The sequence below is a fragment of the Pseudomonas sp. 2848 genome, from assembly GCF_003253945.1.
Classification (GTDB): Bacteria; Pseudomonadota; Gammaproteobacteria; order Pseudomonadales; family Pseudomonadaceae; genus Aquipseudomonas.
In genome coordinates this window covers 1-85,689 of sequence record NZ_QKZD01000017.1, presented here as the reverse complement: position 1 = coordinate 85,689, position 85,689 = coordinate 1, and the positions used below count along the sequence as shown (strand labels likewise).

Sequence of the window (85,689 nt, the reverse complement as noted above, 5' to 3'; positions counted from 1 at the left end):
CCTGGGGCGCAGCGCTTGACGGGCATCCATGCCCGTCACCTCCCTCCGCAAGGCCTGCGTTCGGCCTCCTGAAGTCGCGAAGTTACGGGCGGCGCCTGCACTGGCGCAGCTGGCGCTCGCGGGCTATGGGGTTGACCTTTTGATCGCCAAAGCCAAAGCCAAAGCCAAAGCCAAAGCCAAAGCCAAAGCCAAAGCCAAAGGCAAAGGCAAAGGCAAAGGCAAAGGCAAAGGCAAAGGCAAAGGCAAAGTCGCAGCAGCGAGCGTCAAAGGGCGTTGTGGCGAGCCAGGGCCCATTCCACGTGTTCGCGTACCAGTTCCGAAGGATCATCCCTACGTGCATTGAGCGCCTCCAGCACGGGGATGGTCGACGGCGCGTTGCCAAGCCCCACCGCGAGGTTGCGCAGGAACCGCTCATACCCCGCCCGGCGCAATGGCGAGCCTTCGGTGCAGCCGAGAAAACGCTTTTCATCCCACAGGAACAGCTCGGCCAGCTCGATATTGTCCAGCCCCCGACGGGGCATGAAGTCGTCTTCGGTCGTGGCCTTGGCGAAACGGTTCCACGGGCAGACGATCTGGCAATCGTCGCAACCGAACACCCGGTTACCGATCAATGAGCGCAGTTCCAGTGGAATGGCCCCGCGCAATTCGATGGTCAGGTACGAGATGCAGCGCCGGGCATCGAGCTGATAGGGCCCGACGAACGCCTGGGTCGGGCAGATGTCCAGGCAGGCCTGGCAACGCCCGCAATGATCGCTGCCCTGCACGCCGTCGATCGGCAGCGGCAAGTCGACGAACAGCTCGGCGAGGAAGAAATAGCTGCCCGCCTTGCGGTTGAGCAGCAGGGTATTCTTGCCGATCCAGCCAAGGCCGGCCTCCTGGGCCAGGGCTTTCTCCAGCACCGGGGCACTGTCGACGAAGGCACGGTAGCCGAACGGGCCAATGGCTTCCTGGATGCGGTCGGCGAAGTGCTGCACGCGCTTGCGCACCAGTTTGTGATAGTCGCGGCCCAGGGCATAGCGAGAGATGTAGGCTTTTTCCGGCTCTGCCAGGCGCTTTGCCATCTGCGTGTCGCCGGGCAGGTAGTCCATGCGCAGCGAGATCACCCGCAACGTGCCGGGGATCAGCTCGGCCGGACGCGAGCGCTTGTTGCCATGCTCGCCCATGTACTCCATTTCGCCGTTGTAGCCTGCCGCCAGCCAGCGCTGCAGATGCTGTTCGTGCTCGCCAAGGTCGACACCGGCGATGCCGACATGGGCAAAACCGAGTTCGCGGCCCCAATCCTTGATCGATTGGGCCAATGTGGCGATGTCTGGAAGGTCGGCGGACATGGATGAACAAGCATTACAAGCGGAGGTGCGTATAATTCTGCCAGACATCGGAGCCTTTGACCCCATGCCTCAGACCAAACACCCCCCATTACCGCTCAGCAGCCTGACCTTGGCCAGGCTGCCGCCACGTGCCGCTGATGCCCACAAGGGCGATTTCGGCCATGTGCTGGTGGTCGGCGGAGACCTGGGCACAGGCGGCGCGGTCATGCTCAGTGGCGAGGCGGCGTTGCGTTGCGGCGCCGGCCTGGTCAGTGTGGCCACCCGCCCCGAACACGTAGCTGCGGGGCTGACGCGCCTGCCCGAGACCATGTGGTTGGGCGTGAGCTCGGCCAACCAGCTGATGGCGCTGCTCGAGCGTGCCACGGTGCTGGTGGTCGGGCCTGGCCTCGGCCAGGCCGGATGGGGGCGCAGCCTGTTGTCGGCGGTGGCCAATGCCCACCGGCCACAGGTGTGGGACGCCGATGCGCTCAACTTGCTGGCACGCACGCCACTGGCACTGCCCAGCGGCAGCATCCTCACCCCGCACCCCGGCGAGGCCGCGCGCCTGCTGGGGATTTCCACCGAGGCGGTGCAGGCCGACCGGCCGGGGGCGGCGCGCAAGCTGGCGCGTCGCTACGCCAGTGTCTGCGTGCTCAAGGGCGCCGGCACGCTGGTGGCCGACCCTGGCGGGCAACTGGCGTATTGCGGCCGTGGGCATCCGGCCATGGCCGGTGCCGGATTGGGCGATGTGTTGACAGGCGTGCTGGCAGCCTTGCTGGCCCAGGGGCTGGACGCCTGGCAGGCCGCGTGCCTGGGGGTGTGGCTGCATGCCTGCGCCGGCGAGCGGCTGGGTGTCAAAGGTAGAGGGCTGGCGGCCAGTGATCTGGTGCCGGTCATTAGAGCGTTATTGGAGGAGCATTCAGCGTGTCAGGCATAACCCTGTTTCTGGGCGACGAGGACGCCACCGTCGCTTTCGGCGCGAAACTGGCCGAAGTGACCAAAGGTCATGGTGTGATTTTTCTCGAGGGCGACCTGGGGGCTGGCAAAACCACCCTGTCACGCGGGCTGATCCGTGGCCTGGGTCATACCGGTCCGGTAAAAAGTCCGACATTTACCGTGGTTGAACCCTACGAGATTGGTGAGGTTCGCGCCTTTCATTTCGACCTCTATCGCCTGGTCGACCCGGAAGAGCTTGAATTCATGGGTATTCGCGATTATTTCGAGGGCGATGCATTGTGCCTGTTCGAATGGCCCGATAAAGGCGCGGGCGTTTTGCCAAAGCCCGACCTGACCATTACCATAAGCCCGCAAGCGGGCGGACGTTCGCTGAACCTGTCGCCGCAGGGGGCACGCGGCGAGTCCTGGTGTGCCGTTCTGGCCAAAGAATTCATACAGTAAGTGGGGAAAGGTATGCGCATACGCGCACTGGTCGCTGTCGTTGGGCTGCTGCTGACCGCGGTGACCGTTGACGCTCTGGCCGTCACTCAAGTCAAGAGCATGCGCCTGTGGCGCGCTCCGGACAACACGCGGTTGGTCTTCGACCTGTCCGGGCCTGTGCAGCACAGCGTCTTCACCCTCAGCGCTCCTGATCGCCTGGTGATCGACATCAACGGTGCCACCCTGGGGGCGCCGCTGAACGTCTCCACCTCGAACACGCCGATCACCAGCGTGCGTTCAGCTCAGCGCACGCCCACCGACCTGCGCGTGGTGGTCGACCTGAAGAAAGCCGTGTCGCCAAAGAGCTTCACCCTGGCCCCGAACGCCCAGTACGGCAACCGCCTGGTGGTCGACCTGTATGACCAGGAAGCCGACGCCATCGCCGCAAGCAACCCGACACCGCCGCCGACGCCGCAGCCACCGGCCACCACGCCGGCGGTGCCCGTCACCCCGGCGCAGCCGGCGATCAAGTTGCCACCGGCGCCGAGTGGCAAGCGTGACATCGTGGTCGCCATCGACGCCGGTCACGGCGGCGAAGACCCCGGCGCGTCCGGCTCGCGTGGCCAGCACGAGAAAGACATCGTGCTGGATATCGCCAAGGAACTGCAGCGCCAGATCAACTCCGAGAAGGGTTACCGCGCCGAGCTGACCCGCACCGGTGACTACTTCATCCCACTGCGCAAGCGCACCGAGATCGCCCGCAAGAAGGGCGCCGATCTGTTTGTCTCGATTCACGCCGACGCCGCGCCGTCGAAGGCTGCCTTTGGCGCTTCGGTGTTCGCCCTGTCCGACCGCGGCGCAACCTCCGAGACCGCCCGCTGGCTGGCCGACACGGAAAACCGCTCCGACCTGATCGGCGGTGCAGGCAACGTCAGCCTCGACGACAAGGACCGCATGCTGGCCGGGGTGCTGCTCGACCTGTCGATGACCGCCACCCTCAGTTCCAGCCTCAATGTCGGGCAGAAGGTGCTGGGCAACATGGGCCGGGTCACGCCGCTGCACAAACAACGGGTGGAACAGGCTGGGTTCATGGTGCTGAAGTCGCCGGATATCCCGTCGATCCTTGTTGAAACCGGGTTCATCTCCAACGCCAACGAGGCGGCCAAGCTGGCTACACGTAGCCATCAGCAGGCCTTGGCACGTTCGATCCATACCGGTGTGCGTCAGTTCTTCCAGCAGAACCCGCCGCCTGGCACTTACATCGCCTGGCTGCGCGACAGTGGCAAGATCGTCCAGGGCCCGCGTGAGCACACCGTGCGCCCCGGCGAGACGCTGGCGATGATTGCGGTGCGTTACCAGGTCAGCGTGGCTGGCCTGCGCAGTAGCAACAACCTGAAGACCGACGAGCTCAAGGTTGGCCAGCACCTTGACATCCCCACCACCGCACTGGCGTCCCAGCAATGAGTGGCGGCTCGCGTATCCAGCTGCTCAGCCCGCGGCTGGCGAACCAGATCGCCGCCGGCGAGGTAGTCGAACGCCCCGCCTCGGTGGCCAAGGAGTTGCTGGAGAACAGCCTCGACTCCGGTGCTCGGCGCATCGAGGTCGAGGTCGAACAGGGCGGCGTGAAGTTGCTGCGGGTGCGCGACAACGGCGGTGGCATTGCCCCCGATGACCTGCCGCTGGCGCTGGCCCGCCACGCCACCAGCAAGATCCGCGAACTGGAAGACCTTGAAGGCGTGCTCAGCCTGGGCTTTCGCGGCGAGGCCCTGGCATCGATCAGCTCGGTGGCGCGTCTGACCCTTACCTCGCGTACCGCCGATGCCAGCGAGGCCTGGCAGGTGGAGACCGAGGGGCGCGACATGACCCCGCGGGTGCAGCCTGCCGCGCATCCGGTCGGCACCTCCGTCGAAGTGCGTGACCTGTTCTTCAATACCCCGGCGCGACGCAAGTTTCTCAAGGCCGAAAAGACCGAATTCGATCATCTGCAGGAAGTGATCCGGCGCCTCGCGCTGGCGCGTTTCGACGTCGGTTTTCACTTGCGGCACAACGGCAAGACCATCTTCAGCCTGCACGAGGCCGTCGACGAGATGGCGCGGGCGCGACGGGTCGGCACCATCTGCGGCCCGGGCTTTCTCGAGCAGGCGCTGCCCATTGATGTCGAGCGCAACGGCCTGCGCCTGTGGGGTTGGGTCGGTCTGCCGACCTTCTCGCGCAGCCAGGCCGATCTGCAGTACTTCTTCGTCAATGGCCGTGCGGTGCGCGACAAGCTGGTAGCCCATGCTGTGCGCCAGGCCTATCGCGACGTGCTGTTCAATGGCCGGCACCCGACCTTCGTGCTGTTTCTCGAGTGCGACCCGACCGGCGTTGATGTCAACGTCCACCCGACCAAGCACGAGGTGCGCTTCCGCGAAGGGCGCATGGTTCATGACTTCCTCTACGGCACCTTGCACCGTGCCCTGGCCGATGTGCGCCCGGAAGACCAGCTTGCGGCGCCGGCGGCCACCGACGAACTGGTCCGCCCCAGCGGCTTGCAGGCCGGCGAGTTCGGTCCCCAAGGCGAAATGCGCCTGGCCTCGCCAGTGCTCGAGCAGCCTCAGGGCGAGCAGCGGGGGTTCGCTTCGAGCGGCTCGGGCGCGGGCTATCAGTACCAGTACACGCCTAGGCCCTCCCAGCCGCTGAATGCCGGCGAGGCCCAGGCGGCCTACCGTGAATTCTACGCCCCCCTGGACAATGCCGCCGCCGCGCCGAGCGCGCTGCCTGAAAGCCAGGGCGACATCCCGCCGCTGGGCTACGCCCTGGCGCAACTCAAGGGGATCTATATCCTTGCCGAGAACGCCGTCGGCCTGGTGCTGGTGGATATGCACGCCGCCCATGAGCGGATCATGTACGAGCGGCTGAAGGTGGCGATGGCCAGTGAAGGCTTGAGCGGCCAGCCGTTGCTGGTGCCCGAGTCGCTGGCGTTGAGCCAGCGCGAAGCCGACTGCGCCGAGGAACATGCCCAATGGTTCCAGCGCCTGGGCTTCGAGCTGCAGCGCCTGGGCCCGGAAACCCTGGCGATCCGCCAGATCCCGGCCCTGCTCAAGCAGGCCGAGGCCAATCGCCTGGTGCAGGATGTGCTGGCCGACCTCATGGAGTACGGCACCAGTGATCGTATCCAGGCGCACCTCAACGAACTGCTGGGGACCATGGCTTGCCATGGCGCGGTGCGGGCCAACCGGCGCCTGGCCATCCCCGAGATGAACGCCTTGCTGCGCGACATGGAGAACACCGAGCGCAGCGGCCAGTGCAACCACGGCCGACCGACCTGGACCCAGATGGGCCTGGACGATCTGGACAAGCTGTTCCTGCGGGGCCGATGAAATGAGTGCCAGACCTCCGGCGATTTTCCTCATGGGCCCGACCGCGGCCGGCAAGACCGACCTGGCGATCGAACTGACCAGCAAGCTGCCCTGCGAGCTGATCAGTGTCGACTCGGCGCTGGTCTATCGCGGCATGGACATCGGTACCGCCAAGCCCTCCAAGGAAGTGCTGGCCGCGCATCCGCACCGCCTGATCGACATTCTTGACCCCGCCGAAAGCTACTCGGCCAAGCGTTTCTGCACCGATGCTCTCCAGGCCATGGCCGAGATCACCGCGCGCGGCAAGATCCCACTGCTGGTTGGCGGCACCATGCTCTATTACAAGGCACTGGTCGATGGCCTGGCGGACATGCCGCCAGCCGATGCCATGGTGCGTGCCGAGCTGGAGGCACAGGCGCAGGCGCTCGGTTTGGCCGAATTGCACCGCCAACTGGCCGAAGTCGATCCGGAGTCGGCGGCGCGCATTCATCCGAATGACCCGCAGCGGCTGATCCGTGCGCTTGAAGTGTACAAAGTGAGTGGTGAGAGCATGACCGTCCACCGTCAGCGTCAATACGCGGAAAGTAGCGGCGCAGACGCAGGCGCGGGCGAGCATTTGCCCTATACTGTCGCCAGCCTGGCGATAGCGCCTACAGATCGTCACATTTTGCATCAGCGAATTGCGTTACGATTTTCACAGATGCTGGAACAGGGCTTTGTCGACGAGGTCCGAACGCTGCGGGCCAGAAGTGACTTGCATGCGGAGCTGCCGTCTATAAGGGCAGTGGGATATCGGCAGGTCTGGGACTACCTCGACGGCAAGCTGACTGAGAATGAGATGCGTGAACGCGGTATCATTGCCACGCGTCAGCTGGCCAAGCGGCAATTCACCTGGTTGCGCGGCTGGTCCGACGTCCACTGGCTGGATAGCCTGGCCTGCGACAATCTGTCCCGCACCTTGAAATACCTGGGGACCGTCTCCATATTGAGCTGAGTCCCTGCCAGTTGCCGTCTATTCTTGCGAAGGGGCGGCATAATTTATCGATTTTCTTGATTTTCTATTATTGATCCTTACAGGAGTGCGGCATATGTCAAAAGGGCATTCGCTACAAGACCCTTACTTGAACACCTTGAGAAAAGAAAAAGTCCCGGTTTCGATCTATCTGGTCAACGGGATCAAGCTGCAGGGCCAGATCGAATCCTTCGACCAGTTCGTCGTGCTGCTGAAAAACACCGTCAGCCAGATGGTCTACAAGCACGCCATTTCGACCGTCGTCCCCGCACGCCCGGTTCGTCTGCCAAGCCCGACCGATGGTGAGCACGGCGACAGCGAGCCAGGCAACGCTTGAAAAAAGTAGGAGCCTGCATTGTTCTTTGAGCGCCACGGTGGTGGTGAGCGAGCGCTGCTCGTTCACTTGGAAGGTCAGAACCCTGAGGCGCGCGAAGACCCGCAGGAGTTTCAGGAGCTGGCGCTGTCGGCCGGAGCCGATATCGTTTCGCTGGTAACAGTGGCGCGGCATCAGCCCACCGCCAAGTTTCTGATCGGCAGCGGCAAGGTCGAGGAGTTGCGCGACCTGGTCCATTCGGCCGAAGCCGACCTTGTGATTTTCAATCACACCCTCACGCCCAGCCAGGAACGTAACCTCGAGCGCGTCTTCGAGTGTCGCGTGCTGGACCGTACCGGGCTGATTCTCGACATTTTCGCCCAGCGGGCGCGTACTCACGAAGGCAAGCTGCAGGTCGAACTGGCCCAGCTCGAGCACATGAGCACGCGGCTGGTACGCGGTTGGACCCACCTTGAGCGGCAGAAGGGCGGTATCGGCCTGCGTGGTCCGGGTGAAACCCAGCTCGAAACCGACCGCCGCCTGCTGCGGGTGCGCCTGCGCCAGATCAAGGCACGCCTGGAGAAGGTGCGCAGCCAGCGCGAGCAGGCCCGCCGTGGGCGCAAGCGCGCGGACATCCCGTCGGTGTCGCTGGTGGGCTATACCAACGCCGGCAAGTCGACCCTCTTCAATGCGCTGACCGAATCCGATGTGTATGCCGCGGACCAGTTGTTCGCCACCCTCGATCCGACCTTGCGCCGGCTCGAGCTGGCCGACCTGGGGCCGATCGTGCTTGCCGACACCGTAGGTTTCATCCGCCACCTGCCGCACAAGCTGGTCGAGGCATTTCGGGCTACGCTCGAAGAGTCGAGCAACTCTGACCTGCTGCTGCACGTGATCGATGCCCATGAGCCCGAGCGCATGGAGCAGATTGAACAGGTACTGGCGGTGCTGGGCGAGATCGGTGCCGAGAGCTTGCCGATCCTCGAGGTCTATAACAAACTCGACCTGCTCGAAGATGTCGAGCCGCAGATCCAGCGCGATGCCGATGGCAAGCCGCAGCGAGTCTGGGTATCGGCACGTGATGGACGAGGCCTGGAGCTGGTTGGCCAGGCGATTGCTGAGTTGCTGGGGGACGACCTGTATGTCGGGACCCTGTGCCTGGAGCAACGGTTTGCCCGCCTGCGCGCGCAATTCTTTGCCCTGGGTGCCGTGCAGAGTGAAGAGCATGATGAAGAAGGGCGCAGCCTGCTGAGCGTGCGACTGCCCAGGGTCGAGTTGAACCGCCTGGTCAGCCGCGAAGGCATGGAGCCGCAAGTGTTTGTCGAGCAACACACTTTGCAATAAATGCCCGTCGAGGTCGCCGGGCAGCCGTGACAGGCATTCTGTAGCATTGGACGGCGCGCCGTGGGCGCGTCTTTGCTTTATCAGATGGAGAGCGCTATGGCTTGGAACGAGCCGGGTGGCAACTCGAACAATCAGGATCCCTGGGGCGGCCGCCGTAATGGTGGCGGCGGTGGTGGCGACAAGAAAGGTCCACCGGATCTGGACGAGGCCTTCCGCAAGCTGCAGGACAGCCTGAACGGCATGTTCGGCAGTGGCAAGAAACGTGGCGGCGGCGGTGACCGCAATATCGGCAAGGGTGGCGGCTATGGCCTGCTGGGCATCGGCCTGGCGGCTCTGGCGGCAATCTGGCTGTATAACGCCGTCTATGTCGTGGACGAGCAGGAGCAGGCCGTGGTGCTGCGCTTCGGCAAGTACTACGAGACCGTTGGTCCCGGCCTGAATATCTATTTCCCGCCGATCGACCGCAAGTACATGGAAAACGTGACCCGCGAGCGGGCGTACACCAAGCAGGGGCAGATGCTCACCGAAGACGAAAACATCGTCGAAGTGCCACTGACCGTGCAGTACCGCATCAGCAACCTGCAGGACTTCGTGCTCAACGTCGACCAGCCGGAAGTCAGCCTGCAGCATGCGACCGAAAGCGCCCTGCGCCACGTGGTGGGTTCCACCTCGATGGACCAGGTGCTGACCGAAGGCCGCGAGCAGATGGCGGTGGATATCCGCGAGCGCCTGCAGCGTTTCCTCGACACCTACCGCACCGGTATCACTGTCACCCAGGTCAACGTACAGAGCGCGGCAGCCCCGCGTGAAGTGCAGGAAGCCTTCGACGACGTGATCCGTGCCCGTGAGGACGAGCAGCGTGCGCGCAACCAGGCCGAGTCCTACGCCAATGGTGTGGTACCGGAGGCCCGTGGCCAGGCGCAGCGCATCATCGAGGACGCCAACGGCTACCGTGATGAAGTCATTGCCCGCGCCAAGGGTGAGGCCGATCGCTTCACCAAGTTGGTCGCCGAGTACCGCAAGGCACCGGAGGTCACGCGCCAGCGTCTGTACCTGGATACCATGCAGGAGGTCTACAGCAACTCCAGCAAGGTTCTGGTCACGGCCAAGGACGGGCAGAACAACCTGCTCTACCTGCCGTTGGACAAGATGGTCGAAGGCAGCCGTGGCAACAGTGCAGCGCCGGCCAGCAGCGTATCGCCGTCGGTCAATGACGCCGCCGCGCGTGCTGCGCAGGACCTGCAACCACAACCGCCGCTGCGTTCCAGGGAGAGCCGCTGATGAGCAATAAGTCACTGTTCGCCCTGATCGGCGCCGTGGTGCTGGCGATCGCCGCCTGGAACTGCTTCTACATCGTTTCGCAGACTGAACGCGCGGTATTGCTGCAGTTCGGCCGCGTGGTCAAGGCCGATGTCCAGCCTGGCCTGCACGTGAAGGTGCCGTACGTGAACCAGGTGCGCAAGTTCGACGCCCGCCTGATGACCCTCGACGCACCGACCCAGCGTTTCCTGACGCTGGAGAAGAAAGCGGTGATGGTCGATGCCTACGCCAAATGGCGGGTCAAGGACGCCGAGCGCTTCTATACCGCAACCTCGGGTATGAAGCAGATCGCCGACGAGCGCCTGTCGCGTCGTCTGGAGAGCGGCCTGCGTGACCAGTTTGGTAAACGCACCCTGCACGAAGTGGTTTCCGGTGAGCGTGATGCGCTGATGGCGGATATCACCGCTTCGCTGAACCGCATGGCCAGCAAGGAGCTGGGTATCGAAGTGGTCGACGTTCGCGTCAAGGCCATCGACCTGCCCAAGGAAGTCAACCGCAGCGTGTTCGACCGCATGAGCACCGAGCGCGAGCGTGAAGCCCGCGAGCACCGTGCCAAGGGTAACGAACTGGCCGAAGGTATCCGCGCCGACGCCGACCGTCAGCGCCGCGTACTGCTGGCCGAAGCGTACCGCGAAGCGGAAGAGACCCGTGGTGATGGTGACGCCCAGGCGGCCTCCATCTACGCCAAGGCCTACACGCAGGACGCCGATTTCTACGCGTTCTACCGTAGCCTCAAGGCCTATCGCGAAAGCTTCTCCAGCAAGAGCGATGTACTGGTCCTGGATTCGAAGAACGAGTTCTTCAGGTTCCTGGACAAGAGCAAGCCCTGATCGTGCTCTCATGAGGGATTCGCCCCGCCGGGCAGCTAAAATGCCTGGCGGGGTGCATCCTGAATGAAAAGGGGTGTATGATGAGTCAGCCGGGAAATTCCCGGCTTTTTTGCGTCTGCAAGGTTGATTGGCAAACGGCCAGTTGACGGTTTGGTCAGGTCGCAAGGCAATTCGAGGGTATTGGCTACGGTGGTTGCGCTGGGATCGGTGCTGCCCGCTGTTGTGTGTCAATGCCTGCTTTACTCACGGCTCGCCAGCTGGCAGGCCGCCCGGACCAGAGGGGAAATGGCGTAATGGCAACGGTAGACCGCTGGCTACTGCCAGATGGCATCGAGGAAGTACTGCCACCTGAGGCGGCGCGCATCGAGATCGCGCGTCGTCAGGTGTTGGACCTGTTCCAGAGTTGGGGTTACGAACTGGTCGTCACCCCGCATATCGAGTACCTGGAGTCGCTGCTCACCGGCGCCGGCCAGGACCTGGACCAGCGTACCTTCAAGGTCGTCGACCCGCAGTCCGGCCGCCTGATGGGTTTCCGTGCCGACTTCACGCCGCAGGTGGCGCGCATCGACGCCCACACCCTGCGCCGTGAAGGCCCGAGCCGCCTGTGCTATGCCGGCAGCGTGCTGCATGCGCAGCCGCGTGCCTTGTCGACCTCGCGTAGCCCGATCCAGCTGGGCGCCGAGCTGTACGGCGACGCCAGCCCTACCAGCGATGTCGAAGTCATCAGCCTGATGCTCGCCACACTGCAGCTGACCGATGTCGCCGATGTGCACATGGACCTTGGCCATGTCGGTATCTATCGTGGCCTGGCCCGTGCCGCCAACCTGTCCGGCGCGGTCGAGCAGCAACTGTTCGATGCCCTGCAGCGCAAGGCCGTCGATGAAGTGCAGGCGCTGACCGCAGACCTGCCGAAGGACCTGGGCAACATGCTGCGCGCCCTGTGCGAACTGTGCGGTGGCCGTGAAGTGCTGGCCGAGGCCCGTGTGCGCCTGGGCCGTGCCCCGGCCAGCGTGCTGGCGGCGCTGGACGACCTGTTGGCGATCGCCGACCGCCTGGCTTCGCGCTACCCGGACCTGCCACTGTACTTCGACCTCGGCGAACTGCGCGGCTACCACTATCACACTGGCGTGGTGTTCGCCGTGTTCGTGCCTGGCGAAGGTCAATCGATCGCCCAGGGCGGCCGCTATGACGACATCGGCGCCGATTTTGGCCGGGCACGCCCGGCCACCGGATTCTCCACGGATTTGAAGACCCTGGTCACACTGGGGCGAGCGGAGGTCGTATTGCCTGTTGGCGGCATCTGGATGCCTGACAGCAGCGATGCGGCCCTCTGGCAGATGGTCTGCCAGTTGCGCAACGAGGGCCAGCGAGTGGTCCAGGCTTTGCCTGGCCAGCCGCTGAGTGCTGCCCTCGAGGCGGATTGTGATCGGCAATTGATTCAGCAAGACGGGCGCTGGCAGGTTCTGCCGCTGACCCATTGAGATTCTTCGCCGGCAATGGGCCGGCACCAAGTTTGCGTGAATGAGGACAAATGTAATGGGTAAGAATGTCGTCGTCCTGGGCACCCAGTGGGGTGATGAGGGCAAAGGCAAGATCGTCGATCTGCTGACCGAACATGCTGCCGCCGTCGTGCGCTACCAAGGTGGCCACAACGCGGGCCACACCCTGGTGATCAACGGTGAGAAGACTGTTCTGCACCTGATTCCGTCCGGCATCCTGCGTGAAGGCGTGCAATGCCTGATCGGCAACGGCGTGGTCGTTGCCCCGGATGCCCTGATGCGTGAAATCACCAAGCTGGAAGAGAAGGGCGTACCGGTGCGCGAGCGCCTGCGCATTTCCCCGGCTGCTCCGCTGATCCTGTCGTACCACGTGGCCCTCGACCAGGCCCGTGAAAAAGCCCGCGGCGAAGCCAAGATCGGCACTACCGGTCGTGGTATCGGCCCGGCCTACGAAGACAAGGTGGCCCGTCGCGGCCTGCGCGTCGGCGACCTGTTCCACCGCGAGCGCTTCGCCGCCAAGCTCGGTGAGCTGCTGGATTACCACAACTTCCAGCTGGTGAACTACTACAAAGAGCCTGCCATCGACTTCCAGCAGACCCTGGACGAGTGCATGGCCTACGCCGAGCAGCTCAAGCCGATGATGCTCGACGTCACCGCCGAACTGCACAACCTGCGCCGCGCCGGCAAGGACATCATGTTCGAAGGCGCCCAGGGCTCGCTGCTGGACATCGACCACGGCACCTACCCGTACGTCACCAGCTCCAACACCACCGCCGGCGGCATCTCTACCGGTTCCGGCGTTGGCCCGATGTACCTGGACTACATCCTGGGCATCACCAAGGCCTACACCACCCGTGTCGGTTCCGGTCCGTTCCCGACCGAGCTGTTCGACGAGACCGGCGCCACCCTGGCCAAGCGTGGCCACGAGTTCGGCTCCACCACTGGTCGTGCCCGTCGTTGCGGCTGGTTCGATGCCGTGATCCTGCGTCGCGCCATCGACGTCAACAGCATCTCGGGTATCTGCCTGACCAAGTTGGACGTGCTGGACGGCCTGGAAACCATCAATATCTGCGTTGGCTACAAGAACGAGAACGGTGCCGTCATCGACGCGCCTTCCGATGCCGACAGCTACATCGGCCTGGAGCCGGTGTACGAAGAGATGCCAGGCTGGAGCGAGTCGACCCTGGGCGTTAAAACCCTGGAAGAGCTGCCGCAGGCCGCGCGCAACTACATCAAGCGCATCGAGGAACTGGTCGGCGCGCCGATCGACATCATCTCGACTGGCCCGGACCGCAACGAAACCATCGTGCTGCGTCATCCGTTCGCCTGATCAGCTACTCGCTAGCTGACTGAACGCCGCGCCCCCGCAAGGAGGCGCGGCGTTTTCATATGGGGTACGAAGTAGCGGCGGACTTGCCCCGCGCATGGCATCGGCGTGGGCAATTTCGCTGCCATGGATAATTACCTCATACCTTTGGCATTTATACCTGCTGTCTCAGGCACAACCCTTGCTGTAAGAAGTTTCTGTAGATGCCATCAAAGTAATGGCGCCAGAAACACGAGGGTTACAACGTGTCTGCCATCCTTTCACTGTTACGAAGCCGCCTCTTGCGGCCTGTGTTTGTTGCGCTTGGTATCGCTCTTCTGGTGCAGGTGCTGGTTGCTGTTGCACTGACGCGGAGCACGGTCACCGCCCTGGAGGCCGATTTGGGGGCGCGCCTGGGCAATGACAGCCAGAAACTGGCTGCCGAACTGGAGCAGGCCGGGGAGGATGTCCGGGCTGGGCTCGATAGCCTTTCCGTCAGTACGCGCCAGCGTTTGAGTGCAGGCCTGTCCAGCCGCCTGCAGGATGAGCAGCAGCAGTTGCGCGCAACACTGGAGGAAAATCTCAGGGACTCGGCCCATGAAATGGCCGATCTGTTGGCTTCGGTCGCGCCACGGGCGATCTGGGACAACGACGTGCCGATGCTCTCGGACTTCGCTCGCCGTGCCCAGCGCAATCCCAACGTACTGTTCGTGATCTACGACGATGCCCAGGGCCAGCACCTGACCCGCTACCTCAACCGGCAGAACCCGATCAACCAGGCATTGATGGAAAAGGGCCAGGGTGAACGGGCGCTGGACAAGGTGCTGGATGCCGCGCGCAAGGATCCGTCGGTGTACTTCGTAGAAGCGTCGATCAACCCCAATGGCGCAGAGATCGGCAAGGTGCTGATGGGCGTGTCGACCGCGGGCATCGACCAGGAGCTCAAGGCCCTGGATCAGCGCTTCGCGGCCTTGATCGCCAGTGGCGAGCAACTGGTCGGGGACAGCCTGGTGGCCGCCGCCGCCGACAGTGGCAAGGCCTTGCGTGCGCGCCTGGAGACAGCCCAGCACAGCGCCACGGCCATGCAGGCCAATACCGCGCAGACCGTGCGTGATGCCGCCGCCGAGCTGCGCTGGCGCATCGGCCTGGGTCTGGTGCTGGTCGGTCTGGGTGTGCTGGTGGTGGTGGCGGTGGTGCTCGGGCGCCGTGTCCTGAGCAAGCTCGGCCTGCTGATCGCCGCGTTGAACGACCTGGCCGCCGGCGAAGGCGACCTGACCAAGCGCGTCAAGCTCGACAGCCGTGACGAGATCGGCGACATGGCCTCGGCGGTCAACCGCTTCGTCGACAAGCTGCAGCCCATCGTCCGCGAAGCTGGCGAAGTGGCGCAGCGTACGGGTGTGGAGATCGACAGCATGGCCCAGCGCAACGCCGGGGCCGATGCCGCTGCCGCGTTGCAGCGCGACGAAGTGGCTGCCAGCCTGCGCGACCTGTCGAGCATGGCTGACGAGGCCCAGGCCGAGAGCCATGCCATGCAGGCGGCATTGCAGCAGGTGGTGGACATTCGCCAGGCGACCGACGAAAACAGCCGTGCTTCGACGCAGCTGGCGCGTTTGATCGAGAACCTGGCCGGCGAAGTGCAGACCGGCTCCCAGGTGATCGAGCGGCTGGCCAAGCAGAGCGAGCAGATCGAGGTGGTGTTGACGGTGATCCATGGTATTGCCGAACAGACCAACCTGTTGGCGCTCAACGCCGCCATCGAAGCGGCGCGGGCCGGAGAGACCGGGCGCGGTTTCGCCGTGGTGGCCGATGAGGTGCGTGCCTTGGCGAGCAAGACGCAGAGCTCGACCGGGGATATCCAGTCGCATATCGCTGCGCTGCAGCAAGGCGCCAAGGAGGCGGTGGCGACCATCAGCCAGGCAGGACGCCAGGCCAGTGAAGGCTTGCTGGTGTTGCGCGACAATGAACGGCGGCAGCAATCGGTGCAGGCTGCGGTCGAGCAGGTGCATGCGGCGATCGGCCTGGCCACGCGAGCGGCCGAGCAGCAGGCCAGTGGCGCGCAAGCCGTGCGTGGGCGAGTCGAAACCATCCATGCCCAGGCCGAGCGTTCGGCCGAGGTGGTGATGCAGACCACGGCCAGTAGCAAGGTGCTCGATGACCTGGCGGCTCAGTTACGTGCAAGCCTGGGGCAGTTCAGGGCCTGACATAAAGCATCGCGGGGCAAGCCCGCTCCCACGGTGCGCTGTGACCGTGGGAGCGGCGATGCGGCGACCCGACTTTCCCCGCGATGGCGTTTTAGGCCTTGTTCAGGTACATCCGCGTAGTCAGCAGATACACCGGCAATCCCGAAACCACGATCAGCAACGCCGCATAAGGCGCCGCCGCCGCGAACTCGACGTTGGCGGTATGCGCCCACACCTCGGTGGCCAATGTGGTCATCCCGGTCGGGCTGAGCAGCAGGGTGGCGGTCAATTCCTTCATCGCATCCAGGAACACCAGGGCGAAAGCCGCTGCCATTGCCGGGAAGATGATCGGCAAGGTAACCCGGCAGAAGGCCGCGAAGCTGCTGGCGCCTAAGGTGCGTGCCGCCTCTTCCAGGGTTGGCGAGGCCTTGTTCAGTGCGGTGCGCACCGGCGACTGCGCCAGCGGCAGGAACAGCAGGGCATAGGCCAAGATCAACAGCGCCGTGGTCTGGTAAAGCGCCGGCACATAGTGCAGGGCGAAGAACACCAGGGTCAGCGCAATGACCAGCCCGGGCAGGGCGTGCAGCAGGTACGGCAAACGCTCGGCCCAGATCGCCAGGCGCCCCTTGTAGCGCACCACCAGGAAGCTGATTGGCAGGGCCAGCAGCACGCAGAAGCCGGCGCCACCCAATGACACCGACAGCGAGGTGCCCAGGGCCTTGCCGATGGCCGCGACCGGGAAGGCCGCCGATGAGCCCACGCTCAGCCAGTAGCCGAGCATGGCCAGCGGAATGCCGCTGCCCAGCACCGCCAGCGCCAGGCAGAACAGCTGGCCAAGTGGCATCCAGCCGCGCAGTCGCAAGGGTTGGGCGCGGCGCGCAACGCCCTGGCCAATGCGCACATGACGCGCCTTGCCACGCACTCGCAGTTCCAGCCACAGCATCGCCAGGCACAGCACCAGCAGTACTGCCGAAAGCATCGCGGCGTTGGCGTTGCTGAATTCCAGTTCGAACTGTTGGTAGATCGCCGTGGTGAAGGTCTGCAGGCCAAGGATCGACAGGGCGCCAAACTCCACCAGCATGTGCAGGGCGATCAGCAGCCCGCCACCGAGCATCGACGGCCACAGCAACGGCAGGGTGATCTTGCGGAACACGCCCCAGCGGCTGCAGCCCAGAGTGCGCGCCGACTCCTCCAGCGCGGTATCCAGGTTGCGCAGGGTAGCGGCCACCGGCAGGAACACCAGTGGGTACTTCGACAGCGCCATCACCAGGATCGCCCCGCCCAGTCCTTCGAAGTCCGAGCTCAGCGACACCCAGGTGAAGCTGCTGACGAACGACGGCACGGCGAACGGCAGGCACAGCACCACGCCCCACAGGCGTCGGCCCGGCAGGTCGCTGCGCTCCAGCAGCCAGGCCAGGGCCACGCCCACCACCAGGCATAGCGCGGTGACGCCGACCATCAGCAGCAGGGTGTTGCGCAGCAAGCCCCACACGAACGGACGCCATAGCAGGCGCAGGGCTTCATGCCAGCCGGCATCCCAGGCCTTGAGCCCGACGTACAGCAATGGCAGCAGGCTCATGGCCACCAGGAACAGCACGGGCAGCACCACCCAGATGGACGGGCGCTTGCGCTTGGGGACGAAGCGCGCCAAGGCGGGCGAGGGCAGGGCGGCAGTCATCAGAGCAGGCCAACCTCACGTTCCAGCTCGATGGCTTCCTCGGCATTGCCAAGGTCGGCCGGCGAGATCTTCGGCGGGCGCAGCTCATCGAACGGTTTCAGCCCGCGGTCGGAGACCATGCCTTTATGCAGCGGGTATTCGGCGGTGGTCTGGGTGATCACGCGCTGGCCTTCTTCGCTGGCCATCCAGTTGAGCAGGGCCTGGGCCTCTTTCGGATGCTTGCTGGCCTTGACCGCGGCAGCACCGGAGATGGTCACCAGGTTGCCGGCGTCGCCGTCGGCCAGGTAGTACAGCTTGGAGTCGAGCTTGCCGCGCTCGCGCTCCAGGGCGTACCAGTAGTAGTTGTTCACCAGCACGGCGGCGACTTCGCCCTTCTCCACGGCCTTCAGCGCGACCATGTTGTTGGTGTAGGTCTTGCCGAAGGCTTTAAGGCCGGTCAGCCATTCTTCGGTGGCTTCGCGCCCGTGCATCTTGAGGATGGCCACCGCCTGTTCCTGGAAGGCGCCGCTGGTGGGCACGTAGCCGACACGGCCGTCCCATTCGGGGCCGGCGAAATCCATCACCGTGGTCGGCAGGTCCTTCTCATCGATCTTCTTCGGGTTGTAGACCACCACGCGGGTGCGCGCGGTGACGCCCATCCAGGTGCCGTTGGCGCCCACGTACTCCTTGGGCAGCATGTTCAGGGTGGCGTCGTCGATCTTCGCCAGCAGGCCCAGTTCGCCCAGGTTGTTCAGCGGTGGCGACTCTTCGGTATAGATGATGTCGGCCGGCGAGCGTTCGCCTTCCTCGATGATCTGGCTGGCGAGCTGGTTGCTGCTGCCCTTGCGGATATTGATATGGATGCCGGTCTTGGCCTCGTAGGCCTTGGCGATGGCTTCACCGATTTCCTTGTGCTGGCCGTTGTACATTGTCAACGTGACTGGTTCGTCTGCCAGGGCGGCCGGAGCGCCGATCACCAGGCTCAGGACTGCGGCGGCCAGGGTGCGCATCAGCGGTTGCGGGCGGATCGTCATGCGGGTGCTTCCTCGCTTACGGCTACATATTTGGAAACAATGGTAAACGAAATTGTTTCTCAAATGGGCGCATGACGGGAAATTCATGGGTAGACGAAGGAGGGGGGGGCTGCCCGGCGACATGAAATCGCAGGCAAGAAAAAACCCACTAGCAAGCTAGTGGGTTTTTGTATGGTGCCCAGGAGAAGACTCGAACTTCCACGACCGTTAAGTCACTGATACCTGAAACCAGCGCGTCTACCAATTCCGCCACCTGGGCAAAGCTTTGCATCGTCTGTTGAAGGCGACTTTCGTCTGCTTTCACACAGTAGTAACAAATCCTTGGTCATCTGTTACTTGAAAATTTTTGGTGCCCAGGAGAAGACTCGAACTTCCACGACCGTTAAGTCACTGATACCTGAAACCAGCGCGTCTACCAATTCCGCCACCTGGGCACACATTCGAGATTAAAAGATGCTTTACAGCGTCGTTCATCTCTACTACAACTTCGGGGTTGTCCGTCGTTGTGGTGCGCACTATACGGACGCTCCTGATGGCTGTAAAGCCCCTGACCGAAAAAAAATTCAAAAAATTCAACCCGTTGATTCCACGCGCCTATTTCCGTTCGGCGGATACCACGCCGGGGCTGTCCAAGGCTGACATTTCCGGTTTCAATACGCCTATGCCAGAATTCATATCTATATACCCCAAGGTGAACCCCTTCTGATGGCCGATTGGCAATCCCTCGATCCCGAGGCCGCTCGCGAAGCGGAAAAATACGACAACCCTATCCCCAGCCGTGAGCTGATCCTGCAGCGCCTCGCCGACCGTGGCGAGCCGGCTGCCCGCGAACAGCTGGCCGAAGAGTTCGGTCTTTACGAAGAAGACCAGATCGAAGCCCTGCGCCGCCGCCTGCGTGCCATGGAGCGCGACGGTCAGCTTATCTATACCCGGCGCGGCACCTATGCCCCGGTGGACAAGCTCGACCTTATCTGTGGCCGCGTGTCCGGCCACCGCGACGGTTTCGGCTTCCTGATTCCCGACGATGGCAGCGAAGACCTGTTCCTCAGCCCGTCGCAGATGCGCCTGGTGTTCGACGGCGACCGCGGCCTGGCCCGTGTTTCCGGGGTGGACCGCCGTGGCCGCCGCGAAGGTGTGCTGGTGGAAGTCATCTCCCGCGCCCACGAAAGCGTGGTCGGCCGTTACTTCGAAGAGGGCGGCATCGGCTATGTGACCCCCGACAACCCGAAGATCCAGCAGGAAGTGCTGGTCACCGCCGGGCGCAACGGCGGCGCCAAGATCGGCCAGTTCGTGTCGATCAAGATCACCCACTGGCCAACCCCGCGCTTCCAGCCGCAGGGTGATGTGGTCGAGGTGATCGGCAACTACATGGCGCCGGGCATGGAGATCGACATCGCCCTGCGCAGCTATGACATTCCGCATGTCTGGCCGCAGGAGGTGATCAAGGAAGCGCGCAAGTTCCGCTCCGAAGTCGAGGAGAAAGATAAAGAGAAGCGCATCGACCTGCGCCATCTGCCTTTCGTCACCATCGACGGCGAAGACGCCCGCGACTTCGACGATGCGGTGTATTGCGAGCCGCTGGGCAAGCTGCGCATGTTCTCCGGCGGCTGGCGCCTGTACGTGGCGATCGCCGACGTTTCCAGCTACGTGCGCCTGGGTTCGGCCCTGGATACCGAAGCGCAGCAACGGGGTAACTCGGTGTACTTCCCCGAGCGCGTCGTGCCGATGCTGCCCGAAGAGCTGTCCAACGGCCTGTGCTCGCTGAACCCGCACGTCGATCGCCTGGCCATGGTCTGCGAAATGACCATCAACAAGGCCGGCCAGATGGTCGACTACCAGTTCTACGAGGGTGTGATCCACTCCCATGCGCGCCTGACCTACAACAAGGTCAGCAGCATGCTCGAGCATTCCCGCACCCGCGAAGGCAAGGCCCTGCGCGAGGAGTACAGCGCGGTGCTGCCGGACCTGAAGAGCCTGTACGCCCTGTACAAGGTGCTCCTGGCGGCCCGTCACACCCGTGGCGCGATCGATTTCGAGACCCAGGAAACCCGGATCATCTTCGGCGAAGACCGCAAGATCGACGAAATTCGTCCGACCGTGCGCAATGACGCCCACAAGCTGATCGAAGAGTGCATGCTGGCGGCCAACGTCGCGACGGCAGAGTTCCTGCAGAAGCACAATGTGCCTGCGCTGTACCGCGTGCACGATGGTCCGCCGCCCGAGCGCCTGGAGAAGTTGCGCGCATTCCTCGGTGAGCTGGGCCTGAGCCTGCACAAAGGCAAGGATCCTTCGCCAAAGGACTACCAGGCGCTGCTGGCGAGCATCGCTGGGCGCCCGGACTTCCACCTGATCCAGACTGTCATGCTGCGCTCGCTGAGCCAGGCGGTGTACAGCGTCGAGAACAACGGTCACTTCGGTCTGAACTACGAGGCCTACACCCACTTCACCTCGCCGATCCGTCGTTACCCGGACCTGCTGGTGCACCGCGCCATCCGCAGCGTGATCCGCTCCAAGGTCGACACCCCGCATGTCAAGCGTGCCGGTGCCATGAGCATTCCCAAGGCGCGCATCTACCCGTACGACGAGAACAGCCTCGAGCAGATGGGCGAGCAGTGCTCGATGACCGAGCGCCGCGCCGACGAGGCCACCCGCGACGTGGTCAACTGGCTCAAGTGCGAGTACATGCGTGATCGCGTCGGCGAGACCTTCCCTGGTGTGATCACCGCGGTGACCGGCTTTGGCCTGTTCATCGAGCTGACCGACATCTATGTCGAAGGCCTGGTGCATGTCAGCGCCCTGCCGGGTGACTACTACCACTTCGATCCGGTGCATCACCGCCTGTCCGGTGAGCGCAGCGGCCGCAGCTTCCGCCTGGGCGACACGGTCGAGGTGAAGGTCATGCGTGTCGACCTCGAGCAGCGCAAGATCGACTTCGAAATGTCGGAGAAGACCGTCACCGCGCCGGTCGGCCGCAAGCCACGCGCTGCCGCGCAGCCGGTGGCCGAGCAGGCGCCTGCCGCCGAAGCGAAGATTTCGCCCAAGCCGCGCAGCCGCAAGAGCGAGGCCTCCGAGGCGTACTTCCCGAAAGACGCCGTGCAGCGCAATGCCGAGGTGCGCAAGAGCCGTGAAATGAAGAAGGCGCTGATGGGCGAGGCGCGTGCCAGCGGCCATGCCGGCGGCAAGTCGGAAAAAGGTGGCAAGTCGTCCGGCAAGCCGACCAAGCATCGCAAGGGGCCGCCCAAGTCCGGCGCGCCACGCAAGGGCAAGAACAAGTCATGAGTCAGCTGGAAAAGATCTACGGCGTGCATGCCGTGCAGGCGCTGCTGCAACACCACCCCAAGCGGGTAAAGCAGATCTGGCTGTCCGAAGGGCGCAGTGAGCCACGCATCCAGGCCCTGCTGGAGCTGGCTGCGCAGAACCGCGTCCAGGTCGGCCAGGCCGAGCGCCGTGAGCTCGACGCCTGGGTCGAAGGTGTGCATCAGGGGGTGGTCGCCGACGTGAGCCCGAGCCAGGTATGGGGCGAGGCGATGCTCGACGAGCTGCTCGAGCGCACCGAGACGCCGCCACTGATCCTGGTGCTCGATGGCGTTACCGATCCGCACAACCTCGGCGCCTGTCTGCGCACCGCCGATGCGGCCGGGGCGACCGCCGTGGTGATCCCCAAGGACAAGTCCGCGACCCTGACCGGCGTGGTGCGCAAGGTGGCCTGCGGCGCCGCCGAGGTGATGCCGCTGGTGGCCGTGACCAACCTGGCGCGTACCCTGGAGAAACTCCAGCAGCGCGGACTGTGGGTGGTCGGTACCGCTGGCGAGGCCGAGCAGGAAATCTACCAGCAGGACCTGACCGGTCCGCTGGTGATGATCATGGGGGCCGAAGGCAAGGGCATGCGCCGCCTGACCCGTGAACACTGTGATTTCCTGGTGAAGTTGCCGATGGGCGGCAGCGTCAGCAGCCTGAACGTTTCGGTGGCCACCGGGGTGTGCCTGTTCGAGGCCGTGAGGCAGCGTCAGGTCAAGCGCTGATCTGATCGTGTGTGGGAGCGGCGCACCGCCGCTCCCACGTTGTTTCTCAGGCTTGCGGCCTATTGGGCGAATATGTTTCCGGCTGTTCAAATATTCGCCAACCTCCTTGCTTGTCCTTCCCGGCTTCTCTACAATTGCGCCCCTTGCCGAGCTGGCAGGCGCGCATGTGCCTTCTCTCTAGGGCAAGACAGACAGTGTCATTCACTCCTTGTCTGACCAGGTTGCTGGCAGACTACTAACCCGTAAGGAGCATTCATGCGTCATTACGAAATCATCTTCCTGGTTCACCCGGACCAGAGCGAGCAAGTCGGCGGCATGGTTGAGCGTTACACCAAGCTGATCGAAGAAGATGGTGGCAAGATCCACCGCCTGGAAGACTGGGGCCGTCGTCAACTGGCCTACGCAATCAACAATGTTCACAAGGCTCACTACGTGATGCTGAACGTTGAGTGCTCCGGCAAGGCCCTGGCCGAGCTGGAAGACAACTTCCGCTACAACGATGCCGTGATCCGTAACCTGGTCATCCGTCGCGACGAAGCCGTCACCGGCCCGTCCGAGATGCTCAAGGCAGAAGAGAACCGCAGCGAGCGCCGTGAGCGTCGTGAACGTCCTGAGCATGCTGATGGCGCCGAAGGCGACGACAGCAATGACAGCGACAACAGCGATAACGCTGACGAGTAATCCACGGACCTTTTGAGGAGCCTATTACATGGCACGTTTCTTCCGTCGTCGTAAATTCTGCCGCTTCACTGCTGAAGACGTGAAAGAGATCGACTTCAAAGATCTCAACACCCTGAAAGCTTACGTATCCGAAACCGGCAAGATCGTTCCAAGCCGCATCACCGGTACCAAAGCTCGTTATCAGCGTCAGCTGGCCACCGCTATCAAGCGCGCCCGCTTCCTGGCCCTGCTGCCCTACACCGACAGCCACGGCCGCTGAGACCGGGTCGTCGACTAAGTAGCAAGGGATAAGCATGCGAGCGTTGGCAAGTTTCATCATGCGCGGTCGTGTGCAGGCCACCCTCGTGGTGGTCATCAGCGCGGTACTGCCGCTGCTGTTCTGGTTGAGTGCCGCTGCCGGGAGCCTTGTGCTCCTGCGGCGCGGGTTCAAGGACGCTTCATCGGTCATCGCCTGGGGCCTTTTGCCAGCGTTGATCATGGGGTTCTTCGGCGAACCGAGCACCTTGCTGGTGCTTTTGGGAACGCTGGGTCTGGCCGCCTCGTTGCGCGCCGGGCATTCCTGGACCCGGGTACTGCTGTCCAGTGTCGCATTAGGCTTGCTGTACAGCCTGATCCTGGATGCGGTGATGCGCGAAACCTTCGAGGTGCTGGCCAAGGCGCTTGAAAAAGCCCTGCCGCAGTTCGAGGGCCAACCAGTACTACCTGGTGAGCTGATCGGCCCTTTGCTGGTCGCTTCCAGTGCGGTAATGCTGCAGCTGTTCAGCCTGCTGGCCTTGATGCTGGCGCGCTATTGGCAGGCTGCGTTGTACAACCCCGGTGGTTTCGGGCGCGAGTTTCGCGAACTGAGGCTGCCGCTGGTACCCATGCTGGTGCTGGTGTCATTGATGGTGTTGGGCCCGTTCATCGGGTCTCAGTTCATCGTCCTGGCCAGTGCGTCCAGCCTGGTGCTGCTGCTCGCTGGCATCGCCCTGATTCACGGGCTGGTGGCACAACGGCGTCTGGCCGGTTTCTGGCTGGTGGGGATGTACGTGACGTTGCCGCTGCTCATGCAGCTGATGTATCCGTTGCTCGTGGTTCTGGCCATTGTCGACAGCCTGATTGATTTTCGCGGTCGCAAGTCCCCTTCACAGGGTGACGACTCCGCGAACGGTGAAGGTTAAAAGTTAAGAGGTTTTACCAAATGGAACTGATCCTGCTGGAAAAAGTCGCCAACCTGGGCAACCTGGGCGACAAAGTAAACGTTAAGGCTGGTTACGGCCGTAACTTCCTGCTGCCATTCGGCAAGGCCACCGTTGCCAACGCCGCCAACCTGGCCGCGTTCGAAGAACGCCGCGCCGAGCTGGAAAAAGCCGCCGCAGAGAAAAAAGCTTCGGCTGAAAGCCGCGCTGCCCAACTGGCCGAGCTGGAAGTGACCATCACTGCCACCGCTGGCGACGAAGGCAAGCTGTTCGGTTCGATCGGCACCCACGACATCGCTGACGCCCTGACCGCCTCCGGCGTTGAAGTGGCCAAGGCTGAAGTTCGTCTGCCGAACGGCACCATTCGTCAGGTTGGCGAGTACGACGTAGCCGTGCACCTGCACAGCGACGTTGAAGCCACCGTACGTGTGGTTGTCGTAGCTGCCTAAGCTGCGTAATCGGCTGGTCCCTCGCGGGCCAGGCGGTTAACATCGGGCACGGTCCTGTCTTGCAGGCCGTGCCCTTTGTCTTTTTCATCTTCCAGAATTCTTTCGTGGCCATGAACGAGATCACCACCCCCGAACAACTCGACCTGCAAACCGCTGCCCTGAAGGTGCCGCCGCATTCCATCGAGGCCGAACAGGCCGTGCTCGGTGGCCTGATGCTGGACAACAACGCCTGGGAGCGGGTGCTGGATCAGGTGTCGGATGGCGACTTCTACCGGCATGACCATCGCCTGATCTTCCGCGCCATCCACAAGCTGGTGGATGCGAACCAGCCGTTCGACGTGGTCACCCTGCACGAGCAGTTGGACAAGGAAGGCGTGTCCACCCAGGTCGGCGGCCTGGCCTACCTTGCCGAGCTGGCCAAGAACACCCCGTCGGTGGCCAACATCAAGGCCTACGCCGCGATCATCCGCGAGCGGGCCACGCTGCGGCAGCTGATCAGCATCAGCACCGATATCGCCGACAACGCCTTCAACCCGCAGGGGCGTAACGCCGAAGAGATCCTCGACGACGCCGAACGGCAGATCTTCCAGATCGCCGAGGCGCGGCCGAAGACCGGCGGGCCGGTGGGGGTCAATGAGTTGTTGACCATGGCCATCGACCGTATCGACACGCTGTTCAACTCCGACAGCGACATCACCGGCGTGTCCACCGGTTTCACCGACCTGGACGAAAAGACCAGCGGCCTGCAGGCCGCCGACCTGATCATCGTCGCGGGCCGTCCGTCGATGGGCAAGACCACCTTCGCCATGAACCTGGTGGAAAACGCCGTGTTGCGCAGCGACAAGGTGGTGCTGGTGTTCTCCCTCGAGATGCCCGGTGAATCGCTGATCATGCGTATGCTGTCGTCGCTCGGGCGCATCGATCAGACCAAGGTGCGTTCCGGTCAGCTGGACGACGACGACTGGCCGCGGCTGACCTCGGCGGTCAACCTGCTGAACGACCGCAAGCTGTTCATCGACGATACCGCCGGCATCAGCCCATCGGAAATGCGTGCGCGCACCCGCCGCCTGGCCCGCGAGCACGGCGAGATCGCCATGATCATGGTCGACTACCTGCAGCTGATGCAGATCCCGGGTTCGGCCGGTGACAACCGGACCAACGAGATTTCCGAGATCTCCCGCTCGCTCAAGGCGCTGGCCAAGGAATTCAACTGCCCGGTAATCGCCCTGTCACAGCTCAACCGCTCCCTGGAGCAGCGCCCCAACAAGCGCCCGGTCAACTCCGACCTTCGTGAATCGGGTGCGATCGAGCAGGACGCCGACGTGATCATGTTCGTCTACCGTGACGAGGTGTATCACCCCGAGACCGAGCACAAGGGCGTGGCCGAGATCATCATCGGCAAGCAGCGTAACGGCCCCATCGGCTTCATTCGCCTGGCGTTCATCGGCAAGTACACCCGCTTCGAGAACCTCGCACCGGGCATGTACAACTTCGACGACGACGAGTAATCACCGAGCCTATCCCCGGCAGCAGCGCTCCTGTGGGAGCCGGCTTGCCGGCGATAGGGCCAGTGGAAGCTACAGATGAATCCGACCACCACCGTCGGATTTGGTCAAAATTTGTGCTATATTCCGCGCCCGCGATTTTCCTGCACATTAGAACCGGTCACTGACATGCAAGCAGCCAAACCACTCTACGACTATCCCAAGTACTGGGCCGAATGCTTCGGTCCAGCGCCGTTCCTGCCGATGAGCAGGGAGGAGATGGATCAGCTCGGCTGGGATTCCTGCGACATCATCATCGTGACCGGTGACGCCTACGTCGACCACGCATCGTTCGGCATGGCCATCATCGGCCGCCTGCTCGAGGCCCAGGGCTTCCGGGTGGGCATCATCGCCCAGCCGAACTGGCAGTCGAAGGACGACTTCATGAAGCTCGGCGAGCCGAACCTGTTCTTCGGGGTCGCGGCGGGCAACATGGACTCGATGATCAACCGCTACACCGCGGACAAGAAAATCCGTTCCGACGACGCCTACACGCCAGGCGGCCTGGCCGGCAAGCGTCCGGACCGAGCCAGCCTGGTGTACAGCCAGCGCTGCAAGGAAGCCTACAAGCATGTGCCGATCGTGCTCGGCGGCATCGAGGCCTCGCTGCGCCGTATCGCTCATTACGACTACTGGCAGGACAAGGTCCGCCACTCGATCCTGGTCGACGCCAGCGCCGACATCCTGCTGTACGGCAACGCCGAACGCGCGATTGTCGAGGTCGCCCAGCGCCTGTCCCAGGGTGAACGCATCGAGCACATCACCGACGTGCGCGGCACTGCCTTCATTCGTCGCGACACCCCGCAGGGCTGGTTCGAGATCGACTCCACGCGCATCGACCGTCCGGGTCGGGTCGACAAGATCATCAACCCGTACGTGAACACCCAGGACACCCAGGCCTGTGCCATCGAGCAGGCCAAGGGCGACCAGGAAGACCCGAACGAAGCCAAGGTCGTGCAGATCCTCGACAGCCCCAGCGTCACCCGCGAGAAGTCGGTGATCCGCCTGCCGTCGTTCGAGAAAGTGCGCAACGACCCGGTGCTCTATGCCCACGCCAACCGCGTGCTGCACCTGGAGACCAACCCGGGCAATGCCCGCGCCCTGGTGCAGAAGCATGGCGAGGTGGACGTGTGGTTCAACCCGCCTCCCATTCCCATGACCACCGAAGAGATGGACTATGTGTTCGGCATGCCCTATGCGCGCATCCCGCACCCGGCGTATGGCAAGGAGCGCATCCCGGCCTACGAGATGATCCGCTTCTCGGTGAACATCATGCGTGGCTGCTTCGGTGGCTGCACCTTCTGCTCGATCACCGAGCACGAAGGCCGGATCATCCAGAACCGCTCCCACGAGTCGATCCTGCACGAGATCGAGGAGATGCGCGACAAGGTGCCGGGCTTCACCGGCGTGGTCTCCGACCTCGGCGGCCCGACCGCCAACATGTACCGCATCGCCTGCAAGAGCCACGACATCGAGAAGCACTGCCGCAAGCCTTCGTGCGTGTTCCCGGGCATCTGCGAGAACCTCAACACCGACCACAGCTCGCTGATCGAGCTGTATCGCAAGGCTCGTGCCCTGCCGGGGGTCAAGAAGATCCTGATCGCCTCGGGCCTGCGCTACGACCTGGCGGTCGAGTCGCCGGAGTACGTGCGTGAGCTGGTCACCCACCACGTCGGTGGTTACCTGAAGATCGCCCCGGAGCACACCGAGCGTGGTCCGCTGGACAAGATGATGAAGCCGGGTATCGGTACCTACGACCGCTTCAAGCGCATGTTCGAGAAGTTCTCGAAAGAGGCGGGCAAGGAGCAGTACCTGATCCCTTACTTCATCGCCGCCCACCCGGGTACCACCGACGAAGACATGATGAACCTGGCCCTGTGGCTCAAGGGCAATGGCTTCCGCGCCGACCAGGTGCAGGCGTTCTATCCGTCGCCGATGGCTTCGGCCACCGCCATGTACCATTCGGGCAAGAACCCGCTGCGCAAGGTCACCTACAAGAGCGAAGGGGTGGAGATCGTCAAGAGCGAGGAGCAGCGCCGCTTGCACAAGGCGTTCCTGCGTTATCACGATCCGAAGGGCTGGCCGATGCTGCGCGAGGCGCTGCAGCGCATGGGACGCGCCGACCTGATCGGGCCAGGCAAGCACCAGCTGATCCCGCTGCACCAGCCGGCGACCGACACTTACCAGAGTGCGCGGCGCAAGAACTCGACCCCGGCCGGCAGCCACAAGGTGGGCAAGGACCAGAAGATCCTCACCCAGCACACCGGCCTGCCGCCGCGCGCCAGCGATGGCAGCAAGCCGTGGGACAAGCGCGAGAAAGCCAAGGCCGAGGCGTTCGCCCGCAACCAGCAGGCGGCCAAGGAGCGCAAGGAAGCGGCCAAGGGTGGTGGCGGCAAGGGCAAGAAGCCGCGCCAGCCGGTCATTCCGCGCTGATCATAAAAGGGGCTGCAAAGCAGCCCCTTCCAGGTCAATCAGGCTGCTTGTCGACCCACTTCGGCACCACCGGCGCAACGAAGCTGTCCATCCCATCCAGCAACTCATCCGGCCGCTCCCCGAGCAACAGCATTGCCCGGTGCTGTGGCCGCACGAAGCCTTCCTCGACGATGTGGTCGAGGAACCCGCCGAGCTTCGCATAGAACCCATTCACATCGAGCAGGCCCAGCGGCTTGGCGTGATAGCCTAGTTGCCCCCAGGTCCACACCTCGAACAGCTCCTCCAGCGTACCCAGGCCACCCGGCAGGGCGATGAAGGCGTCGCTGAGTTCGGCCATGCGCGCCTTGCGCGCATGCATGCCGTCCACCACCTCCAGGCGGGTCAGGCCCTTGTGGCCGATTTCGGCGTTCATCAGGCTTTCAGGAATGATGCCGACAACCTCGCCACCCGCCGCCATGGCGGCATCGGCGACGGTGCCCATCAGGCCGACCGCGCCGCCACCGTACACCAGCGTCAGGCCACGGCGGGCGATGGCCTGGCCGAGGGCGACGGCGGCTTCACGGTAGGCAGGGGTGGCACCGATGCTGGCGCCACAGAAGACACAAACGGAACGTACAGGCATTGCTTATCTCCCTTTACATGCGCGCACAGGGTAAGGCGCATGCCTGTCGGTTCCAAGGGGATCATTCGGGGCGGGCGAACTCGCAGACCGCCGAACCGGCCGCGCCACAGGCGTAGGCTGCCAGCAGGCTGCGCATCATGCTGCTCAATGTCATGACATTGCTCCTAATTGAGAGGTTGTCTCATCGTCCATTAAGAGGGCATGATGTGCACTTTGATTGGTTGTATACAATCCATTGAACAAATCTACTGGCTGGCGACTTGACACCCCTTGACCCATATCAGGTACGGGCGTCCGGTTTTCAGGCAGTCTCGCAATTGATAAAACCCTGCCAAGGAGATTCATGATGTTTGCGAAAGCTGTAGCGGTATCCCTGCTGACCCTCGCCAGCGCCTCCGTCTTTGCCGCCGACTGCAAGGTGACTGTCGACTCGACCGACCAGATGATGTTTAACACCAAGGAATTCACCATCGACAAGAGCTGCAAGACCGTTGAGATCGAACTGACCCACGGTGGCAGCCTGCCGAAGAACGTCATGGGCCACAACCTGGTCATCAGCAAGACTGCCGACATGGACACCATCGCCAAAGAGGGCATGTCGCAAGGCCTGGACAAGGACTACATCAAGGCCGACAACGCCGCGATCATCGGCCACACCAAAATGATCGGCGCCGGTGAAAAAGACACCATCAAGCTCGACACCGCCAAGCTGGAAGCCGGCGGCGACTACAGCTTCTTCTGCACCTTCCCGGGCCACATCTCGATGATGAAGGGCAAGGTCGTCGTCAAGTAATCAAAACCTGACGCAATACCGCTGTGGGAGCGGCCTTGCCCCGCGATGGCGATGGTGAATCCACCACGTCATCGCAGGGCAAGGCCGCTCCCACAGTTGTTTCTACGCCTGATCAAGGGGCGAACGGCAGCTCGCGCTTGTGCTGGGTCTTGCGGTAGGTGGCGACGATGATGTCGAACGCCTCCTGGCTCACCGGCTCACCGTGCAGGAAGGCGTCGATCTGCTGGTAGGTCACGCCGTGGGACGCTTCGTCCGGCTTGCCCGGTTCGAGGTCTTCCAGGTCCGCGGTCGGTACTTTTTCCACCAGCGATTCCGGCGCGCCAAAGCTGCGCGCAATGGCCCGCACCTGGTTTTTCACCAGCCCGCTCAGCGGCGCCAGGTCGCAGGCCCCGTCACCGAACTTGGTGAAGAAGCCCATCACCGCTTCGGCCGCGTGGTCCGTGCCGATCACCAGGCCCGCACGGGCACCGGCGACGGTGTATTGGGCGACCATGCGCGTGCGCGCCTTGACGTTGCCAACGACGAAGTCGACCAGGGTCGGCGAGCCGTTTTTCAGTTCCTCGACCTCGGCCGCCAAGGCCTTTACGGCTGGCGCGATGTCGATGGTGTGCACCTCGTCGGCCTTGATCACCTCCAGGCAGGCCTGGGCGTCGTGCTCGTCGTGCTGCACGTGGTACGGCAGGCGCACGGCGATGAAGGTATAAGCCTTGTCGCCGGTCTCGGCGCGCAGTTCGTTGATGGCGCGTTGGGCGAGCAGGGCGGCGGTCAGCGAGTCGACACCGCCACTGATACCCAGCACCAGGGTCTTGAGCCGGGCATTGGCCAGGCAGTCCTTGATGAACGCCACGCGCCGGGACACTTCCTGCTCGAGGGCGGCGGCATCGGCGAACGGCGGCTGCACCTTGAGCGCCTGGGCAATCTCTTGCTGAAAGGCTTGCATGGGTTACTCCTTGCTGGGGACTTTGAATACGTGGCGCATATAGGCAACGAAGTTTTCGTCGCGGCACTGCGTCTTGGCGGCTTCGTCAGAGATCTTCGCCACCGGCGAGCCGTTGCAGTCGGTCATTTTAAGGACGATGTTCATGGGCGCCACGCCGGGGATGTCGCAGGTCAGGTTGGTGCCAATGCCGAAGCTGACGTTGATGCGCCCGCGCAAGGCACGGAAGATTTCCAGCGAGCGGGTCAGGTTCAGGCCATCGGAGAACACCAGGGTCTTGGTCATCGGGTCGATACCGAGCTTCTGATAATGGGCGATGGCCTTTTCCGCCCAGGCCACCGGCTCGCCCGAGTCGTGGCGCAGGCCATCGAACAGCTTGGCGAAGTACAGGTCGAAATCCTTCAGGAAGGCATCCATGGTGATGCAGTCGGTCAGGGCGATGCCGAGCAGCCCACGGTACTCGCGCACCCAGCAGTCCAGGGCGGCGATCTGGCTGTCGATCAGCCGTGGGCCTAGCTGCTGGTGGGCCATGATCCATTCGTGGGCCATGGTGCCCAGGGGCTTGATATCCAGCTTCCATGCCAGGTCGACGTTGCTGGTGCCGACGAAGCGGCCCGGGAACTCATCGCGCAGCACCCGCACCACGTCTTCCTGCACGCGGCTGGAGAAGCGCCGGCGTGTGCCGAAGTCGGCTACCTGCAGTTCGGCCAGTTCGTCGTCGCTGGCGTGGGCGCGCAGCCAGTCGAACTTGCGATATAGCTGGTCGCGGGCTTCGGCCAGGCGCATGCGTGGGTGCAGGTGGCGGTTGCGCACTTCGCTGATGATGGCCAGCAGTGGCACTTCGAACAGGATCACATGCAGCCATGGGCCTTTCAGGCGCAGGAACAGTTGGTCGTTCTCGATGCCGATGCGCACATAGCGTAGGTTGAAGCGGAACAGGCGCAGGAAGCGCAGGAAGTCCGGCTTGAGGAAGCTGATGCGCTCGAGGAAGGCCAGTTGGCCGTCATCCAGGGTCAGCTCGCTGAGCAGCTCGAGCTGGTTGCGGATCTCGCCCAGGTAGGGCCGCAGGTCCTCGCCGTTGCGGCAGCGAAACTCCCATTCGACATCGGCGTCCGGGTAGTTGTGCAGGACGCCCTGCATCATCGTGAGCTTGTAGAAGTCGGTGTCGAGCAGGTTGTGCACGATGCGCTCGGCGAATGCGCTCTCGCTCATCAGGGGGAAGCTCCAAAGCGGGCAATGGTCGGTATTGTGCCAGCCTTTTAGTCCAGAATGTGGCGGGATCGCGGGGCAAGCCCGCTCCCACGTCGTTCGCCATTCGGCGCCGACAGGTATTTTTTCACGCAACAGCTAGCCTTCAAACAGTGCTCCCCGTAGCAGTCGCGCACCAGTGGTGTGCAGTTCGGTGACGTCCGCTGTTACAGCGCGGTTGCACGTTAACACTTGCGAGGGTTGCAATGATGGCGGGCGATGGTTGCTCCTTGTCTAGGCGTGTGGGTGTCACTTGTCGTGCGGCAGACGGTTGCACGCTCAATAAAGAAAAGGCCGCCGGTCGCCTGCACGCCGCCCTTACCGTGTGTTTTCCCGGAAGACAAACCAATGGCACGGCCCTTGCTCGGAGCACAGGGCTGAGAAGTTGTAGTGCCAACCAAAAAAAATATTCTAGGAGCACCACCTCATGTCGCAGACGTTTTACAAGAAAGGTTTCCTGGCACTGGCTGTAGCCACCGCACTGGGTGTTTCTTCGTATGTTCAGGCCGACATCAAGATCGGCGTCGCGGGCCCGATGACCGGAGCCAACGCAGCGTTTGGCGAGCAGTACATGAAAGGTGCGCAGGCCGCGGCCGACGTGATCAACAAGGCTGGCGGCGTCAACGGCGAGAAGATCGTCCTGGTCAAGGGCGATGACGCCTGCGAGCCCAAGCAGGCCGTGGCCGTGGCCAACCGTCTGGTCGACCAGGACAAGGTGATCGGTGTGGTCGGCCACTTTTGTTCCTCCAACACCATCCCGGCCTCCGAGGTCTACGACGAGGCCGGCGTGATCGCCATTACCCCCGGCTCCACCAACCCGCAGGTCACCGAGCGCGGCTTGAACGCCATGTTCCGCATGTGCGGCCGCGACGACCAGCAGGGCATCGTCGCCGGCAACTACATCGTCGACGTGCTCAAGGGCAAGAAAGTGGCCGTCCTGCATGACAAGGACACCTATGGCCAGGGTCTGGCCGACGCCACCAAGGCCCAGCTGATCAAGCGCGGCGTCACCCCGGTGCTGTACGAGGGCCTGACCCGCGGCGAGAAAGACTTTAGCGCCGTTGTCACCAAGATCCGCGCCGCAGGTGCCGATGTCGTCTACTTCGGCGGCCTGCACCCGGAGGCCGGCCCGCTGGTGCGCCAGCTGCGCGAGCAGGGCCTGAAGGACGTGGCATTCATGTCCGACGACGGCATCGTCACCGACGAATTGGTGGCCACCGCCGGCGGCGCCCAGTACACCAACGGCGTGTACATGACCTTCGGCGCCGACCCGCGCCTGCTGCCCGACAGCAAGGCGGTGGTCGAGGAATTCCGCAAGAACGGCACCGAGCCTGAAGGCTACACCCTGTATGCCTACGCCTCGGTCCAGGCGCTGGCCGCCGCGTTCAACGGCGCCAAGTCGAACAAGGGCGAGGACGCCGCCAAGTGGCTCAAGGCCAATCCGGTCAAGACCGTCATGGGCGAGAAGAAGTGGGACAGCAAGGGCGACCTGACCGTCTCCGACTACGTGGTCTACCAGTGGGATGCCAACGGCAAGTACCACCAGCTGGAAAAACAACAATAACAACGGCATCCGGCCCGGGCGCGCGATGCCCCGGGCCGTTGCCCCGCGGTACCTGTCATTGTCAGTAGATGTGCACAGTTCTGCGCTGCGAGGGCCGCTGCATCCGGGCCCTGCGTGGTCGGCGCTCGTGCAATCTCAATCAGGTGAGATTGCGTTATGGATGGTATTTTCCTGCAGCAACTGGTCAACGGCCTGACCCTCGGGTCGGTCTATGGCCTGATCGCCATCGGCTACACAATGGTCTATGGCATCATCGGCATGATCAACTTCGCACACGGCGAGGTGTACATGATCTCCGCGTACCTCGCGGCGATCAGCCTGGCATTGCTGGCCTACTTCGGTATCGAGTCGTTTCCGCTGCTGATGCTGGGCACGCTGTTGTTCACCATCGTCGTCACTGGCGTCTATGGCTTCACCATCGAACGCATCGCCTACAAACCCCTGCGCAACTCCACTCGCCTCGCGCCCTTGATCAGCGCCATCGGCATTTCGCTGATCCTGCAGAACTACGCGCAGATCAGCCAGGGCGCCCGCCAGCAAGGCGTGCCGACCCTGCTCGAAGGCGCCATGCGCGTCGAAGTGGGCACCGGTTTCGTGCAGCTCACCTACACCAAGATCTTCATCCTGGTGGCCGCTTTCGTCGGCATGGGCCTGCTCACCTACGTGATCAAGTACACCAAGCTCGGGCGCATGTGCCGGGCCACGCAACAAGACCGCAAGATGGCCTCGATCCTGGGCATCAACACCGACAGGGTGATCTCCTACGTGTTCGTCATCGGTGCAGTGATGGCCGCGCTGGCCGGCGTGCTGATCACCATGAACTACGGCACCTTCGATTTCTACGCAGGCTTCATCATCGGCATCAAGGCCTTCACCGCCGCGGTGCTCGGCGGCATCGGCTCGCTGCCGGGGGCCATGCTTGGCGGGATCATCCTGGGGATTTCCGAGTCGTTGTTCTCCGGCCTGATCAACTCCGACTACAAGGACGTGTTCAGCTTCTCGCTGCTGGTGATGATCCTCATCTTCCGTCCCCAAGGCCTGCTGGGTCGCCCGCTCGTGGCTAAGGTGTGAACATGTCCACTGCCAATACTGCCCCTGCTTCGCAAACCAAGGGTTTCGACCTCAAACGCAGCCTGCTGGAGACCCTCGTCGCCGGCCTGCTGGCCCTTATCGTCTTCGGCCCCGTCGTCGGCGTGGTGCTCGATGGCTACACGTTTAACGCCGAACCCGCCCGCGTCGCCTGGCTGGTCGGCGGCGTGATGGTCGGGCGATTCATCCTCAGCCTGTTCCTGCAAACGCCGACCGGCCAACGCATGCTCCAGGGCTTCGACAGCGGCGGTTCGGGCGTGCATGTGCTGGCGCCGAACTACAAGTCGCGCCTGCGCTACATCATCCCGGCGCTGATCGTCATCGCCATCGTGTTCCCGATCTTCGCCAACAAGTACCTGCTGACCGTGGTCATCCTCGGCCTGATCTACGTGCTGCTGGGGCTGGGCCTGAACATCGTGGTCGGCCTGGCCGGCCTGCTCGACCTGGGCTATGTGGCGTTCTACGCCATCGGTGCCTACGGCCTGGCGCTGGGCTATCAATACCTGGGCCTGGGCTTCTGGAGCGTGCTGCCACTGGCGGCCATTGCCGCGGCGCTGGCGGGGTGCATCCTCGGCTTCCCGGTGCTGCGCATGCATGGCGACTACCTGGCCATCGTCACGCTCGGTTTCGGTGAAATCATCCGCCTGGTGCTGAACAACTGGCTGTCGTTCACTGGCGGCCCCAACGGCATGCCGGCGCCGTCGCCGACCTTCCTGGGCCTTGAGTTCGGTCGCCGGGCCAAGGACGGCGGGGTGCCGATCCACGAGTTCTTCGGCTTCGAATACAACGCCAACCTCAAGTTCGTGTTCATCTACGCGGTGCTGTTCCTGGTGGTGCTGGCGGTGCTGTACATCAAGCACCGGCTGACCCGCATGCCGGTGGGCCGCGCCTGGGAAGCCTTGCGCGAGGACGAGATCGCCTGCCGCTCGATGGGCCTGAACCACGTACTGGTCAAGCTTTCCGCGTTCACCCTCGGCGCGTCCACCGCAGGCCTTGCCGGGGTGTTCTTCGCCACCTACCAGGGCTTCGTCAACCCATCGTCGTTCACCTTCTTCGAGTCCGCGCTGATCCTCGCCATCGTCGTGCTCGGCGGCATGGGCTCGACCGTGGGCGTGGTGATCGCGGCGTTCGTGCTGACCGTGGCGCCGGAGCTGCTGCGCAGCTTCTCCGAATACCGTGTGCTGCTGTTCGGCGTGCTGATGGTGCTGATGATGATCTGGCGACCGCGGGGGCTGATCCGCATCAGCCGTACCGGCGTGGTCCCGCGTAAAGGAGTGGCGCCATGAGCGACGAAGTCATTCTGTCTGTAGACAACCTGATGATGCAGTTCGGTGGGATCAAGGCGCTCAGCGATGTCAGCCTGCAGGTCAAGCGTAACCAGATTTTCGCCCTGATCGGCCCCAATGGCGCGGGCAAGACCACGGTGTTCAACTGCCTCACGGGTTTCTACAAGGCCACCGGCGGGCGGATCGAGCTGAACGTGCGCGGCAGCCACACCAACGTCATCCAGCTGCTCGGCGAGCGCTTCCGGGCGGCGGACTTCGTTTCGCCGGCACGCTTCGCCAACCGCCTGTACTACAAGATGTTCGGCGGCACCCACCTGGTCAATCGCGCCGGGCTGGCGCGCACCTTCCAGAACATCCGCCTGTTCAAGGAAATGTCGGTGGTGGAGAACCTGCTGGTGGCCCAGCACATGTGGGTAAACCGCAACCTGCTGGCCGGGGTGCTCAATACCCCGGGTTATCGCAAGGCCGAGAGCGATGCCCTCGACCATGCGTTCTACTGGCTGGAGGTGGTCGACCTGGTGGACTGCGCCAACCGCCTGGCCGGTGAGCTGTCCTACGGGCAGCAGCGCCGCCTGGAGATTGCCCGGGCCATGTGCACGCGGCCGAAGATCATCTGCCTGGACGAACCGGCTGCCGGTCTCAACCCCCAGGAGACCGAGGCCCTGAGCCGCATGATCCGTGTGCTGCGCGACGAGCATGACATCACCGTGGTGCTGATTGAGCACGACATGGGCATGGTCATGAGCATCTCCGACCACATCGTCGTGCTCGACCACGGCAACGTGATTGCCGAAGGATCACCGCAGGATATCCGCCACAACCCGACGGTGATTGCCGCCTACCTGGGTGCCGACGAAGAGGAACTGACATGAGCGCGCCCATTCTCGAGCTGAAGGACCTGGATGTGTTCTATGGGCCGATCCAGGCCCTGAAGAAGGTCTCGATGCACATCAACGAAGGCGAGACGGTCAGCCTGATCGGCGCCAACGGCGCGGGCAAGTCCACGCTGCTGATGTCGATCTTCGGCCAGCCGCGCGCGGCATCCGGGCAGATCGTCTATCGCGGCACCGACATCACCCGCAAGTCGTCGCACTACATCGCGTCCAATGGCATCGCCCAGTCCCCGGAAGGGCGCCGGGTGTTCCCCGACATGAGCGTCGAGGAAAACCTGATGATGGGCACCATCCCGATCGGCGACAAACATGCCGACCAGGACATGCAGCGCATGTACGAGCTGTTCCCGCGGCTCAAGGAACGGCGCAACCAGCGGGCCATGACCATGTCCGGGGGCGAGCAGCAGATGCTGGCGATTGCCCGGGCGCTGATGAGCCGGCCCAAGCTGTTGCTGCTCGATGAGCCGTCGCTGGGGCTGGCGCCGATCGTGGTCAAGCAGATCTTCTCGACCCTGCGCGAGCTGGCGCAGACCGGGATGACCATTTTCCTGGTCGAGCAGAATGCCAACCATGCATTGAAGCTGTCGGACAGGGCCTATGTGATGGTCAACGGGCAGATTCGCATGACCGGGACTGGGCAGGAGCTGTTGGTCAACGAGGAGGTGCGTAACGCCTACCTGGGCGGGCACTGAAGTAAATCGTGGGGCAAGTCGGTGCGGCAACCCGACTTGCCCCGCGATGCGTTTTATGCCTTTCAGCACATGTGGACAACTTGTCGCATATCTTTCCTGCAGCACACCACAATCCCCACGCAAGCCATTGTTTCCACAGCTGGAAAACTTTCCACGGATTATGTGGAACCGCCTGTGGAAAACATGGTGGCACCTTGCTCAAGCCCTTGTTTAACAACGCCTCCAAGGATCTGTTCGTTTTTTGATCAGGTCTTGCTTGTGCATGATTTATCGAGGGTTTTTAGCAGCAGCGCGGTTCATCCACAGCTATCTGAGTTCTGTGGATAAGTCTGTGAAAAAACGTTGGACAGACCGCCGCAGACGGCAGGTTGAAAGCGTTGCGCCATCACGGGCAGATGTCCACAGCAAGCAAAGGTTCCCTGGAACCGACAAGTTGCCCCCAATCTGTGGGGAAAGCCTTGTGGATAAGATGCGCATAGCCTGACGAAAGCCCCCAATCACGGGGCTTTTCAGCGTCTGTACGTTTTTTGACCAGTGGCTGAAACGGTTGTCGACAACGCTTGCGCCGGGCATGCTGCAAGGCCTGCCGAGCACACCCAAGGAGAAGAGCATGACGTCCACCGTATTCATCACTGGCGCGACTTCCGGTTTCGGTGAGGCCACCGCCCGCCGTTTCGCCGATGCTGGCTGGAAGCTGGTGCTCACCGGTCGCCGCAAGGAGCGCCTGGATGCGCTGTGCCAAGAACTCTCGGCCAAGACCGAGGTGCATGGGCTGGTGGTCGATGTGCGTGATCGCCAGGCCATGGAAGCCGCCATCGCCAGCCTGCCGCCGAGCTTCGACAAGCTCCAGGGCCTGGTCAACAATGCCGGCCTGGCACTGGGTGTGGATGCGGCGCAGAACTGCAGCCTGGACGACTGGGAAACCATGGTCGACACCAATATCAAAGGCCTGATGTATACCACCCGCCTGTTGCTGCCGCGCCTGATCGCCCACGGGCGCGGCGCGTCAATCCTCAATGTCGGTTCGGTGGCGGGCAACTACCCGTACCCGGGCGCGAATGTGTATGGCGGCACCAAGGCCTTCGTCGGCCAGTTCTCGCTGAGCCTGCGCTGCGACCTGCGCGGCACTGGCGTGCGGGTCAGCAACATCGAGCCGGGGCTGTGCGAAAGCGAGTTCTCGCTGGTGCGTTTCGGCGGCGACCAGGCCAAGTACGACGCCACCTACGCCGGTGCCGAGCCGATCCAGCCGCAGGACATCGCCGAGACCATCTTCTGGATTCTCAACCAGCCGGCGCATATCAACATCAACAGCCTTGAGCTGATGCCGGTGAGCCAGGACTGGGCAGGGTTCTCGATCGATCGCTCGCTCAAGGGCTGATGCGCTGCAAGCCCGCTCCCATGCCTGTACGACGCGGGAGCGGCGGTGCGCCGATGCGACTTGCCCCGCGATTGTGTCAGATCAGGCGCTGCAAGCCTTCCAGGCAAGTCGCCAGGTGGTAGGGCGTGGTCGAAGGCATGTCATGGCGGCTCACTGCCCCCTCGCCATCGCGGCACTCATGCCAGCCGCCTTCATGCAGGAAGCGTGACTCCAGCGCCGTGAGTTGCTCCAGCAGCCGCGCCTCGCTTCCCGGTCGCAGGGCCAGTGCCCGCAGGTACTCCGCCTGGGCCCAGATACGCTGTGTCGCGTCGATCACCTTGCCGTCCACATCCAGCATCGCCAGTACTGCAGCATCCTTCACGCCGCACTGTTCGGCGAAGTCGAAGGCCCGCTCGATGGAGGCATGCAGCGCAGTACCGCGCAGCAACTCGGAAGTGTCGAGCAGGTAGAACCATTCGAACTGGTGTCCCGGCTCGAACCAGTTATCCACAGCCCCGCGCGGTTTCTCCAGCATCAGGCCGTGTTGCGGCTCGATGAACTGCGCCTGCAAGCCGTCGCACAGCTGCAACAGCGAGTGACGCACCTCTTCATCCTCACGTACCGCCAGCACTTGCAGGAAGGCTTCGGCCAGGTGCATCTGCGGGTTCTGCAGCGGGCCGCTGCCCAGGTCTGACCAATCCTCACCCAGGCTGGCCTCGTACAGGCCATCGTCGCGGGCGAACTGCTCGTGGATCACCTCGAGGGCGCCATTGAGCGTGGCTTCCACCAGCCCTTCGCCGACCTTGCCCAGGTAATGGGCGCAGGCGAAGACGATGAAGGCGTGGGTGTAGAGGTCCTTGCGCCGGTCCAGCGGCTTGCCCTGGGCGTCGATGCTGTAGAACCAGCCGCCATGCTCGGCGTCATGGAAGTGCTTCTGCAACGAACGGAACAATGCCGCAGCGCGTTCGGCCGCGCCAGGTTGTTCGATGCGGCTGCTGAACAGGTACAGCTGGCGGGCGCAGGCCATGGCCCGGTAGCGTTGCACCGGCAGTGGCCGGTGCTGGGTGTCCAGGGCTTCGTACGGCAGGGCCATGTCGGCGTTCCAGCCCGGGCCTTGCCACAGCGGCACGATGCGCTCGGCGAAGTGCTGTTGGAAACGGGTCAGTGCGGGACGGGGGTCGGACATGGTGGCGCTCGTGGACGGTCGGGCAGGGCGCCATGGTAGCAGAAGTGACAAGGGGTTCGTGGGGCACCGCCGCTGCCACGATCCGGCCTGGGCGAAAATCTCAGCCGGGATTGCCCAGGCCCTGCCAGTGCCGAGCGCCGACAAAAATGAAGCGCAACTGCTGGGTGATCTTTTCCTGTGCCGTCAGCGCCTGTGCATGGCCCGGTTCGGGGCTGTCGATCAGCTCGGGCAGGGTGGCGAACACGGTCTTGACCACCAGGTCGGCCATCACCGCCAGGGCGGCGCCGTCCAGGTGCCGCCAGCGCGGCATTCGCGCAAGGTCGGTGGCCAGGTCGCTGCTGATGTCCTGGCGCAGGCGGGCGATGGCCTGGCGCACCGGTTGCGAGCCGCCGTACTGCTCGCGGGCGAGGAACAGGAATTGCGCGCGGTGGGCGGCGACCACGTCGAGGAAGATGCGCACCGAGGCATCGGTGATGCCACCCAGCTCGAATTCGTTATGGCGCACCAGGCGGATGGTCTGGCGGAAGGTGGTGTCCACCTCGGCGACCAGGGCAAGGCCCAGGGCATCCATGTCGGGGAAGTGGCGGTAGAAACCGGTGGGCACGATGCCAGCGGCCTTGGCCACCTCGCGCAGGCTGATGCTGCCGAAACCCCGGCCGCTTTCCATGAGCAGGCAGGCGGCATCCAGCAGGGCCTGGCGGGTTTGTAGCTTCTGTTCGGCGCGCGGCAGCATGGGGCAGGCTTCTATGACGGTACGGCTGGGCATTCTGGATAGAAAAACGAAGCCCGGTCAATGGACCGGGCTTGGAGGGGAGCAGCTACCGCACGGAGGGTTGTTGTTTTCGGCCATGGCGATCAGCTCACACGGCTGAGTTCGACCAGGCGATCCGAGCCACCCTCGGCTACACGGTTGTTGCGTTCGTTGAGGCGATCGGAACCACCTTCAGCGACGCGGTTGTTGCGTTCGATCAGGCGATCGGAACCACCTTCGGCGACACGGTCGTTGCGTTCGATCAGGCGATCGGAACCACCTTCGGCGACACGGTCGTTGCGTTCGATCAGGCGATCGGAACCACCTTCGGCGACACGGTCATTGCGTTCGATCAGGCGATCAGAGCCACCTTCGGCAACACGGTTGTTACGTTCGAGCAGGCGTTCGGCACCGCCTTCGGCCACGCGGCCTGCACGTTCCTGCAGGCGCTCGGCGCCACCTTCTGCCAGGGTGTTCAGCGGTTGGCTGACGGTGATGGTGCTGGAGCGCGATTCGGCGCTCAGGTGCTGGTCTTCGGCTGGCAGGGCGAAGGCGTTGGCAGCAAGTACGGACAGGGTCAGGCTCAGCAGCAGATGGCGTTTCATGATTCGGTGCTCCTCTGGGGGGCTGGAAAGTGGGTACGGAGCCAATGCTACGCCCGGTAACTCCAGAGAAAAGTTCATCAGGATAATGGTAACAATCGACGGCATTGATACTGTGCGTGGAGCGCTCTGGCTCAATGTTTTTGGCGATGCGCCGAGTATTGAGGCACGCCGACTCCCCGGTAACACTGCCACGCTCCGTAGACCAGAAGCTGAGAAAATCGTCAGGAAAATCTTGGTTATCATGCTGCGCGGATTAAACCCGGCGGGTTTTCATCAGTCCGACATAATGAGTGCCATCGTCGCGCCGCCTTCCATGCAGTCAGGAGAATCACGCAATGACGCGCCCTGCCAGAATCATCGTCTGGACCTTCGCCACCCTGGCCACCCTGTTGGCAATCCTGGTGGTGGTGATCACCACCTTCGACTGGAACCGCGTCAAACCGTTGCTCAACGAGAAAGTCTCCGAAGCCCTGCACCGGCCTTTCGCGATCAACGGCAACCTCGCGGTGCACTGGCGCACCGAACCCGAGGAGGGCGGCTGGCGTGCCTTCGTGCCCTGGCCGCACTTCACCGCCGAAGACCTCACCCTGGGCAACCCCGAATGGCTCAAGGAGCCGCGCATGGTGGGGCTGGAGCGGGTGGACTTCCGCCTGGCGCCGCTGCCGCTGATCGTCCAGCGCATCAGCATCCCGCGCATCGACCTGGTCAAGCCCAGTGCCAGCCTCACCCGCCTGGCCGATGGCCGGGCCAACTGGGTGTTCGACTTCGGGCCCAAGGATGAGCACGAGGAGCCGTCGAAGTGGGTGCTGGACATCGGCGCGATCGGCTTCGACCAGGGCAATGTCAGCTTCGACGACCAGACCCTGAAAACCAGCATGAAGGTGCAGGTCGACCCGCTGGGCAAGCCGATCCCGTTCAGCGATATCGTCGGCAAGGCCCGCGCCGAGAAGGCCGGCAACGCCCAGGACTATGCCTTCGGCTTCAAGGCCCAGGGGCGCTACAAGGGCCAGGCGGTGGCCGGCACCGGCAAGATCGGCGGCCTGCTGGCGCTGCAGGATGCCAGCCAACCCTTCCCGCTGCAGGCCGACGTGCGCATCGGCGATACCCATGTCGCCCTTGCCGGTACCCTGACCGATCCGCGCAGCCTGGGTGCCCTCGACCTGCGCCTGAAACTCTCCGGCAGCAGCCTGGGTAACCTCTACCCGCTGACCGGCGTGACCCTGCCCGACACCCCACCCTACGCCACCGATGGCCACCTGAGCGCCAACCTGCATGCCGCCGAGGGCGCGCATTTCCGCTATGAAGGCTTCAACGGCAAGATCGGCGACAGTGATATCCACGGCGACCTGGCCTTCGTCGCCAGCCAGCCCCGGCCAAAACTGTCCGGCAACCTGGTCTCCAATCAACTGCTGTTCAAGGACCTGGCACCGCTGATCGGCGCCGACTCCAACGCCGAGCAGAAGGCCCGCGGCGGCGCCAGCAAGCAGCCGGCCAACAAGGTGTTGCCGGTAGAGGAGTTCCGCACCGAGCGCTGGCGGGCGATGGATGCCGACGTGACCTTCGCCGGCAAGCGCATCGTGCACAGCGAGAAACTACCGTTCAATGACCTGTCTGCCCATGTGATTCTCGAGGATGGCCTGCTGCGCCTGGAACCGCTGCGCTTCGGCGTGGCCGGGGGCAGCCTCGATTCCAACATCCGCCTGGACGGGCGCAGCACGCCGATGCAGGGGCGCGCCCAGCTCACCGCCCGGGGCTTCAAGCTCAAGCAGTTGTTCCCCAGCTTCGCGCCCATGCAGACCAGCTTCGGCGAGCTCAACGGCGACGCCGATATCAGTGGCCGGGGCAACTCGGTGGCGGCGTTGCTCGGCACTTCCAACGGCGACCTGCGCCTGCTGATCAACGATGGCGCCATCAGCCGCAGCCTGATGGAGATCGCCGGGCTCAACGTGGGCAACTACGTGATCGGCAAGCTGTTTGGCGATGAGGAAGTGAAGATCAACTGTGCCGCGGCCGATGTCGGCATCAAGGAGGGCCTGGCGACCACCCGCCTGTTCGTCTTCGATACCGAGAACGCCATTATCCACATCGACGGCACGGCCAATTTCGCCAGTGAGCAACTGGACCTGAAGATCACCCCGGAATCGAAAGGGCTACGGCTGTTCTCACTGCGCTCACCGCTGTACGTGCGTGGGCCTTTCGCCAAACCGAGTGCAGGTGTGCAGGCAGTGCCGCTGGCGCTGCGTGGTGCGGGGATGGTGGCGTTGGGTGTGGTGGCGGGGCCGGCGGCGGGGCTGCTGGCGCTGATCGCGCCGAGCAGCGGCGATGTGCCCAACCAGTGCACGCCGTTGTTGCAGCAGATGCGCGCCGGCAAGGCACCGGCGGCGGTGAAGGCCAAGAAGTAGGGGCGCTGCGCGCCCCCATTATTCACAACCCCTGCAACAGATCCGACATATCGTCGGCGTGCTCTTCTTCCTGGGCCAGGATGTCCTCGAAGATGCGCCGCGTGGTCGGGTCCTTGTCGCCGATGTACTGGATGATCTCGCGGTAGCTGTCAATGGCGATCCGTTCGGCCACCAGATCCTCCAGCACCATCTCCTTCAATGAACTGCCCGCCACGTACTGGGCATGGGAGTTCTTGGTCAGGTTGTCGGGGTTGAAGTCCGGCTCGCCGCCGAGCTGCACGATGCGCTCAGCCAGCTTGTCGGCATGCTCGGCTTCCTGGGTGGCGTGCTCGAGGAATTCCGCGGCGGCGACGCTGGCCTTGATACCGCTGGCCATGAAGTAGTGACGCTTGTAGCGCAGCACGCAGACCAGCTCGGTGGCCAGCGACTCGTTGAGCAGGCGCAGGATCTTCTCGCGATCGGCGTGGTAACCCTCGGTCACCGCGCCTTGCTCGACATGCTGGCGGGCACGTTCGCGCAGGGTTTTCACATCGGTCAGTTCAACGCTCATGTTCATCTCCGAAAGGATCAGGGTGGTCATGGGGTGTCATGCGCCGTGGACGGCGTCGCTGTCTTCCTGGCGTTGCTTGCAGGTCTTGAAGCCCTTGGCGTCGACATGGCCGGTGGCGTCGAAGCGCACGTAATAGGGCTGTTGCTGGCCATCGCGGTTGAGGATGTAGTCGTTGCAGGTGCCGCCGTGGGGCAGGTCACTGACATTCGACGGGCTGCCGCCGATGGCGATGACCTTCTGCATGGTCATGCCGTGCTCCACCTGCTTGACCAGCGGCTCGTCACGGTAGGTGACGTAGTCCACCGGGTTTTCCGGGCGGCTGCCGCAGGCGGCGAGGGTCGCGCTTGCCAGAAGGATGGCCAGGGTGTGCTTGTACATGGTCCCGCTCCTTGCTCAGGGTCTGTTCTGCTTGGAACCGCGCAGCGCGCCGGGAGTTCGATTGCGAATGACGCAGGGCACGCTGTAGTGTGGGCCGGTCGTCCATGGAAAAGGGCAGGGTGATGAGTCAGGAACTGGCCACGCGTTATCCACTGGTGCTGGTGCCGGGCATGCTCGGTTTCGTGCGGGCACTGCTGTATCCCTACTGGTTCGGCATTGTCCCGGCATTGCGCCGGGGCGGCGCGCAGGTATATCCGGTGCAGATATCGCCGCTGCATTCCAGTGAGGTGCGCGGCGAGCAGCTGTTGATCATCATCGAGGACATCTGCCAGCGGACGGGGGTCGAGAAGGTCAATCTGATCGGCCACAGCCAGGGCGCGCTCAGTGCCCGCTATGCGGCGGCGAAGCGGCCAGACCGGGTGGCCTCGGTGACCTCGGTGGCCGGCCCCAACCATGGCTCGGAGCTGGCCGACCACCTTGAACGCACGGCGCCGGGCGACTCTGCCAAGGGGCGCATCCTCAAGGCCGTGCTGCATGGTTTCGCCGTGCTGCTGGGCTGGCTGGAGACTGGCTGGCGCCGGGATCCGCTGCCGATCGACGTGCATGCCTCGCACCAGTCGCTGACCAGCGCCGGGGTGGCGCTGTTCAACCAGGCTTATCCACAGGGGCTGCCCGAGGTCTGGGGCGGCGAGGGGCCGGCCGAGGTGAACGGCGTGCGTTACTACTCCTGGTCAGGCACCTTGCAGCCGGGCCGCACCGACCAGGGGTTGAACCGCTTCGACGGCAGCAATCGCTTCTGCCGTCTGTTCGCCCGTAGCTTCGTGCGCGAGAAGGGCCACTGCGACGGCATGGTCGGGCGTTTCAGCTCGCACCTGGGCCAAGTGATCGGCGACGACTATCCGCTCGACCACCTGGACATCGTCAACCAGTCCCTCGGCGCCGTGGGCAAGGGCGCCGAGCCTGTGCGGCTGTTCACCGAACATGCCGCGCGGCTCAAGGCCGCGGGGTTGTGACCGTGCGCCGTACTGGCGTTGTCCAGCGCTCGGCCAGCAGCACGCCGACCAGTGTCAGCAAGCCGCCGACCAGGTGATAACTGGCCAGTTGCTCGTCCAGCACCACGGCGGCGATCACCGCCGTGACCACCGGCAGCAGGTTGAAGAACAGCGTGGTGCGGCTCGGGCCCAGGCGATGCACGGCCTGCATCCATACCCGCGGCGCGACCATCGAGGCCAGCAGGCCGGCATACAGCACCAGGCCGAGGTTGTGGCCGTTCAGCCCGGTCTTCGGTGACAGCACGAACAGCGGCAGCAGCACCAGGATCGCCACCAGCACCTGCAGGTAGAGCAATTGCAGCGGCGGCAGGCGCAGCTGCCATTTCTTCAGCAGGAAGCTGTATAGCGCATAGGCGAGGGTGGCCACCAGCATCATCAGGTCGCCACTGTTCAGGCCCTGGTGCAGCAGCGTGCCGGGTTGCCCGGCCGAGACGACTTCGAGCACGCCGAAGAACGACACGATTGCGCCGAGCAGCGCGCCGTAGCTCAGGCGCTGGCCCAGCCAGGCGATGGACAGGGCCAGTGACATCAGCGGCATCAGCGAGAGGATGATGCCCATGTTGGTGGCGCTGGTGATGCTGGCGGCGAAGTACGCCAGGCTCTGGTAGATGGCCATGCCCAGCACGCCCAGCACGAACACCTTGCCCAGGTGCGGGCGGATGGCCGCGCGGTTGCGCCAGACCTGGGGCAGCAGGAACGGCGTGAACAACAGGCCGGCCAGCAGCCAGCGGTAGAAACCGATCTCGGCCGGGAAGATGGCCCCCGCGGACATCTTGGTGACCACGGTGTTGCCGGCCCAGATGAGGATGGCGATGAGGGGGAAGAGGTAGTTCATTGGGACTCTCAGGTAACGGGTGTCCCCTGCAGGAGCGGGCTCGCCCCCTCCTGCAGGGAGGGTGTGACGGCGGGTATTATCGCTTGTCTGCTTGCATGCCTATACTTCCATCCAGACAACCTACCCCGCGAAGCAGACAGCATGGCCCGCAAGTACCTCGACATTCCGCGCTTCGACCAGCTCCCTGCCCCGGTGTACTTTCGCTACGACGAATTCGGCGCCGACACCCACAGCGCCCCGCACCGTCACCCCTGGGGCCAGCTCAACTACGCGTCCCATGGCCTGATGCACCTGGACATCGAAGGCCAGCGTTTCATTTCGCCGCCGCACTACGCCGTGTGGGTGCCGCCGGATACCGAGCATGGCTGCTACAACCCCCAGGCGATCGTCTACCGCTCGGTCTACCTTGACCGCAGCCTGTGTGCTGGGCTGCCGGCGCAACCCTGCAGCCTGGTGATCAGCGACATCCTCAAGGCGATCCTCGGCGACTTCGCCCGCCGCGACCTGCGCATCGCCCGGGACGAGCGTGACCAGCGCCTGGCACAGGTGCTGCTCGACCAGTTGCACCTGGCGCAGACCCAGACCTGCTACCTGCCGTTCGCCCGCAGCGACAGCCTGCGCCAGGTGCTTGAAGGATTGCATGGCGAGCCCGGCGACAACCGCCCGCTGGCCCACTGGGCCGCGCAGGTGCATGTCAGCGAACGCACCCTGGCCCGGCAGTTCCTGCGTGAATTGGGGATGAGCTTCGGCGAATGGCGTTTGCGCCTGCGCTTTCTGCGCGCCATCGAGGCGCTCGAGGCGGGCACCGCGATCCAGGCCATCGCCTTCGACCTCGGCTACAGCAGCGCCTCGGCCTTCATCGCCATGTTCCAGCGCCAGGCCCAGTGCACGCCGGAACAGTACCGACGGCGGGCGCGGACAGAGATGTAAAAATTCTTGTCTACACTCAGCTGCGACGAGCGCGCATCCGGCGCGCAGGCAAGGAGACCACTCCATGAAGCTGCTGCACGTACCCCTGCTGGTGTTGGGCATGTTGATCGCGGGGCAAGGATTCGCCGCCACCGCGCAACAGGAAAAGATGAAGACCTGCAACGCCGACGCGACCGCCAAGGCGCTCAAGGGCGACGAGCGCAAGGCGTTCATGAGCACTTGCCTCAAGGCCAAGCCTGCCGCCACCCAGCAGGAGAAGATGAAGACCTGCAACGCCGATGCCACCACCAAGGCGCTCAAGGGCGACGAGCGCAAGACCTTCATGAGCGACTGCCTGAAGAAGAAATGACCTGCGCCTATGCCTCTGCCTTGAAGGCTGGCAGACTGCGGGACTTTCCGCTGTCTGCCGTCGAGGCTGTATGACCTTCACCCCCCGCCAGGTCACCCTGGCCAGCTGGATCATCGTCATGGCCGGCCTGTTGCTGGCGCTGCCCCTGAAGCTGCTGCCGAGCCTGCTCGCCGGCCTGCTGGTGTTCGAGCTGGTCAACATGCTCACCCCCAGGCTGCAGCCGCTGATCGCCGGGCAGCGTGCGCGCTGGCTGGCGGTGGCGCTGCTCGGCACCTTGGTGGTGAGCACGCTCACCCTGCTGATTGCCGGCGCCTTCAGTTTCCTCCTGCACGAGGCCGAGAACCCCGGCGCCTCGCTGGACAAGTTCATGGGCCTGGTCGAGCGTGCCCGTGGCCAGTTGCCGCCGTTCATCGAAGCCTACCTGCCGGCCAGCGCCGCCGAGTTCAAGGTGGCCATCGGCGAGTGGATCAAGAGCCACCTGAGCGACCTGCAGCTGGTCGGCAAGGGCATGGCGCACATGTTCGTGACCCTGTTGATCGGCATGATCCTCGGCGCCATCGTCGCCCTGCAGCGCATCCCCGACATTTCCCGGCGCAAGCCCCTGGCCGCGGCCTTGTTCGAGCGCCTGAGCCTGCTGGTGCAGGCGTTTCGCAACATCGTCTTTGCGCAGATCAAGATCTCGTTGCTCAACACCTTCTTCACCGGCATCTTCCTTGCCGTGGTGCTGCCGCTGTTCGGCGTGCACCTACCGCTGACCAAGACCCTGATCGTGCTGACCTTCCTGCTCGGGCTGCTGCCGGTGATCGGCAACCTGATGTCCAACACCCTGATCACCATCGTCGGCCTGTCGCTGTCGATCTGGGTGGCGATGGCGGCGCTGGGGTACTTGATCGTTATCCACAAGGTCGAGTATTTCCTCAACGCGCGGATCGTCGGCGGCCAGATCAGTGCCAAGGCCTGGGAGCTGTTGCTGGCGATGCTGGTGTTCGAGGCGGCGTTCGGCCTGCCGGGGGTGGTGGCCGGGCCGATCTACTACGCCTACCTGAAGAGTGAGTTGAAGCGGGCTGAGCTGGTCTGATCATCGCGGGGCAAGCCCGCTCCCAAAGCAGCCAAGAACCTGGCGTGGGAGCGGGCTTGCCCCGCGATAAGGTCTTCGAATCAGAGCACGCCGTAACGCTTGCGCGCCTCGATCGCCAGACCGCTGCCGATGCTGCCGAAGATATTGCCTTCCACATGCCGCGCATTGGGCAGCATCGCCGCCACGCTGTTGCGCAGCGCCGGAATGCCGCTGGAGCCGCCGGTGAAGAACACCGTGTCCACCTGGCTTTCGCTCACGCCCGCCTTGGCCAGCAGTTCACTCACGCTGCCGCGCACGCGCTCGAGCAAACCGTCAATTGCATCTTCGAACAGTGCCCGGGTCAGCTCGGCCGACAGCTGCGGCTCGATCCGGCCAAAGTCGATGCTCCGGCTGTCGCGCTCGGTCAGCTCGATCTTGCTGGCCTCCACCTCCATCGCCAGCCAGTGCCCGGCGCGCTGCTCGATCAGCTTGAACAGGCGGTCGATACCCAGGGTGTCCTCGATGTCGTAGCGCATGCTGCCCAGGGCCAGTTGCGACTTCTGCGCATACAGGGCGTTGATGGTGTGCCAGGTGGCCAGGTTGAGGTGGTAGCTGGTGGGCATCAGCGCGCCGCTTTTCATCCGGCTGCCATAGCCGAACAGCGGCATCACACCCTGCAGGCTCAGCTGCTTGTCGAAGTCGGTACCGCCGATGTGCACGCCGCCGGTGGCGAGGATGTCGTCCTGGCGCTCGGCCACCAGGTGGCGCTCGGGCGACAGGCGGATCAGGGTAAAGTCCGAGGTACCACCGCCGATATCCACAATCAGCACCAGCTCTTCACGGCTGATGCCCGACTCGTAGTCGAACGCCGCAGCGATCGGCTCGTACTGGAACGACACGTCCTTGAAGCCGATCTTGCGCGCAACTTCCGCCAGGGTATCCTCGGCCTCCTGGTCGGCGGCCGGGTCTTCGTCGACGAAAAATACCGGGCGGCCCAGCACCACCTGGTCGAATTCGCGGCCGGCATCGGCTTCGGCGCGCTTTTTCAGCTCGCCGATGAACATGCCCAGCAGGTCCTTGAACGGCAGGGCGCTGCCCAGCACGCTGGTGTCGTGCTTGATCAGCTTGGAGCCCAGCAGGCTCTTGAGCGAGCGCATCAGGCGGCCTTCGTAGCCTTCCAGGTACTCGTGCAGGGCCAGGCGGCCGTACACCGGGCGACGTTCCTCGATGTTGAAGAAGACCACCGACGGCAGGGTGATCTTGCCATCTTCCAGGGCGATCAGCGATTCGGCGCCAGGGCGGTGCCAGCCGACCGTGGAGTTGGAGGTACCGAAGTCGATGCCGAGGGCACGGGCCGGGGATACGTCAGACATGGAGAAAGCTTCCGGAGGCAAAACGGCCGCGCAGTTTATGCCGTTCTGCGGCTAAATCAAGACCGGTCGTCTGCGATAGCGCAACCCCGGATGAGCCTTGAAAGGCTATGCTTGACCCCAATCTTCAGTAGCAATACGTACATTCACATCGGTGATCCATAGATGGACTTCAAAGACTATTACAAGATACTCGGCGTCGAGGCGAGCGCGGACGACAAGGCGATCAAGGCCGCGTACCGCAAGCTCGCGCGCAAGTATCACCCCGACGTCAGCAAGGAGCGTGACGCCGAGGACAAGTTCAAGGAGGCCAACGAGGCCTACGAAGTGCTTGGCGACAAGGACAAGCGCGCCGAGTACGACGAGATCCGCAAATACGGCGGCCAGCATGGCCGGCCGTTCCAGGCGCCGCCTGGCTGGGAGTCTCGCAGCGGTGGTGGCGGTGGTTTCGAAGGTGGCGATTTTTCCGATTTCTTCAGCTCGATCTTCGGCGCCCGGGGTGGCAACCCCTTCGGTGGCGGCGGTGGCCGGCAACAACGCAGTGCCGGCAGGCGAGGGCAGGACGTGGAACTGGAACTGGCGGTCTTCCTCGAGGAAACCCTGAACAAGGAATCCAAGCAGATCAGCTTCCAGGTGCCGCAGACCAACGCTGCCGGCCAGCGCACCGGGTTCACCACCAAGACCCTGAACGTGAAGATCCCCGCCGGGGTGACCGACGGCGAGCGCATCCGCCTCAAGGGCCAGGGCGCGCCGGGCGTGGGCGGCGGGGCCAACGGCGATTTGTTCCTGACCATCCGCATGGCACCGCACCCGCTGTTCGATGTCGAAGGTCATGACCTGATCATTACCGTGCCGCTGGCACCGTGGGAGGCGGCGCTCGGCGCCAAGGTGGCCGTGCCGACTCTGACCGGCAAGATCAACCTGACCATCCGCCCCGACAGCCAGAGCGGCCAGCGCCTGCGGGTCAAGGGCATGGGCCTGTTGAACAAGCAGGGCGAGCGCGGCGACCTGTACGCCCAGCTCAAGGTAGTGATGCCTGCCCAATCCGATGACGCAGCGCGCGCATTGTGGACCCAGCTCTCCGAGAAAGCCGCGTTCAACCCGAGGACTCAATGGAGTAAGTGATCATGAGCAGCACCCTGATCGTTCAACTGGACATGCGTACCCTTTGCCAGGAAGCCGACCTCACGGCCGATTGCGTGATCGAGATCGTCGAGCACGGCATCGTTGAACCTTCGGGGCGAACGCCGGAGGAATGGGTGTTCGATGACCGCGCGCCGGTCACCCTCAAGCGTGCGGTGAAGCTGCATGATCAGCTGGAGCTGGAGTGGGAAGGGGTGGCCCTGGCGCTTGAGCTGCTGGAAGAGGTACAGCAGTTGCGCAGCGAGAACCACATGCTGCGCCAACGGTTGGGCCGGTTTACCCAGATGTAAACGTTGTGGGGCCGCACGGCGGCCCCTCGGGCTTCACGGCTGTGCCCCAGGATCGAGCATCAATTGCATGAAGGTCAGGTCCAGCCACCGGCCGAACTTCACGCCCACCTGCGGCATCTGCCCGGTCACCACGAACCCCAGCCGCTCATGCAGGCGCACCGACGCGGTATTGCCGCTCTCGATGGCGGCGACCATCACATGCTTGTCGCAAAGACGCGCTCGGTCGATCAGCGCTTCCATAAGGACGGGCCCTAGGCCCTTGCCGCGCTGGTCGCCACGGATGTACACCGAATGTTCGACCGTATGGCGAAAGCCCTCGAACGGCCGCCAGTCGCCGAACGAGGCGTAACCGAGCACGCCGCTGTCATCCACCGCGACCAGGATTGGATAACCCTGCTGCGCGCGGGCCTCGAACCAGCCCCGGCGATTGGCCAGGTCCACCGGGGTTTCGTTCCAGATCGCCGTGGTGTTGGCCACGGCGTCGTTGTAGATGTCGAGGATGCCCGGCACGTCGTCGATCAGGGCGTCGCGGATCTGGTAACTCATGACAGCGTCTCGCAAGGGAAGTGGTTGCAGATTAAATGGTAACCAGGCCGCGCACACCTTCAGCCTGCATGTTTTCGCCGCGGCCGCGCTGGACGATCTCGCCGCGGGCCATGACCAGGTATTGGTCGGCCAGTTCCTCGGCGAAATCGTAGAACTGCTCCACCAGCAGGATGGCCATGTCGCCACGGTCGGCGAGCTTGCGGATCACCGCGCCGATCTCCTTGATCACCGACGGCTGGATACCTTCGGTGGGTTCGTCGAGGATCAGCAGGCGCGGGCGGCTGGCCAGGGCGCGGCCGATGGCCAACTGTTGCTGCTGGCCGCCGGACAGGTCGCCGCCACGGCGCTGTTTCATCTGCTCCAGCACCGGGAACAGTTCGTAGATGAACGCCGGCACTTCCCGTGCCTCACGGGCGGGGAAGCGCGACAGGCCCATCAGCAGGTTTTCCTCCACGGTCAGGCGCGGGAAGATCTCGCGGCCCTGGGGCACGTAGGCGATGCCGGCCTGGACCCGTTGCTGGGGCTTGAGCGTGGTGATCGGCTTGCCTTCCCATTCCACGCGGCCCTCGCGGGCTGGCAGCAGGCCCATCAGGCAGCGCAGCAGGGTGGTCTTGCCCACGCCGTTGCGCCCGAGCAGGCAGGTGACTTCGCCGACCATGGCCTCGAAGGACAGGCCGCGCAGGATGTGACTGCCGCCGTAGTACTGGTGCAGGGTGTCGATTTTCAGCATGTCTTGCCCTTGTGTGATTTGTGCGTGGGAGTGGGCTTCAGAGGCCTACCTACCGAGATACACCTCGACCACCCGCTCATCCTCCTGCACCTGCGCCAGCGACCCTTCGGCCAGGACACTCCCCTGATGCAGCACCGTCACATGGTCGGCAATGCTGCCGACGAAGCCCATGTCATGCTCCACCACCATCAGCGAATGCCGGCCCGCCAGCGAGCGGAACAGCTCGGCGGTGAACTCGGTCTCGGCGTCGGTCATCCCCGCCACCGGTTCGTCCAGCAGCAACAACTGCGGCTCCTGCACCAGCAGCATGCCGATCTCCAGGAACTGCTTCTGCCCGTGGGACAGCAGACCCGCCGGGCGTTGGGCCAGTGGCAGCAGGCGCAAGGTGGTCAGCACCTCATCGATGCGCTGGCGCTGCTCGCCACTCAGGCGCGCCGCCAGGCTGGCCCACACCGACTTGTCGGCCTTCAAGGCCAGCTCCAGGTTCTCGAACACCGTCAGCGCCTCGAACACCGTGGGCTTCTGGAACTTGCGGCCGATCCCGGCCTGGGCGATCTGGTACTCGCTCATGCGGGTCAAGTCGAGGGTGTCGCCAAAGTAGGCGCTGCCGCTGTCGGGGCGGGTCTTGCCGGTGATCACGTCCATCATCGTGGTCTTGCCGGCGCCGTTGGGGCCGATGATGCAGCGCAGTTCGCCGACGCCGATGTACAGGTTCAAGTCGTTGAGCGCCTTGAAGCCATCGAAGCTGACGCTGATACCCTCCAGGCTCAGCACCGTGCCGTGGCGGGTGTCGAGCCCGGCCTCGCGGCGCCGGCCCAGGCCGATGGCCTCGCGACCGCTGCCGACCTGGTCGAATATCGGTTCCAGCATGAATTCCGGGTGCACCGGGGGCACGCTTCTCATGGCTGGCTCCTTTTCTTCAGCAGGCCGACCACGCCCTTGGGCAAGTAAAGGGTGACGAGGATGAACAGCGCGCCGAGGAAGAACAGCCAGAACTCGGGGAACGCCACGGTGAACCAGCTCTTCATGCCATTGACCAGGCCGGCGCCAAGCAGTGGCCCGATCAGCGTGCCGCGTCCGCCCAAAGCCACCCACACGGCGGCTTCGATGGAGTTGGTCGGCGACATCTCGCTGGGGTTGATGATGCCCACCTGCGGCACGTACAGCGCCCCGGCCAGGCCGCACAGCACGGCGCTGAGCACCCACACCAGCAGCTTGAAACCGCGTGGGTCGTAGCCGCAGAACATCAGGCGGTTCTCGGCGTCGCGCACGGCGGTGAGCAGGCGCCCGAACTTGCTCTGGGTCAGGCGCCAGCACAGGAACAGGCTGCCCAGCAGCAGGCTCACCGTGAGCAGGAACAGCACGGCCCGGGTGCCTTGGGCGGTGATGTCGAAACCGAGGATGGTGCGGAAATTGGTGAAGCCGTTGTTGCCGCCAAAGCCCGTTTCGTTGCGGAAAAACAGCAGCATCCCGGCGAAGGTCAGGGCCTGGGTCATGATCGAGAAGTACACGCCCTTGATCCGCGAGCGGAAGGCGAAGAAGCCGAACACCAGCGCCAGCAACCCCGGCGCCAGCACCACCAGGCACAGCGCCCAGGCGAAGTGCTGGGTGCCGGCCCAGTACCAGGGCAGCTCGCTCCACGACAGGAAGGTCATGAAGCCCGGCAGACCATCCCCGGCCGCCTGGCGCATCAGGTACATGCCCATGGCATAGCCGCCAAGGGCAAAGAACAGGCCGTGGCCCAGCGACAGCAACCCGGCATAGCCCCACACCAGGTCCAGGGCCAGGGCGACGATGGCGTAGCAAAGAATCTTGCCCACCAGGGTCAGGGTATAGGCCGAGACCTGCAACGCGTGCCCGTCGGGCAGCAGCGACAGCAGCGGCAGGGCCAGCAGCACCAGGACGACAACGGCGCCGACGGCCAGCGACACCCGGGTGCCGGCCTTGCGCGTGGCAGTGACAATCAATGGCTGGTTCATTAGTCGATTACCCGTCCCTTGAGGGCGAACAGGCCTTGCGGGCGCTTCTGGATGAACAGAATGATCAGCGCAAGGATGAGGATCTTGCCCAGCACCGCCCCGATCTGCGGCTCCAGCAGTTTGTTGGCGATGCCCAGCCCGAAGGCCGCCCACAGGCTGCCGGCCAGCTGCCCGACGCCGCCGAGCACCACCACCAGGAACGAGTCGATGATGTAGCTCTGGCCCAGGTCCGGGCCGACGTTGCCGACCTGGCTCAGGGCCACGCCGCCGAGCCCGGCGATGCCCGAGCCGAGGCCGAAGGCGAGCATGTCCACGCGCCCGGTGGACACCCCGCAACAGGCCGCCATGTTGCGGTTCTGGGTGACAGCCCGCACGTTCAGGCCCAGCCGTGTGCGGTTGAGCAGCAGCCAGGTGAGCAGCACCACGGCGAGGGCGAAGCCGATGATCACCAGGCGGTTGTACGGCAGCACCAGGTTGGGCAGCACCTGGACGCCGCCCGACAGCCAGGCCGGGTTGCTTACCTCGACGTTCTGCGCGCCGAAGAGCAGGCGCACGGCCTGGATCAGGATCAGGCTGATGCCCCAGGTGGCCAACAGGGTTTCCAACGGACGGCCATACAGGTGGCGGATCACCGTGCGCTCCAGGGCCATGCCGACCCCTGCGCTGACGGCGAATGCCACCGGCAGGGCGATCAACGGGTAGAACTCGATGGCACTCGGAGCGTAGCGCTGCAGCAGCACCTGGACCATGTAAGTGCTGTAGGCGCCGAGCATCAGCATCTCGCCGTGAGCCATGTTGATCACCCCGAGCAGGCCGAAGGTGATCGCCAGGCCCAGCGCGGCCAGCAGCAGGATCGAACCCAGCGACAGGCCACTGAAGGCCTGGCCGAGCAACTCGCCAACCAGCAGTTTGCGCTGCACCTGGGCCAGGCTGGTTTCGGCGGCGGTGCGCACGGCGGCGTCGGTTTCGGCGCCGGGTTGTAGTAGCGCTTCGAGGCGGGTGCGGGCCAGCGGGTCACCGGTTTCGCCGAGCAGGCGCACGGCGGCCAGGCGTACCGCGGGCTCGCTGGCGCCCAGTTGAAGGTTGGCCAGGGCCAGGCCGAGGGCAGCGTGCACGGCGGCGTCGGGTTCGCTGGCGAAGCGCCGGTCGAGGAAGGCCATTTGCGCGGGTTGTGCGCTTTTTTGCAGTTGCTGGGCGGCGGCCAGGCGCACGTTGGTCTGGTCGCTGAGTAACTGATGGCTGGCCAGAGCGTTGTCGATCAGGCCGCGCAGGCGGTTGTTCAGGCGCAGTTTGCGGGTGTCGTTTTCGGCGATGCGGCCCTGGCGCAGGTTGTCCAGTAGCGGCAGGCGTGCGGCGTCGGGTTGCGCGGCCCAGGTTTCGAGCAGGCGTGCCTGTTCGGCGGGCTTGGCGCTGAGGAAGAATTCGCCTTCGCTGGCTTGGGTGGCCAGGGGCAGTAGCAGCAGTAATGTCAGCAGGAGTCTGAGCATGCGAGGCGTCCTGGAAAATCGGCAGTGGATTCATCGCGGGGCAAGCCCGCTCCCACGCCGATCTCGTCAGATGATGGGGGCGGCGTGGGAGCGGGCTTGCCCCGCGATAGCGTCAGTTGCCCTTCACCGCATAATCCGGCCGCTTGTCATTCCCCGGAATGAACGGGCTCCAAGGCTGCGCCCGCAGCGGCTGCTCGGTTTCCCACACCACACTGAACTGCCCGTCATCCTGGATCTCGCCGATCATCACCGGCTTGTGCAGGTGGTGGTTGGTCTTGTCCATGGTCAGGGTGAAGCCCGACGGTGCCTTGAAACTCTGCCCGGCCAGTGCTTCACGCACCTTGTCGACGTCGGTGGACTTGGCTTTCTCGGCGGCCTGCGCCCACATGTGGATGCCCACGTAGGTGGCTTCCATCGGGTCGTTGGTCACCGCCTTGTCAGCGCCTGGCAGGCCCTTGGCCTTGGCGTAGGCCTTCCAGTCGGCGACGAACTTCTGGTTCACCGGGTTATCCACCGACTCGAAGTAGTTCCACGCTGCCAGGTGCCCCACCAGCGGTTTGGTGTCGATGCCGCGCAGCTCTTCTTCGCCCACCGAGAACGCCACCACCGGCACATCGGTAGCCTTCAGGCCCTGGTTGGCCAGTTCCTTGTAGAACGGCACGTTCGAGTCGCCGTTGACCGTGGAGATGACCGCCGTCTTGCCGCCGGCGGAGAACTTCTTGATGTTGGCAACGATGGTCTGGTAATCGGCGTGGCCGAACGGCGTGTACACCTCTTCGATGTCCTTGTCGGCCACGCCTTTGCTGTGCAGGAAAGCGCGCAGGATCTTGTTGGTGGTGCGCGGGTAGACGTAGTCGGTGCCCAGCAGGAAGAAGCGCTTGGCGCTGCCGCCGTCTTCGCTCATCAGGTATTCCACCGCCGGGATCGCCTGCTGGTTGGGTGCGGCACCGGTGTAGAACACGTTCGGCGACATCTCTTCACCCTCGTACTGCACCGGGTAGAACAGCAGGCCGTTGAGCTCTTCGAACACTGGCAGCACCGACTTGCGCGACACCGAGGTCCAGCAGCCGAACACCACCGCGACCTTGTCCTGGGTCAGCAGCTGGCGGCTCTTTTCAGCGAACAGCGGCCAGTTGGACGCCGGGTCGACCACCACCGGTTCGAGCATCTTGCCGTTCACGCCACCCTTGGCGTTGATCTCGTCGATGGTCATCAGCGCCATGTCCTTGAGCGAGGTCTCGGAAATGGCCATGGTCCCGGACAGCGAATGCAGGATGCCGACCTTGATGGTCTCGGCGGCCTGGATGCTCCAGCTCAGGCCCATCGCGGCGATCGATGCGCTGAGGGTGAAGGCCTTGATCAGACTGCGTCGCTTCATGTGCTCACTCCGATGTGATGGTGGGGGTTGGCCAGGTCGGAGATTGCAAAGGCTGTGCCGAGCGATGGAAGGTGCGTGATAGAGCGGCTGTGCGACGAATCGGGGCGCGGGGAGGGGCCAGGATGGTGCTTGCTGCACAGGCCTGCACAGGATTGGGGCCGGGGGCGATGAACACTTTTGACACATAAGCGGTACTTGAGTACCGTGCCGCACCGCAGTAGTTTCTGCGGTTCGGGATTGGCGTCCCGGATACAGAGAGCGGGCACTTTCAACAGTGTCCTGCATGGCTGCACCCGTTATGGGCGGAGCCGTGTGTGGGAGCCTTCGGGCTCACCGGCTCTCTCTGTCCGGCACGCCAACCCGCACGGCTCCGTCCACCCATATTGGCGTGTGGGTGCGGAGCGTCATTACGGAGAGCCGCAAGGAGATGCACCATGCTCAAGAAGATCGTTCCAGATCCACCGTTCGCATTTATCGAGATCGCCACCTTTCATCGAGAGGTGCAGCCATGAACCAGGAATCGCTGGTCAACCTCACCCCGCGCAAATCACGTCCGGTCACCGCCAGTTCCCACTTTGGCACCTGCAATCACGCCCACGCGCCGATGCTCTCGGTACAGGCCGGGGTCGATAGCGAGGATGCGCTGGTGTGCGCCGTGGCGGCGTTGAAGGCGGCCTATGAGACCAATTCCGCGGCATTGGAGAAGGCCGCAGATCCGTTGCGCAGTTTGCTGACGGCAACGGAGAACTCGCTGGAGAAAGGCCTGGCGCTGGCCGAAGCCGTGCTTGAAGGGTTGGAGCAAGGCTAGCGGGCCTCATCGCGGGGCAAGCCCGCTCCCACGCCGACCTCACACGGCAGGCGTGGGAGCGGGCTTGCCCCGCGATGGGTTCAGGATCAGTTGTTCGACGCCCCACGCACGGCGGTACGCGGCTGACGCCTGCTGCGCACAAACTGATAGGTCACCGCCAGGATCACAAACCAGATCGGCGTCACCACCAGCGCCGAGCGCGTATCGGCCTCCAGGCTCAGCAGCACCAGGATGCCGGCGAAGAACACCAGGCACACGTAGCACATGAAGCGCCCGCCGGGCATCTTGTAGGTGGATTGTTCATGCAACGCCGCACGTTGCTTGCGGTAGCTCAGGTACGACAGCAGGATCAGCGTCCAGACGAACATGAACAACACCGCCGACACCGTCGTCACCAGGGTGAAGGCTTCGATCACATTGGGTACCAGGTAGATCAGCACCGCGCCCAGCAGCAGGCAGGTGCAGGAGAAGTACAGGCCGTTGGCCGGCACCGCGCGGCGCGAGAGTTTCTCGAACGCCTTGGGTGCATCGCCCTCCTGGGCCAGGCCGAACAGCATGCGGCTGGTGGAGAACACGCCGCTGTTGGCCGACGAAGCCGCCGAGGTCAGTACCACGAAGTTGATGATGCTCGCCGCCGCCGGCAGGCCGGCCAGCACGAACAGCTCGACGAACGGGCTCTTGCCCGGCACCACGTCGCGCCATGGCGTGACCGCCATGATGGCGATCAGCGCCAGCACGTAGAACACGATGATGCGGATCGGGATCGAGTTGATCGCCCGCGGCAGGGTGCGCTCGGGGTTCTTCGCTTCGGCGGCGGTGGTGCCCACCAGCTCGATGCCGACGAAGGCGAAAACGGCGATCTGGAAGCCGGCGAAGAAGCCCAGCAGGCCATTGGGGAACATGCCGCCGTCATTCCACAGGTTGGTCAGGGTGGCGGTATGGCCTGACGGTGACTGGAAACCGGTGATGACCATGTACAGGCCGGTGGCGACCAGGCCCATGATGGCGATGATCTTGATCAGGGCGAACCAGAATTCCATCTCGCCGAACATCTTCACCGTCACCAGGTTCAGCGACAGCAGCAGGGCCACGCAGCTCAGCGCCGGTATCCACTGTGGCAGGTCGGGGAACCAGAATTGCGTGTAGGCAGCAATGGCGACCACGTCGGCGATGCCGGTGACCACCCAGCAGAACCAGTAGGTCCAGCCGGTGAAGTAGCCGGCCCAGGGGCCGAGCAGGTCGGCGGAGAAATCGATGAACGACTTGTAGTTGAGGTTCGACAGCAGCAGCTCGCCCATGGCGCGCATGACGAAAAACAGCATGAAGCCGATGATCATGTAGACGAAGATGATCGACGGGCCGGCCAGGCTGATGGTCTTGCCCGAGCCCATGAACAGGCCGGTGCCGATGGCGCCGCCAATGGCGATGAGCTGGATGTGACGGTTGGTCAGGTTGCGTTGCAGGTGCTGCTCTTCGGAGGGTGTCTGGGAGGTCCGGGTCATAGGCTGCATTCCATTGAGGGTCAGTCTTTTTGTGAGCGAAAGCCGAGTAGGCTATCACGTCGCGTTCCAATCGCGGGTGTGGCAGATCGGCACGATCTTGGCGGTACGGCGCGATGCCCGACATGACTGGAGTCAATGGTTGCAAGGGCTGGCCTAATCGCCGGCAAGCCGGCTCCCACAGGGATCGCATCCACCCTTGTGGGAGCCGGCTTGTCGGCGATTAGGCCGGAACAGCCAAGCAAGGCTCAGGCCCGGGCCAAGGCCCGTTGCCGCACCACCAGGCTATCCACCACCCACATCACCACCATGGACAACCCCACCAGTGGGAAGGCGATTCCCAGCACCAGCATCACCCCCACCGCCGTCTTCCAGCGCGGTAGGTCATGGCGCAGCGGCGGCACGCCGAGCCCACCGGCCGGCTTGCGCTTCCACCACATCACCAGCCCGCTTACCGAACCCAGCAGGATCATCAGGCATACCAGCAGGATGACGAGCTGGTTCAACGGCCCGAACATCTTCCCTTCGTGCAGCATCACCCCCAGCTCCGTGGCGCGGGCCACCGGGCTGTAGTCCTGCCAGCGCACGTCGGCCAGCACTTGGCCGGTGTACTGGTCGACATGCAAGGTGGCGTCGTTGCGCGGATCGTCGGCGAACACTGCGATGGTGAACACACCGTCGGCCGTGGTCGGCAGGGTGATGCTGTAGCCCGGCTCGACCTTGCGCAGGGTGGCGACCTCCTCGACCTGCTGCAGGCTCACCTGCGGCGCTGCCGGGGCCTGGTCCATCATGTGATGCCCGGCATGCTCGGCATGGGCGCCGGACACTGGCATCGGCGTGTTCTCCATCGCCCACGGCACGGTCTGGCGGTGGGCGCTGTTGAGGTCGCGCGCTTCTTTATCGGACTTCGGCACGTCGTTCCACATGGCCGCCGGGAAGCGGTTCCACAGGTCGGCGTACTGCTTGCCCCACAGTCCGGTCCAGGTCATGCCGCTGAGCAGCATCAACAGCAGCAGGGCTGAACCCCAGAAGCCGGTAACGGCATGCAGGTCGCGCCACAGCAAGCGGCCGCGCGCGCTGAAACGTGGCCACAGCACGCCCGCGCTGCTGCGCCCGCGTGGCCACCAGAGATAGAGGCCGGACACAACCAGGACGATGCCCCAGCCGGCCGCCAGTTCCACCAGCCGGTCACCGACCGTGCCGACCATCAGTTCGCCATGCAGGGCGCGGGCGATGGCCTGCAGGTTCTGCTTGCCATCCTGCTCGCCCAGCACCTTGCCGCTGTACGGGTCGACGAAGACATTCAGCTCGCACCCGCCGTCATGCACCACGAACTGCGCGCTGCGCTCGGCGTTGATCGCTGGCAGGTACTGGCCAACCTGCCCCTGGGGATAAGCCTGGCGCACATTGGCCAGCAGCGTGTCGGCAGCCTGCCGGTGATGGCCGGCCTCGACCACCATCAGCTCGCGGTACATCAACGGGTCGAGTTGTGGCTTGAACAGGTAGATGATCCCGGTGATTGCCAGCAGGATCATGAACGGCGCCACGAACAGCCCGGCATAGAAATGCCAGCGCCACGCAAGATTGTAGAAGGAAACGTTTGGTTTGCTCATTAGAGCCTCCCGTAGACCTTAAGTGGGCGCGGTCAGGTCCCGCGCCCGTTTGTTGTTGTCAGAAGCTGAAGTCGACCTTGGTCCAGAAGGTCCTGCCTGGCTCGTTCACCGGCTGGGTACTGTTGGCCGGGTAGCCGAACCCGGCGTTCCCGGCCAGGTTCAGGTGCTCGGCGTAGGCCTTGTCGAACAGGTTGTCGACGCCCGCGCTGAGCTTGAGGTTGTTGTTCACCTTGTAGGCACCGTTGAGGGAAAACACGCCGAAGCCGGCGCTCTTGTCGTAGTCCTTGCCCACCACGTTGCCCTGGTTCTGGGCGATGCGGTTCTGCTCGGCCACCAGGCGCCACAGGGCGCCGACGCTCCAGGTGTCGCGGCTGTAGGTCAGGCCCAGGCGGCTTTCCAAGGGCGGCATTTGCGGTAGCGCCTTGCCATCACTGCTGTTCTTGCCCCAAGCGTAGGCTAGCGTGGCGTCGGCCTTCCAGTTCTCGCTCAGCTTGTAGGCCGCGCCCAGTTCGCCGCCCATGATGCGGGCGTCGATGTTCTGCGCCTGGGAGGTGAGGTTGCCCATCATGTTGCGTTGGTAGTCGAACAGGATGTAGTCGCGGATCTGGCCAACATAGCCCGATGCCCAGGCTTCCAGACGCTCGTCGCGATACTGGATGCCGAAGTCGAGCTGGGTGGTTTTCTCCGGCTTGATGCCGTCGAAGGCGTTCACCGAGCCGGCCGGGGCGCGCTTGGGCGAGAACAGCTCCCAGTAATCGGGGAAGCGCTGGGTGTGGCCGAGGCCGATGTAGGTGGTGGCGGGGATCGCCGCCAGGTCATGCTCATAGCGCACGAAACCGCTGGGCAGCGTGTCGGCGCGGGTGTCGCCCTCGGTGGCGCTGCCCTTGCGGAAGTCGCGGGCTGAGGCGCGGTCCAGGCGGGCGCCGGTGATCAGGCGGTCCTCGCCGGTCGCATACCAGGTGAGCTCGCCGAAGGCGCCGTAGTTGTGGAAGTCGGCATCCTTGGTCCAGGGCTGGCCCTTGTGCGCGTTGACCCCCATGCCGCCACGCTGGCGGTGCTCGTTGGTCTGCGCGTCGATGCCGCTGATCAGTTGCACGTCAGCCCAGCGCCAGGTGGCCTTGATCCGCGCACCCATGGTGCGGCGGTCGACGTTGCTGACCATGGGCATGCCCATCATGCCGCTGCCCGACGGGGTGCGCAGGGTGTAGTTGTCCATCACATGGTCGGCATAGTTGTAGTAGACCTGCGCCTCGACCTTGTCGAGCACCTCGCCGAGGTTGGCCTTCTCGAAGCGCAGCCCCAGGCTTTCACGCTTGAACTGCGAACCGTCCATGCCACGCCCGGCGGAGCGGGCCTCGCCGTCGCCCTTGCCGGCGGTCAGCTCGAGCAGGGTGTCGGCGTCCGGGGTCCAGCCGAGGCTGACATCGCCGTTCCACTTGTCCCAGCGCGAAGGCACGGTGTCGCCGTTGCCGTCTTCGAAGTCGTCCGAGTGCGACTGGTTGCCGACGAAGCGCACATAGCCGAGCTGGTTGCCGGCCGCAGCGTCTAGGACTTTGTCGAAGCGGCCGTTGGAGCCGGCCAGCACGCTGCCGTTGACCCGGCTGCCGAGCTCGCCGAATTTCTCCGGCTCACGCTCGAAGAGGATGGTGCCGGCCGAGCCGCCCGGCCCCCAGATCACGCTTTGCGGGCCCTTGATCACGGTGAGGCGGTCGTAGGTTTCCGGGGAGATGTACGAGGTCGGGGCGTCCATGCGGCCCGGGCAGGCGCCGAGCATCATGCCGCCGTTGGTGAGGATGTTCAGGCGCGAGCCGAACATGCCGCGCAGCACCGGGTCGCCATTGGTGCCGCCCGCGCGGATCACCGAGAAACCGGGGATAGTCTTGAGGTAGTCGCCGCCGTCGCTGGCCGGCACGGGCTGGCGCGGGTCCTTGGGGTTGGTGACCACGGTCAGCGGCGAGCTCGGGGCGATGGCGGTGATCACCGTCGGGCTCAGCTCGGCAGTGTCGTGGATGTGGCCTTCATGGCCGGTTTCGACGGCAAAGGCCAGTGGCGCGAGCAGCGAGCCGCACAGTACGGCGATGGTCCCACGCAGGGAAAGGGCAAAAACAGGGGTGCAGCCGGACATAATGATTCCAGTCGATCAGTCATGAGTCAGCGCGAAGCCTCCTGGCTTCGGGCGTTTATCGCGTTGTGTTCAGGCGACGATCGAACGGGGCGGCGCGCGGCTGCGGGCGCCGGGGAATACAGCCTGCCGGGCATGGCCCTGGCGCGTGGCATTGGTGAGGTGGACAGGGGGGATCTGGCTGCCCGCTGTCAGCGGGCTGAGGGTCTGGGGCAGGGCGGGGCAGTTGAACAGCAGGCTGCAGTAGCCGCACTTCTCCCACATGACATGCAGCTGGCCATCGTTGCCGTGGCCATGGTGCTCGTCGTGGGCCATGGGCATGTTCATCGACATGTCCATGGGCATGGCCATGCCGGCGTGGTGCTCCATCGGCATCGACTGGGAAACCAGCGGGCCGATGAAGATCATCCACATGGCGAACAGGCTCAGCCAGCCGCCACCGACGCGCCTGCGATCAGGGCGGGTGCTGCGGGCGGAGCTGTAGCGCGGCAGGCTCATGGCGAGCGCCTGTCAGTCGGTCAGTGCGTGTGTTCGTGCACTGCGGCCTGCTCGGCTGGCGGCTGCTTCTGCACCGCGACGTCGACCGTGACGTCACCGGCTTTCTCGAAGTGCAGGGTCAGCGGGAAGCGCTTGCCGTCGGTGAGCAGGCTGCGGTCCTTGGGCTGCATGATCATCACGTGGTAGGCGCTGGGGGCGAACACCACATCCTTGCCGGCCGGGACCAACACGCTGGGCACATGTTGCATCTTCATGGCGCCGGCGGCGCTCATCACATGCTCGTGCAACTGGGCGTCGTCGGTGACGGGGCTTTTCACCGAAAGCAGGCGGTCATCGGCCTTGCCGTTGTTGTGCACGACAAAGTAGGCGGCGACGTTGGGCGCGTTCGGCGGCAGCTCCAGCGACCAGGGGTGGGCGATGTGCAGGTCGCCGACGCTGTACTCGTGGGCGTTGGCGTAGGCGCCGGGCAGCAGCAGGGCGGCCAGGACGAGGGCTTGCTTGAGCATGGGTGAGTCTCCGGTCTGTTCAGGTTCTGAAGGACAGCGTAGTGAACTCAGACCAACGGAGAGGCACGGGGATTGAGCGCGGGCCAGAGCTGGCGCGGCGTGGGCTGGTAGTCGGCGAGGTGCGGCAGGTGCCCGGCGATCAGAAGCGGCGGGTTGTGCAACTGTGGCGGGTAGCTGGGCAAGGCCAGCAGTGGCGCTGCACCCAGGCAGCACCAGCAGTTCATCATGCTGGCGCTGTCGTCGCTTTGCTGCCCCAGGTCGATCTTGGCCAGGGCCTGGACATCGACCTTGGCCTTGTTGGCCATGCTGGAGCAGAAAGCCCCCCACAGCAGCTGTTCGGCCGGGCCCTTGGGCGCGGCAGAGGACAGCGGCATGGCCAGCAGGTTGAACAGCACTGCAAGGCAGGCTATCCAGGCAATGTGCCGACGTGGGGGCATGGAGAGATCCGGTCAGGAATCGTGATGGCTATTGTACGGCGGAGTATAGGTAAAAAAGCCGGGGTGCGGTGAAGTGCCGCACCTGGGGCCGCACAGCAGCCCCAGGTGATATCAGGCCTTGCCGCGCCCCATCAGGCCGCGCACGGTTTCCTGCAGGTCAGCCGGCAGCACCACGACTTTCGAATTGTCGCTGGCCGCCAGGTTCTCCATCGCGCCAATGTAACGCTCACCCAGCAGGTACATGGCCGGTACGGTCTCGCTACCCACGGCTTCCTTGACCAGGGTAATCGCCCGCGCCGACGCTTCGGCCAGGTTCACCTGGGCCTCGGCATCCAGCTTGGCCGCCTGCAGGCGCGCTTCGGCCTCGAGAATCGCCGCCTGCTTGTTGCCCTCGGCGCGGGTCACGTCGGCTTTACGTTCACGCTCGGCGGCGGCCTGACGCTCCATGGCAGTCTGCATGCTCGGCGACGGCTTGATGTCCTGGATCTCCACCGAGCGCACGGTCACGCCCCAGTCTTCGGTCTGCTCGGACATCGCCTCGCGCAGGCGCGCCTTGATCTGCTCGCGGCTGGACAGCGCTTCGTCCAGGTCCATGGCGCCGACGATGGCGCGCAGCGAGGTCATGGTCAGGCTGGTGACGGCGAACGAGAAGTTCTGCACGCCGTAGGAGGCTTTCTGTGGGTCGACCACCTTGGCGAAGCACAGGGCGTTGGCGACGATCACCGCGTTGTCCTTGGTGATGATTTCCTGCTGCTGCACGTCGAGGATGATGTCCTTGGTCGGCAGGCGGTAGGCGACCACGTCCATGTACGGAATGACGATGTTCAGGCCGGGCTTGAGGGTGCTGTGGTAGCGGCCCAGGCGTTCGACGATCCATTCCTCGCCCTGGGGCACGATGCGCACGCCCTTGAACACGGTGATCAGGACGAATACAGCGAGAGTGGCGACGACGATGAGGCTGGTCATGCTTGCGAACTTCCTTTTAGTGCGGATTCAGGCCCGGGTGACCCGGGCGGTGTTGCCTTCGATGGCGGCCAGGCGCACACGCTCGCCGGCGGGGATGTCGCTGTCGGCAACGCAGGTCCATTCCTCGTTGCCGAGGATCGGCTTCTGGAAGCGCACGCGGCCTTTCTGGAACTGCGACACGGCGCTGGTCAGCAGGCCGACTTCGCCGATCACGCTGTCGGCGGTCCAGCGCACGTCCGGCTTCTTGCGCCGGAACACCTTGAACCAGAGGGCGGTGGTGATCGATGAGAGCACCACCCACAGCAGGCCCTGCATATCGAGTTGCAGGCCGGGAGCAAGCAGCGAAATGAACGACACCAGCACGGCACCGATGCCGAACCAGAGAATGAAGAAGGTGGGGAGCACCAGTTCCAGCAGGATCAGGGCCACGCCGAAGACGAGCCAGATCCACCATTGCATTTCCATATGAGCAGGGCCTTCCAGGGGGAGGGGGCAGAGTTTACGGCAGTGGAGAGGCAAATGGCCATTTGCGGAGAAGGTTGAAGCGTCTGAGATTCCGGTCGGGCCAAGGGGCCATCGAAGTCAGCGCGTAAGTGCCGATACCAGTTCAGTCACAGAGCTGAACAACCGATCGACCTCGGGAAGCTCTGGGCGTTTGAGAATCAACACCGGAGTACCTCGCTCTCTCGCCACCTCCAGCTTCGGCTCGGTGGCCGTGCTGCCACTGTTCTTGCTCACCAGCACGTCGATCCGTCGACGTTCGAACAGGGCACGCTCATCGTCGATGAGGAATGGTCCGCGCGCACCGATCACCTCACAGCGTTCATTGCCGGGACACGCTTCGAGGGCGCGCAGGGTCCAGAACTGGTGTGGGGGGATTTCGTCCAGATGTTGCAGGGGTTCGCGGCCAAGGGTGAACAAGGGGCGCTCGAACGGGGCCAGTGCCTCGATCAACCCGGCCCAGTCCTCGACTTCGCGCCAGTCATCGCCGGGCTGCGCCTGCCACGCCGGGCGGCGCAGGGCCCAGCAGGGAATGCCAGCGCTGCGTGCGGCGAGGGCGGCGTTGCGGCTGATCTGCGCGGCATAGGGATGGGTGGCGTCGATCAGCAGGTCGATGCCTTCGGCGCGCAGGTACTCGGCCAGGCCTTCGGCGCCGCCATAGCCGCCGACTCGCACCTGGCAGGTCAGGTCCTGAGGAATACGGCCGATGCCAGCGAGGCTGTAGACATGCTGCGGCCCCAACTGGCGAGCGATGGCCATGGCCTCGGTGACACCGCCAAGCAGCAGGATCCGCCCGTTCATGCCACGCCCGCCTTGCCGACGATGCCGCCCTGGCGATCGATGGCGAACACTTCGACCTGCACCTGGGCAGGCACCACGCTGCGGGTGAAGAGCAGGGCGTGACGGCAGACCTCGTCGCCCAGGGCGATACCGGCGGCATGGGCCAGGGCCAGCGCTTGCTGGCTGGTGTTGGCGCTGACGATGGCCTGTTGCAGGGTGGTATCGGCGCCAATGGCCGCCGCCCAGCCCGCCAGCTGCGGCAGGTCGATGCTCGAATGGCGGCTGTGCAGGTCCATGTGCCCGGCCGCCAGCTTGCTGATCTTGCCGAAGCCACCGCATAGCGTGAGGCGCGGCACCGGCACCTTGCGCAGGTGCTTGAGCACGGCGCCGACGAAGTCGCCCATCTCGATCAGGGCGATCTCCGGCAGGTTGTAGACCCGGCGCATGGTGTCTTCGCTGGCGTTGCCGGTGCAGGCGGCGATATGCGTGTAGCCGTTGGTGTGAGCGACGTCGATGCCCTGGTGGATCGAGGCGATGTAGGCCGAGCAGGAAAACGGCCGGACGATGCCGCTGGTACCGAGGATCGACAGCCCGCCGAGGATGCCCAGGCGCGGGTTCATGGTCTTCAGCGCCAGCGACTCGCCGTCCTGGACATTGACCGTGACTTCGAAACCGCCGCCATAGCCGCATTCGCTGGCCAACTGTTGCAGGTGGTCGCCGATCATCCTGCGCGGTACCGGGTTGATCGCCGGCTCGCCGACGCCCAGCACCAGGCCCGGGCGGGTCACGGTCCCTACGCCTTGCCCGGCGACAAAGCGAATGCCGGGCTCGGCCAGCAGGCGCACCTGGCTGTAGAGCAGGGCGCCATGGGTGACATCGGGGTCGTCGCCGGCATCTTTCAGGGTTCCGGCTTCGGCGGTCTCGCCGTTGAGATGGCAGAACTCCAGGCGCATCTCCACCACCTTGCCCTTGGGCAGGGTGATGTGCACCGCGTCGTTGTGCTGCCCGGTCAGCAGCAGGCGCGCCGCCGCCAGGCTGGTGGCGGTGGCGCAGCTGCCGGTGGTCAGGCCGCTGCGCAGGGGCGCGGGCTGTTCGCGGGTTTCTTCACGCATCGACGGGTTTCACCACGTCGAGCAAAGTGATCGGCAGGGCCTGGCGCCAGGTGTCGAAACTGCCCAGCGGCTGGGTGTGGGCGATATGGATACGGGTCAGCTCGCCGCCATGCTGGTCGCGAAATTGCCCCAGGGCGACCTCGCTTTGCAGCGTGACAGCGTTGGCAACCAGGCGTCCGCCCGGCAGCAGGCGCTCCCAGCACAGGTCGAGCACGCCTTCGCGGGTGACGCCGCCGCCGATGAAGATCGCGTCCGGGCGTTCCAGCCCGGCCAACGCTTCGGGTGCCTTGCCGCGGATCAATTGCAGGCCGGGCACGCCGAGGGTGTCGCGGTTGTGTTCGATGAAGCCCTGCCGGCCTTCGTCCGCCTCGATCGCAAGGGTGCGGCAGCTGGGGTGGGCGCGCATCCATTCGATGCCGATGGAGCCGCAACCGGCGCCTACGTCCCACAGCAGTTCGCCGGGTTGCGGTGCCAGGCGGGCCAGGGTAATCGCTCGCACGTCGCGCTTGGTCAGCTGGCCGTCGTGACGGAAGGCGCTGTCAGGCAGGCCGGCCACGCGAGGCAGGCGTGGGGTATCAGGCGAGGCTTGGCATTCGATGGCGACCAGGTTGAGCGGGGCGATGCCGTTATGTGGCCAATCGTCGGCGGTGCCGCTCAGCGTTCGTTCCTGTGGGCCGCCGAGGTGTTCGAGCACCTGGAGACGGCTGGGGCCGAAGCCACGTTCGCGCAGCTGCGCGGCAATGGCCGCCGGGCTGCCTTCGTCGTTGCTCAGCACCAGCAGGCGCATGCCGCTGTACAGGTGGGCATTGAGCGCCGCCAGCGGGCGGGCGACCACCGAGACCACCTGCACGTCCTGCAGCGGCCAGCCCAGGCGGGCGGCGGCCAGGGCGCAGGAGGAGGGCATCGGCAGCACCTGCAGTTCCTCGGCGGGCAGCTGGCGCGCCAGGCTGGCGCCGACGCCGTAAAACATCGGGTCGCCGCTGGCCAATACGCATACCGGCTCACCGCGCAGGGCCAGGACCGGGGCCAGGGAGAAGGGGCTGGGCCAGTGCAGTTGCTCGGCGGTCACACAGCGGGGCAACAGGGCCAGCTGGCGCGGGGCACCGATGATTCGCGTGGCCGCTAGCAGGGCGCGCCGGGCCTGTTTGCCCAGGCCGCTGAAGCCGTCTTCGCCGATGCCTATTACTGTCAGCCAGGGGGCCATCTGTTCCTCATACCGTTTATTGATCGCGGGGCGTTCGACCACCGGTTTTTCATGCCGCCGGACAAAGCAGGCATAATACCGCGCCTTCTACACTGAAGCGCACTTTCACGATTGCCGGATGCCCCCTTGACGCCGCCCCTGCCCCCCGAAGTTTCGCCCCGTCCCTCGGCCTGCCCGGGGTTGTGGCGCATCGTCGCCGCGCGCGATGGTGGCATCTGCCGGATCAAGCTGCCCGGTGGCCTGCTGCTGGCCGACCAGGCCGATGCCGTGGCCGACGCCGCCGAGCGTTTTGCCGGAGGGGTGATCGAGGCGACCAATCGGGCCAATCTGCAGATTCGCGGCATCGGTGATGATCACCGGGGTCTGGTCGAGCATCTGCTGGCTGCCGGGCTCGGCCCGCGTGACGCGGCCGGTGATGATGTGCGCAACCTCATGGTCAGCCCATTGGCTGGGCTCGATCCGGCGATGGTGTTCGACACCCGACCGTTGGCCGGGCAGATTCTCGACCTGCTGGAAAGTACACCCAGGCTCCACAAGCTGTCGGCCAAGTTCGCCATGCAACTCGATGGCGGCGAAGCGCTGGCGATGCTCGAGCACGCCCATGATCTGTGGCTGTCCGCGATGCAACGCGAAGGACGGATCTGGTTGCGGTTCGGGCTCGCCAGCAGCCTGTCGAATGGCCAGGCGCTGGGCGCGGTGCCGGTGGAGCAGGGGCTGGCGTTGGTGCGTGCAGTGCTGGAGCGCTTCCTCGACCTGGCGACGCCTGAGCAGTCGCGCATGCGTCAATTGCTGCAGGTGTGCCCGGTGGAGCACTTCCTTGAAGGGCTGCCCCTGAAAATCGACACCTCATTGCTGGTTTTGCAGCGCCCGGCAACGACAAGTGCCTGGCTTGGCGTGCTGCCCCAGCGCCAGGGCGTGGCCCTTGGCGTCGCGCCACCCCTTGGTCGCCTGACCCCGGCCATGCTGCGCGGCGCCGCCCATGTCGTCCGCCAATGGGGCGATGGCAGCTTGCGCCTGACGCCTTGGCAAAGCCTGGTACTGACCAACCTGAACCCGGCCCATGTGGAGCCTGCCCGCGAACACCTTGCAGCCCTGGGCCTGCTGTGTCACAGCGAGCACCCGCTGGCGCGGGTCGTCGCCTGCACTGGCTCCGGCGGCTGCGCCAAGGGCCAGGCCGACACCAAGGCCGATGCCGTGACCCTGGCCGGCTTGCTGCACCACGGCGCCCCAGGCAGCGTGCACCTGTCCGCCTGCCCACGTTCCTGCGCCATGGCCCACACGGCCCCGGCCACCCTGCTGGCCCGCGCCCCGGGCCGCTATGACCTTTACTTGCGCGATGCGCGCCAGCCGGGCTTCGGCAGGCTGCGCGGCGCCGACCTCACCCCAGAAGAAGCAGGCGCCATGCTCGACCTGCCGACGGAGCACCTTGATGATTGACTACATCCGCGATGGTCAGGAGATCTATCGCAATTCCTTCCGCATCATCCGCGAGGAAGCCCGGCTCGAGCGGATCCCCGCCGATCTTGAAAAGCTCGCCGTGCGCGTGATCCATGCCTGCGGCATGGTCGAGGCCATCGATGGCCTGCAGTTCTCCGAAGGCGCCGGCAGTGCCGGCCGCGAGGCCCTGGCCAAGGGCGCGCCGATCCTCTGCGACGCGCACATGGTCGCCGAAGGCATCACCCGCGCCCGTCTGCCGGCCAACAACCCGGTGATCTGCACCCTGCGTGACCCGAGCGTGCCGGACCTGGCCAAGGCCGAAGGCAACACCCGTTCCGCCGTGGCCCTGGAGCTGTGGCGCCCGCACCTGGAAGGCAGCGTGGTGGTGATCGGCAACGCGCCGACCGCGCTGTTCTACCTGCTGGAAATGCTCGATGCCGGCGCACCGAAGCCGGCGTTGATCCTTGGCTTCCCGGTTGGCTTCGTCGGCGCCGCCGAATCCAAGGCGATGCTCGCCGCCGACAGCCGCGGCGTGCCGTTCGTGATCATGCAGGGCCGCCTGGGCGGCAGCGCGATGGCCGCCGCGGCAGTCAACGCCCTGGCCACGGAGGTGGAATGATGCAGGCACGCGGACGACTGCTGGGCCTGGGCGTGGGCCCGGGCGACCCCGAACTGATCACGGTCAAGGCCTTGCGCCTGCTGCGCGAGGCGCCGGTGGTGGCGTACTTCGTCGCCAAGGGCAAGCGCGGCAACGCCTTCGGCATCATCGAAGCGCACCTGCAAGCCGAACAGACCCTGTTGCCCCTGGTGTATCCGGTGACCACCGAGGCGCTGCCGGCACCACTGTCCTATGAACAGGTGATCAGCGACTTCTACGACGAAGCCAGCGTGCAGGTGGCCGAACACCTGGATGCCGGCCGTGACGTGGCGGTGATCTGTGAGGGCGACCCGTTCTTCTACGGCTCCTACATGTATCTGCATGATCGCCTGGCCTCGCGCTATGAGGCCCAGGTGATCCCGGGCGTGTGCTCGATGCTCGGCGGCGCCTCGGTGCTCGGAGCGCCGCTGGTGTATCGCAACCAGACCCTCACCGTGCTTTCCGGCGTGTTGCCCCATGAGGAACTCAAGCGCCGTCTGGCCGATGCCGACGCCGCAGTGATCATGAAACTGGGACGCAACTTCCCCAAGGTGCGCCAGGTGCTCGCCGAACTGGGCATGGATAGCCGTGCGCTGTACGTGGAGCGGGCGACGATGGCCAACCAGAAGATCGTCGCGCTGGACGAGGTCGACCCACAGTCCTCGCCATACTTCTCGCTGATCATCGTGCCGGGTGAGAAATGGCAGGGATGAACAAGGCTCCGGCAATCGTCATTCTCGGCCCGGGCAGCCTGGCCACCGCGCGGCGTATCCAGGCCTGTTATCCACAGGCGCTGATCCATGGCCTGGAAGGGCGCGTGGAAGGGGCCGACGTATACTACGCAGCATTTGGCGACACCCTGCGTGCGCTGTACCAGCAGGACACGCCGATCATCGCCCTGTGCGCGGCGGGTATCGTCATTCGCACCCTGGCGCCGCTGTTGAGCGAAAAAGGCGTCGAGCCACCGGTACTGGTGGTGGCCGAGGACGGCAGCGCCGTGGTGCCGCTGCTCGGTGGCCTGGGTGGGGTCAATATCATGGCCCGAGAGATCGGTGAGGCGCTGGGTGTGAGCGCGGCGATCACCACGAGTGGCGAACTGCGCTTCGGCACCTGCCTGCTCAACCCGCCCGAGGGTTACGCACTGGCGGACCTGGAGCAGGGCAAGCGCTTCGTCTCCGACCTGCTGGCGGGCGAGGCGGTGCGTGTCGAAGGTGACGCGCCATGGCTCGAACACGTCCAGCTGCCCGCCAGTGACGAGGCGCAGCGCACTATCCACGTGGGCAGCGCACTGCGTCCGGCCAGCCGTGACGAACTGCTGATCCATGCGCGTTGCGTGGTGGTGGCGGTCACGGCCGGTAGCGCCGACCTGGCGCACCAGGTACGCGAGGAACTGCTGCGGGCGAACATCGCCGAGCCCGCGCTGGCCTGCCTGCTGGCGAGCGAAGCCGAGATGGCGGAGCCGGCCCTGCACGAAGCTGCACGGGCACTGAATGTTGCCCTGCGCTTCGCCCCGGCCGCCGAAAGCCTGGAGCGAATGCTGGCTGATGCAGTGCCGCAAGCGCGTGTAGGTTCGTCGGCGGGGCTCGCCCACGGTGCTTGCGCAGCACCTGTCGACATCGACCGCGTTGGCCGTCGCCGTGGTCGCCTGGCCGTGATCGGCCTGGGCCCTGGTGCCGCCGAGCTGATGGTGCCGGCGGTCAAGGCGGAGCTGGCGCGTGCGCAGGATGTGCTGGGTTACGAAACCTACGTGCGCATGGCCGGCCCCTTCCGCGACGATCAGGTGCTGCACTGCACCGACAACCGCGAAGAGATGCAACGTGCTCGGCATGCCTTCGAGCTGGCGGCGCAAGGGCGTTCGGTGGTGGTAGTGTCATCGGGCGATCCGGGCGTGTTCGCCATGGCCGCCGCGGTGCTCGAAGCGCTCCACGAATCCAGTGACCCGGCCTGGCAGCGCGTCGAGCTGGAGATCCTGCCTGGCGTCTCGGCCTCGCTGGCTACCGCCGCCCAGGCGGGGGCGCCACTGGGCCACGATTTTTGCGTGATGTCGCTGTCGGACAACCTCAAACCCTGGTCGATTATCGAGAAGCGCCTCGACCTGGCGGCCCAGGCGGATCTGGTGCTGGCGTTCTACAACCCGATCTCCAAGGCCCGCCCTCATCAGCTGGGTATGGCGCTGGATGTGGTACGCCGCCATCGCGGTGCAGGCACCCCCGTGGTGCTGGGCCGTGATATCGGCCGGCCGGGGCAGACCCTGCGGGTGGTGACCTTGGGCGAGCTGCTGCCGGAGATGGTCGACATGCGCACCATGGTGCTGGTCGGCTCCTCGACCACCTGCACCTTCCCCCGTGCCGATGGCGGCCAGTGGGTGTACACGCCGCGCTGGTACCCCGCCAAGCCCTGAGCGCAGCCGGGGTCAGGGCAGCAGGTAACCCTTGATCCCGGTGAAGATGATCTGCGCCGCGAGGGCGCAGACGAACAGCCCCATCAGGCGGCTGACGATCTGCAGGCCCTGGTCGCCGAGGATCCGTTCGATACGGTGCGAGAGATACAGCACCAGGCCCACGGTGAAGCTGGCCAGGGCGATGCTGACGATGGCCAGCAGCTTGTCGTCCCAGTGCGGTTGGCCCACGCCCATCACCAGCAACGCACCGATGGTGCCGGGGCCGACGGTGAGTGGGATGGTCAGCGGCACGATGGTCACGTCCTGCTGCACGTTGTCGGTCTGCACCGCCGACTTGCCCTGGGCCATGCCCAGCGCCGAGATGAACAGCACCGAGCCTGCACCGATGCGGAAGGCGTCGGCGGTGATGCCGAATACCCCGAAGATCACCCGCCCGAACAGGTACAGCAGCACGCTGGCGACCAGCGTGGCAATGGCTACCCGCCAGGCCAGTTGCTTGCGCTCCTTGCTGGAGTGGCCGCGGGTCAGGCCGATGAAACATGAGAGCACGAAGAACGGGCTGTAGAGCACGAGCATTTTCAGGTAGACGCTGAACAACTCATGGAGCATGGCGCTGGGTCCGCGGCGGGAATGGGTGGCACCTGTATAGCATGGAACCTGTAGCAGCGGCTTCAGCCGCGATCACTCGCGACGCGGGTGCCGGATTCTGTGGTGGCTGCCTCGCAGCTGAGGTAGCGCCTACAGGATCTGCGTGGTGTCGTCGGACACCGCCTGGCGCTGCCCCGCCCAGAACTGCACCAGCTCGCGCAACTGCGACAGCTCCACCGGCTTGGCCATGTGCCCGTCCATGCCGGCCAGGCGCGCGCGTTCCTTGTGCTCGTTGAGGATATGCGCGGTCAATGCCACCACCGGGGTGCGCGGACGCTGGTTGGCGGTCTCCCAGGCGCGCAGCTGCTGGGTGGCGGAGAAGCCGTCGAGAACCGGCATCTCGCAGTCCATCAGGACCAGGTCGTAGTGCTTGGCTTTCATCGCCTGCAGGGCCTCTTCGCCGTTGCTGGCGGTATCCGGCTCGAGGTTGAGCTTGCCGAGCATGCCGCGGATGACCTTGGTCGAGATGCTGTTGTCCTCGGCCACCAGGATGCGGAAGTCGCCGGGCAGGTCCAGCGGCACCGGGGTACCGACCGGCAGCGGCGGTGCGGCCTGCTCACGGCCGCGCAGGGCAAGCTCCTCGGCAAGGGTGGTCTTGAGCGTGTAGCCGGCCACCGGCTTGGCGAGGATGCGCTTGACCCCGGCGTTGCGGGCGATGATCTTGCTCGGCGCATTGCTGATGCCGGTGAGCATGACCACCAGGATGTCGTGGTTCAGGCTCGGGTCTTCCTTGATCTTGGCCGCCAACTGCATGCCGGTCATGCCGGGCATGTTCTGGTCGAGCAGCACCGCGTCGAAATAGTCGCGCAGGTGCGCCTTGGTGCGCAGCAAGGCCAGCGCCTCCTTGCCCGACGGCACCGCGCTGACGTTCATGCCCCAGGCGCTGCATTGCTGCACCAGCACCTTGCGGCAGGTGTCGTTGTCGTCCACCACCAGTACCCGGGCGTCGCGCAGCGGGCCGTCGAGGTCGGTGGGCGGCTGCTCCAGGCGCAGCGGGTCGAGCGGCAGGGTCAGCCACAGGGTGTTGCCCATGCTGGTGCTGGTCTTGATGCCGAACTCGCCCTGCATCAGGCCGATCAGTTGCTTGGCGATCACCAGGCCCAGGTGGCCACCGAGCTTGTTGCTGGAGAGGAAGTGGCGGCTGTGCAGCTCGGCCTGCAGCAAGGCGTCGCGCTCGGCCGGCGGCATGGGCTCGCCGCTGTCCTGCACGGCGATGCGCAGGCGCGGGCTGTCGCCACGCTGGTCGAGGGCCACCACCAGCAGGATCTCGCCCTGGGTGGTGTTCTTCAGGGCGTTGTCCAGCAGGCTCGACAAGGCCTGGCGCAGGCGCGTCGGGTCGCCGCTGACCACCCGCGGCACCTGTGGCTGGGTGAAGCTGATCAGCTCGATATTCTGCTGTTCGGCCTTGGCCCGGAAGATGTTCAGGCAGTCCTCGATCAGGGCATTGAGGTCGAACTGCACGTCGTCCAGCTCGATCTGCCGCGACTCGAGCTTGGAGATGTCGAGGATTTCGTTGATCAGGGTGAGCAGTTCGTTGCCGGCGCTGTGGATGGTCTGCACATAGTCGCGCTGCTTGACCGACAGCGGCGTGCCCAGCAGCAACTCGGTCATGCCCAGCACGCCGTTCATGGGGGTGCGGATCTCATGGCTGATCTTGGCCAGGAACTCGGCCTTGGCGTTGATCTCGGCATCGCTGGCGGCCAGGGCGCGGCTGGCGCGAAAGCGCTCCTCGCTGATCCGGCGCAGGCGCTCGCTGACTGCCAGGTTGAGCAGCAGGCCGCTGACCACGGTCAGCGCCATGAGGATGCACAGCAACCAGGGCGTGGAGGTGCGGGTGAGGCCCAGGAGGGCCGGCAACAGCACCAGGCCGCCGAGGTTGAACACCAGCATCGCCACGGCGAACAGGCGCGCCGGGCCGTAGCCTTTGTACCAGTGATAGCCGCTGACCAGCAGCATGCTCACGCTGCCCAGGGCGAGCAGGGCGTAGGTCATCAGGTTCAGCGGCAGGGTGTCGACGAACAGCAGCACCAGGCCGCTGACCGCGGCCACCACCATTTCCATGTGCAGCAGGCGATTGAGCCGCGCCGAACTGCAGGGGGAGAAGAAGTGCAGGGTGAAGTACAACCCGGCCAGGCCTGCCAGCACCAGCGTCAGGTAGGCCGCCGGGGTCTGCGCGCTGTGCCACAGGTGCCACCAGGGGCCACTGAGGTTGAGCAGGATCAGCGCGCTGAGCATCATCAGGCCGTGGTACAGCGCCAGTACCAGCGTGGTGCTGGAGCGTGTGTAGCCGAAGCGGATCAGGTTGTGCAGGATCAGCATCACCAGGCCACCGAACAACAGGCCGAACAGCAGCGACTGGCGCTGGTCGGCGGCGGCGTGGGCGGTGGTCTCGACAGTGATGGCCGGGCGCAGCTGGTGTTCGGAAACCAGCCGCAGGTAGATATCCAATGGTTGGTTGCTGTGCGGCAGTGGCAGCACGTGGTCCCTGCCGCGCAGGGTGGGGCTGAGGCCGTCGCCCTGCCGGCCATGGTGCAACTGGCGCAGCAGTTTGCCGCCTTCCAGGGCGTAGAGGTCCAGGCGTGACAGGTCGGGGGCGAAAATGCGTACCAGTTGTTCCTGGTCGCTCGGATCCAGGCGGTAGTGCAACCACAGGGCCTGGTCGGGGAGGGCGGCATCCAGTTCTTCGAGGGCCAATGGGCTGAACTGGTTGCGGTAGCGTTCGGAGCGCACGTCGGACAGCTGCAGGTTGGCCTGTTCATCGAGCAGCGCCGACCAGCCCGCGGCCTGTTCGGCGTGTGCCGGGAGCAGGCAGAGCAGGGTCAGCAGGCTGACGATCAGGGCTATGGCAATCCGAAGCCGACGCACGACGAAATCCCTTCTTAGCTAATGTGCCGGATAACCACTATGCGCGGCGCGCCAAGGCGAAGGCAAGGCCCCGGCGGGGCCTTGACGACGAGCCGAAGGCCGTGCGCCGGGAGCGGCACGACCGTTGGCTGCACTTTTACTGCTGCTCACCGCGCTCGCGGGCGATGGCCCGGTAGCCGATGTCGTTGCGGTAGAAGCTGGCGTCCCACTTGACCTGCTCGGCCAGGCGGTAGGCCTGCTGCTGGGCGGCCTCGACGGTGTCGCCCATGGCAGTGGCGCACAGTACGCGGCCACCGGCGGTGACCACCTGGCCGTCCTTCAGCGCGGTGCCGGCGTGGAACACCTTGCCTTGCAGCTTGGCGGCGGCGTCCAGGCCGCTGATCACGGCGCCCTTGGCGTAGTCGCCCGGGTAGCCACCGGCGGCCAGCACCACGCCCAGGCTCGGGCGCGGGTCCCATTGCGCTTCGACCTTGTCCAGGGCCTTGGCGAAGGCGGCTTCGATCAGCAGCACCAGGCTCGACTCCAGGCGCAGCATGACCGGCTGGGTTTCCGGGTCGCCGAAGCGGCAGTTGAACTCGATGACCTTGGGGTTGCCCGCCTTGTCGATCATCAGGCCGGCATACAGGAAGCCGGTGTAGACGTTGCCTTCCTCGGCCATGCCGCGCACGGTCGGCCAGATCACCTGGTCCATCACGCGCTGGTGCACGTCGGCAGTGACCACGGGGGCAGGGGAGTAGGCACCCATGCCGCCGGTGTTCGGGCCGGTATCCTGGTTGCCGACACGCTTGTGGTCCTGGCTGGTGGCCATTGGCAGCACGTTGTGGCCGTCGACCATGACGATGAAGCTGGCTTCCTCGCCGTCGAGGAACTCTTCGATCACCACGCGCGAACCGGCTTCACCGAAGGCGTTGCCGGCGAGCATGTCGCGCACGGCGTCTTCGGCTTCCTGCAGGGTCATGGCGACGATCACGCCTTTACCGGCGGCCAGGCCGTCGGCCTTGATCACGATCGGCGCGCCTTTCTCACGCAGGTAGGCCAGGGCCGGCTCGATCTCGGTGAAGTTCTGGTAGTCGGCAGTCGGGATCTTGTGGCGGGCCAGGAAGTCCTTGGTGAAGGCCTTGGAGCCTTCCAGCTGGGCCGCGCCCTTGGTCGGGCCGAAGCAGTCCAGGCCACGGCTGCGGAACAGGTCCACGACACCGATGACCAGCGGCGCTTCCGGGCCGACGATGGTCAGGTCGACGTTCTTCTCGGCGAAGTCGGCCAGTTGCTCCAGGGCAGTGACGTCGATGGCGACGTTCTCGCACTTGGCTTCGCTGGCGGTGCCGGCGTTACCCGGCGCCACGAAGATTTTCTCGACCCGTGGGTCCTGGGCGACTTTCCAGGCCAGGGCGTGTTCGCGACCGCCGCTGCCGATGATCAAAACTTTCATGTCAAAACCTCGAAATCTGTCGAACGAGAGGCAGCGCCCCTCGCTGTACGAGGTCGCAATGAAACAGGTAGATGCAAGGCGGGGACGGTTCCGATAAGCGCAGTTGCCTTATGGCAATGAGCATCAGCGGAACCGGCCCCAACGCAGCAGATGCCTGCTTCAGTGCGGCCGATTGCCATAATCAGTGGCGGAAGTGGCGCATGCCGGTGAATACCATGGCGATACCGGCCTCGTCGGCGGCGGCGATGACTTCGGCATCGCGCATCGAACCACCTGGCTGGATCACGGCGCTGATACCCACTTTAGCCGCGTTGTCGATGCCATCACGGAACGGGAAGAACGCATCCGAGGCCATTACCGCGCCCTGCACTTGCAGGCCGGCATGCTCGGCCTTGATCGCGGCGATGCGCGCGGAGTTGACGCGGCTCATCTGGCCGGCGCCGACGCCGATGGTCTGGCGCTGCTTGGCGTAGACGATGGCGTTGGACTTGACGAACTTGGCCACTTTCCAGGCAAACACCAGGTCGTGGATTTCCTGCTCGGTCGGCGCACGCTTGGTGACGATCTTCAGGTCGTCGGCAGTGATCATGCCGATATCGCGGCTCTGCACCAGCAGGCCACCGTTGACGCGCTTGAAGTCCCAACCGGCGGCGCGCTCGGCTGGCCACTCGCCGCACTCCAGCAGACGCACGTTCTGCTTGGCAGCCACCACTTCGCGGGCGGCCTGGGAGATTTTCGGGGCGATGATCACTTCGACGAACTGACGCTCGACGATGGCTTTGGCGGTTTCGCCATCCAGCTCGCGGTTGAAGGCGATGATGCCGCCGAACGCCGACTCGGTGTCGGTGGCGTAGGCCAGGTCGTAGGCCTTGCGGATACCGCCTTCGTCCTCAGGCACCACGGCCACGCCGCACGGGTTGGCGTGCTTGACGATCACGCAGGCCGGCTTGACGAAGCTCTTCACGCACTCCAGCGCGGCGTCGGTGTCGGCCACGTTGTTGAACGACAGCTCCTTGCCTTGCAGCTGGATGGCGGTGGAGATGCTGGCCTCGCCCTTCTTGGCCTCGACGTAGAACGCCGCGCTCTGGTGCGGGTTCTCGCCGTAGCGCATTTCCTGGGCCTTGACGAACTGGCTGTTGAAGGTGCGCGGGAACTCGCTGCGGTCTTCGGTGGAGAGGGTGTCCTTGGCCTGGTCGATGGTACCCATGTAGTTGGCGATCATGCCGTCGTAGGCGGCGGTGTGCTCGAAGGCCTTGAGCATCAGGTCGAAGCGCTGGGCGTAGGTCAGGCCGCCGGCTTTCAGGCCTTCGACAATGCCGGCGTAATCGCTGGCGTTGACCACGATGGCCACGTCCTTGTGGTTCTTCGCCGCGGAACGGACCATGGTCGGGCCGCCGATGTCGATGTTCTCGATGGCGGTCGGCAGGTCGCAGCCCGGCTTGCTGATGGTGGCTTCGAACGGGTACAGGTTGACCGCGACCAGGTCGATCGGCTTGATGCCATGCTCGTTCATGATGGCGTCGTCGGTGCCGCGACGGCCCAGGATGCCGCCGTGGATCTTCGGATGCAGGGTCTTGACCCGGCCGTCCATCATTTCGGCGAAGCCGGTGTAGTCGGCCACTTCCACCGCGTTCACGCCATTGTCCTTGAGCAGCTTGTAGGTGCCGCCGGTGGACAGGATCTCGACACCGAGCTGTTGCAGCTCACGGGCGAATTCGAGGATACCGGTCTTGTCGGAGACGCTGATCAGGGCGCGGCGGATCGGCAGGCGGGTAGTCTGGTCGGTCATTTCAGATTCCATAACGCGGTGGAGTCAGCAAAAAAGGCGCCTCTTTGCATGAGCGCCTTTTTGGTTGGGGTTCTGGCCTTACAACAGATCGTACTGCTTGAGCTTCTTGCGCAGCGTGCCTCGGTTGAGCCCGAGCATCTCGCTGGCCTTGGTCTGGTTGCCCTTGACGTAGTTCATCACGCATTCGAGCAGCGGCGCCTCGACTTCCGAGAGCACCAGGTTGTACACGTCCGTGACGGTAGCGCCTTCCAGGTGGGCGAAGTAGTTGTGCAGTGCCTTCTCGACGCTGTCGCGCAGGGTCTGGCCCTCTTCGCTCGGCGTGTTCAGGTGCTGCTTGAGGTTGGCGTTGTCGCTCACGGGCGTTGTTCCACTCACTAATGTCTCGGTCATCATCGTCATGCGGCCACCCCTTGTTCGTCCTCTGTCCCAAGGCTCTGTCGACGTTCGGCGAAAAACGCCTGAACGTTGGCGCACTGCGCTTGTGTGTCTTGCAAAGCGTTGAACTGGCTGCGGAACTCCTTGCCGCCAGGTCGGGTTGCCAGGTACCAGCCAACGTGCTTGCGGGCGATCCGCACGCCCATCACATCGCCATAGAAGGCATGCAGCGCGGCCAGGTGCTCCAGCAGAATGCGTTCCACTTCGTCCAGCGCCGGGGCGGGGAGGTGCTCGCCCGTGCGCAGGTAATGCTCGACCTCGCGGAAAATCCACGGCCGCCCCTGGGCGGCACGGCCGATCAGCAGGCCGTCTGCGCCGGTGGCATGCAGCACCGCCCGGGCCTTTTCCGGCGAGGTGATGTCGCCGTTGGCGAATACCGGGATCGACACCGCCTGCTTGATCGCGGCGATGGTGTCGTACTCGGCGTCACCGGTGTACAGGTCGGCGCGTGTGCGGCCATGCACCGCCAGCGCCTGGATGCCGGCCTGTTCGGCGATCTTCGCCACGTTCAGGCCGTTCTTGCTCGCCCGGTCCCAGCCGGTGCGGATCTTCAGCGTCACCGGTACGTCCACGGCGCCGACGACGGCATGGAGGATTTCGGTGACCAAGGCTTCATCTCTCAATAAAGCAGAGCCTGCGGCCTTGTTGCAGACTTTTTTCGCCGGGCAACCCATGTTGATATCGATGATCTGCGCGCCGGCCTCGACGTTGGCCCGGGCCGCCTCGGCCATCATCTGCGCGTCGCCACCGGCGATCTGCACCGAGCGTGGCTCGGGATCACCTTCGTGGATGCGGCGCAGGCTCGACTTGCGGCTGTTCCACAGGCGCATGTCGCTGGAAACCATCTCCGACACCACCATGCCCGCGCCCAGGCGTTTGCACAGCGTTCGGAAAGGTTGGTCCGTGACGCCGGCCATGGGGGCCAGGATCAGGTTGTTCTGCAGTGTGTAAGGGCCGATGCGTACCGCCGACATAGGTGTTCCCTGTTGTGGGGCCGAATCATTGGAGTTCGAAAAAGGGATGGCATGATACCCGCTCTCGATGACCGGATAAAGATGAATCTGGATAAAATCTGAACAGTTGCGGCGTTATGACACCCAGTGCCAAGTGGCGAGCTTCAAGCTGCAAGAGGCCTGCAGACAGGCTTTTACCTGCGGCTTGAAGCTTGCCGCCTGTCGCTTATTCTGGCGAACGGAAGCTCAGGCTGTAGTTCACCGCCTTCGGCCCAGGGTCGAGGATGTCCAGGGCGATGTGGATCGGCGTCTGGCTGGGCATCTCGCCGCGCCCGGCCAGCTCGCCCGACAGGTACTCGCTGGGCTTGAAGCGCCGGCTGGCGATCAGCTGGCCGTTGAGGTCGGCGAAGCGCAGCTCGAGCAGCGGGAAGGGCTGGGCGAAGGGCGCGCGGTTGTAGATGATCGCGTCGACGATCAGCGCCCCTTTGAAGTCCGGGTGGCTACGCACTACCAGGTTGCTGCTCTTGATCCGCGAGATGTCGACGCGGGTCGGCACCTGGCAGCCGAACATCGGACACAGCTGCTGGAACCAGGGGCGATACTGGTCCTGGCGGGCCATTTCGTCGAAGTGGAACCAGACGTACTGGAATGCCAGCAGGCCCGCGGCCAGCAGGGTCAGGAAACCCCACAGCAGGCGCTTGCCCCAGTTCGGGGCGGGCTTTTCCCAGCCCAACTGCAACGGGTCGTCGACCACGTCGACCAGCGGCTCCTTGCGCGAGCGTTCGGGCTTGGCGGCCAGGCTCGGTTCCAGGCGCTGCCCGGGATGTTCGTCGGGGTCATCGTCGCGGGCCGAGAACGGTGCGCTGTGCACCTCGTCGTCCAGCGCCGAAAGGCCCTTTTCCGGCACCGGTTCGTCATGGCTGGACAGCTGCCGCGAGGGTTCGTCGAGGTCGTCGTCGAGTGTCCGATCGCGCACTGGTGGTTCATCGTCCAGATCGAGGCTGGTCGCGCCGAGGGTAGGCTCGGTGCGCTCGTCGTCGGCCGGTGCCAGGTCAAGCGGCTCCTGCTCGACCAGCATCGGTGCGTCCTCGCGCTCCTGCGCCGGCTCACGGTCGCCGTCAGTGGCGGTGCCGAACGGTTCATCGCCAGGCCCATCGCCGAGCTGATCGTCGCGGCGGGCCTGGAGCATGCCCTTGGCCGGAGCTGCGCGCCGATCACCCGGGCTGCGCCGTTCAAGGCGCGCCAGTTCCTGGTCGAGGTCGAGGGCATCCAGTTCCTCGGCCGTGACCGTCCAGTTGTCTTCGCTCGGTGCCGGCGGGGCGGCCTCCGGTTGCACGGCTGCGGGCGCTGGCACGGCCGGCTCGACTGCCGGCACCGGCGCACGAATGTCGCCTTCGCCAGCCGTGGCGCGGTTCTGCTCCAGCAGTTGCTTCGCCGCGTTGAACACCTGCAGGCATTGGCCGCAGCGCACCACGCCGCGGGCCACGCTCAACTGGTGATGGGTGACGCGAAAGCTGGTCTGGCAATGCGGGCACTGGGTGACGAAACTGTCGGTCATGCGGCTGTCCGGGAAGCTGTGCAGGAGATGAGTCTAGGCGCGCTTAGCGGCGGCGACCACTGATACGTACCCAGCCGTCGCGCACGACGATCGGGTCCAGGTCGAAGTCGGCGGCATAGGCAGCGGCCACTTCCTCGCCCTGTTCGGCGAGGATGCCCGACAGCGCCAGCAGGCCGCCGGGGCGCACCAGGCCGGACAGCTGCGGCGCCAGCGCTACCAGCGGGCCGGCCAGGATGTTGGCCACCAGCACGTCGGCCTGCATCGCCGGCATCTGCTCGGGCAGGTACAGGTCGAACGTGTCGTCGGCAATGCCGTTGCGCTGGGCGTTGTCACGGGAGGCCTCGATAGCCTGCACGTCGATGTCGGTGCCGACCGCGTGGCGGGCGCCGAGCAGCAGCGCGGCAATGGCCAGGATGCCCGAGCCGCAGCCGAAGTCGAGCACTTGCGTGTCTTGCAGCTGCTGGCCGTCGAGCCATTCCAGGCACAGCGCGGTGGTCGGGTGGGTGCCCGTGCCAAAGGCCAGGCCCGGGTCGAGCAGCAGGTTGACCGCGTCCTTTTCCGGGGCTTCGTGCCAGCTCGGCACGATCCACAGGCGCTGGCCGAAACGCATCGGCTGGAAGTTGTCCATCCAGCTGCGCTCCCAGTCCTGGTCCTCGATCACCTCGGCCTGGTACTCGGGGAGCTCGGCGCCGGTCAGCAGGCGCAGGTGGGCGAACACCTGCTCGGGCTCGGCATCGGCCTCGAACAGCGCCAGCAAGTGCGTGTGCGACCACAGCGGGGTGGTGTTGAGGTCCGGTTCGAAGATCGGCTGGTCTTCGGCGTCCATGAAGGTCACCGAGACAGCACCCACTTCAAGCAGGGCGTCTTCGTAGGTTTCGGCTTGTTCCGGGCTGATGGCCAGGCGTACTTGCAGCCAGGGCATGGCGGGCACCTTTGGTAAATCGACAGGGGCAGCCCGAGGCTGCGCGAAAAGGCCGCCAGTTTACTTGAGTGCGTGGGGTTTGTGCAGAAGTCGCATGCCGGCATGCGCCATACCTGTGGGAGCAACTGGCTTGTTTACCTGCACCGGCCTCTCGCCGGCAAGCCGGCTTGTGTCTTGAAAGGCTCTTAGACTGAAGGGGTGAGAGCGGTGGATGGCAGACTGCAAGCCGGCGGTGCCCTAGAGCAC

At 64.6% G+C, this 85,689-nt stretch carries 78 protein-coding genes, 2 tRNA genes and 1 pseudogene; 41 read left to right on the top strand and 40 right to left on the bottom strand.

Annotation, left to right across the window (positions count from 1 at the left end):
- Positions 1-263 precede the first annotated feature (263 nt).
- Positions 264-1,328: a tRNA epoxyqueuosine(34) reductase QueG gene (queG, locus tag DFS21_RS24770; RefSeq protein ID WP_110701843.1), complete on the bottom strand. Its 1,065-nt coding sequence runs from the start codon at positions 1,326-1,328 to the stop codon at positions 264-266.
- 64 nt (positions 1,329-1,392) lie between these two features.
- Between queG and DFS21_RS24765 the strand changes: the two genes are divergently transcribed.
- The 13 genes and pseudogenes from DFS21_RS24765 (at position 1,393) to DFS21_RS27420 (ending at position 15,847) form a co-directional block, all read left to right on the top strand.
- Positions 1,393-2,244 carry an NAD(P)H-hydrate dehydratase gene (locus tag DFS21_RS24765; protein WP_110701841.1) on the top strand — a complete coding sequence of 284 codons (852 nt, stop codon included), beginning with the start codon at positions 1,393-1,395 and terminating at the stop codon, positions 2,242-2,244.
- Positions 2,232-2,705: a tRNA (adenosine(37)-N6)-threonylcarbamoyltransferase complex ATPase subunit type 1 TsaE gene (gene tsaE, locus DFS21_RS24760; protein WP_102683932.1), complete on the top strand. Its 474-nt coding sequence runs from the start codon at positions 2,232-2,234 to the stop codon at positions 2,703-2,705. The genes DFS21_RS24765 and tsaE overlap by 13 nt, the downstream gene beginning before the upstream one ends.
- Before the next feature lie 12 nt (positions 2,706-2,717).
- A complete protein-coding gene (locus DFS21_RS24755; protein WP_111533328.1) occupies positions 2,718-4,148 on the top strand; it encodes an N-acetylmuramoyl-L-alanine amidase in 1,431 nt (476 codons plus the stop codon).
- A complete protein-coding gene (gene mutL, locus DFS21_RS24750) occupies positions 4,145-6,043 on the top strand; it encodes a DNA mismatch repair endonuclease MutL (protein WP_110701837.1) in 1,899 nt (632 codons plus the stop codon). Before DFS21_RS24755 ends, mutL begins: the two co-directional genes overlap by 4 nt.
- 1 nt (position 6,044) lies before the next feature.
- Positions 6,045-7,016, top strand: a complete 972-nt coding sequence (gene miaA / locus DFS21_RS24745) for a tRNA (adenosine(37)-N6)-dimethylallyltransferase MiaA (protein ID WP_110701835.1) — start codon at positions 6,045-6,047, stop codon at positions 7,014-7,016.
- Between the two features lie 94 nt (positions 7,017-7,110).
- Positions 7,111-7,371: an RNA chaperone Hfq gene (gene hfq / locus DFS21_RS24740; protein ID WP_023629894.1), complete on the top strand. Its 261-nt coding sequence runs from the start codon at positions 7,111-7,113 to the stop codon at positions 7,369-7,371.
- Between the two features lie 18 nt (positions 7,372-7,389).
- Positions 7,390-8,691: a ribosome rescue GTPase HflX gene (gene hflX / locus DFS21_RS24735; RefSeq protein ID WP_102683936.1), complete on the top strand. Its 1,302-nt coding sequence runs from the start codon at positions 7,390-7,392 to the stop codon at positions 8,689-8,691.
- Positions 8,692-8,787: 96 nt separating this feature from the next.
- Entirely contained in the window at positions 8,788-9,972 is a 1,185-nt protein-coding gene (gene hflK, locus DFS21_RS24730) for an FtsH protease activity modulator HflK (RefSeq protein WP_102683937.1), read from the top strand.
- Positions 9,972-10,841: a protease modulator HflC gene (hflC, locus tag DFS21_RS24725; RefSeq protein ID WP_110701833.1), complete on the top strand. Its 870-nt coding sequence runs from the start codon at positions 9,972-9,974 to the stop codon at positions 10,839-10,841. Before hflK ends, hflC begins: the two co-directional genes overlap by 1 nt.
- A gap of 293 nt (positions 10,842-11,134) precedes the next feature.
- Positions 11,135-12,322, top strand: coding sequence for an ATP phosphoribosyltransferase regulatory subunit (locus tag DFS21_RS24720; protein ID WP_102683938.1), 1,188 nt, complete (start codon positions 11,135-11,137; stop codon positions 12,320-12,322).
- A gap of 55 nt (positions 12,323-12,377) precedes the next feature.
- Positions 12,378-13,670 carry an adenylosuccinate synthase gene (locus DFS21_RS24715; protein WP_028688256.1) on the top strand — a complete coding sequence of 431 codons (1,293 nt, stop codon included), beginning with the start codon at positions 12,378-12,380 and terminating at the stop codon, positions 13,668-13,670.
- Positions 13,671-14,248: 578 nt separating this feature from the next.
- Positions 14,249-14,941: pseudogene (locus tag DFS21_RS27425) on the top strand (methyl-accepting chemotaxis protein); the annotation flags it as partial.
- A gap of 21 nt (positions 14,942-14,962) precedes the next feature.
- The gene (locus tag DFS21_RS27420; protein ID WP_371041632.1) at positions 14,963-15,847 is read left to right on the top strand and encodes a methyl-accepting chemotaxis protein; all 885 of its coding nucleotides are present in this window, start codon (positions 14,963-14,965) and stop codon (positions 15,845-15,847) included.
- A gap of 91 nt (positions 15,848-15,938) precedes the next feature.
- Here DFS21_RS27420 and DFS21_RS24705 read toward each other — a convergent pair whose 3' ends face one another.
- The 4 genes from DFS21_RS24705 to DFS21_RS24690 all read right to left on the bottom strand — a co-directional run bounded on the left by DFS21_RS24705 (position 15,939) and on the right by DFS21_RS24690 (position 18,951).
- Entirely contained in the window at positions 15,939-17,504 is a 1,566-nt protein-coding gene (locus DFS21_RS24705; protein ID WP_038706889.1) for an iron ABC transporter permease, read from the bottom strand.
- A complete protein-coding gene (locus DFS21_RS24700) occupies positions 17,504-18,517 on the bottom strand; it encodes an extracellular solute-binding protein (RefSeq protein WP_023629373.1) in 1,014 nt (337 codons plus the stop codon). The genes DFS21_RS24705 and DFS21_RS24700 overlap by 1 nt, the downstream gene beginning before the upstream one ends.
- 172 nt (positions 18,518-18,689) lie before the next feature.
- A tRNA-Leu gene (locus tag DFS21_RS24695) sits at positions 18,690-18,776 on the bottom strand.
- 88 nt (positions 18,777-18,864) lie between these two features.
- Positions 18,865-18,951, bottom strand: a tRNA-Leu gene (locus DFS21_RS24690).
- A gap of 98 nt (positions 18,952-19,049) precedes the next feature.
- Between DFS21_RS24690 and DFS21_RS26690 the strand changes: the two genes are divergently transcribed.
- The 9 genes from DFS21_RS26690 (at position 19,050) to DFS21_RS24650 (ending at position 28,824) form a co-directional block, all read left to right on the top strand.
- Positions 19,050-19,223: a hypothetical protein gene (locus DFS21_RS26690; protein WP_158539579.1), complete on the top strand. Its 174-nt coding sequence runs from the start codon at positions 19,050-19,052 to the stop codon at positions 19,221-19,223.
- Positions 19,223-21,796, top strand: a complete 2,574-nt coding sequence (gene rnr, locus DFS21_RS24685) for a ribonuclease R (protein WP_110701829.1) — start codon at positions 19,223-19,225, stop codon at positions 21,794-21,796. Before DFS21_RS26690 ends, rnr begins: the two co-directional genes overlap by 1 nt.
- Positions 21,793-22,539 carry a 23S rRNA (guanosine(2251)-2'-O)-methyltransferase RlmB gene (rlmB, locus tag DFS21_RS24680; protein ID WP_102683943.1) on the top strand — a complete coding sequence of 249 codons (747 nt, stop codon included), beginning with the start codon at positions 21,793-21,795 and terminating at the stop codon, positions 22,537-22,539. The genes rnr and rlmB overlap by 4 nt, the downstream gene beginning before the upstream one ends.
- A 255-nt stretch (positions 22,540-22,794) precedes the next feature.
- Positions 22,795-23,220, top strand: a complete 426-nt coding sequence (gene rpsF, locus DFS21_RS24675) for a 30S ribosomal protein S6 (RefSeq protein WP_023629370.1) — start codon at positions 22,795-22,797, stop codon at positions 23,218-23,220.
- A 28-nt stretch (positions 23,221-23,248) separates the two neighbouring features.
- Positions 23,249-23,479, top strand: a complete 231-nt coding sequence (gene rpsR / locus DFS21_RS24670; protein ID WP_003249563.1) for a 30S ribosomal protein S18 — start codon at positions 23,249-23,251, stop codon at positions 23,477-23,479.
- A 34-nt stretch (positions 23,480-23,513) separates the two neighbouring features.
- Positions 23,514-24,380 (top strand): hypothetical protein, encoded by an 867-nt coding sequence (locus DFS21_RS24665; protein WP_111533326.1) that lies wholly within the window; start codon positions 23,514-23,516, stop codon positions 24,378-24,380.
- Between the two features lie 20 nt (positions 24,381-24,400).
- Entirely contained in the window at positions 24,401-24,847 is a 447-nt protein-coding gene (rplI, locus tag DFS21_RS24660) for a 50S ribosomal protein L9 (protein WP_046854006.1), read from the top strand.
- 110 nt (positions 24,848-24,957) lie between these two features.
- A complete protein-coding gene (gene dnaB, locus DFS21_RS24655; protein WP_046854007.1) occupies positions 24,958-26,355 on the top strand; it encodes a replicative DNA helicase in 1,398 nt (465 codons plus the stop codon).
- Positions 26,356-26,520: 165 nt separating this feature from the next.
- Positions 26,521-28,824, top strand: coding sequence for a YgiQ family radical SAM protein (locus tag DFS21_RS24650; RefSeq protein WP_102683945.1), 2,304 nt, complete (start codon positions 26,521-26,523; stop codon positions 28,822-28,824).
- 34 nt (positions 28,825-28,858) lie between these two features.
- On the opposite strand, the gene DFS21_RS24645 is transcribed toward DFS21_RS24650, so the two are convergent.
- Positions 28,859-29,446: a TIGR00730 family Rossman fold protein gene (locus DFS21_RS24645; protein ID WP_111533324.1), complete on the bottom strand. Its 588-nt coding sequence runs from the start codon at positions 29,444-29,446 to the stop codon at positions 28,859-28,861.
- 346 nt (positions 29,447-29,792) lie between these two features.
- On the opposite strand from DFS21_RS24645, the gene azu reads away from it, so the two are divergent.
- Entirely contained in the window at positions 29,793-30,239 is a 447-nt protein-coding gene (gene azu, locus DFS21_RS24640; protein WP_110701821.1) for an azurin, read from the top strand.
- Between the two features lie 112 nt (positions 30,240-30,351).
- Here the strand turns inward: azu and nadE are convergent, their stop codons facing one another.
- Positions 30,352-31,179 carry an ammonia-dependent NAD(+) synthetase gene (nadE, locus tag DFS21_RS24635; protein WP_111533323.1) on the bottom strand — a complete coding sequence of 276 codons (828 nt, stop codon included), beginning with the start codon at positions 31,177-31,179 and terminating at the stop codon, positions 30,352-30,354.
- A gap of 3 nt (positions 31,180-31,182) precedes the next feature.
- Positions 31,183-32,388 carry a nicotinate phosphoribosyltransferase gene (gene pncB, locus DFS21_RS24630; protein ID WP_046854012.1) on the bottom strand — a complete coding sequence of 402 codons (1,206 nt, stop codon included), beginning with the start codon at positions 32,386-32,388 and terminating at the stop codon, positions 31,183-31,185.
- Positions 32,389-32,851: 463 nt separating this feature from the next.
- On the opposite strand from pncB, the gene DFS21_RS24620 reads away from it, so the two are divergent.
- The 6 genes from DFS21_RS24620 to DFS21_RS24595 all read left to right on the top strand — a co-directional run bounded on the left by DFS21_RS24620 (position 32,852) and on the right by DFS21_RS24595 (position 39,326).
- Complete coding sequence (locus DFS21_RS24620) at positions 32,852-33,988, top strand: branched-chain amino acid ABC transporter substrate-binding protein (RefSeq protein ID WP_111533320.1); 1,137 nt, start codon at positions 32,852-32,854, stop codon at positions 33,986-33,988.
- Positions 33,989-34,144: 156 nt separating this feature from the next.
- Positions 34,145-35,059, top strand: a complete 915-nt coding sequence (locus tag DFS21_RS24615) for a branched-chain amino acid ABC transporter permease (protein WP_019098910.1) — start codon at positions 34,145-34,147, stop codon at positions 35,057-35,059.
- Positions 35,060-35,061: 2 nt separating this feature from the next.
- Positions 35,062-36,363, top strand: coding sequence for a high-affinity branched-chain amino acid ABC transporter permease LivM (gene livM, locus DFS21_RS24610; protein ID WP_110701812.1), 1,302 nt, complete (start codon positions 35,062-35,064; stop codon positions 36,361-36,363).
- The gene (locus DFS21_RS24605; RefSeq protein ID WP_031314650.1) at positions 36,360-37,235 is read left to right on the top strand and encodes an ABC transporter ATP-binding protein; all 876 of its coding nucleotides are present in this window, start codon (positions 36,360-36,362) and stop codon (positions 37,233-37,235) included. Before livM ends, DFS21_RS24605 begins: the two co-directional genes overlap by 4 nt.
- Entirely contained in the window at positions 37,232-37,948 is a 717-nt protein-coding gene (locus DFS21_RS24600) for an ABC transporter ATP-binding protein (protein WP_102683956.1), read from the top strand. The genes DFS21_RS24605 and DFS21_RS24600 overlap by 4 nt, the downstream gene beginning before the upstream one ends.
- A gap of 610 nt (positions 37,949-38,558) precedes the next feature.
- Positions 38,559-39,326, top strand: a complete 768-nt coding sequence (locus DFS21_RS24595; RefSeq protein WP_110701808.1) for an SDR family oxidoreductase — start codon at positions 38,559-38,561, stop codon at positions 39,324-39,326.
- 76 nt (positions 39,327-39,402) lie between these two features.
- Here the strand turns inward: DFS21_RS24595 and DFS21_RS24590 are convergent, their stop codons facing one another.
- From DFS21_RS24590 to DFS21_RS24580, 3 genes are all read right to left on the bottom strand, one after another.
- The gene (locus DFS21_RS24590; protein ID WP_111533318.1) at positions 39,403-40,491 is read right to left on the bottom strand and encodes an AGE family epimerase/isomerase; all 1,089 of its coding nucleotides are present in this window, start codon (positions 40,489-40,491) and stop codon (positions 39,403-39,405) included.
- 100 nt (positions 40,492-40,591) lie between these two features.
- The gene (locus DFS21_RS24585) at positions 40,592-41,224 is read right to left on the bottom strand and encodes a TetR family transcriptional regulator (RefSeq protein ID WP_102683958.1); all 633 of its coding nucleotides are present in this window, start codon (positions 41,222-41,224) and stop codon (positions 40,592-40,594) included.
- Positions 41,225-41,346: 122 nt separating this feature from the next.
- Positions 41,347-41,847 carry a phage infection protein gene (locus DFS21_RS24580; protein WP_111533316.1) on the bottom strand — a complete coding sequence of 167 codons (501 nt, stop codon included), beginning with the start codon at positions 41,845-41,847 and terminating at the stop codon, positions 41,347-41,349.
- A gap of 335 nt (positions 41,848-42,182) precedes the next feature.
- Here DFS21_RS24580 and DFS21_RS24575 point away from each other — a divergent pair, with 335 nt between their 5' ends.
- Positions 42,183-44,249 (top strand): AsmA family protein, encoded by a 2,067-nt coding sequence (locus DFS21_RS24575; protein ID WP_111533314.1) that lies wholly within the window; start codon positions 42,183-42,185, stop codon positions 44,247-44,249.
- A gap of 22 nt (positions 44,250-44,271) precedes the next feature.
- Here the strand turns inward: DFS21_RS24575 and DFS21_RS24570 are convergent, their stop codons facing one another.
- Both DFS21_RS24570 and osmE read right to left on the bottom strand, forming a co-directional pair.
- Positions 44,272-44,829 carry a bacterioferritin gene (locus tag DFS21_RS24570; protein WP_023631202.1) on the bottom strand — a complete coding sequence of 186 codons (558 nt, stop codon included), beginning with the start codon at positions 44,827-44,829 and terminating at the stop codon, positions 44,272-44,274.
- A gap of 6 nt (positions 44,830-44,835) precedes the next feature.
- Positions 44,836-45,177, bottom strand: a complete 342-nt coding sequence (gene osmE, locus DFS21_RS24565; protein WP_102683961.1) for an osmotically-inducible lipoprotein OsmE — start codon at positions 45,175-45,177, stop codon at positions 44,836-44,838.
- A 122-nt stretch (positions 45,178-45,299) separates the two neighbouring features.
- Here osmE and DFS21_RS24560 point away from each other — a divergent pair, with 122 nt between their 5' ends.
- Positions 45,300-46,190 carry a triacylglycerol lipase gene (locus tag DFS21_RS24560; RefSeq protein WP_111533313.1) on the top strand — a complete coding sequence of 297 codons (891 nt, stop codon included), beginning with the start codon at positions 45,300-45,302 and terminating at the stop codon, positions 46,188-46,190.
- Here DFS21_RS24560 and DFS21_RS24555 read toward each other — a convergent pair.
- On the bottom strand, positions 46,171-47,064 hold the full coding sequence (locus DFS21_RS24555; RefSeq protein WP_046854022.1) for a DMT family transporter: 894 nt from the start codon (positions 47,062-47,064) through the stop codon (positions 46,171-46,173). The two genes, DFS21_RS24560 and DFS21_RS24555, sit on opposite strands and share 20 nt — an antisense overlap.
- 141 nt (positions 47,065-47,205) lie before the next feature.
- On the opposite strand from DFS21_RS24555, the gene DFS21_RS24550 reads away from it, so the two are divergent.
- The 3 genes from DFS21_RS24550 to DFS21_RS24540 all read left to right on the top strand — a co-directional run bounded on the left by DFS21_RS24550 (position 47,206) and on the right by DFS21_RS24540 (position 49,421).
- On the top strand, positions 47,206-47,994 hold the full coding sequence (locus DFS21_RS24550; protein ID WP_110701796.1) for a helix-turn-helix transcriptional regulator: 789 nt from the start codon (positions 47,206-47,208) through the stop codon (positions 47,992-47,994).
- A 64-nt stretch (positions 47,995-48,058) separates the two neighbouring features.
- Positions 48,059-48,343 (top strand): PsiF family protein, encoded by a 285-nt coding sequence (locus tag DFS21_RS24545; protein WP_046854024.1) that lies wholly within the window; start codon positions 48,059-48,061, stop codon positions 48,341-48,343.
- Positions 48,344-48,413: 70 nt separating this feature from the next.
- Entirely contained in the window at positions 48,414-49,421 is a 1,008-nt protein-coding gene (locus DFS21_RS24540) for an AI-2E family transporter (RefSeq protein WP_046854025.1), read from the top strand.
- 80 nt (positions 49,422-49,501) lie between these two features.
- On the opposite strand, the gene DFS21_RS24535 is transcribed toward DFS21_RS24540, so the two are convergent.
- Complete coding sequence (locus DFS21_RS24535; RefSeq protein WP_046854026.1) at positions 49,502-50,773, bottom strand: Hsp70 family protein; 1,272 nt, start codon at positions 50,771-50,773, stop codon at positions 49,502-49,504.
- A 162-nt stretch (positions 50,774-50,935) separates the two neighbouring features.
- Between DFS21_RS24535 and cbpA the strand changes: the two genes are divergently transcribed.
- Together cbpA and DFS21_RS24525 are read left to right on the top strand one after the other, a co-directional pair.
- Positions 50,936-51,895 carry a curved DNA-binding protein gene (gene cbpA, locus DFS21_RS24530; protein WP_102683965.1) on the top strand — a complete coding sequence of 320 codons (960 nt, stop codon included), beginning with the start codon at positions 50,936-50,938 and terminating at the stop codon, positions 51,893-51,895.
- Between the two features lie 2 nt (positions 51,896-51,897).
- Positions 51,898-52,203: a chaperone modulator CbpM gene (locus tag DFS21_RS24525; protein WP_023630087.1), complete on the top strand. Its 306-nt coding sequence runs from the start codon at positions 51,898-51,900 to the stop codon at positions 52,201-52,203.
- Positions 52,204-52,236: 33 nt separating this feature from the next.
- Here DFS21_RS24525 and DFS21_RS24520 read toward each other — a convergent pair whose 3' ends face one another.
- The 6 genes from DFS21_RS24520 to urtA form a co-directional block, all read right to left on the bottom strand.
- Positions 52,237-52,749 carry a GNAT family N-acetyltransferase gene (locus DFS21_RS24520; RefSeq protein WP_111533311.1) on the bottom strand — a complete coding sequence of 171 codons (513 nt, stop codon included), beginning with the start codon at positions 52,747-52,749 and terminating at the stop codon, positions 52,237-52,239.
- 31 nt (positions 52,750-52,780) lie between these two features.
- The gene (urtE, locus tag DFS21_RS24515) at positions 52,781-53,479 is read right to left on the bottom strand and encodes an urea ABC transporter ATP-binding subunit UrtE (protein WP_111533309.1); all 699 of its coding nucleotides are present in this window, start codon (positions 53,477-53,479) and stop codon (positions 52,781-52,783) included.
- A gap of 45 nt (positions 53,480-53,524) precedes the next feature.
- Positions 53,525-54,382, bottom strand: coding sequence for an urea ABC transporter ATP-binding protein UrtD (gene urtD, locus DFS21_RS24510; RefSeq protein WP_178082057.1), 858 nt, complete (start codon positions 54,380-54,382; stop codon positions 53,525-53,527).
- Positions 54,379-55,458: an urea ABC transporter permease subunit UrtC gene (urtC, locus tag DFS21_RS24505; RefSeq protein ID WP_111533307.1), complete on the bottom strand. Its 1,080-nt coding sequence runs from the start codon at positions 55,456-55,458 to the stop codon at positions 54,379-54,381. The genes urtD and urtC overlap by 4 nt, the downstream gene beginning before the upstream one ends.
- Positions 55,458-56,945 (bottom strand): urea ABC transporter permease subunit UrtB, encoded by a 1,488-nt coding sequence (gene urtB / locus DFS21_RS24500; RefSeq protein ID WP_111533306.1) that lies wholly within the window; start codon positions 56,943-56,945, stop codon positions 55,458-55,460. Before urtB ends, urtC begins: the two co-directional genes overlap by 1 nt.
- 112 nt (positions 56,946-57,057) lie before the next feature.
- A complete protein-coding gene (gene urtA / locus DFS21_RS24495; protein ID WP_016395201.1) occupies positions 57,058-58,323 on the bottom strand; it encodes an urea ABC transporter substrate-binding protein in 1,266 nt (421 codons plus the stop codon).
- A gap of 508 nt (positions 58,324-58,831) precedes the next feature.
- Between urtA and DFS21_RS24490 the strand changes: the two genes are divergently transcribed.
- A complete protein-coding gene (locus tag DFS21_RS24490) occupies positions 58,832-59,131 on the top strand; it encodes a hypothetical protein (protein ID WP_111533304.1) in 300 nt (99 codons plus the stop codon).
- Between the two features lie 86 nt (positions 59,132-59,217).
- On the opposite strand, the gene cycA is transcribed toward DFS21_RS24490, so the two are convergent.
- The 11 genes from cycA to cbiE form a co-directional block, all read right to left on the bottom strand.
- Complete coding sequence (gene cycA, locus DFS21_RS24485; protein ID WP_094012234.1) at positions 59,218-60,633, bottom strand: D-serine/D-alanine/glycine transporter; 1,416 nt, start codon at positions 60,631-60,633, stop codon at positions 59,218-59,220.
- A gap of 245 nt (positions 60,634-60,878) precedes the next feature.
- Entirely contained in the window at positions 60,879-62,243 is a 1,365-nt protein-coding gene (locus tag DFS21_RS24480; RefSeq protein WP_111533302.1) for a PepSY domain-containing protein, read from the bottom strand.
- Between the two features lie 58 nt (positions 62,244-62,301).
- Entirely contained in the window at positions 62,302-64,368 is a 2,067-nt protein-coding gene (locus DFS21_RS24475; protein ID WP_110701780.1) for a TonB-dependent copper receptor, read from the bottom strand.
- Positions 64,369-64,437: 69 nt separating this feature from the next.
- Positions 64,438-64,863 (bottom strand): DUF2946 domain-containing protein, encoded by a 426-nt coding sequence (locus DFS21_RS24470; RefSeq protein WP_110701778.1) that lies wholly within the window; start codon positions 64,861-64,863, stop codon positions 64,438-64,440.
- Between the two features lie 20 nt (positions 64,864-64,883).
- Entirely contained in the window at positions 64,884-65,369 is a 486-nt protein-coding gene (locus tag DFS21_RS24465) for a copper chaperone PCu(A)C (RefSeq protein ID WP_102683976.1), read from the bottom strand.
- Positions 65,370-65,416: 47 nt separating this feature from the next.
- Positions 65,417-65,806 (bottom strand): DUF2946 domain-containing protein, encoded by a 390-nt coding sequence (locus tag DFS21_RS24460; RefSeq protein ID WP_031315367.1) that lies wholly within the window; start codon positions 65,804-65,806, stop codon positions 65,417-65,419.
- Between the two features lie 111 nt (positions 65,807-65,917).
- Positions 65,918-66,772 carry an SPFH domain-containing protein gene (locus DFS21_RS24455; RefSeq protein ID WP_023631114.1) on the bottom strand — a complete coding sequence of 285 codons (855 nt, stop codon included), beginning with the start codon at positions 66,770-66,772 and terminating at the stop codon, positions 65,918-65,920.
- Between the two features lie 27 nt (positions 66,773-66,799).
- Positions 66,800-67,237 (bottom strand): NfeD family protein, encoded by a 438-nt coding sequence (locus DFS21_RS24450; RefSeq protein ID WP_102683977.1) that lies wholly within the window; start codon positions 67,235-67,237, stop codon positions 66,800-66,802.
- 117 nt (positions 67,238-67,354) lie between these two features.
- Positions 67,355-68,074: a cobalt-precorrin-6A reductase gene (locus tag DFS21_RS24445; protein ID WP_111533301.1), complete on the bottom strand. Its 720-nt coding sequence runs from the start codon at positions 68,072-68,074 to the stop codon at positions 67,355-67,357.
- A complete protein-coding gene (locus tag DFS21_RS24440; RefSeq protein WP_110701773.1) occupies positions 68,071-69,165 on the bottom strand; it encodes a cobalt-precorrin-5B (C(1))-methyltransferase in 1,095 nt (364 codons plus the stop codon). Before DFS21_RS24440 ends, DFS21_RS24445 begins: the two co-directional genes overlap by 4 nt.
- The gene (gene cbiE, locus DFS21_RS24435; RefSeq protein ID WP_110701848.1) at positions 69,158-70,369 is read right to left on the bottom strand and encodes a precorrin-6y C5,15-methyltransferase (decarboxylating) subunit CbiE; all 1,212 of its coding nucleotides are present in this window, start codon (positions 70,367-70,369) and stop codon (positions 69,158-69,160) included. Before cbiE ends, DFS21_RS24440 begins: the two co-directional genes overlap by 8 nt.
- A 111-nt stretch (positions 70,370-70,480) precedes the next feature.
- On the opposite strand from cbiE, the gene cobG reads away from it, so the two are divergent.
- The 4 genes from cobG to cobJ are packed head-to-tail and all read left to right on the top strand — an operon-like array spanning position 70,481 to position 74,844.
- The gene (gene cobG / locus DFS21_RS24430) at positions 70,481-71,806 is read left to right on the top strand and encodes a precorrin-3B synthase (RefSeq protein WP_110701771.1); all 1,326 of its coding nucleotides are present in this window, start codon (positions 70,481-70,483) and stop codon (positions 71,804-71,806) included.
- Positions 71,799-72,425, top strand: a complete 627-nt coding sequence (locus DFS21_RS24425; RefSeq protein WP_046854044.1) for a precorrin-8X methylmutase — start codon at positions 71,799-71,801, stop codon at positions 72,423-72,425. The genes cobG and DFS21_RS24425 overlap by 8 nt, the downstream gene beginning before the upstream one ends.
- Positions 72,422-73,156 (top strand): precorrin-2 C(20)-methyltransferase, encoded by a 735-nt coding sequence (locus DFS21_RS24420; RefSeq protein ID WP_102683173.1) that lies wholly within the window; start codon positions 72,422-72,424, stop codon positions 73,154-73,156. Before DFS21_RS24425 ends, DFS21_RS24420 begins: the two co-directional genes overlap by 4 nt.
- On the top strand, positions 73,144-74,844 hold the full coding sequence (gene cobJ / locus DFS21_RS24415) for a precorrin-3B C(17)-methyltransferase (RefSeq protein WP_111533299.1): 1,701 nt from the start codon (positions 73,144-73,146) through the stop codon (positions 74,842-74,844). The genes DFS21_RS24420 and cobJ overlap by 13 nt, the downstream gene beginning before the upstream one ends.
- Before the next feature lie 12 nt (positions 74,845-74,856).
- Here cobJ and DFS21_RS24410 read toward each other — a convergent pair whose 3' ends face one another.
- The 8 genes from DFS21_RS24410 to prmA form a co-directional block, all read right to left on the bottom strand.
- Positions 74,857-75,453 carry a MarC family protein gene (locus DFS21_RS24410; protein WP_023633040.1) on the bottom strand — a complete coding sequence of 199 codons (597 nt, stop codon included), beginning with the start codon at positions 75,451-75,453 and terminating at the stop codon, positions 74,857-74,859.
- A 129-nt stretch (positions 75,454-75,582) separates the two neighbouring features.
- Entirely contained in the window at positions 75,583-78,357 is a 2,775-nt protein-coding gene (locus DFS21_RS24405) for a hybrid sensor histidine kinase/response regulator (RefSeq protein WP_110701767.1), read from the bottom strand.
- Between the two features lie 136 nt (positions 78,358-78,493).
- Positions 78,494-79,786: a phosphoribosylamine--glycine ligase gene (purD, locus tag DFS21_RS24400; RefSeq protein WP_046854049.1), complete on the bottom strand. Its 1,293-nt coding sequence runs from the start codon at positions 79,784-79,786 to the stop codon at positions 78,494-78,496.
- A 181-nt stretch (positions 79,787-79,967) separates the two neighbouring features.
- Positions 79,968-81,575, bottom strand: a complete 1,608-nt coding sequence (purH, locus tag DFS21_RS24395; RefSeq protein ID WP_023630842.1) for a bifunctional phosphoribosylaminoimidazolecarboxamide formyltransferase/IMP cyclohydrolase — start codon at positions 81,573-81,575, stop codon at positions 79,968-79,970.
- Positions 81,576-81,653: 78 nt separating this feature from the next.
- The gene (gene fis, locus DFS21_RS24390) at positions 81,654-81,974 is read right to left on the bottom strand and encodes a DNA-binding transcriptional regulator Fis (RefSeq protein WP_011535876.1); all 321 of its coding nucleotides are present in this window, start codon (positions 81,972-81,974) and stop codon (positions 81,654-81,656) included.
- On the bottom strand, positions 81,971-82,984 hold the full coding sequence (gene dusB, locus DFS21_RS24385; RefSeq protein ID WP_102683176.1) for a tRNA dihydrouridine synthase DusB: 1,014 nt from the start codon (positions 82,982-82,984) through the stop codon (positions 81,971-81,973). Before dusB ends, fis begins: the two co-directional genes overlap by 4 nt.
- A gap of 205 nt (positions 82,985-83,189) precedes the next feature.
- The gene (locus DFS21_RS24380; protein WP_111533297.1) at positions 83,190-84,521 is read right to left on the bottom strand and encodes a DUF3426 domain-containing protein; all 1,332 of its coding nucleotides are present in this window, start codon (positions 84,519-84,521) and stop codon (positions 83,190-83,192) included.
- Between the two features lie 43 nt (positions 84,522-84,564).
- Positions 84,565-85,443 carry a 50S ribosomal protein L11 methyltransferase gene (gene prmA / locus DFS21_RS24375; RefSeq protein WP_110701763.1) on the bottom strand — a complete coding sequence of 293 codons (879 nt, stop codon included), beginning with the start codon at positions 85,441-85,443 and terminating at the stop codon, positions 84,565-84,567.
- Positions 85,444-85,689: the final 246 nt, after the last annotated feature.

Excerpts from the sequence above, each read along its gene's own strand:
- DFS21_RS24665 (WP_111533326.1), top strand. The coding sequence starts at position 23,514 with ATGCGAGCGTTGGCAAGTTTCATCATGCGCGGTCGTGTGCAGGCCACC.
- DFS21_RS24550 (WP_110701796.1), top strand. The coding sequence starts at position 47,206 with ATGGCCCGCAAGTACCTCGACATTCCGCGCTTCGACCAGCTCCCTGCC.
- cycA (WP_094012234.1), bottom strand. The coding sequence starts at position 60,633 with ATGACCCGGACCTCCCAGACACCCTCCGAAGAGCAGCACCTGCAACGC.
- DFS21_RS24480 (WP_111533302.1), bottom strand. The coding sequence starts at position 62,243 with ATGAGCAAACCAAACGTTTCCTTCTACAATCTTGCGTGGCGCTGGCAT.
- DFS21_RS24650 (WP_102683945.1), top strand. The coding sequence starts at position 26,521 with ATGCAAGCAGCCAAACCACTCTACGACTATCCCAAGTACTGGGCCGAA.
- DFS21_RS24465 (WP_102683976.1), bottom strand. The coding sequence starts at position 65,369 with ATGCTCAAGCAAGCCCTCGTCCTGGCCGCCCTGCTGCTGCCCGGCGCC.
- DFS21_RS24460 (WP_031315367.1), bottom strand. The coding sequence starts at position 65,806 with ATGCCCCCACGTCGGCACATTGCCTGGATAGCCTGCCTTGCAGTGCTG.
- mutL (WP_110701837.1), top strand. The coding sequence starts at position 4,145 with ATGAGTGGCGGCTCGCGTATCCAGCTGCTCAGCCCGCGGCTGGCGAAC.
- DFS21_RS24590 (WP_111533318.1), bottom strand. The coding sequence starts at position 40,491 with ATGTCCGACCCCCGTCCCGCACTGACCCGTTTCCAACAGCACTTCGCC.
- urtE (WP_111533309.1), bottom strand. The coding sequence starts at position 53,479 with ATGCTGAAAATCGACACCCTGCACCAGTACTACGGCGGCAGTCACATC.
- DFS21_RS24425 (WP_046854044.1), top strand. The coding sequence starts at position 71,799 with ATGATTGACTACATCCGCGATGGTCAGGAGATCTATCGCAATTCCTTC.
- DFS21_RS24700 (WP_023629373.1), bottom strand. The coding sequence starts at position 18,517 with ATGACGATCCGCCCGCAACCGCTGATGCGCACCCTGGCCGCCGCAGTC.
- fis (WP_011535876.1), bottom strand. The coding sequence starts at position 81,974 with ATGACGATGATGACCGAGACATTAGTGAGTGGAACAACGCCCGTGAGC.
- urtA (WP_016395201.1), bottom strand. The coding sequence starts at position 58,323 with ATGAAGCGACGCAGTCTGATCAAGGCCTTCACCCTCAGCGCATCGATC.
- DFS21_RS24555 (WP_046854022.1), bottom strand. The coding sequence starts at position 47,064 with ATGAACTACCTCTTCCCCCTCATCGCCATCCTCATCTGGGCCGGCAAC.
- DFS21_RS24420 (WP_102683173.1), top strand. The coding sequence starts at position 72,422 with ATGATGCAGGCACGCGGACGACTGCTGGGCCTGGGCGTGGGCCCGGGC.
- pncB (WP_046854012.1), bottom strand. The coding sequence starts at position 32,388 with ATGAGCGAGAGCGCATTCGCCGAGCGCATCGTGCACAACCTGCTCGAC.
- rnr (WP_110701829.1), top strand. The coding sequence starts at position 19,223 with ATGGCCGATTGGCAATCCCTCGATCCCGAGGCCGCTCGCGAAGCGGAA.
- DFS21_RS24560 (WP_111533313.1), top strand. The coding sequence starts at position 45,300 with ATGAGTCAGGAACTGGCCACGCGTTATCCACTGGTGCTGGTGCCGGGC.
- DFS21_RS24380 (WP_111533297.1), bottom strand. The coding sequence starts at position 84,521 with ATGACCGACAGTTTCGTCACCCAGTGCCCGCATTGCCAGACCAGCTTT.
- DFS21_RS24455 (WP_023631114.1), bottom strand. The coding sequence starts at position 66,772 with ATGACCAGCCTCATCGTCGTCGCCACTCTCGCTGTATTCGTCCTGATC.
- cbpA (WP_102683965.1), top strand. The coding sequence starts at position 50,936 with ATGGACTTCAAAGACTATTACAAGATACTCGGCGTCGAGGCGAGCGCG.
- rpsR (WP_003249563.1), top strand. The coding sequence starts at position 23,249 with ATGGCACGTTTCTTCCGTCGTCGTAAATTCTGCCGCTTCACTGCTGAA.
- azu (WP_110701821.1), top strand. The coding sequence starts at position 29,793 with ATGTTTGCGAAAGCTGTAGCGGTATCCCTGCTGACCCTCGCCAGCGCC.
- DFS21_RS24755 (WP_111533328.1), top strand. The coding sequence starts at position 2,718 with ATGCGCATACGCGCACTGGTCGCTGTCGTTGGGCTGCTGCTGACCGCG.
- urtD (WP_178082057.1), bottom strand. The coding sequence starts at position 54,382 with ATGAGAAGCGTGCCCCCGGTGCACCCGGAATTCATGCTGGAACCGATA.
- DFS21_RS24595 (WP_110701808.1), top strand. The coding sequence starts at position 38,559 with ATGACGTCCACCGTATTCATCACTGGCGCGACTTCCGGTTTCGGTGAG.
- DFS21_RS24645 (WP_111533324.1), bottom strand. The coding sequence starts at position 29,446 with ATGCCTGTACGTTCCGTTTGTGTCTTCTGTGGCGCCAGCATCGGTGCC.
- DFS21_RS26690 (WP_158539579.1), top strand. The coding sequence starts at position 19,050 with ATGGCTGTAAAGCCCCTGACCGAAAAAAAATTCAAAAAATTCAACCCG.
- DFS21_RS24720 (WP_102683938.1), top strand. The coding sequence starts at position 11,135 with ATGGCAACGGTAGACCGCTGGCTACTGCCAGATGGCATCGAGGAAGTA.
- urtB (WP_111533306.1), bottom strand. The coding sequence starts at position 56,945 with ATGCTCAGACTCCTGCTGACATTACTGCTGCTACTGCCCCTGGCCACC.
- miaA (WP_110701835.1), top strand. The coding sequence starts at position 6,045 with ATGAGTGCCAGACCTCCGGCGATTTTCCTCATGGGCCCGACCGCGGCC.
- purD (WP_046854049.1), bottom strand. The coding sequence starts at position 79,786 with ATGAAAGTTTTGATCATCGGCAGCGGCGGTCGCGAACACGCCCTGGCC.
- hflK (WP_102683937.1), top strand. The coding sequence starts at position 8,788 with ATGGCTTGGAACGAGCCGGGTGGCAACTCGAACAATCAGGATCCCTGG.
- osmE (WP_102683961.1), bottom strand. The coding sequence starts at position 45,177 with ATGTACAAGCACACCCTGGCCATCCTTCTGGCAAGCGCGACCCTCGCC.
- dnaB (WP_046854007.1), top strand. The coding sequence starts at position 24,958 with ATGAACGAGATCACCACCCCCGAACAACTCGACCTGCAAACCGCTGCC.
- DFS21_RS24605 (WP_031314650.1), top strand. The coding sequence starts at position 36,360 with ATGAGCGACGAAGTCATTCTGTCTGTAGACAACCTGATGATGCAGTTC.
- DFS21_RS24580 (WP_111533316.1), bottom strand. The coding sequence starts at position 41,847 with ATGAAACGCCATCTGCTGCTGAGCCTGACCCTGTCCGTACTTGCTGCC.
- DFS21_RS24540 (WP_046854025.1), top strand. The coding sequence starts at position 48,414 with ATGACCTTCACCCCCCGCCAGGTCACCCTGGCCAGCTGGATCATCGTC.
- DFS21_RS24450 (WP_102683977.1), bottom strand. The coding sequence starts at position 67,237 with ATGGAAATGCAATGGTGGATCTGGCTCGTCTTCGGCGTGGCCCTGATC.
- DFS21_RS24520 (WP_111533311.1), bottom strand. The coding sequence starts at position 52,749 with ATGAGTTACCAGATCCGCGACGCCCTGATCGACGACGTGCCGGGCATC.
- DFS21_RS24545 (WP_046854024.1), top strand. The coding sequence starts at position 48,059 with ATGAAGCTGCTGCACGTACCCCTGCTGGTGTTGGGCATGTTGATCGCG.
- queG (WP_110701843.1), bottom strand. The coding sequence starts at position 1,328 with ATGTCCGCCGACCTTCCAGACATCGCCACATTGGCCCAATCGATCAAG.
- DFS21_RS24600 (WP_102683956.1), top strand. The coding sequence starts at position 37,232 with ATGAGCGCGCCCATTCTCGAGCTGAAGGACCTGGATGTGTTCTATGGG.
- DFS21_RS24440 (WP_110701773.1), bottom strand. The coding sequence starts at position 69,165 with ATGCGTGAAGAAACCCGCGAACAGCCCGCGCCCCTGCGCAGCGGCCTG.
- DFS21_RS24620 (WP_111533320.1), top strand. The coding sequence starts at position 32,852 with ATGTCGCAGACGTTTTACAAGAAAGGTTTCCTGGCACTGGCTGTAGCC.
- DFS21_RS24615 (WP_019098910.1), top strand. The coding sequence starts at position 34,145 with ATGGATGGTATTTTCCTGCAGCAACTGGTCAACGGCCTGACCCTCGGG.
- DFS21_RS24570 (WP_023631202.1), bottom strand. The coding sequence starts at position 44,829 with ATGACCACCCTGATCCTTTCGGAGATGAACATGAGCGTTGAACTGACC.
- DFS21_RS24575 (WP_111533314.1), top strand. The coding sequence starts at position 42,183 with ATGACGCGCCCTGCCAGAATCATCGTCTGGACCTTCGCCACCCTGGCC.
- DFS21_RS24715 (WP_028688256.1), top strand. The coding sequence starts at position 12,378 with ATGGGTAAGAATGTCGTCGTCCTGGGCACCCAGTGGGGTGATGAGGGC.
- rpsF (WP_023629370.1), top strand. The coding sequence starts at position 22,795 with ATGCGTCATTACGAAATCATCTTCCTGGTTCACCCGGACCAGAGCGAG.
- prmA (WP_110701763.1), bottom strand. The coding sequence starts at position 85,443 with ATGCCCTGGCTGCAAGTACGCCTGGCCATCAGCCCGGAACAAGCCGAA.
- hfq (WP_023629894.1), top strand. The coding sequence starts at position 7,111 with ATGTCAAAAGGGCATTCGCTACAAGACCCTTACTTGAACACCTTGAGA.
- urtC (WP_111533307.1), bottom strand. The coding sequence starts at position 55,458 with ATGAACCAGCCATTGATTGTCACTGCCACGCGCAAGGCCGGCACCCGG.
- livM (WP_110701812.1), top strand. The coding sequence starts at position 35,062 with ATGTCCACTGCCAATACTGCCCCTGCTTCGCAAACCAAGGGTTTCGAC.
- DFS21_RS24765 (WP_110701841.1), top strand. The coding sequence starts at position 1,393 with ATGCCTCAGACCAAACACCCCCCATTACCGCTCAGCAGCCTGACCTTG.
- DFS21_RS24410 (WP_023633040.1), bottom strand. The coding sequence starts at position 75,453 with ATGCTCCATGAGTTGTTCAGCGTCTACCTGAAAATGCTCGTGCTCTAC.
- hflC (WP_110701833.1), top strand. The coding sequence starts at position 9,972 with ATGAGCAATAAGTCACTGTTCGCCCTGATCGGCGCCGTGGTGCTGGCG.
- DFS21_RS24470 (WP_110701778.1), bottom strand. The coding sequence starts at position 64,863 with ATGAGCCTGCCGCGCTACAGCTCCGCCCGCAGCACCCGCCCTGATCGC.
- purH (WP_023630842.1), bottom strand. The coding sequence starts at position 81,575 with ATGACCGACCAGACTACCCGCCTGCCGATCCGCCGCGCCCTGATCAGC.
- DFS21_RS24475 (WP_110701780.1), bottom strand. The coding sequence starts at position 64,368 with ATGTCCGGCTGCACCCCTGTTTTTGCCCTTTCCCTGCGTGGGACCATC.
- dusB (WP_102683176.1), bottom strand. The coding sequence starts at position 82,984 with ATGTCGGCGGTACGCATCGGCCCTTACACACTGCAGAACAACCTGATC.
- rlmB (WP_102683943.1), top strand. The coding sequence starts at position 21,793 with ATGAGTCAGCTGGAAAAGATCTACGGCGTGCATGCCGTGCAGGCGCTG.
- DFS21_RS24585 (WP_102683958.1), bottom strand. The coding sequence starts at position 41,224 with ATGCTGCCGCGCGCCGAACAGAAGCTACAAACCCGCCAGGCCCTGCTG.
- DFS21_RS24445 (WP_111533301.1), bottom strand. The coding sequence starts at position 68,074 with ATGAACGGGCGGATCCTGCTGCTTGGCGGTGTCACCGAGGCCATGGCC.
- DFS21_RS24535 (WP_046854026.1), bottom strand. The coding sequence starts at position 50,773 with ATGTCTGACGTATCCCCGGCCCGTGCCCTCGGCATCGACTTCGGTACC.
- DFS21_RS24705 (WP_038706889.1), bottom strand. The coding sequence starts at position 17,504 with ATGACTGCCGCCCTGCCCTCGCCCGCCTTGGCGCGCTTCGTCCCCAAG.
- cobJ (WP_111533299.1), top strand. The coding sequence starts at position 73,144 with ATGGCAGGGATGAACAAGGCTCCGGCAATCGTCATTCTCGGCCCGGGC.
- nadE (WP_111533323.1), bottom strand. The coding sequence starts at position 31,179 with ATGCAAGCCTTTCAGCAAGAGATTGCCCAGGCGCTCAAGGTGCAGCCG.
- rplI (WP_046854006.1), top strand. The coding sequence starts at position 24,401 with ATGGAACTGATCCTGCTGGAAAAAGTCGCCAACCTGGGCAACCTGGGC.
- cbiE (WP_110701848.1), bottom strand. The coding sequence starts at position 70,369 with ATGGCCCCCTGGCTGACAGTAATAGGCATCGGCGAAGACGGCTTCAGC.
- DFS21_RS24525 (WP_023630087.1), top strand. The coding sequence starts at position 51,898 with ATGAGCAGCACCCTGATCGTTCAACTGGACATGCGTACCCTTTGCCAG.
- DFS21_RS24490 (WP_111533304.1), top strand. The coding sequence starts at position 58,832 with ATGAACCAGGAATCGCTGGTCAACCTCACCCCGCGCAAATCACGTCCG.
- DFS21_RS27420 (WP_371041632.1), top strand. The coding sequence starts at position 14,963 with ATGGCCTCGGCGGTCAACCGCTTCGTCGACAAGCTGCAGCCCATCGTC.